At 71.5% G+C, this 115,343-nt stretch carries 99 protein-coding genes, 1 tRNA gene and 1 pseudogene (2 of these 101 cut by a window edge); 46 read left to right on the plus strand and 55 right to left on the minus strand.

Annotated features, from left to right (window positions below; all coding sequences use genetic code 11):
* Together lysA and argS are read right to left on the minus strand one after the other, a co-directional pair.
* On the minus strand, positions 1-746 hold the 5' portion of the coding sequence (gene lysA, locus ACLJN9_RS13835) for a diaminopimelate decarboxylase (protein WP_410811660.1). The gene continues 640 nt to the left of window position 1, outside the view; only the first 746 of its 1,386 coding nucleotides appear in the window; its start codon is at positions 744-746; its stop codon lies off the left edge, out of view.
* Positions 747-752: 6 nt separating this feature from the next.
* The gene (gene argS / locus ACLJN9_RS13840; protein ID WP_410811661.1) at positions 753-2,420 is read right to left on the minus strand and encodes an arginine--tRNA ligase; all 1,668 of its coding nucleotides are present in this window, start codon (positions 2,418-2,420) and stop codon (positions 753-755) included.
* A gap of 98 nt (positions 2,421-2,518) precedes the next feature.
* Between argS and ACLJN9_RS13845 the strand changes: the two genes are divergently transcribed.
* The 4 genes from ACLJN9_RS13845 to ACLJN9_RS13860 all read left to right on the plus strand — a co-directional run bounded on the left by ACLJN9_RS13845 (position 2,519) and on the right by ACLJN9_RS13860 (position 5,107).
* Entirely contained in the window at positions 2,519-3,316 is a 798-nt protein-coding gene (locus ACLJN9_RS13845) for a DUF3105 domain-containing protein (protein ID WP_410811662.1), read from the plus strand.
* A gap of 8 nt (positions 3,317-3,324) precedes the next feature.
* On the plus strand, positions 3,325-3,996 hold the full coding sequence (locus ACLJN9_RS13850) for a DUF305 domain-containing protein (protein WP_410811663.1): 672 nt from the start codon (positions 3,325-3,327) through the stop codon (positions 3,994-3,996).
* 233 nt (positions 3,997-4,229) lie between these two features.
* Complete coding sequence (locus tag ACLJN9_RS13855) at positions 4,230-4,925, plus strand: winged helix-turn-helix domain-containing protein (protein WP_410811988.1); 696 nt, start codon at positions 4,230-4,232, stop codon at positions 4,923-4,925.
* Positions 4,926-5,032: 107 nt separating this feature from the next.
* Positions 5,033-5,107, plus strand: a tRNA-Arg gene (locus ACLJN9_RS13860).
* Between the two features lie 510 nt (positions 5,108-5,617).
* Here ACLJN9_RS13860 and ACLJN9_RS13865 read toward each other — a convergent pair.
* Positions 5,618-6,919 (minus strand): ABC transporter substrate-binding protein, encoded by a 1,302-nt coding sequence (locus ACLJN9_RS13865; protein ID WP_410811664.1) that lies wholly within the window; start codon positions 6,917-6,919, stop codon positions 5,618-5,620.
* 238 nt (positions 6,920-7,157) lie between these two features.
* Positions 7,158-8,522, minus strand: a complete 1,365-nt coding sequence (locus ACLJN9_RS13870; protein ID WP_410811665.1) for an alpha-L-fucosidase — start codon at positions 8,520-8,522, stop codon at positions 7,158-7,160.
* 531 nt (positions 8,523-9,053) lie between these two features.
* On the opposite strand from ACLJN9_RS13870, the gene ACLJN9_RS13875 reads away from it, so the two are divergent.
* The 4 genes from ACLJN9_RS13875 to ACLJN9_RS13890 all read left to right on the plus strand — a co-directional run bounded on the left by ACLJN9_RS13875 (position 9,054) and on the right by ACLJN9_RS13890 (position 15,653).
* Positions 9,054-11,054 carry a polysaccharide lyase family protein gene (locus ACLJN9_RS13875; protein ID WP_410811667.1) on the plus strand — a complete coding sequence of 667 codons (2,001 nt, stop codon included), beginning with the start codon at positions 9,054-9,056 and terminating at the stop codon, positions 11,052-11,054.
* Between the two features lie 42 nt (positions 11,055-11,096).
* Positions 11,097-12,821 carry a polysaccharide lyase family protein gene (locus ACLJN9_RS13880; RefSeq protein ID WP_410811669.1) on the plus strand — a complete coding sequence of 575 codons (1,725 nt, stop codon included), beginning with the start codon at positions 11,097-11,099 and terminating at the stop codon, positions 12,819-12,821.
* A 172-nt stretch (positions 12,822-12,993) separates the two neighbouring features.
* On the plus strand, positions 12,994-14,202 hold the full coding sequence (locus ACLJN9_RS13885) for a Gfo/Idh/MocA family protein (protein WP_410811670.1): 1,209 nt from the start codon (positions 12,994-12,996) through the stop codon (positions 14,200-14,202).
* Positions 14,203-14,297: 95 nt separating this feature from the next.
* Positions 14,298-15,653: a carbohydrate-binding protein gene (locus ACLJN9_RS13890; RefSeq protein WP_410811672.1), complete on the plus strand. Its 1,356-nt coding sequence runs from the start codon at positions 14,298-14,300 to the stop codon at positions 15,651-15,653.
* A gap of 61 nt (positions 15,654-15,714) precedes the next feature.
* On the opposite strand, the gene ACLJN9_RS13895 is transcribed toward ACLJN9_RS13890, so the two are convergent.
* Entirely contained in the window at positions 15,715-16,329 is a 615-nt protein-coding gene (locus tag ACLJN9_RS13895) for a TetR/AcrR family transcriptional regulator (RefSeq protein ID WP_410811673.1), read from the minus strand.
* A gap of 172 nt (positions 16,330-16,501) precedes the next feature.
* On the opposite strand from ACLJN9_RS13895, the gene ACLJN9_RS13900 reads away from it, so the two are divergent.
* Complete coding sequence (locus ACLJN9_RS13900) at positions 16,502-16,864, plus strand: DUF1330 domain-containing protein (protein ID WP_410811674.1); 363 nt, start codon at positions 16,502-16,504, stop codon at positions 16,862-16,864.
* A gap of 81 nt (positions 16,865-16,945) precedes the next feature.
* Here ACLJN9_RS13900 and ACLJN9_RS13905 read toward each other — a convergent pair whose 3' ends face one another.
* A complete protein-coding gene (locus ACLJN9_RS13905; RefSeq protein WP_410811675.1) occupies positions 16,946-17,905 on the minus strand; it encodes a DNA polymerase domain-containing protein in 960 nt (319 codons plus the stop codon).
* On the minus strand, positions 17,902-19,362 hold the full coding sequence (locus ACLJN9_RS13910; protein WP_410811677.1) for an MFS transporter: 1,461 nt from the start codon (positions 19,360-19,362) through the stop codon (positions 17,902-17,904). Before ACLJN9_RS13910 ends, ACLJN9_RS13905 begins: the two co-directional genes overlap by 4 nt.
* A gap of 74 nt (positions 19,363-19,436) precedes the next feature.
* Between ACLJN9_RS13910 and ACLJN9_RS13915 the strand changes: the two genes are divergently transcribed.
* The 3 genes from ACLJN9_RS13915 to ACLJN9_RS13925 all read left to right on the plus strand — a co-directional run bounded on the left by ACLJN9_RS13915 (position 19,437) and on the right by ACLJN9_RS13925 (position 22,842).
* On the plus strand, positions 19,437-19,871 hold the full coding sequence (locus tag ACLJN9_RS13915) for a winged helix-turn-helix transcriptional regulator (protein ID WP_410811679.1): 435 nt from the start codon (positions 19,437-19,439) through the stop codon (positions 19,869-19,871).
* Between the two features lie 101 nt (positions 19,872-19,972).
* Positions 19,973-20,560: a TetR/AcrR family transcriptional regulator gene (locus tag ACLJN9_RS13920; RefSeq protein ID WP_410811681.1), complete on the plus strand. Its 588-nt coding sequence runs from the start codon at positions 19,973-19,975 to the stop codon at positions 20,558-20,560.
* Positions 20,560-22,842, plus strand: a complete 2,283-nt coding sequence (locus ACLJN9_RS13925; protein WP_410811682.1) for an MMPL family transporter — start codon at positions 20,560-20,562, stop codon at positions 22,840-22,842. The genes ACLJN9_RS13920 and ACLJN9_RS13925 overlap by 1 nt, the downstream gene beginning before the upstream one ends.
* Positions 22,843-22,852: 10 nt before the next feature.
* Here ACLJN9_RS13925 and ACLJN9_RS13930 read toward each other — a convergent pair whose 3' ends face one another.
* Positions 22,853-24,109, minus strand: a complete 1,257-nt coding sequence (locus tag ACLJN9_RS13930) for an erythromycin esterase family protein (RefSeq protein ID WP_410811684.1) — start codon at positions 24,107-24,109, stop codon at positions 22,853-22,855.
* 129 nt (positions 24,110-24,238) lie between these two features.
* On the opposite strand from ACLJN9_RS13930, the gene ACLJN9_RS13935 reads away from it, so the two are divergent.
* Complete coding sequence (locus ACLJN9_RS13935) at positions 24,239-24,430, plus strand: DUF2795 domain-containing protein (protein ID WP_410811685.1); 192 nt, start codon at positions 24,239-24,241, stop codon at positions 24,428-24,430.
* A 47-nt stretch (positions 24,431-24,477) separates the two neighbouring features.
* Here ACLJN9_RS13935 and erm read toward each other — a convergent pair whose 3' ends face one another.
* Entirely contained in the window at positions 24,478-25,275 is a 798-nt protein-coding gene (gene erm, locus ACLJN9_RS13940; protein WP_410811687.1) for an ErmE/ErmH/ErmO/ErmR family 23S rRNA (adenine(2058)-N(6))-methyltransferase, read from the minus strand.
* Between the two features lie 418 nt (positions 25,276-25,693).
* Entirely contained in the window at positions 25,694-26,596 is a 903-nt protein-coding gene (locus ACLJN9_RS13945; protein WP_410811989.1) for a Gfo/Idh/MocA family protein, read from the minus strand.
* 194 nt (positions 26,597-26,790) lie between these two features.
* Here ACLJN9_RS13945 and ACLJN9_RS13950 point away from each other — a divergent pair, with 194 nt between their 5' ends.
* Both ACLJN9_RS13950 and ACLJN9_RS13955 read left to right on the plus strand, forming a co-directional pair.
* On the plus strand, positions 26,791-27,183 hold the full coding sequence (locus ACLJN9_RS13950) for a hypothetical protein (RefSeq protein WP_410811688.1): 393 nt from the start codon (positions 26,791-26,793) through the stop codon (positions 27,181-27,183).
* Positions 27,176-27,592, plus strand: coding sequence for a hypothetical protein (locus ACLJN9_RS13955; protein WP_410811689.1), 417 nt, complete (start codon positions 27,176-27,178; stop codon positions 27,590-27,592). Before ACLJN9_RS13950 ends, ACLJN9_RS13955 begins: the two co-directional genes overlap by 8 nt.
* Before the next feature lie 56 nt (positions 27,593-27,648).
* Here ACLJN9_RS13955 and fabG read toward each other — a convergent pair whose 3' ends face one another.
* The gene (fabG, locus tag ACLJN9_RS13960; protein WP_410811691.1) at positions 27,649-28,407 is read right to left on the minus strand and encodes a 3-oxoacyl-ACP reductase FabG; all 759 of its coding nucleotides are present in this window, start codon (positions 28,405-28,407) and stop codon (positions 27,649-27,651) included.
* Between the two features lie 173 nt (positions 28,408-28,580).
* On the opposite strand from fabG, the gene ACLJN9_RS13965 reads away from it, so the two are divergent.
* Complete coding sequence (locus tag ACLJN9_RS13965; RefSeq protein WP_410811692.1) at positions 28,581-32,315, plus strand: S8 family serine peptidase; 3,735 nt, start codon at positions 28,581-28,583, stop codon at positions 32,313-32,315.
* A gap of 99 nt (positions 32,316-32,414) precedes the next feature.
* On the opposite strand, the gene ACLJN9_RS13970 is transcribed toward ACLJN9_RS13965, so the two are convergent.
* Entirely contained in the window at positions 32,415-34,067 is a 1,653-nt protein-coding gene (locus ACLJN9_RS13970) for an alpha-amylase family protein (protein WP_410811694.1), read from the minus strand.
* A gap of 78 nt (positions 34,068-34,145) precedes the next feature.
* On the opposite strand from ACLJN9_RS13970, the gene ACLJN9_RS13975 reads away from it, so the two are divergent.
* Complete coding sequence (locus tag ACLJN9_RS13975) at positions 34,146-34,760, plus strand: DUF1349 domain-containing protein (RefSeq protein ID WP_410811695.1); 615 nt, start codon at positions 34,146-34,148, stop codon at positions 34,758-34,760.
* 96 nt (positions 34,761-34,856) lie between these two features.
* The gene (locus tag ACLJN9_RS13980) at positions 34,857-35,528 is read left to right on the plus strand and encodes a DedA family protein (protein ID WP_410811697.1); all 672 of its coding nucleotides are present in this window, start codon (positions 34,857-34,859) and stop codon (positions 35,526-35,528) included.
* 17 nt (positions 35,529-35,545) lie between these two features.
* Here the strand turns inward: ACLJN9_RS13980 and ACLJN9_RS13985 are convergent, their stop codons facing one another.
* Complete coding sequence (locus tag ACLJN9_RS13985; RefSeq protein ID WP_410811698.1) at positions 35,546-36,301, minus strand: YidC/Oxa1 family membrane protein insertase; 756 nt, start codon at positions 36,299-36,301, stop codon at positions 35,546-35,548.
* Between the two features lie 98 nt (positions 36,302-36,399).
* A complete protein-coding gene (locus tag ACLJN9_RS13990; protein WP_410811700.1) occupies positions 36,400-36,693 on the minus strand; it encodes a DUF6412 domain-containing protein in 294 nt (97 codons plus the stop codon).
* A 130-nt stretch (positions 36,694-36,823) separates the two neighbouring features.
* On the opposite strand from ACLJN9_RS13990, the gene ACLJN9_RS13995 reads away from it, so the two are divergent.
* The 3 genes from ACLJN9_RS13995 to ACLJN9_RS14005 all read left to right on the plus strand — a co-directional run bounded on the left by ACLJN9_RS13995 (position 36,824) and on the right by ACLJN9_RS14005 (position 40,418).
* Positions 36,824-37,960 carry a glutamate--cysteine ligase gene (locus ACLJN9_RS13995; protein WP_410811702.1) on the plus strand — a complete coding sequence of 379 codons (1,137 nt, stop codon included), beginning with the start codon at positions 36,824-36,826 and terminating at the stop codon, positions 37,958-37,960.
* A 25-nt stretch (positions 37,961-37,985) separates the two neighbouring features.
* Positions 37,986-39,365 carry an FAD-dependent oxidoreductase gene (locus ACLJN9_RS14000; RefSeq protein WP_410811704.1) on the plus strand — a complete coding sequence of 460 codons (1,380 nt, stop codon included), beginning with the start codon at positions 37,986-37,988 and terminating at the stop codon, positions 39,363-39,365.
* Between the two features lie 72 nt (positions 39,366-39,437).
* Entirely contained in the window at positions 39,438-40,418 is a 981-nt protein-coding gene (locus ACLJN9_RS14005) for a LacI family DNA-binding transcriptional regulator (protein WP_410811990.1), read from the plus strand.
* Between the two features lie 101 nt (positions 40,419-40,519).
* Here the strand turns inward: ACLJN9_RS14005 and ACLJN9_RS14010 are convergent, their stop codons facing one another.
* Together ACLJN9_RS14010 and ACLJN9_RS14015 are read right to left on the minus strand one after the other, a co-directional pair.
* Positions 40,520-41,467, minus strand: coding sequence for a carbohydrate kinase family protein (locus tag ACLJN9_RS14010; RefSeq protein ID WP_410811705.1), 948 nt, complete (start codon positions 41,465-41,467; stop codon positions 40,520-40,522).
* Entirely contained in the window at positions 41,464-42,729 is a 1,266-nt protein-coding gene (locus ACLJN9_RS14015; RefSeq protein WP_410811706.1) for an AGE family epimerase/isomerase, read from the minus strand. The genes ACLJN9_RS14010 and ACLJN9_RS14015 overlap by 4 nt, the downstream gene beginning before the upstream one ends.
* Positions 42,730-43,005: 276 nt before the next feature.
* Between ACLJN9_RS14015 and ACLJN9_RS14020 the strand changes: the two genes are divergently transcribed.
* Positions 43,006-43,872 (plus strand): aminoglycoside phosphotransferase family protein, encoded by an 867-nt coding sequence (locus tag ACLJN9_RS14020; RefSeq protein ID WP_410811707.1) that lies wholly within the window; start codon positions 43,006-43,008, stop codon positions 43,870-43,872.
* Positions 43,873-44,021: 149 nt separating this feature from the next.
* Here the strand turns inward: ACLJN9_RS14020 and ACLJN9_RS14025 are convergent, their stop codons facing one another.
* The 4 genes from ACLJN9_RS14025 to ACLJN9_RS14040 all read right to left on the minus strand — a co-directional run bounded on the left by ACLJN9_RS14025 (position 44,022) and on the right by ACLJN9_RS14040 (position 47,004).
* Entirely contained in the window at positions 44,022-44,831 is an 810-nt protein-coding gene (locus ACLJN9_RS14025) for an Fpg/Nei family DNA glycosylase (RefSeq protein ID WP_410811708.1), read from the minus strand.
* Positions 44,832-44,910: 79 nt separating this feature from the next.
* Positions 44,911-45,813 (minus strand): aminoglycoside phosphotransferase family protein, encoded by a 903-nt coding sequence (locus ACLJN9_RS14030; protein WP_410811709.1) that lies wholly within the window; start codon positions 45,811-45,813, stop codon positions 44,911-44,913.
* 56 nt (positions 45,814-45,869) lie between these two features.
* The gene (locus ACLJN9_RS14035) at positions 45,870-46,061 is read right to left on the minus strand and encodes a DUF397 domain-containing protein (protein ID WP_410811710.1); all 192 of its coding nucleotides are present in this window, start codon (positions 46,059-46,061) and stop codon (positions 45,870-45,872) included.
* Positions 46,054-47,004: a helix-turn-helix domain-containing protein gene (locus ACLJN9_RS14040; protein WP_410811712.1), complete on the minus strand. Its 951-nt coding sequence runs from the start codon at positions 47,002-47,004 to the stop codon at positions 46,054-46,056. The genes ACLJN9_RS14035 and ACLJN9_RS14040 overlap by 8 nt, the downstream gene beginning before the upstream one ends.
* A 185-nt stretch (positions 47,005-47,189) precedes the next feature.
* Between ACLJN9_RS14040 and ACLJN9_RS14045 the strand changes: the two genes are divergently transcribed.
* The 5 genes from ACLJN9_RS14045 to rocD all read left to right on the plus strand — a co-directional run bounded on the left by ACLJN9_RS14045 (position 47,190) and on the right by rocD (position 50,971).
* Entirely contained in the window at positions 47,190-47,360 is a 171-nt protein-coding gene (locus ACLJN9_RS14045; RefSeq protein ID WP_410811713.1) for a hypothetical protein, read from the plus strand.
* Positions 47,357-47,659, plus strand: coding sequence for a hypothetical protein (locus tag ACLJN9_RS14050; RefSeq protein ID WP_410811715.1), 303 nt, complete (start codon positions 47,357-47,359; stop codon positions 47,657-47,659). The genes ACLJN9_RS14045 and ACLJN9_RS14050 overlap by 4 nt, the downstream gene beginning before the upstream one ends.
* A gap of 138 nt (positions 47,660-47,797) precedes the next feature.
* A complete protein-coding gene (locus ACLJN9_RS14055; protein ID WP_410811717.1) occupies positions 47,798-48,589 on the plus strand; it encodes a thrombospondin in 792 nt (263 codons plus the stop codon).
* 352 nt (positions 48,590-48,941) lie between these two features.
* Positions 48,942-49,757 (plus strand): dimethylargininase, encoded by an 816-nt coding sequence (gene ddaH, locus ACLJN9_RS14060; RefSeq protein WP_410811991.1) that lies wholly within the window; start codon positions 48,942-48,944, stop codon positions 49,755-49,757.
* Positions 49,757-50,971 (plus strand): ornithine--oxo-acid transaminase, encoded by a 1,215-nt coding sequence (gene rocD / locus ACLJN9_RS14065; RefSeq protein WP_410811992.1) that lies wholly within the window; start codon positions 49,757-49,759, stop codon positions 50,969-50,971. The genes ddaH and rocD overlap by 1 nt, the downstream gene beginning before the upstream one ends.
* A gap of 199 nt (positions 50,972-51,170) precedes the next feature.
* Here rocD and ACLJN9_RS14070 read toward each other — a convergent pair whose 3' ends face one another.
* The 8 genes from ACLJN9_RS14070 to ACLJN9_RS14105 all read right to left on the minus strand — a co-directional run bounded on the left by ACLJN9_RS14070 (position 51,171) and on the right by ACLJN9_RS14105 (position 68,298).
* Complete coding sequence (locus ACLJN9_RS14070; RefSeq protein WP_410811718.1) at positions 51,171-52,325, minus strand: FHA domain-containing protein; 1,155 nt, start codon at positions 52,323-52,325, stop codon at positions 51,171-51,173.
* Positions 52,322-52,615, minus strand: a complete 294-nt coding sequence (locus ACLJN9_RS14075; protein WP_410811720.1) for a 4a-hydroxytetrahydrobiopterin dehydratase — start codon at positions 52,613-52,615, stop codon at positions 52,322-52,324. The genes ACLJN9_RS14070 and ACLJN9_RS14075 overlap by 4 nt, the downstream gene beginning before the upstream one ends.
* Positions 52,616-52,754: 139 nt before the next feature.
* Positions 52,755-53,153 carry an SCO4402 family protein gene (locus tag ACLJN9_RS14080; protein ID WP_410811721.1) on the minus strand — a complete coding sequence of 133 codons (399 nt, stop codon included), beginning with the start codon at positions 53,151-53,153 and terminating at the stop codon, positions 52,755-52,757.
* Positions 53,120-61,321, minus strand: a complete 8,202-nt coding sequence (locus ACLJN9_RS14085) for a DNRLRE domain-containing protein (RefSeq protein ID WP_410811722.1) — start codon at positions 61,319-61,321, stop codon at positions 53,120-53,122. Before ACLJN9_RS14085 ends, ACLJN9_RS14080 begins: the two co-directional genes overlap by 34 nt.
* A gap of 380 nt (positions 61,322-61,701) precedes the next feature.
* The gene (locus tag ACLJN9_RS14090) at positions 61,702-62,751 is read right to left on the minus strand and encodes a fatty acid desaturase family protein (RefSeq protein WP_410811723.1); all 1,050 of its coding nucleotides are present in this window, start codon (positions 62,749-62,751) and stop codon (positions 61,702-61,704) included.
* A 133-nt stretch (positions 62,752-62,884) separates the two neighbouring features.
* Positions 62,885-66,340 (minus strand): SCO7613 C-terminal domain-containing membrane protein, encoded by a 3,456-nt coding sequence (locus ACLJN9_RS14095; protein WP_410811724.1) that lies wholly within the window; start codon positions 66,338-66,340, stop codon positions 62,885-62,887.
* A 108-nt stretch (positions 66,341-66,448) separates the two neighbouring features.
* Positions 66,449-67,465, minus strand: coding sequence for a 1-acyl-sn-glycerol-3-phosphate acyltransferase (locus ACLJN9_RS14100; RefSeq protein ID WP_410811725.1), 1,017 nt, complete (start codon positions 67,463-67,465; stop codon positions 66,449-66,451).
* Positions 67,465-68,298: a patatin-like phospholipase family protein gene (locus ACLJN9_RS14105; protein ID WP_410811726.1), complete on the minus strand. Its 834-nt coding sequence runs from the start codon at positions 68,296-68,298 to the stop codon at positions 67,465-67,467. The genes ACLJN9_RS14100 and ACLJN9_RS14105 overlap by 1 nt, the downstream gene beginning before the upstream one ends.
* A gap of 154 nt (positions 68,299-68,452) precedes the next feature.
* Between ACLJN9_RS14105 and ACLJN9_RS14110 the strand changes: the two genes are divergently transcribed.
* Positions 68,453-69,973, plus strand: coding sequence for a protein kinase domain-containing protein (locus ACLJN9_RS14110; RefSeq protein WP_410811727.1), 1,521 nt, complete (start codon positions 68,453-68,455; stop codon positions 69,971-69,973).
* A gap of 28 nt (positions 69,974-70,001) precedes the next feature.
* On the opposite strand, the gene ACLJN9_RS14115 is transcribed toward ACLJN9_RS14110, so the two are convergent.
* The 8 genes from ACLJN9_RS14115 to ACLJN9_RS14150 form a co-directional block, all read right to left on the minus strand.
* On the minus strand, positions 70,002-71,057 hold the full coding sequence (locus ACLJN9_RS14115) for a glycosyltransferase family 4 protein (protein WP_410811993.1): 1,056 nt from the start codon (positions 71,055-71,057) through the stop codon (positions 70,002-70,004).
* Between the two features lie 148 nt (positions 71,058-71,205).
* On the minus strand, positions 71,206-71,877 hold the full coding sequence (locus tag ACLJN9_RS14120; RefSeq protein ID WP_410811728.1) for a BON domain-containing protein: 672 nt from the start codon (positions 71,875-71,877) through the stop codon (positions 71,206-71,208).
* Positions 71,878-72,057: 180 nt separating this feature from the next.
* A complete protein-coding gene (locus tag ACLJN9_RS14125) occupies positions 72,058-73,608 on the minus strand; it encodes a trypsin-like peptidase domain-containing protein (protein ID WP_410811729.1) in 1,551 nt (516 codons plus the stop codon).
* A 62-nt stretch (positions 73,609-73,670) separates the two neighbouring features.
* Positions 73,671-75,227: a sensor histidine kinase gene (locus ACLJN9_RS14130; RefSeq protein ID WP_410811731.1), complete on the minus strand. Its 1,557-nt coding sequence runs from the start codon at positions 75,225-75,227 to the stop codon at positions 73,671-73,673.
* Positions 75,228-75,282: 55 nt separating this feature from the next.
* Entirely contained in the window at positions 75,283-75,984 is a 702-nt protein-coding gene (locus ACLJN9_RS14135; protein WP_110561683.1) for a response regulator transcription factor, read from the minus strand.
* Between the two features lie 95 nt (positions 75,985-76,079).
* Complete coding sequence (locus ACLJN9_RS14140) at positions 76,080-76,682, minus strand: helix-turn-helix transcriptional regulator (RefSeq protein ID WP_410811733.1); 603 nt, start codon at positions 76,680-76,682, stop codon at positions 76,080-76,082.
* Positions 76,683-76,768: 86 nt separating this feature from the next.
* On the minus strand, positions 76,769-77,719 hold the full coding sequence (locus tag ACLJN9_RS14145; RefSeq protein ID WP_410811735.1) for a 1-acyl-sn-glycerol-3-phosphate acyltransferase: 951 nt from the start codon (positions 77,717-77,719) through the stop codon (positions 76,769-76,771).
* The gene (locus ACLJN9_RS14150; protein ID WP_410811736.1) at positions 77,716-78,495 is read right to left on the minus strand and encodes a GNAT family N-acetyltransferase; all 780 of its coding nucleotides are present in this window, start codon (positions 78,493-78,495) and stop codon (positions 77,716-77,718) included. The genes ACLJN9_RS14145 and ACLJN9_RS14150 overlap by 4 nt, the downstream gene beginning before the upstream one ends.
* 277 nt (positions 78,496-78,772) lie before the next feature.
* Here ACLJN9_RS14150 and ACLJN9_RS14155 point away from each other — a divergent pair, with 277 nt between their 5' ends.
* The 6 genes from ACLJN9_RS14155 (at position 78,773) to ACLJN9_RS14180 (ending at position 88,259) form a co-directional block, all read left to right on the plus strand.
* On the plus strand, positions 78,773-79,708 hold the full coding sequence (locus tag ACLJN9_RS14155; protein ID WP_410811737.1) for an ABC transporter ATP-binding protein: 936 nt from the start codon (positions 78,773-78,775) through the stop codon (positions 79,706-79,708).
* Positions 79,705-80,529, plus strand: a complete 825-nt coding sequence (locus ACLJN9_RS14160) for an ABC transporter permease (RefSeq protein ID WP_410811738.1) — start codon at positions 79,705-79,707, stop codon at positions 80,527-80,529. Before ACLJN9_RS14155 ends, ACLJN9_RS14160 begins: the two co-directional genes overlap by 4 nt.
* Before the next feature lie 238 nt (positions 80,530-80,767).
* On the plus strand, positions 80,768-84,532 hold the full coding sequence (locus ACLJN9_RS14165) for a multifunctional oxoglutarate decarboxylase/oxoglutarate dehydrogenase thiamine pyrophosphate-binding subunit/dihydrolipoyllysine-residue succinyltransferase subunit (RefSeq protein WP_410811739.1): 3,765 nt from the start codon (positions 80,768-80,770) through the stop codon (positions 84,530-84,532).
* Between the two features lie 100 nt (positions 84,533-84,632).
* Positions 84,633-84,818 carry a DUF6104 family protein gene (locus ACLJN9_RS14170; protein ID WP_007464679.1) on the plus strand — a complete coding sequence of 62 codons (186 nt, stop codon included), beginning with the start codon at positions 84,633-84,635 and terminating at the stop codon, positions 84,816-84,818.
* Between the two features lie 262 nt (positions 84,819-85,080).
* Positions 85,081-87,147: a phosphate acetyltransferase gene (gene pta, locus ACLJN9_RS14175; RefSeq protein ID WP_410811740.1), complete on the plus strand. Its 2,067-nt coding sequence runs from the start codon at positions 85,081-85,083 to the stop codon at positions 87,145-87,147.
* Positions 87,144-88,259, plus strand: coding sequence for an acetate/propionate family kinase (locus tag ACLJN9_RS14180; RefSeq protein WP_410811742.1), 1,116 nt, complete (start codon positions 87,144-87,146; stop codon positions 88,257-88,259). The genes pta and ACLJN9_RS14180 overlap by 4 nt, the downstream gene beginning before the upstream one ends.
* Positions 88,260-88,279: 20 nt before the next feature.
* Here the strand turns inward: ACLJN9_RS14180 and ACLJN9_RS14185 are convergent, their stop codons facing one another.
* A complete protein-coding gene (locus ACLJN9_RS14185) occupies positions 88,280-88,447 on the minus strand; it encodes a hypothetical protein (protein WP_410811743.1) in 168 nt (55 codons plus the stop codon).
* 359 nt (positions 88,448-88,806) lie between these two features.
* Between ACLJN9_RS14185 and ACLJN9_RS14190 the strand changes: the two genes are divergently transcribed.
* On the plus strand, positions 88,807-89,340 hold the full coding sequence (locus ACLJN9_RS14190) for a nucleotidyltransferase domain-containing protein (protein WP_410811744.1): 534 nt from the start codon (positions 88,807-88,809) through the stop codon (positions 89,338-89,340).
* 73 nt (positions 89,341-89,413) lie between these two features.
* Entirely contained in the window at positions 89,414-90,379 is a 966-nt protein-coding gene (locus tag ACLJN9_RS14195) for an alpha/beta hydrolase family protein (RefSeq protein ID WP_410811745.1), read from the plus strand.
* Between the two features lie 224 nt (positions 90,380-90,603).
* On the opposite strand, the gene ACLJN9_RS14200 is transcribed toward ACLJN9_RS14195, so the two are convergent.
* The 3 genes from ACLJN9_RS14200 to ACLJN9_RS14210 all read right to left on the minus strand — a co-directional run bounded on the left by ACLJN9_RS14200 (position 90,604) and on the right by ACLJN9_RS14210 (position 93,290).
* Positions 90,604-91,566 (minus strand): zinc-binding dehydrogenase, encoded by a 963-nt coding sequence (locus tag ACLJN9_RS14200; protein WP_410811747.1) that lies wholly within the window; start codon positions 91,564-91,566, stop codon positions 90,604-90,606.
* Positions 91,567-91,603: 37 nt separating this feature from the next.
* Positions 91,604-92,782, minus strand: coding sequence for an NADP-dependent malic enzyme (locus tag ACLJN9_RS14205; RefSeq protein ID WP_410811748.1), 1,179 nt, complete (start codon positions 92,780-92,782; stop codon positions 91,604-91,606).
* Positions 92,783-92,924: 142 nt separating this feature from the next.
* The gene (locus ACLJN9_RS14210) at positions 92,925-93,290 is read right to left on the minus strand and encodes a S24/S26 family peptidase (protein ID WP_410811750.1); all 366 of its coding nucleotides are present in this window, start codon (positions 93,288-93,290) and stop codon (positions 92,925-92,927) included.
* 69 nt (positions 93,291-93,359) lie between these two features.
* Here ACLJN9_RS14210 and sodN point away from each other — a divergent pair, with 69 nt between their 5' ends.
* The 3 genes from sodN to ACLJN9_RS14225 are packed head-to-tail and all read left to right on the plus strand — an operon-like array spanning position 93,360 to position 94,722.
* Positions 93,360-93,764, plus strand: coding sequence for a superoxide dismutase, Ni (gene sodN / locus ACLJN9_RS14215; RefSeq protein WP_410811751.1), 405 nt, complete (start codon positions 93,360-93,362; stop codon positions 93,762-93,764).
* Entirely contained in the window at positions 93,761-94,282 is a 522-nt protein-coding gene (locus ACLJN9_RS14220) for a GNAT family N-acetyltransferase (protein WP_410811753.1), read from the plus strand. The genes sodN and ACLJN9_RS14220 overlap by 4 nt, the downstream gene beginning before the upstream one ends.
* 32 nt (positions 94,283-94,314) lie before the next feature.
* The gene (locus ACLJN9_RS14225; protein ID WP_410811754.1) at positions 94,315-94,722 is read left to right on the plus strand and encodes an ATP-binding protein; all 408 of its coding nucleotides are present in this window, start codon (positions 94,315-94,317) and stop codon (positions 94,720-94,722) included.
* A gap of 24 nt (positions 94,723-94,746) precedes the next feature.
* Here ACLJN9_RS14225 and ACLJN9_RS14230 read toward each other — a convergent pair whose 3' ends face one another.
* The gene (locus ACLJN9_RS14230; protein WP_410811756.1) at positions 94,747-95,136 is read right to left on the minus strand and encodes a hypothetical protein; all 390 of its coding nucleotides are present in this window, start codon (positions 95,134-95,136) and stop codon (positions 94,747-94,749) included.
* A 43-nt stretch (positions 95,137-95,179) separates the two neighbouring features.
* On the opposite strand from ACLJN9_RS14230, the gene ACLJN9_RS14235 reads away from it, so the two are divergent.
* Together ACLJN9_RS14235 and ACLJN9_RS14240 are read left to right on the plus strand one after the other, a co-directional pair.
* On the plus strand, positions 95,180-96,130 hold the full coding sequence (locus ACLJN9_RS14235; protein ID WP_410811758.1) for a diacylglycerol/lipid kinase family protein: 951 nt from the start codon (positions 95,180-95,182) through the stop codon (positions 96,128-96,130).
* A gap of 448 nt (positions 96,131-96,578) precedes the next feature.
* The gene (locus ACLJN9_RS14240; protein ID WP_007072794.1) at positions 96,579-96,836 is read left to right on the plus strand and encodes a WhiB family transcriptional regulator; all 258 of its coding nucleotides are present in this window, start codon (positions 96,579-96,581) and stop codon (positions 96,834-96,836) included.
* A gap of 66 nt (positions 96,837-96,902) precedes the next feature.
* Here the strand turns inward: ACLJN9_RS14240 and ACLJN9_RS14245 are convergent, their stop codons facing one another.
* Genes ACLJN9_RS14245 through ACLJN9_RS14260 form a run of 4 tightly spaced genes read right to left on the minus strand, consistent with a single transcriptional unit; the run spans position 96,903 to position 100,382 of the window.
* Positions 96,903-97,715 carry a sirohydrochlorin chelatase gene (locus ACLJN9_RS14245; protein WP_410811760.1) on the minus strand — a complete coding sequence of 271 codons (813 nt, stop codon included), beginning with the start codon at positions 97,713-97,715 and terminating at the stop codon, positions 96,903-96,905.
* Complete coding sequence (locus tag ACLJN9_RS14250) at positions 97,697-98,458, minus strand: phosphoadenylyl-sulfate reductase (RefSeq protein ID WP_410811761.1); 762 nt, start codon at positions 98,456-98,458, stop codon at positions 97,697-97,699. The genes ACLJN9_RS14245 and ACLJN9_RS14250 overlap by 19 nt, the downstream gene beginning before the upstream one ends.
* Before the next feature lie 53 nt (positions 98,459-98,511).
* The gene (locus tag ACLJN9_RS14255; RefSeq protein ID WP_410811763.1) at positions 98,512-98,673 is read right to left on the minus strand and encodes a hypothetical protein; all 162 of its coding nucleotides are present in this window, start codon (positions 98,671-98,673) and stop codon (positions 98,512-98,514) included.
* Entirely contained in the window at positions 98,670-100,382 is a 1,713-nt protein-coding gene (locus ACLJN9_RS14260) for a nitrite/sulfite reductase (protein ID WP_410811765.1), read from the minus strand. The genes ACLJN9_RS14255 and ACLJN9_RS14260 overlap by 4 nt, the downstream gene beginning before the upstream one ends.
* A 341-nt stretch (positions 100,383-100,723) precedes the next feature.
* On the opposite strand from ACLJN9_RS14260, the gene ACLJN9_RS14265 reads away from it, so the two are divergent.
* Entirely contained in the window at positions 100,724-102,268 is a 1,545-nt protein-coding gene (locus tag ACLJN9_RS14265) for a glycosyltransferase family 39 protein (RefSeq protein ID WP_410811767.1), read from the plus strand.
* A gap of 329 nt (positions 102,269-102,597) precedes the next feature.
* Here the strand turns inward: ACLJN9_RS14265 and ACLJN9_RS14270 are convergent, their stop codons facing one another.
* On the minus strand, positions 102,598-104,190 hold the full coding sequence (locus ACLJN9_RS14270; RefSeq protein WP_410811769.1) for a histidine kinase N-terminal domain-containing protein: 1,593 nt from the start codon (positions 104,188-104,190) through the stop codon (positions 102,598-102,600).
* Between the two features lie 25 nt (positions 104,191-104,215).
* Positions 104,216-105,247 carry an SIS domain-containing protein gene (locus ACLJN9_RS14275; protein WP_410811994.1) on the minus strand — a complete coding sequence of 344 codons (1,032 nt, stop codon included), beginning with the start codon at positions 105,245-105,247 and terminating at the stop codon, positions 104,216-104,218.
* 189 nt (positions 105,248-105,436) lie between these two features.
* On the opposite strand from ACLJN9_RS14275, the gene ACLJN9_RS14280 reads away from it, so the two are divergent.
* On the plus strand, positions 105,437-107,275 hold the full coding sequence (locus tag ACLJN9_RS14280; RefSeq protein WP_410811771.1) for a tetratricopeptide repeat protein: 1,839 nt from the start codon (positions 105,437-105,439) through the stop codon (positions 107,273-107,275).
* A 63-nt stretch (positions 107,276-107,338) separates the two neighbouring features.
* Here ACLJN9_RS14280 and ACLJN9_RS14285 read toward each other — a convergent pair whose 3' ends face one another.
* The gene (locus tag ACLJN9_RS14285; RefSeq protein ID WP_410811772.1) at positions 107,339-108,913 is read right to left on the minus strand and encodes an MDR family MFS transporter; all 1,575 of its coding nucleotides are present in this window, start codon (positions 108,911-108,913) and stop codon (positions 107,339-107,341) included.
* 112 nt (positions 108,914-109,025) lie between these two features.
* Between ACLJN9_RS14285 and ACLJN9_RS14290 the strand changes: the two are divergent.
* Positions 109,026-109,687, plus strand: a pseudogene (locus tag ACLJN9_RS14290) (TetR/AcrR family transcriptional regulator).
* Positions 109,688-109,703: 16 nt separating this feature from the next.
* Here the strand turns inward: ACLJN9_RS14290 and ACLJN9_RS14295 are convergent.
* Positions 109,704-110,204 carry a GNAT family N-acetyltransferase gene (locus ACLJN9_RS14295; RefSeq protein WP_410811773.1) on the minus strand — a complete coding sequence of 167 codons (501 nt, stop codon included), beginning with the start codon at positions 110,202-110,204 and terminating at the stop codon, positions 109,704-109,706.
* A 5-nt stretch (positions 110,205-110,209) separates the two neighbouring features.
* The gene (locus tag ACLJN9_RS14300) at positions 110,210-110,431 is read right to left on the minus strand and encodes a biotin/lipoyl-binding carrier protein (protein WP_410811775.1); all 222 of its coding nucleotides are present in this window, start codon (positions 110,429-110,431) and stop codon (positions 110,210-110,212) included.
* A gap of 181 nt (positions 110,432-110,612) precedes the next feature.
* Here ACLJN9_RS14300 and ACLJN9_RS14305 point away from each other — a divergent pair, with 181 nt between their 5' ends.
* Positions 110,613-110,726 carry a 50S ribosomal protein bL37 gene (locus ACLJN9_RS14305; protein ID WP_410811777.1) on the plus strand — a complete coding sequence of 38 codons (114 nt, stop codon included), beginning with the start codon at positions 110,613-110,615 and terminating at the stop codon, positions 110,724-110,726.
* Positions 110,727-110,836: 110 nt separating this feature from the next.
* Here ACLJN9_RS14305 and rsrA read toward each other — a convergent pair whose 3' ends face one another.
* The 5 genes from rsrA to ACLJN9_RS14330 form a co-directional block, all read right to left on the minus strand.
* The gene (gene rsrA / locus ACLJN9_RS14310) at positions 110,837-111,124 is read right to left on the minus strand and encodes a mycothiol system anti-sigma-R factor (protein WP_030336658.1); all 288 of its coding nucleotides are present in this window, start codon (positions 111,122-111,124) and stop codon (positions 110,837-110,839) included.
* 1 nt (position 111,125) lies between these two features.
* The gene (locus ACLJN9_RS14315; protein ID WP_410811779.1) at positions 111,126-111,953 is read right to left on the minus strand and encodes a sigma-70 family RNA polymerase sigma factor; all 828 of its coding nucleotides are present in this window, start codon (positions 111,951-111,953) and stop codon (positions 111,126-111,128) included.
* A 288-nt stretch (positions 111,954-112,241) separates the two neighbouring features.
* Entirely contained in the window at positions 112,242-112,859 is a 618-nt protein-coding gene (locus ACLJN9_RS14320; RefSeq protein ID WP_410811781.1) for an alpha/beta family hydrolase, read from the minus strand.
* Between the two features lie 52 nt (positions 112,860-112,911).
* Complete coding sequence (locus tag ACLJN9_RS14325) at positions 112,912-113,304, minus strand: WhiB family transcriptional regulator (RefSeq protein ID WP_410811782.1); 393 nt, start codon at positions 113,302-113,304, stop codon at positions 112,912-112,914.
* A gap of 195 nt (positions 113,305-113,499) precedes the next feature.
* Positions 113,500-114,201, minus strand: a complete 702-nt coding sequence (locus ACLJN9_RS14330) for an SOS response-associated peptidase (RefSeq protein WP_410811783.1) — start codon at positions 114,199-114,201, stop codon at positions 113,500-113,502.
* A gap of 103 nt (positions 114,202-114,304) precedes the next feature.
* On the opposite strand from ACLJN9_RS14330, the gene aroA reads away from it, so the two are divergent.
* Positions 114,305-115,343: the 5' portion of a 3-phosphoshikimate 1-carboxyvinyltransferase gene (aroA, locus tag ACLJN9_RS14335; RefSeq protein ID WP_410811784.1), read on the plus strand. It continues 263 nt past the right edge of the window; 1,039 of the gene's 1,302 nt are visible here — the first part of the coding sequence; it begins with the start codon at positions 114,305-114,307; the stop codon falls past the right edge of the window.

The raw sequence follows: 115,343 nt of genomic DNA on the forward strand, positions 1-115,343 counted from the left end.
GAGACCTCGAAGCCGCTGGCGTCGAAGATCTGGGAGCCGATGTGCGAGTGCAGCCCACGCAGCTCCAGCACACCCTCGTCGAGGATCCTGAAGGCGGCCGCCGCGGCGGTGCCGCCGGCCAGCGAGAAGCCGAACTTCTGGTCCTCGTGGGCGGTGGCGATGAACTCGTGGGTGTGCGCCTCCACCCCGACGGTGACGCGTACCAGCACCCGGGGGCGGACCCCCCGCTCGCGGGCCAGGGCGGTCAGCCGGTCGATCTCGGAAAACGAGTCGACGATGATCCGCCCCACCCCGGCGTCCAGTGCCCGGCTCAGCTCGGACACCGACTTGTTGTTGCCGTGGAAACCGATCCGCTCCGGCGGCATCCCCGCCGCCAGCGCCGTGGCCAGCTCGCCGCCGCTGCAGACGTCGAGGTGCAGCCCCTCCTCGGCGATCATCCGGACCACGGCGCGGCAGAGGAACGCCTTGCCGGCGTAGAAGATGTCCGCGGTCGGGAAGGCGGCCCGGAAGTCCCGGCACCGTGACCGCAGGTCGTCCTCGTCCAGCACGTACACCGGGGTCCCGAATTCGGCCGCCAGGTCGCGGACGCCCAGGCCCGCGACGGCGACGGCGCCGTCGGCGCCGCGCGTCACGTTGCGCGGCCACAGCGCCGGCACCAGGGCGTTGACATCCTCCGGGGTACGCAGCCAGGCCGGCCCCCGGTTGCTGATGTCCGCGTGCAGCGCACCGGCCTCATGAGCACGCATCAGGGACTACATCCTCTCGGGAGCGGAGACACCCAGCAGGTAGAGCCCGTTGGCGATCACCGTGCGGGTGGCGTTGTTGAGCCAGAGCCGGGCCCGGTGCAGGTCGGTGACCTCTTCGTCGCCCAACGGCAGGACCCGGCAGTTGTCGTAGAACCGGTGGAAGGACGCCGCCACGCTCTCCTCCAGGTAGCGGGCCACCCGGTGTGGCTCCCGCAACTCGGCGGCCGTGGCCACCACCGCGGGGAACTCGGCCAGCGCCTTGAGCAGCTCGTTCTCCTTCTCGTGCCCGAGCAGCTCGGGGCGGAAGTCGCCCGCGCCGCCCTGGACCAGCCCCACCTCGGCTGCGTTGCGGGCCACGCCGGCCGTCCGGGCGGCGACGTACTGCACGTAGTAGACCGGATTGTCGCGGGTGGCCCGGGTCCACAGCTCGATGTCGATGTCGATCGGGGAGTCGCTGGAGTAGCGGGCCAGCGCGTACCGGGAGGCGTCCACGCCGATCGCCTCGACCAGGTCCTCGAGGGTGATCACGTTTCCGGCACGCTTGCTCATACGCAGCGGGGCGCCGTCCCGCAGGAGGCTGACCAGCTGCCCGATGAGGATCTCCAGGTTGCGGTCCGGGTCGTCGCCGAAGCAGGCGGCCATGGCCCTCATCCGGCCGATGTAGCCGTGGTGGTCGGCGCCCAGCATGATCACGACCCGCTCGAAGCCGCGCTCGCGCTTGTCGAGGTAGTAGGCGCAGTCCGCGGCGAAGTAGGTCCACTCGCCGTTGGACTTGCGCAGCACCCGGTCCTTGTCGTCGCCGAAGTCGGTGGTGCGCAGCCAGGTGGCGCCCTCGGCCTCGTAGAGGTGACCCTGCTCGCGCAGCCGGGCCAGGGCGAGGTCCAGTTCACCCCGGTCGTGCAGGTCCTTCTCGTTGAAGTAGGTGTCGAACTCCACCCCGAAGTCGCGCAGCGAGGAGCGGATCTCGTCGAACATCAGCGCGACGCCCTCGACCCGGAAGACCTCCTGGGCGGCATCGTCGGCCATGGTCGACACGTCCGGGCGGCGGGCCTGCACCTCGGCGGCGATCTCACCGATGTACGCCCCGCCGTAGCCGTCCTCCGGCGCGGACTCGCCCTTAGCGGCGGCGAGCAGCGAGCGGGCGAACCGGTCGATCTGCGATCCGGCGTCGTTGAAGTAGTACTCCGTGCCCACCTGGGCGCCGGTGGCCCGCAGCAGCCGGCTGAGCGCGTCACCGACGGCCGCCCAGCGGACGCCACCGATGTGCACCGGGCCGGTCGGGTTGGCCGAGACGAACTCCAGGTTGATCTTCTCGCCGGCGAGCCGGTCGCTGCGCCCGTACTCCGCCCCGGCCTCGACGATCACCCGGGCGAGCTGGCCGGCGGCGGCCGCGTCCAGCCGGATGTTGAGGAAGCCCGGCCCGGCGATCTCCACGGACTTGACACCGGGCGCCCGGCCCAGCTCGTCGGCCAGGGCGGTGGCCAGTTCGCGCGGCGCGACGCCCACCTTCTTGCTCAACTGCAGGGCGAGCGTGGAGGCGTAGTCGCCGTGCTCGGGGTTACGCGGTCGCTCCACCGCCGTACGCTCCGGCAGCGCGGCGCGGTCCAGGCCGCGCTCGACGAAGACGGCGTGGGCAGCGGTGAGGACGACCGAGGCTAGTTCTGCAGGAGTCACCGAACCATGTTATCGGGGGTAGACTCGGGCATTCGGCGGCGACCCTGCGCATCACCTGGCCCGCCACCTCCCCTGACCGACCGACCTGACGAGGCACGATGAGCATCAGCACCCCGGGCGGCCCTGAGCGCCGCCCGACCGTGGTCAGCACCGGCAAGAAGCCGGCCGCGGGCCGGCCGGCGACCGACGTCAAGGCCGGTTCCGGAAAGCCGGCGGGCACTCCGCGGGCCGGTGGCAAGGGCCCCCGCAAGCCGATCACCCCGGTCAAGGTGAGCCAGGGCCGGGCCTGGGGCCCGATCGCGCTCTTCGTGGCCGTGGGCGTCCTCGCGGTCGGCATCATCGGGTACGGCGCATGGGCCTCGTTCCAGGGCGCGAAGCCGTGGGACAAGAAGGCCAACGCCATCGACGGCATCGCCAACATCCGCAAGTCGGATCCGGACAGCTTGAAGTACGAGAAGCACGAATCCGGCCCCCTGAAGTACAAGTACTCGCCGCCGGTGGGCGGGGTGCACAACGCCGCCTGGCAGAACTGCATGGGCGACGTGTACGACGCCCCGATCGCCAGCGAGAACGCGGTGCACAGCCTGGAGCACGGCGCCGTCTGGATCACCTACCGCCCGGGCCTGCCACAGGACCAGATCGACAAGCTCGCCGGCAAGGTGCGCGGCGTCGAGAAGACGCTGATGAGTCCGTACGAGGGGCTGGACAAGCCGATCTCGCTCCAGGCGTGGGGCTACCAGCTCAAGGTCGACAACGCCGACGACAAGCGGATCGACGAGTTCATCAAGGACCTGCGGGTGAACGCCTCCACCGAGGGTCCGACCGCACTCTGCAACACGGGCATCACCGCCACCGGCACCACGCCGCGTGACCTCCAGCAGCAGCCCACCCAGTAAGGACCGCGATGACTGCTCCCGCCGCCACCACCGACAGCGAGCACGACGAGGAGACGGCCGCCCCGGACAGGGGCGGCCGTGCCCCGGCGGGGCGCTACGGCCTGCTGGCGTTGGCCGCCATGCTGGTGGTGGGCCTGCTGCTCGGGTACGCCGGCGGTCTGCTCACCCCGGGGCTCACCCGACCCGGTGACGACTCGGTCGAGGCGGGCTTCGCGCGGGACATGACGACGCACCACGCACAGGCGGTGGAGATGAGTCTGCTCGCCTACCGGTCGGCGACGCTGCCCGAGGTGCGGCAGATAGCCGTGGACATCGCCACCGGTCAGCAGGGCGAGATCGGGGCCATGCAGACCTGGCTGCGGGAGTGGAAGCTGAGCCCGACCGGGTCGACGCCGCCGATGTCGTGGATGTCCGACGGCGCCACAGTCAAGGACGGGCTGATGCCGGGCATGGCCACCCCGCAGCAGATGGCCGCGCTGCGCGACGCCAAGGGCATCGAGGTCGACCGCCAGTTCCTCGACCTGATGATCAACCACCACCTGGGTGGCATCCACATGATCGACGCGGCCCTCGACGAGACGGACAACGCCGAGGTGCTTCGGGTGGCGCAGACCATGAAGTCCACCCAGCAGAGCGAGCTGAACAATCTCCGGCAACTCCAGGAGCAGGCCAAGGGCTGATCCACCGGACGGGCGCACCCGGGCCCGCGTCACCGCCGTGAGCAGGCGGGACGCGGGCCCGCGTCCTGTCACGGTGGCGGTCACGCCGCTGGCGGCGTCAGCGGCGCCGGCGCCTTCGGACACGCACCGACGCCCCTTGTGGGCGTTTTGCGCGGGACAACCGATTACGTTGTTTGGAGAGTTTTCTCCGCACATATCGTGACCAGTTGCGATTCGGGCTCGTTGCGCAGGACGTGGGGGTTGCACTCAGAGACGCACGGCGTTCGGTCACCAGCTGGTGCCGGCGCCACACCATCGGCGGTGACGGGGCGGTGGCAGCCGTCCGTCGCGGACAGCGGCAGGGCGAGCCGGGATTGCTCAGCCGCGAACAGGAACTCGAACTGATCGACACGCTGCGGGGGGTCCACCCGGACGAGTTCGGCCTGGACGAGGAGTTGTGGACGCGGCAGAGCCTCACCACGCTCATCCAGCGCCGGTTCGATCTGCCGCTGGACGCCGGAGCGGTCGGGGCGTACCTGCGGGCCTGGGGGTTGGGTCCGCGGGAGCCGCGCGAGCGGGCCTGCGGGCTCTGCGTCAGCGCTGTCGAACGCTGGGTCCGCAGTGAGTACCCGGCGATCACCCGGGCTGCTCAGGAACACCTCGCCGAGGTCTACTGGATCGGGCGGGTGCGGTTGCGCGGCACCATGCCGGCGGCGGACGTCATCTCCGCCGTCTCGTCCCGTGGCCGGGTGCGCTTCATGATCACAACACCGACGGTCGACCCGCCGCTCCCCCGCGACTTCGTGCTGCGACTCAGCGGCGAGGAGCAGCGCACCGTACACCTGATCATCGACGGCTCCTGGCCACGCAACGAGTGGCCCCGCCGGCTCCCCCGACGGATCGTGCTGCACCCCCTGCCCAGCTGCGGCCGGGCGATGGCCGCGGCCTGACCGCCGCGGACGGGTCAGGACGGCAGGATGGCCGGCAACCCGGTCGGGCCTCCAGATACTGGTTCGGCGACGGGGAAGGGGGTTTGCTACTCTTCTCCCGTCGCTGAGCCCCCGTAGCTCAGGGGATAGAGCACCGCCCTCCGGAGGCGGTGGCGCAGGTTCGAATCCTGCCGGGGGCACCATTTGTACACGGACATGAGTAACGTCCAACTCCGGAATCATCATCGCCGCTCGACTCACCTGCGGAAACCGCAGCGTGATCGTGCTCGATCCAGGATGTAGTGGCCTCCTTCCGACTGCGATACCACTGCATCCTTGATCGAGCGTGATCACCGCGCGGGGCCGGACGCCGGCGTTGTGGACGGGCGTGGTGCGTTGGCGGGCTGCCGCACGGGTAAGCACCCACGGGGCCACCGAAAACCGGTCATCCTGCTGCCCGGTGATGTCCGCCGAATCGGCTCACGGATACCGTCTCCTGGCCTCCGACGAAGCCCAGGACCAGCAGAGATGCCGTCCTGGGCTTCCTCGTTGAGGACGACCGCGACCTACCCTCATCGACCTCGTGTCCCGTGGTCGCCGAGCGGCAACGGCCAACGTCCCGACCCCGCATCGCGTCAGATGCGAGATCGTCAGACGCTGGCCGTCCCACCACGCCCACAGGAGCAGCCGGGGATCCCATTTGCTGCCTAGGCTTAACTGAGCTGGTTGTTGGCCTCGTCGATCAGTCGCTTGGCACCGCTGGACACGTCGGCCCGACCGAAGATGATGTCGTCGTACACGCGCTGGAACTCGGTCTTGATCGCGCCGCCACCCTTCGGCTGGGGTGCCGGTGTGGGCAGCAACTTGTCGGTCACGGAACTCTCGAACTCGTAGACCAGCTTGTCCGTCGGTGACAGGGACGCGGCGAGCGTGTCGCGGACCTTGCTGTTGGCTGGCATACCGCGGGAGACCGCCAGCACCTTGCCCGCCTCCTGGTCGTTGATGAGGAAGTCCACGAGCATCGCCGCCTGCTTGGGATGTTCGCTGCGCTTCGCGACGCTGTAGGCCATGGCCATCGCGGCGATCATGCCGCGCTTGTCCGTGTCGCTGGGCATGGGTGCGATAGCCAGCGGGCTGCCGTAGGCGGCCACCATCGGCGTGAAACCGGAGTCGTAGTTGACCTCGGCAGTGACACCCTTCTTGATGAGCGAAGAGTTCGCGACGGATCCGTCCAGCTGGGTGGTCAGCGAGGGCGGCGCCAACACGCCGGGCGTCTTGCGGAGCCCGTCGGTGAAGGTCCAGAACTGGACCAGGTCCTCCTGGGTGAAGCCGAGCTTGCCCTCGTCGGTGTAGATCTGCTTACCGCGTTGGCGCAGCCAGATGTCGAACCAGTCGATGGCGAAGCCGAAGTCGCCGAACCCGGCGACCTTGCCGCCGGCCTGGCCGAGCTTCTGTCCCGCGGCGCGCAGGTCCTCCCAGGTCCAGTCCGGCTTCGGCGCCTCGACACCAGCCTTGCTCCACGCCGCCGCGTCGTAGAAGATGCCCTGGGTGTTCTGCGCGATCGGGATCGCGTACGTCGCGTCGCCGACCTTGCCGGCCGGCAGCAGCGTCGGGGTGATGTCGCCGACCTTGAGCGTGCCGTCGCTGATGTACTTCGTCAGGTCTAGAAGGGCCTGGCGGTCGGCGTACTCGCGCAGGAAGGCGCGGTCCATCTGCACCACGTCAGGGGCGTCGCCGCCAGCGATCTGCGTGGACAGCTTCTGGAAGTAGGCGTCGAAGCCCCCGAACGAGGTGTTGACCTTGATGTTCGGGTACTTCTTCTCGAACAGGTCGATCGCCTGCTCGGTGACCTTGGCTCGCCCGTCGTTGCCCCACCAGGCGAACTGCAGGGTGACCGGACCCGTGTCCTTCGAATCGTCGCCGCCGCTGCACGCGGCAAGCGGCAGCGCCAACAGTGCCGACGCCGCGACTGCGACGACTCGCGCCGTTCGTGCGGCGCGCAGAGCCTTGAGCATGCTTGACTTCTCCTTCGCGGTGCGCATGGAGTTCAGCGAGATCGTGCGAATCTTGTGGCTACCAATCAGCTGAAACGATTTAATTAGCCCGGACGCTAGGGCCACCCCGTTGCCTTGTCAAGGCCGCGTTACGTGCATGTGTCCGCATCGTTGCGGAGTCCATCCACAATGGACTGGCGACGGCAGAAGGTCCTGCAAGGACGTGTCAGAAAGCCCGAGGAAGGGCAGCCCAGCCCGGTCAGGCCGCCCGCGTGAGGCTGACCTGATCCGCGGGTTCGATGGCCAGGACCTGGGCGGGTGAGTCGGGCAACGCGCCGAGCGTGAAGTCGACACCGTCGGTACCGGAACGGACCGCAACGTCCGTGTCCGCGTCCGCGCCGAGGATGCGCGCACGGGCGCCCGGGCCGAGCTCCAGCCCGGGAATGGTCAGGTGCCGGCCGGGGGTGCCCAACACGATGGCGTACAGCGTGTCGTCCCGCTGAGTGAAGCGCACCGGAACTCCGTCGCCGGTGACCGCCTCGGCGGTGTGCCAGGGCCGGGTGTCGTAGATGGCCTCGCCGTACGTGGAGAGCCATCGACCGAGCGTGCGGAGGGTTTCCGCCTGCTCGCCAGGGATCACGCCCCGATCGTCCGGGGTGATACCGAGTAGGAGGTTGCCGTTCTTGCTCACCACGTCCGCGAGAAGGTGGACCAGCTCCGTGCTGGAGAGCAGTTGTTCTGCCGTCTCCTGCCGGTTCCAACCGAACGAGAGCCCGAGCCCACGAACGGTTTCCCAGACCACGGGGTCGATGTCCACGCGGAGCCGGTACTCCGGTGTCTGTACGTCACAGGTCTTGGCTTCGAAGCGATCGTTGACCACCCCGTCGGGAACCTGGGTGTAGTAGTCGTCGATCAGCTCGTGCGGGTCACCCGCACGTGGGTAGCCGATGTCGTTCCAGAGCATGCTGGGGCGGTAACGCTCGATCAGCTCGCGCCAGTGCGCGTCGACGTAGCGGGCGTACTCCGGCGAGGTTGGCACGCCGTCCGGAATGTCGGCCATCCGCCGGATCGGCAGGTTGCCGAACGTCCAGTCCAGGCCCCCGGAGTAGTAGACCCCGTAGCGCAGCCCCACCGTGCGTACCGCGGTGGCGAGTTCGCCGATGACATCGCGTGCCGTCGACCAGTCGGGCACGGTCGGGTTGGGTGTCGACGAGGGCCACAGCAGGAAGCCGTCGTGATGTTTGCTGACCGGAACGACGTACCGGGCACCCGACGCGGCGCACAGGTCCGCCCACGGAGCCGGGTCCCAACTCCTGACGGAGTCCTCGAACTCGGAGCGGAAGTCGGCGTAGGACCGGTCCCCGTAGGTCTCGCGATGGTGTGCACGGGTCGGGCCATCGAGGAGGTAGGTGTTCTGGTACCACTCCGCGTAGGAGTGCCGGGCCAACGGGTCGACCTCGCTGTCGACGACCGGGGCGGTGCGGCCGTCGCCGAGCAGGCTCACCACCTCGTCGTCGAGCGGCGCCCATGCCGGCACCGAGTAGAGCCCCCAGTGGATCATGATGCCGAACTTCGCATCGCGGTACCAGGCTGGCACTTCTCGCGGAAACCTGTCGTCTGTCATACCGGGCTAGCCTTCCTGTGATCGACCGACCGCGGCGGATCACCTCGATGTGATCATCCTGCCGCTGCGACGAGATGTCCTGCACTCACCATTCGGACCGCTGGCCGACGACCCGCCTGGCCACGATCCGCTCCGTCCAGCCGGAGCGGACACCGGCGGTCGCCGCGTCCGGGATCATCAGCACAACGCCGTGGAACCAGCCCTACGGCTTTTATGAACCGTTTCAGAAACGGTCAAGCCATGCTAGGGGCAGTTTATGAATATGTCAAGGTTTCCGATTGCTCGACGGTAGTGATACTGCCTTAATCCGGTCAAACAATGCAGTCGTCGAATCCATACATCGGACAACATTGACTTCCAGTGTGACGGCCGCAACACTGTCGAAACCTGAACCGTTTCAACAAAACGCTCCGTTGGCCGGGGCTCAGGTCGAGCGCAGGGCTGAATCGAAGCCGCCTTCCCCTGTCCCACGCTCCGGCGCACACACCGCACACCACCCCCGTCGAACAGCGCTCTACCCGAGGAGGATCCATGGCGACAGATCCAGGGCAACTCTCACGCCGCTCGGCGCTCGGCGTTCTGGCCGCCGCAGCCGGGGCGGCATGCCTTCCGGGGTCGGCACTGGCCGCCGACCCCGCGGTCTCACTCGTCGACAGCGGCTCCACGGTCACATTGAGCAACGGACTGCTCAGCGTCGTCGTCACCAAGGCCACCGCCCGGATCACCAGTGTCCGCCTGATCGGTAGCACCCGCGGCAACGCCGGGTTCAACCTGGTCGGTGGTTCCAGCGGAGGGGGCTACACCACCTTCGACTACCACCTGGGCACGACGCGGTCCTCCAAAGGGCTGTCGGGCGCCTCGTACCGAATCGTCCAGCAGACGCCCGACCGGGTCGAGATCGCGATGACGACCAACAACCCGGCAACGCTCCCCTTCGCGGTCGACGTGCACATGGCCATGGAGCGGGGAATGACCGGGCTCTACTGCTACATGGTCTTCGGATATCCGAGCAACATGCCGAACGGGCTGGCGATCCAACAACTTCGGTACGCGTTCGCCGCCGGCGATCCGTCCTTCACGTACTTCATCGTCGACGACGCGCGGGGCGTCCAGCAGCGGCCATCCGTCCAGGACTCCACGCGGTGGGTCACGCTGCAGGACTCCACGTACGAACTGCCGAACGGCGAGATCTGGTCGAAGTACCAGAACAGCAGCGACCTCGAGGGCGACAGTGCTGTCTTCATGATCTCCAATGGCAAGCTCGGTCTGTCGATGGTGCAGGCCAGCAAGGAGTACTTCGCCGGTGGACCAACGAAGCAGGAACTGACCTGCCACGACTACAACAACGGCGAGATCCTGCTGTGGCACCCGTTCACGTCGCACTACGGCACGCCCGACCTGGAACCGGCGAAGGGCTGGCAGAAGGCGTACGGCCCGTTCTACCTGCACGTGAACGAGGCCTCGGGCACCGACCCGAGGGCGAATGTCGCCGCGATGTGGGCCGATGCCAAGGTGGCTGCGTCCCGGGAGCAGGCGAAGTGGCCGTACCGATGGGTTTCCGATCCGCTGTACGCGGCGAACGCGCGTTCGACGGTGACCGGCAAGCTGGCGATAGCGGGCGGCGCCTCCCCGAATGGCGCCTGGGTGGTCCTGTCGACGACCGGCGCGGACCGGCAGTATCAGGGCGTCACCCTCTCCGGCGACGACTGGCAGTACCGGACGCTGGACTACGTCTACAGCGCACGGGCCGACAGTTCGGGGACGTTCAGGGTGCCTGGCGTCCGCCCCGGCACCTACACGGTGACGGCTTTCGTGGACGGCGTGCTCGGTGAGTACAAGAAGAGAAACGTCACCATTCCGAGCGGCCCGCAGGTCACCATCGGCAACCTGACGTGGACGCCGGTGAGCAGTGGTCAGACGCTGTGGCAGATCGGGTCACCGAACCGGTCGGCCGAGGAGTTCCACATCCCCGGCGGCCCGGACGGTTTCCGCAGCCAACTGGCCTGGCTCGAGTATCCGTACGAGTTTCCCAACGGCGTCGACTTCCGAGTCGGGGTCGACGACCCGGCCGTGAAGTGGAACTACTTCCAGCCCTGCTACCGCACCCCCGGAACGCCGTTGCAACTTCAGCGGCGCGGGACGACACCGGACTACTCCCTGACGACGTGGCGGATCCGGTTCGACTCGAACGGCTACACGGCGGGCACCGCCACGCTCGACATCGCACTCGCCGGCTCGGTCTTCGGCACGCTGAGAATCGCGCTGAACGGCACGACACTCGCCAGCTTCGACCCGCTGCCGGGCAACCTGGGCGACGCGTCGTCCTACCGACTGGCGTGCCGGGGGATCTACCGGCAGCTCGCACCCGTCGTCTTTCCGGCGACGTCGATCCGGCCTGGCGAGAACATCATCACCCTGACCCCGGTACGCGCGCCGCTGGCGCCGCGGACCCGCGCCAACACCGTGGACAACTGGATGGAGCCGATCGGCGGGGTCATGTACGACGTCATCCGCCTTCAGGTCCGTCCGTAACAGGCACACGTCCACACATCGGAGACCACCATGCCCTTTGGAATGCGCCGTTTCCTCCGCCTCTCGTTCTCCACAGGCTGCGCACTGGTCGCCTTTGCCGCGGGTGCGGCCGTCGCGCCGTCGTCCTCCGCCGCGAGCAGCGACGTCAAACTGACCGTGTCCGGCATGACCGCGACGATGACGACCGGGGCCTACACGGTCACGTTCAACGCGAAGGGTGCCGCGAACTCCCTGGTCGCCAACGGCCGGGAGTTGATCGGCAAGGCGGCCGGTTTCTACACCGACTTCGATGGTGGAGCCGCCGGCCTCGCACCCACGAAGCTGACCGTTGTCACCAACACCATCCAGCTGGCAGACATCGCCTACGTGGGACCGCGGGGTGAACAGCACTACGTGATGCGCAGCGGGGTCAACGGGATCTACTCGTACTTCGTCACGTCCGCCGGGATCGGGGCGCCCGGCGAGTTCCGCAGCGTCTACCGCCTCGACGGCTCGATCTTCCGCGTCGGCGCCAACTCGCTGCGTTCCGGCACGTTGCCGACGCTCGGCGACATCCAGAACGCCACGGTGCTGCAGGACAGCACCTACCGACTTCCGAACGGAACGGTGTACACGAAGTACGACTGGGCGACGCTGCAGTCGGAGGACCTCTTCCACGGGCTGTCCGGGAACGGATACGGCGTCTGGGTCATTCCGGCCAGTCACGAGTACAACAACGGTGGACCGATGAAGCAGGAGCTGATGGTCCACCTGGAGAGCAACACGGGTGACGCCACCGCACTCGGCATGCTGTCCGCAAGCCATTTCGGTAATCCGGCAGTGGCGATCCCCGCCGGCAAGATCTACGGCCCGTGGCTGATCTACTTCAACAACGGTGACAGCGCCGATGCCCGGGCGAGGGCAACGCAGGAACGCGCAGCCTGGCCGTACACCTGGCTGGCCAACCCGCGCTACCCGCTGAGCCGTACCGCCGTGACCGGGACGCTGAACCTCCGAAACGGCCAGCCGGCCGCCGGCGCGACAGTGACACTCGGGCAACCGGGCGGCGACCTCTACGCCATGGGCCGCGACTACATCTACTCGACGACGGCCGGCGCGAACGGCCAGTTCCGGATTCCCAACGTCCGGCCCGGCAGCTACAGCCTCTACGCGTACGCGAATGGCGGCTCCACGGCGAGTGGTGCCATCGGCACCGTCACCGACCAGTACCAGCGCGACAACGTAGCCGTTTCCGGTAGCACCACGAATCTCGGCACGCTGACCTGGTCACCGACCACCTACGGCCACCCGCTCTGGCAGATCGGTACGGCTGATCGCACCGCCAGGGAGTTCAGACTCGGCGACCAGCCCCGCCAGTACGGGCTGTTCGACCAGGTGCCGGCGAACCTCACCTACACGGTGGGATCGAGCACCGCGCGCAACGACTGGTACTACGCACAGACGAAACCCGGCACGTGGACGGTGAAATTCACCCTCGGCCAGAGCTACGCCGGAAACGGCCACCTCACCGTGGCCCTCGCGGCGACCACCAGATCGCCCAACATCACGGCGGCCGTCAACGGCACCTCGATCGGCGATTTCCCGACCTACGCCAACGACGGCGCCATCTATCGCAGCGCCAACACCAGCGGCTACTACCACCGCTTCACACTGAACTTCCCGGCGTCCGCGCTCACGGTTGGCGCCAACACCCTCACGCTGCGGGCCAACGGCATCTCGGCCGGTGGCGGCGACATGTACGACACCGTGGCCCTGGCCGCCGACTGAGACCACGGCGGGCGGCACGATCCGTCAGGTCCTGGTCGGGGTCGGCAACGAAGCTCCTGTGGACGCTGGCGCCAGGACCAGTTGTCCGCAGGAGCTTCGTTGTCCTCCGGGCCGGGTCCGTGGCCAACGATCCACGGGTTGAATCGTTCAAAACATTCGATAGCGTGGTCACATGGCTGCGACCCTTCCCCGCGTCGCCCTGGTCGGTGCAACCGGCTTCGGCGCCAACCACCTGCGCAACATCGCCCGCCTGGCTACCAGCGGGCGCATCGAGTTGGTCGCGGTCTGCGATCCTCGACCAACCCCCGACGTCCCGGTGGGCGTCCAGAAATTTCCCGACCACCGCACGATGCTCGACCAGGCCCGGCCCGACATCGCGGTGGTGAGCACACCGCCACACACCCATCTTCCGATCGCCCTGGACCTCATCGCCGCCGGGGTGGACCTGCTGCTCGAAAAGCCGCCCGTTGCGGGCGTCACCGAGCACGACATGCTGGCCGCCGCTCTCGCCGACGCCGGCAAGGTCGCCCAGGTCGGGTTCCAGGCACAGGGCTCGCGGGCCCTGGCCGCCCTGAGCCGCGCCATCACCGAGGGTCGGCTCGGTACGGTCACCGGGATCGTCGCCGGCGGCACGTGGATCAGGGACGACAGCTACTACCAGCGGTCGCCCTGGGCCGGCCGGCGTTCGCACGACGGCCGGCTGGTGCTGGACGGCGCACTGGTCAACCCGTTCGCCCACATGCTGATGCTGGGCCTCACGATCGCGGAGGCGGTCACGCCCGGGGTCGCGCCGGTAGCGCTCGAACTCGAGCGTTACCGCTGCCGGGACATCGAGGTGGATGACACCGCCTGTGTTCGGGTGCGGCTCTCTGCCGGCCCACCGGTCCTGGTGGCGGTCACGCTGTGCGCATCGACCTTCCGCGAGGGTGACGTGGTCGTGCACGGTACGGCGGGAACGGCCGTGCTGGAGTACGCGACTGATCGGCTCGCCCTGCATCCACCCGGTACGGCTCGGCTCGGCGGCGCCGCGGTCGCGCCGGCGTTGGGCCGTGTCGACCTGCTGGAGAACCTGCTCGCGCATCGCACCGACCCGCTGGGCACACCCCTGATCGCTCCGCTCGACGCGACGCGACAGTTCACCGTCCTCGCCGAGGCGATCGCCCTGGCGTCCCCACCCACGCCCGTCGCGACCGACGCGGTGCGCATCCACGGAGCCGGAGCCACCCGCACTGTCGAACTGACAGGTGTCGATGCCGCGATCGGTGCTGCGGTCGCCCGACTGTCGATGTTCAGCGAGTCCGGGACGCCGTGGGCGCGGCCGCCGTCGCTGATCGATCTTCAGCTCGATCCAGGTCTGGCAACGTCCACACCGTCAGAGTGACCCACACCCCCGGATCTGTTAACAACCCTTGCTAATAACCGTTACGAACGTCAATATGTGGAGGTTAAGGGTCGTCGATGCCTGGAGAGTGAGCCATGAGAAGCCGTCGGATTTTCGCAGTGGTGGCCGGGGCGGCGATGACCGTCGCGACGGCCGTCGCGTTCGTCCCCAGCAGCATGGCCGGCGCGGCCTCGGCGGACGCGGCCCTGATGGTCGCCTGCACCGCGCCGGGTTGGGCCGAGGGCAACACCTATCCGGTGGGCACCCAGGTCACCTACGGTGGCCGGCTCTACCAGGCTCTGGTCACCCACACCGCGCACCCCGGCGCCGGCTGGAACCCGGCCGCGACCCCGTCGCTCTGGCGTGACCTCGGCGCGTGCTCGGGAGGCACCCCGCCGCCCACCACGCCACCGCCCACCACACCACCGCCGACCACGCCACCGCCCACCACGCCACCGCCGACCACGCCACCGCCGACCACGCCACCGCCCAGCGGTGGAACCTGCGGGGTGAAGTCCCGGCCGGCCGGCAAGGTGCTGCAGGGCTACTGGGAGAACTGGGACGGCGCCTCCAACGGCGTACACCCCGGCCTCGGTTGGATCCCGATCACCGACAGCCGGCTCGGCCAGCACGGCTACAACGTCATCAACGCGGCTTTCCCGGTGATCCGCGCGGACGGCACGGTGCTCTGGGAGAACGGCATGGACGCCGGCGTGAAGGTGGCCACCCCGGCCGAGATGTGCCAGGCCAAAGCCGCCGGCGCAACAATCCTGATGTCGATCGGCGGGGCCGCGGCGGGCATCGACCTGAGTTCCAGCGCGGTCGCCGACCGGTTCGTCGCGACGATCGTGCCGATCCTGACGACCTACCACTTCGACGGGATCGACATCGACATCGAGACCGGTCTGACCGGTAGCGGCACCATCAACACCCTGTCCACGTCGCAGGCCAACCTGATCCGGATCATCGACGGAGTGCTGGCCCGGATGCCCTCGAACTTCGGCCTGACCATGGCGCCGGAGACGGCCTACGTCACCGGCGGCAGCGTGACGTACGGGTCGATCTGGGGTTCCTACCTGCCGATCATCAAGAAGTACGTGGACAACGGCCGGCTCTGGTGGTTGAACATGCAGTACTACAACGGCAGCATGTACGGCTGCGCCGGCGACTCGTATCCCGCCGGCACGGTGCAGGGCTTCACCGTGCAGACGCAGTGCCTGAACAACGGTCTGACCATCCAGGGCACCACGATCCGCGTCCCGTACGACAAGCAGGTTCCCGGCCTGCCCGCGCAGAACGGCGCGGGCGGCGGCTACCTGTCGACGTCCCTGGTCACGCAGGCGTGGAACAGCGTTCCCGGCATCAAGGGCCTGATGACCTGGTCGGCGAACTGGGACGGGTCGAAGGGCTGGACCTTCGGCGACAACGTGAAGCGCCTGCAGGGACGCTGAGAGCTCGCCACTCCCCCGGCTCGGCCTGGTGACGGGGCCGGGCCGGGAGAGCGGCGGCTGGTCAGCCCGAGGGCGAGTTGGTGGCGCTCCCGGCAGCGGAGTCGGCGCCACCCCTGCCCGACTCGGCAGGATGCGGCGCGGCGAGGGCTTCGTGGACGACCTGGAGGATCTCGTCCGACAGCGGTGTCTCGCGTGTCCCCCGTGCCAGCGTGAGCGCCCCGACCATGGTGGCGAGGTCGACGATCGCGCGGCGGCGTGACTCGGCCCGGTCGTCGTCCGGCGCCCCTTCGTACTCCGCGAGCGCGTCGATGGTCTTCTCGACGCCGCCGGCGTACGCCGCGTGCATGGGGCTGCCTGCCACGGCGCGGGCGGCATCGCTGGCGAGGGCCGTGTTGGCGCACCCCGTCGCCGCCGCGTCTCGATGCTCGGGCGAGAGGTAGTGCCGCAGCAGCTCGGCACGTGCCCGCGCCCGGTCGGGGAAGCCCTCGATCGTGCTCTTCAGGAAGTCGAGGATCTCCGCGAAGGCCCTCGCGGTTGAAAGGTCCACCAACTGCTCTTTTGATTTGAAATGCTTATAAAAGCCGCCCTGGGTGAGGCCGACAGCCGCCATCAGCGTCTGCACGCTCATGGCGGCGGCGCCGCGTTCGCGGAGCAACCGCGAGGTGGAGTCGATCACGTCCTCGCGACGCTTCAGCGCGTCGGCGCGTGTAGCCCTGCCCATGCCGCTCCTCGCTCGCCGAGGCCGGCCGTCGGCCCGAGATTTAGATTACATCGGAAATCTAAGCAGGCGTCCGACGGTTGGGATGGATTAGATTACGAACGTAATCCAAAACAACCTGGAGGCCCCGATGAGCACCTACCTGATCAACCACCTGCGCATCCCCGGTGACGTACCCAACGAGCAGGGCCTGTCCTACCTCGAGCAGGTCGAGGCCACCGTCAAGCCGTACGGCGGCACGTGGCTGGCCCAGGGCGGCGTGGACACCGTCGAGGGCGCCTGGCCGGGCTCGGTGGTCCTGATCGAGTTCCCGAGCCGCGCCGACGCCGACAACTGGTACAACTCCGCCGAGTACCAGGCGATCCTGCCGCTGCGGGTCAACAACTCGATCTCCGACCTCATCCTGGTCGACAGCGTCGCCCCCGGCTTCACGGTCGCCGGCTTCGCCCAGCAGGTACGCGCCGCGATCGCCGCAGCCGGCGCCCAGAGCTGAGGCGCCACAGCCGGTGGTCTCCGCGGTAGCCCCCTCGCCCGCGGAGACCACGGCTGGTCGGCGCACCCCTGAGGCGTACCGTCAGCCGGTTTGGCGGCGGGCGCGGGCCCGGCGCTTGCCCTCGTGCATGGCCTGCACCCGGGCCACCGGGATGGTCCGTCCCTGCGCCACCAGGTCGGCCGGGAGCGGCTGGGCTGCGGGCATCGCGGCGGCCCACGGGTCGGCACCGGCCAGCAGCGACGGCACGGTCCGGATGGTGAAGTCAGCCGAGGTCACCTCGGTCAGCTCGGCCCAGTCGACCGGGAACGAGACCGGCATTCCGGGGCGCAGCCGCGGGCTGTAGGTGGCGACCACGGTTGCCCCACCGGAGCGGGTGGCGTCGACGAAGACCTTGCCACCCCGGTCCTCCTTGATGTACGCCGTGGTGGCCAGCGCCGGGTCCAGCCGCTCGACGCGGACGGCGAGCGCCCGGGTGGCAGCGGCCAACTCCTCCGCTGTCGGGTCGCCGGCCACCGGAACGAAGACGTGCACGCCCTTCGCGCCGCTGGTCTTGACGGCACCGCTCAGGCCGGCGTCGGCGAGCGCCTGGCGGACCAGCAGCGCGACGGAGACCGCCGCGCCGAACCCGGCACCCTCCGGCGGGTCGAGGTCGAGCACCAGATGGGTCGGGCGGTGCAGGTCCGCGACGGTGGCCAGGGTCGGGTGGTACTCCACCGCCCGCTGGTTGGCCAACCACAGCAGGGTGCGCCGGTCGTCGCAGAGGGCGTAGGAGATCTCCCGGTGTGACGCCTCCGCCCAGACCGGCACCCGGCCGACCCAGTCGGGGGTGTACCGGGGAAGGTTCTTCTGCATGAACGGTGGTTGACCGGGGCGGACCCGGATCACTGACAGCGGCCGGTCCCGCAACTGCGGCAGGAGCTGGGCCGCGACCGCGTCCAGGTAGTCGACCAGGTCGCGTTTGGTGGCGTCGACGGCATCGGACAGCGGTTGGTCAAGGTTGGTCAGGGCCACGCCGTCGCGGGTCTCGTCAGCCTCGCTCATCCGATCACCCTTCCGGCCTCGGCGTCGTCGGTCAACCTGACACGGCGGTCGGTTTCGGCGGGTCGGCCCGGCAGCGTGGTCAGCGCGACCAGCAGGGCGGCGACCACCAGGGCGGCGGCCACGGCGAACGCCATCCGGTAGCCGCCGGCCAACGCGGCCGTCTCGGCCCAGCCGGTGGCCCGCAGGGCGTCGGCACGTGCGGCGGCCAGGGTGGCCAGAGCCGCGAGTCCGACCGCACCGCCGACCTGCTGGGTCGTGTTGGCCAGTCCGGAGGCGAGACCGGCGTCCGCGTCGGTCGCACCGGCCATCGCCAGCGTGGTGACGGCCGGCAGGGTCAAACCGCCGGCCACCCCGAACACCAGCATGGCGGGGAGCACATCGGCGAGGTAGCCGCCGTCGGCGGGCAGCCGAGCGAGCAGCAGGAAGCCGACGGTTGCCAGGCCGAGCCCGGCCAGCAACACGGTCCGGGCACCCCACCGGGCGATCAGTCGACCGGCCAGGCCGAGCGACACCACCGCGATCACCACGGGGGTGGGCAGGAAGGCCCAGCCGGTGGCGGCCGCGTCCAGCCCGAGCACCAGTTGCAGCTCCACGGCGAGCAGGAACTGGAAGCCGAAGTACGCGGCCACCATGAGGAACTGCACGGCGTTCGCCGCCACCAGGCCCGGTACGCGCAGCACCCGGGCCGGCAGCAGCGGGGTGGACACCACCCGTTGGCGTACGGCGAACCCACCGAGCAGCAGCGCCGCCATCGCCGCCGCGCCGAGGGTGCGGGGGCTGGTCCAGCCGTGCTCGCCGGTCCCGACGATGCCCAGCACGAGGGCCATCAGGCCGGCGGTGGCGAGCAGCGCGCCGGGCAGGTCCAGGCCCGCCCGCAGACCGATGCCCCGCTCGGCGGGGAGCCGGCGGACGGCGGCGACCAGGATGGCCGCCCCGATCGGCAGGTTGACCAGGAAGATCGACCGCCAGCCGGCCAGGTCCGTGAGCACGCCACCGGCCACCGTACCGATCGAGGCACCGGCCGCCCCGGTGAAGCTGAAAACGGCGATCGCGCGGGCCCGCTCGGCCGACTCGGGATAGAGCCGGACGATCATGCCGAGGCTGACCGCCATGACCAGTGCGCCGCCAGCGCCCTGGCCGAAGCGGGCGCCCACCAGCAGGGCCGGCCCGGTGGCGACCGCGCAGCCCAGCGAGGCCAGCGTGAACAGCGCGACGCCGGCCAGGAAGACCCGCCGGCGGCCGAGCAGGTCGCCGAGGCGGCCGGCGAGCAGCAGGAGCCCGCCGAAGGCGACCAGGTAGGCGTTGACCACCCACGCCAGGCCGGCGGCGGTGAAGTGCAGGTCGCGTTGGACGGCGGGCAGCGCCACCGCGACGACGGTGCCGTCCAGGATGATCATCAGGCTGCCGGCGCAGAGCACCAGCAGCGTCGGCAAGCGGGACGCGACGACGCGATCCATGGAACCCTCCTTGGTGCATGGTTTGTTACCGACGTCATCGTCTGTGACCATGAACCGCAGCGGAAGGAGGCACTGTGATGTCCCAGAGGAACAGCGATGTGCCCACGCCGGTCGACGCCGAGCTGACCTGCACGGCCGAGAACGTGCCGTTCACCCCCGGGCAGGCCCGGGCGTGCACCGTCCGCCAGGTGCTCGACCGGGTCGGTGGCAAGTGGAGCATCGGCATCCTGGTGGCCGCCTCGAACGGCCCGGTGCGCTTCACCGAGCTGGAGCGGCACATCGAGGGCATCAGCCGTCGCATGCTCACGCTGACGCTGCGCAACCTGGAACGCGACGGCCTGCTGCATCGTCGGGTCTACCCGACTGTCCCGCCGAAGGTCGAATACACGGCCACCCCGATGGCACTGGAGCTCTACGAGTCGCTGGTGGCGCTGACCAGCTGGGCCGAGCGGCACCGCCGCGCCATCGCCGAGGCGCGGACCAGGTACGACGCCGAGCACCTCCACTGAACCGACCCGGGGTGTGGGCAACGCCACCGCGATTCTCTGACCGATCGGTCAGCATCTGACCGATCGGTCAGGCATGCTGGTCTGCGGGAGGTGGACCGGCCATGGTCAGAGCGGTGTCCGAGACGCACGGCGAGATCCTCGCCGCGGCGGCACGACGGTTCGCGGTGACCGGCTACCGGGGCACCTCGTTGCAGGACATCGCCGGCGAGGTCGGCTGCTCCAAGGCCACCGTGCTCTACCACTTCGCCAACAAGGAAGCTCTGCTGGCCGAGCTGATGGCCCCGGCGATCGGGGTGCTGAAGGCCCTCGACGACCAGCTCACCGGCCTGACCGGAGCGGCCGCCCAGCAGGTCGCCGCAACCGGCTTCGTCGACCTCGCGGTCCGGTTCCGGCGGGAGATCGCGGTGCTGCGCGGCGAGTTCCCGGAGCTGCTGTGCCAGCCGGCCTTCGCGCCCATCCAGCAGATCTCCGACCGGCTGCGGGACGCGTTGGCCGGGCACTCCGACCGGCCGGGCGCCCGGATCGCCGCGCTGGTGCTGCTCGCCGGCATCTCCGAGGCGTGTGCCGAGTTCGTCGACATCGGAGACGACGAGCTGCGCCCTGCCCTGCTCACCCTCGTCCGGCGGGCCCTCGAACCCGTCGACGCACCCCTGCCCCTCCCACCCACGACCGAGGACAAGGAAACCTGATGGCCACCCTGCTCTACCGGCTCGGCCGGGGCGCGCTACGCCGGCGCCGGCTCGTCGTCGCGCTCTGGCTCGTCGTACTCGTCCTCGCCGGCCTGGCCGCGGCGACCCTGCGCGGCCCGACGGCGAGCAACTTCACGATGCCCGGCACCGAGAGCCAGCGTGCGCTCGACCTGCTCGCCGAGCAGTTCCCCGCGGCCAGCGGCGCCACCGGCACCATCACGGTCAAGGCGCCGGCGGACGGCCAACTGGCCAGCCCGCAGGGCCAGGCCGTGGTGCGGGAGTTGGTCCAGCAGGCCGCCACGCTGCCCGGCGTGGTCGGTTCGGTCGACCCGTTCCAGGTCGGGGCGGTCTCGCCCAACGGTCGGTACGCGCTGGTCCAGGTCCAGTTCGCCACCGGCGCCGACGACGTGACCGACGCGCAGCGCAGCGCGTACGAGCAGGTCGGCAAGGCGGCCGAGGAGCAGGGTTGGCAGGTCGCCCCGGGTGGTGAGGTGCTGGGTGGTGAGCCGGAGATCGGCTCGACCGAGGCCCTCGGCGTACTGGTCGCCGCGATCGTCCTGATCATCACCTTCGGCTCGCTCGTGGCCGCCGGGATGACCATGCTCAACGCCCTGATCGGCGTGGGCGCCGGCATGGCCGGCCTGTTCGCGCTGAGCAGTGTCGTCCAGTTGACCAGCACCGCGCCGATCCTGGCGCTGATGCTCGGCCTCGCGGTCGGGATCGACTACTCGTTGTTCATCACCTCCCGACACCGGCAGAACCTGCTCGACGGCCTGTCCCCGGAGGAGGCGGTCGGTCGGGCCGTGGGCACCGCCGGGTCCGCCGTGGTCTTCGCGGGCGCCACCGTCGTCATCGCCCTGGCCGGGCTGGCCGTGGTCGACATTCCGTTCCTCACCGTGATGGGTCTCGCCGCCGCGGGCACGGTCACCGTCGCGGTGCTCGTCGCGATCACCCTCCAGCCCGCGCTGCTCGGCTTCGCCGGCCGCCGGGTGCTTCCCCGCCGCCTGCGATCCGCCGTCGTCGACGGCACGAGCGGCACGGACGCCAACGCCACGAGCGGCACGGACGCCAACGGCCCGATCGGCACGGACGCCGGGGACGACGCGCCGGGCGCCACCGACCGGACGCTCGCCGGCAACGCGCCACACGAGGACACACCCGGGTTCGGGTTCCGTTGGGCGCGGCTGGTCACCCGGTTCCGCGTACCGGTCATCCTGGTCGGGCTGCTCGGCCTGGGGCTGCTCGCGCTGCCCACGCCGGACATGCGGCTGGCCCTGCCGGACGCCTCGACGGCGGCCGTCGGCTCACCCGCCCGGGTGGCCAGCGACCTGACCACCGAGGGCTTCGGGCCCGGCTTCACCGGGCGGCTCGCCGTGGTGGTCGCCGGCGACACGCCGGAGGCCGCCTCGGCCGCCGTGCCGCAGGTCACCGCACTGCTCCAGCGCACCGAGAATGTGCTCGCGGTGGCACCGGCGCAGCTCAGCCCGGACGGCCGGACGGCGCTGCTCGGCGTCATACCGAAGACGGGCCCGACCGACGAGGCCACCGAGACCCTGGTGCACGACATCCGTCGCTCGGTCGGCGGGATCCAGAACGCGGACGTGCTGCTCACCGGCGCCACCGCGATCGGCATCGACGTCTCCGAGAAGCTCTCCGACGCGCTGCCGATCTACCTGCTGCTGGTGGTCGGGCTCTCGGTGCTGCTGCTCATGCTGGTCTTCCGCTCGCTGCTGGTGCCGGTCAAGGCCGCGCTGGGCTTCCTGCTCACCGTCGCCGCCACGTTCGGCGTCACGGTGGCGGTCTTCCAGCAGGGGCACCTCGCCAGCCTGGTCGGCCTGGACACACCCAGCCCGCTGATCAGTTTCCTGCCGATCCTGCTCATCGGCATCCTGTTCGGGCTCGCGATGGACTACGAGGTGTTCCTGGTGTCCCGGATGCGGGAGGACTTCGTGCACGGCGCGTCCGCCCGGCAGGCCACCATCAGCGGGATGGGGCACGGCGCGCGGGTGGTCACCGCCGCCGCGCTGATCATGATGTCGGTCTTCGGGGGCTTCGTCTTCCTGGAGGATCCGGTGATCAAGTCGATGGGCTTCGCGCTCGCCGTCGGTGTGGCCATCGACGCCTTCGTGGTGCGGATGACCATCGTGCCGGCCGTGATGTCACTGCTCGGTGACCGCGCCTGGTGGCTGCCCCGCTGGCTGTCCCGCATCCTGCCGAACGTGGACATCGAGGGCGAGGGCCTGCGCACCCACCTGACCGACCGCACCCCGACTCGGGTCTGACGGCGACCGGTCACACCCCGGCGGGATAGGTCTGCATCTCGCCGGGGGTGGCCGGGACGGGCAGCGCGTGCAGGGCGGTGGTCTCGTCGCACCAGATGAAGGCGTCATAGCGCTCGCCGAGCCGGGTCGGCACGTAGTTGCCCCAGGACTCGAAGGACGGGTCGTAGACGACCCCGATCGCCCGGTGGTCCGCGGTGTCGGTGACCCAGCCCGGCTGGTCCTCGCCGCCGAAGACCAGGACCGCCCGGTCCGGCATCAGCTCGTGCATCCGCCTCTCGACCGACCCCTCCCGGGCCGGCGGCACCACCATCGCCTCGGGCGGTGAACCCCATCGGGGTGCGGCGATCGCCGTGCCCCGGTAGCTGCCGAAACCGACAAGCGTCACCGCGTCGTCGCCGTACCGCTGCCGGGCCAGCTGGCCGATGTTGACCATCCCGTCCGCGGCCATGTCGGTGGCCCGGGCATCCCCGACGTGCGTGTTGTGCGCCCAGACGATCCCCCGGGCGTCCGGGCCGTACCGGTCCAACAGCCGGTCCAGGGTGTCCTGCATGTGGGTGTCACGGATGTTCCACGAATCCGGCCCACCGGCCACCATCGCCCGGTAGTAGCGCTCCGCGCCCGCCACCACCTCAGCGTTCTGCCAGGCCGAGAAGCGGTCCGGGCCGTCGGAGAGGGCCTGTTCCCGGGTCCGGGCCAGCAGCCTGATCACCTCCTCCTCGCACCGGGCGGAGACGAAACGGCTCGCCGCGCCGTACTCCTCGACCCGCTTGCCGTACGGCTCGAAGCACCGGTATGCGTCCTGCGCCGCCTCCAGCGAGGTCGGATCCTCCTCGCCCAGGTAGTCGAAGATCGCCTGCATGGAATCCCACAGGCTGTACACGTCGAGCCCGTGGAACCCGGCCCGCTCGTCCTGCGGGCGCTCCACGTTCCACGCCCGCAGCCAGCGACAGAACCGGGCCACCTCGGCGTTCGCCCACATCCAGGTCGGCCACCGCTCGAAGCGCTCCAGCGCGGCCTGCGGATCGAGCGCCCCGCCCGGCGCGGCGGTGACCGATCGGTGCACCCGGTCACAGTCCGGCCAGTCGCCCTCGACGGCCACGAACGAGAAGCCGCACTCGGCGATCAGCCGGCGGGTGAGCTGCTCGCGCAGCCGGTAGTAGTCGTAGCTGCCGTGGGTGGATTCGCCGATCATCACCACCCGGGCGTCCCGGACGCGCTCCAGCAACGGGTCGAAGTCGCTCGGCGCGCCGAGCCGCTGAACCAGCATGCCAGCGGCTACCCGGCGGCCGATGCGACAAACCGTCGGCGCGCCGCCGACGACACGCCGGCCGCCGGGTGATCGCGGCCCCGCCGACCAGCCCCGTGTACGCGGACAGCCAGCGGGTAGCCCGCCGGCATGACCGTCACCGGCGTGCAGCTGCAGGAGTACCTGGCGGGGCTCGACTATCCGGTCTCCCGGGAGGACCTGGTCCGCTGGGGGCAGGAGAACGGCGCCAGCACGTCGATGTTGCAGATGTTGCGGGCGTTGCCAGCGGAGCAGATCGAGTCTCCCACCGAGCTCGGCGAGGCGCTGAAGACCCTCCCGTGAACGATCGGCGCCTCGCGGCGGTGCTCCTCGAAGCCCGTCTCCGGTGGTCAGCGGGCGTGCAGCAGCCGGAACAGCACCAGCCACTGCTCCGGCCAGACGTACCCGACCGGGGTGTCCGGGGCGATCCGGACGGCCCGCAGCGCCGCGGCCACCCGGGCCGGCGGGTGGTGCCGGCGCAGCGTGGCCGCGAGCGAGCCGCCGACACCGCCGAAGCCGGCCTCCACCAACCGGCGGTACGCGGGCAGCGCGCCCGAAGCGAGTAACGGCTCGACCCGCCGTTCCAGCCGCAGGATGCCGGCGTCCACCCCGGGCACCGGACGGAACGCGCCACGCGGCACCCGCCCGGCCAGCCGCCAGTCGAACTCCGGCCAGGTCGACACGGTGAGCCGCGTCCACCGGCCGTAGTCGCCGCTGCGCCGACGCGCGTACTCCAGCTGTGTGAGCAGGGTCGCCGAGCGCAACGCCGGCGCGGTCAGGCACCACCGGACCACCGCGGCCGTCAGCGACCAGGGGATGTTGCCGATCACCGCGAACGGCTCCGGCGGCGGCTCGACGGCCAGGAAGTCGGCCTGCCGGTGCTCGACGTTGGACAGGGCCGCGCACACCGCGGCGAGTTGCCGGCCCGCTGTCGGGTCGACCTCGTACGCCGTCAGCCGTCCGCACCGAGCGGCGAGCGGCCTGGTCAGCTGCCCACGACCGGCGCCGACCTCCAGCACCAGTCCGTTCGGGTCGGGGTCGGCGGCGCGGACCAGCCGGGTGATCGCGGTCGGGTCGGCGAGGAAGTTCTGCGAGAGTACGCGACGGGACCGGTCGCGTTCGGCTGCTCTGGTCCTGCGGGGCGCCACGGGTCGTCGTCCTGTCTGTCGCCGTTCGGCGACGAGGCGGGACAGGCAGCGGGGATTCCGGGCCTGTCCGAGTGGATCGGGACTCGGACGGCCCTGGACGATGGCGCGGAAACGCGGTGCGGCAGCGACGCACCGGGCGACAACCCGGTACGACGGCAGGCGTGAACCATTCAGCGGCGGCGGGGTTCGGCCCCGGCGCAGCCGCGTCGATGGATCGATCAGCGGCGGGTCGCGTTCCGGCCGGCCAGGGCCGGACGCCGGACTCGCGGACGGGACACCAGCAGGGGTCCCCAGGCGGCCGGCGTGCCGACCCCCTCGATCAGGGCATGCGTGGACATGCACGCGAACCTAGACGACCCCACACCACCGCACCACCCATTTCCCTTCCCATGACCCCTCGGGCGGGGTGGTGTGCGGGTTACGGGAGGGGGACCGTGCGGGACTCGGTTCGGGCGGTTTCGGCCGCCGCCAGGATGGTCACCACGTCGCGGCCGAAGCGGACGTCGCACTGGTGGTCGCGGGTGCCCGACTGGACCTGCTCGATCAGCTGGTCGATCGCCACGCCGAACGCCGTCGCGGGGTCGTTCTCGCCGGCCGGAACGGTCTCGATGCCGTTCTCGCCGTAGAACACGAACTCGCGGGCCATCGCCTCGGGCGGCGCGTCCAGGGAGAGTGAGGCGCTGCTGGTCGCGCCACCGTCGTGGGTGAGCAGGACGTGGACCATCCCGCTCGGCCCGTTCATGGCGGCCACCTGGGTCACCCGGCCCAGCACCGGCAGGATGATCGAGAGCGCGTGCGGGGCGATGTCCCAGAGCGCGCCGTGCTCCCGGCGCCACAGCGAGCCGCCGTACGGGCTGCTCTCCTGGAAGATCGAGGCGAACGCGGTCGTCCGGGCGTGCTGCCACCCCCCTGCCGCTGCCGTGGCGGCGAGGAACGCGGTCACGTTCGGCTGGAACCGCTGGGTGAAGAAGATGACCGATGCGACCCCGGACGCCTCGGTGGCGGCGACCACCCGGTCGGCGTCGGCGACGGTGAGCGCCAGCGGCTTGTCCAGCAGCAGGTGCCGGCCCGCGGTGGCCGCCCGGACCGCGATGTCGGCCTGGATGTCCGGCGGCAGGGCGACGGCGACCGCCTCGCACGCCTCGATCAGCGCGTCCACGTCGGCGTACGCGGGCACCCCGTACCGCTCGGCCAGCGCGGCGGCCCGTTCCGGGTTGCGCCCCCACACGCCGACGAGCTCCGCGTCCGGGTGAGCGTGCAGCGCCTTCCCGTGGGTCTCGATCGCCCAGTGACCGGTGCCGAACAAGCCGAACCGCAGCACGTGTACCTCCGCCGTCGTCCGCACCGCGGCGACGCCACGGGCGAGATCCACGCTAGTCGCCCCACCAGGCGTGCCGGCGGCGGGTCGACCAACCGGAGCCCGCAGGATCCCGGTGCGAGCGAGGCGGCATGACCTGGTTACTACGACGGTTAGTAGGCTGTGCCGGTGACCGAGGCAACGACCGGACGGATCCGGTGACGAGCGCAGGCGTCGACTCACCGGTGGACGGGTTCCTCGCGACGGCGCCCATCGTGCTGTCGCTGCTCGTCGCGGTGTGGGCACTGGTGGCGGCGGTACGCCACCGGCCGCCGGACCGGGTCCAGTTCCTCGGCCTGGCCGTACTCGAACTGGCGTTGCTCGTGTTGGGCGTGGTGGCGCTGGTCGCGATCGCCGGTGGGGACCGGCCCGGCGAGCCCGGCGCCTTCTACGGCTACCTGGTCACGCTGGTCTGCCTGCCGCCGCTGGCCTGGGTGCTGGCCCGGATGGAGCCGACCCGCTGGGGTTCGGCGATCGTCTGCGCGGTCTGCCTGGTGGCCCCGGTGGTGGTGGTCCGGTTGCAGCAGACCTGGGAGGCACTCGGTGGTTGAGTCACGACCGACGCGGCGGGCCACGAACAGTGGCCCGGGCCGCCTGCTGATCGCGGTCTACCTGCTCTTCGCCATCGCGGCGACCAGCCGGGCCGGGTTGCAGATCGCCACGAAGTTCGACGAGGCGCCCGTGGCGTACCTGCTCTCCGCGCTGGCCGCGCTCATCTACATCGCGGCCGCGGTGGGGCTGGCCCGCGCCGGGCACACCGGCCGGCGGGTCGCGCTGGTGTGCTGCTCGGTGGAGCTGGTCGGGGTGGTCGCGGTCGGCATCCTGAGCCTGGCCGACAAGGAACTCTTCCCGGACGAGACGGTCTGGTCGCAGTTCGGCAGCGGGTACGGCTACATCCCGCTGGTCCTGCCGGTGCTCGGCCTGCTCTGGCTCTGGCGCACCCGCCGCGACCCCGCCTGAGGAAGGGGACGAGGGCGTCCCTTGGCAACAGGAACGCCCTCGTCGGGAGTGCGGTGTCAGTCCCGCGGGCCGCCGGCGACGTAGATGACCTGACCGGAGACGAAGCCGGCACCCTCGCTGGTCAGGAACGAGATGGTGTGCGCGACGTCCTCCGGCCGGCCCGGACGGCGTACCGGAATCTCGGCGGCGGCGTGCTTCTGGAAGTCGGCGAAGTCGACCTTCATTCGGGCGGCGGTGGCCGCGGTCATGTCGGTGACGATGAAGCCGGGCGCGACCGCGTTGACGGTCACCCCGAACGGCCCCAGCTCGATGGCGAGCGTCTTGGTGAAGCCCTGCAGACCGGCCTTGGCGGCGGCGTAGTTCGCCTGGCCCCGGTTGCCCAGGGCCGAGGTGCTGGAGAGGTTGACGATCCGCCCCCATCCACGGTCCACCATGTGCTTCTGGGCGGCCTGGCTGAACAGGAACGCACCGCGCAGGTGTACGCCCATGACCGTGTCCCAGTCGGCGTTGGTCATCTTGAACAGCAGGTTGTCGCGGAGCACGCCGGCGTTGTTGACCAGCACGGTGGGCGCGCCCAGTTCGGCGACGACGCGGCCCACCGCGGCCTCGACCTGATCCCGGTCGGAGACGTCGGCGCCGACGCCGAGCGCCCGGCCACCGGCGCCCGCGATGGCGTCCACCGTCTCCTTCGTTGCCGCCTCCTCGATGTCGACCACGGCGACGGCCAACCCGTCGGCGGCCAGCCGGCGGGCGGTGGCGGCGCCGATACCGCGCGCGGCTCCGGTGACGATGGCGACGCGGGGCTCCTCCGACATGATTACCTCCCGGTAACTTGACTCGATCGAAGGAGCCTAACGCCTTCCCGGCAGTCACCGGCGATGACCATCGCTTCACACTATTGATCTATACGAGATGATCTTCCGCGCGTAGCGTCGCGTTCGCTGTCACCCCCGCCAGCACAATGACGACGAGGCAAGGACGACATCAGTTGAAGTTCTCGCGTACCCGTGGAGCCTGGCTCGCCGCCGTGGTCTCCGCGGCCCTCGCGGCGACCGGTGGTTCACCCGCCCTGGCCGCCCCCGGCACACCGGCCGATCCCGGCGCGCCTGCCGCACCCGCGACCGACCTGCCCACGCCACCCGGCACCCACTCGGTCACCCTGATCACCGGAGACACCGTCACCACCCGCCGCAGCGCCAACGGCGGCACCCTCGACGTGCGGGGCCCGGACGGTGCCGCCGCACCGGTACGGGTGGTGGAGGCGGGCGACGACCTCTACGTCTACCCGCAGTCCGTGCTCCCCTACGTGGCCGCGAAGACCCTGGACAAGCGGCTGTTCAACGTCACCCGGCTGATCGCCGACGGGTACGACGACGCGCAGGTGGACCACCTGCCGCTGATCGTGACGTACACCGATGCCGCGGCCGGACTGCGCGTCGGCGCCGCACCCGCCGGGGCGACCCGCACCCGCACACTGAGCAGCATCTCGGGCGCCGCGCTCAGCGAGGACCGCGACCAGGCCGACGAGTTCTGGGCGGCGATCACCGCGACCACCGCGAAGTCGGCCACCGCCGGCGGCGGCACCGGACGCTTCGGCGGCGGGATCGCCAGGATCTGGCTGGACGGGCGGGTACGCGCCGACCTCGCCGACACCACCGCGCAGATCGGCGCACCCGAGGTGTGGGCCGGCGGCGACACCGGCGCAGGCGTACGGGTGGCCGTGTTGGACACCGGCATCGACGCGGGTCACCCGGACCTGACCGACCGGATCACCGCGTCCGCGGTGTTCGTGCCGGGCGAGGAGATCACCGACCGGGTCGGGCACGGCACCCACGTCGCCTCCACCATCGCCGGCACCGGTGCCGCCTCCGGCGGCCGGGAGAGGGGTGTCGCACCGGACGCCCGACTCGCCATCGGCAAGGTGCTCAGCGACCAGGGGTACGGCCAGGACTCCTGGATCCTCGCCGGCATGGAGTGGGCGGCCCGGGAGGCCGACGCCAGCGTCATCAACATGAGCCTGGGCTCCAACCAGCCCAGCGACGGGACCGACCCGTTGAGCCAGGCGGTCAACACGCTCAGCGCCGAGACCGGCGCCCTGTTCGTCGTCTCCGCCGGCAACGCCGGCCTGCCCGGCAGTGTGGCCGCCCCGGGCGCGGCGGACGCGGCGCTGACCGTCGGCGCGGTCGACGGCGACGACCAGCTCGCCGACTTCTCCAGCCAGGGCCCGAGGATCAGCGACGAGGCCATCAAGCCCGAGCTGACCGCGCCGGGCGTCGGGGTGCTCGCGGCCCGCTCGCAGTACGCGCCCGGCACGGGCTCGTACCAGAGCATGAACGGCACCTCGATGGCCGCGCCGCACGTGGCCGGCGCCGCCGCCCTGCTCGCCGCGCAGCACCCGGACTGGACCGGGCAGCAGCTCAAGGACGCCCTGGTCAGCACGACCAGGGCCACCCCGCAGTACGACGCCTACCAGGCCGGCACCGGCCGGGTCGATGTCGCCGCCGCGGTCCGCGCCCCGGTCCTCGCCACCGGCACCGTCTCCACCAGCGTGGGTGCCGACACCGCGAGGGCGGGCGGCAGCACGCAGCCGGTGACGTACACCAACACCACCGGCCAGCCCATCACGCTGGGCCTGTCGGTGGACGCCCCGAACGCGCCGGCCGGGCTGTTCAGCCTGTCCGCGGCGCAGCTGACCGTGCCCGCGCACGGCACCGCCACGGTCACCCTGACCACGGACACCTCCCGGGCCAACGCCGGCAGCCGGTACACCGGTCAGGTCGTCGCCGCAGGACCGGACCGGGCGGTGCTGACCCGCACGGCGATCGCCGTCGGCACGTTCACCCCCTACCACCAGCTTCGGCTGGAAATGACCGACCGGGCCGGCAAGCCGGCAAGCGGCATCATCGAGCTGGGCCAGCCGGGCAGCTACGACGTCGCCTTCGTGCAGACCGACCCGGACGGAACGACGCAGCTCTACCTGCCCGAGGGCGTCTACTCGGCGATGAGCTTCCTCAACGTCACCGGCAGCCACGGGCCCCACTCGCTCGGCCTGGCGCTGCTCGGCAACCCCGACATCGACCTGCGCAAGGACACCACGATCCGGCTGGACGGGAAGGCGGCCCGCCGGGTCGAGTCGTCGGTGCCGCAGCAGACCGCCGACACCTTCACCCGACTGGACTACTACCGGTCGCAGGGTGCGGGCCGGTGGCGCTCGTTCATCACCGGCGGCGTCTTCTACGACAGCTTCTATGCGCAGCCCACCAGCAGGGACGTGCGGCACGGGGACTTCTACCTCGGCGCCCGGTGGCGCAAGGAGCAGCCGGTGCTGAGCGTCGGCACCACGAAGGTCAGCTTCGACGACGTGGTGCGCCAGCAGGGCACCACCCAGCTGCCGAAGGGTCGCTCGACGCTGCCGGTGGTCTTCGCCGGCAACGGAGCGGCGAGCGACTACGCCGGGCTGGACGCCCGGGGCCGGGCCGTCGTGGTGCGGCGCAACTGGGATGTCAGCGACCGCGACCAGGCCGCCGCGGCGACCGCCGCCGGGGCGAAACTGATGCTGGTGGTCAGCGACTTCCCCTGGCGGGAGGTCCGCAACTACTCGGTCGACTTCTTCACCCCCACCCCGATCGAGGTGGCATGGCTCAGCACCGACGAGGGCGAGGCGCTGATCCGGCAGATCCAGCGCGGCTCGACGGCGGTCGAGGTCGTCTCGCAGCCGGTCGCCGACTACGTGTACGACCTGGTCCAGGCGTACCACAACCGGATCCCGCGCGACCTGAGCCGGACCGAGACTCCGAAGACGCTCGCTCGGATCGACGTCGGCTTCACCATCCCGACCACCCCGCAGGCCCGGGGTGGCGAGTTCCGGTACGACTGGCCGTCGTACAACGACTGGGGCATCGGCCAGAGCAGCAACCGACCGCTCGCACCGGTCCGCACCGACTGGGTGTCCAGCGGCAAGCTGTACACCTGGGGCCAGGAGGCGTACCTCGACTCCGCCACGTACCAGATCGACCCCCGGACCAGCTTCCGCCCGGGCAGCCGGAGCGCGGAACAGTTCTTCGAGCCGATCGAACGGCCGCACCTGAACAACAACTTCAAGCTGCCCAAGCGCTCGGGGAACAACCTCGACCTGGACGTGCCCGGTTGGGGCGGGGACGACCACGTCGGTATGGCGATGAGCGCCGCCACCCAGACCAACCAGCTCTACCAGGGCGCCACGCTGCTCGGTCAGAGCAGCAGCACGTGGGTGAGCGGCACCGCGCCGAGCGCGTCCGAGCTGCCGTACCGACTGGTGGTGGGCACCACCCAGGACCCGACAGTCGGCCGGTACTCCACCAGCACCACGACCGAGTGGACGTTCCGGTCGAAGGCGCCCGCCGTCGGCGTGGAGTCCAGTGTGCTGCCGCTGCTGCAGCTCGACTACGCGGTCGACACCGACGCCGCCGGCACCGCGAGAAATCGGACCGACCTGACCGTCTCCGCCACGCACCTGCCCGGCGTCTCCGGTTGCGGCAGCATCCGGCCGGTCAGCCTGGAGATCTCCTACGACGACGGCGCGCACTGGCAGAAGCAGTCGCTGGACCGTTCGAGGGACGGCTCCTGGACGGCGAAGCTGCGGGCGCCGAGGGGCGCGACGTACGTCTCGCTGCGGGCCGGCGCCTCGGACGGCTCGGGCAACTCGATCAGGCAGACCGTGCTCCGTGCCTTCGGTGTGCGCTGACCGGCACGCCGCGCTGATCGCGTGACGTTCGGCCGACACCTACCGGCCGGACGTCACGCGCGAGCGGGGGCCGCGCCGATCGGCGCGGCCCCCGTCCAGTCAGAACCCCTGGCCCCGGCAGAGACGGATCCAGCGGTACCCGTGGCCGGAGAGCTTGATCGCGCCAAGCTTGCCCAGCTCGCCGTAGCCACGGTCGCTGAGCACGTCGATCGGCAGGTCAGCCTCGGCCTCAAGGGTGCTCAGGTCCACCTCGACGTCGTCGGTGCCGAGGTTGTGCAGGAAGACCATGGTCCCGGTCGGCCCGTCCGCCCGGTGCGCCAGCACTCCGGCCGGCGCCGGCACGTCGATGTGACTGGTCGAGCCCGAGCCGATCTCCGGCGCCTCGCGCAGCGTCCGGATCATCCGCTCGAACCAGGCGAGCAGCGACCTCGGGTCGGACCGCTGGGCGGTGACGTTGACCTTCTGGTAACCGAACTCGCCCTTGTCGATGACGGGACGCACCAGCTTCTCCTCCTCCGCCGTGGAGAAGCCGGCGTTCGGCTTGAACGACCACTGCATCGGGGTACGGATCGCCTCCCGGCCGGGCAGCGACAGGTCCTCGCCCATCCCGATCTCCTCGCCGTAGCGCAGCACCGGTGTGCCACGCAGCGAGAACTGCAGGGCGTACGCCAGTTCGAGGCGACGCCGGTCGTTGCCGAGCATCGGGGCGAGCCGGCGACGGATACCCCGGCCGTAGAGTTGCATCTCCTCGGTGGGGCCGAACGCCGCCAGCACGTCGTTGCGCTGGTCGGCGGTGAGCCGGGAGAGGTCGATCTCGTCGTGGTTGCGCAGGAAGGTCGCCCACTGGGCGCCCATCGGCAGCTTCGGGGTGTCGCGCAGCGCGTCGATGATCGTCTCCGGGTCCTCCCGCGCGAGGGCGAGCATGAGCCGGCCGTTGAGCATGAAGTCGAAGAGCATGTGGATCCGGTTGCTCGACCCGCCACCGTCACCGAAGTAGACCGACAGCTGGTCCGGCTCGACGTTCGCCTCGGCCAGCAGGACCGCGTCGCCGCGGCGCCACTGCACGTGCTGGCGCAGCTCGGTGAGGAACTCGAAGTCCTTCGGGGAGTTCGGGTTGCCCGGCTCGGTCTGCTCGATGATGAACGGCACCGCGTCCATCCGGAACCCGGCGACGCCGAGCTGGAGCCAGAACGAGGTGATCTTCTTGATCTCCTCGCGGACCTTCGGGTTGTCGATGTTCAGGTCCGGTTGGAACCGGTAGAAGCGGTGGTAGTACCAGGCCTTGGCGGTGCGGTCGTAGCTCCACGTCTCGTGCTGCTCACCCGGGAAGACCATGCCCTGGTGCCGGTCGTCCGGCTCGGTGTCGGACCAGACGTACCAGTCGCGGTACGGCGAGTCGGGCGAGGAGCGGGCCGACTGGAACCAGGGGTGCTGGTCGGAGGTGTGGTTCACCACCAGGTCGATGATCACCCGGATGCCGCGGTTCTGCGCCTGGTGCAGCAGCTCGGCGAAGTCACCGAGGGTGCCCAGGCGCGGATCGACGGCGTAGAAGTCGGTCGCGTCGTACCCGTCGTCCTTGTTGGGTGACGGGTGGATCGGGTTCAGCCAGATGCAGGTGACCCCCAGCCGCGCCAGGTAGTCCAGACGCCCGATCAGACCACGGAGGTCACCGATGCCGTCGCCGTCGGAGTCCACGTACGTGTCGACGTCGAGGCAGTACACGACAGCCTCGGAATACCACCTGTCACCCATGTCGGAGAAACATCTCCGGTCGGTCGGGGTGGCAAACCTGGGCGGCGTACGGCTGGCCCGACGGGTACGGTGCCGGCCATGGAGATCGACCTCGTACCGCCGAGCGAGCCGTTGGACTGGACCGGGGGCGACTGGCTGCACCAGCCCGTACGCGCCGAGGAGGGCCCCGCGGGCGAGCTGGTCGTGCAACCGGCGGCGGAGAGCGACCTCTGGCGGCGGACCAGCTACGGGTTCGTGCACGACAACGCCCCTGCCCTGCTGGCCCCCCTGCCGGTCGGCAGCGCCATGGAGGTGAGCTTCCACCTGGACCTCAGCGGGCCGTTCGACCAGGCCGGCGCGCTGGTCCGGGTGGACGAGCGGACCTGGACAAAGGCCGGCGTCGAGCTGAGCGACGGCGAGCTCCAGCTCGGTGCGGTGGTGACCCGGGAGTTCTCCGACTGGTCGGTGGCGCCGGTGCCGGAGTGGGCGGGCCGGGAGGTGACCGTCCGGGTCAGCCGGGCCGGCGACGCACTGACCGTCCGGGCGCGGGCCGACGGCGAGCCGTGGCGACTGGTCCGGCTGGCCCCGCTGGACCCGACGGTCGAGGTCACGGCCGGCCCGTTCTGCTGTGCTCCGGTCCGCGCCGGCCTGACCGTGGTGTTCACCGGCTGGCGGCAGGGGCCGGCCGACACCGCGCTGCACCCGGAGCAGTGACCGTCGCGACGGTGTGGTCCAGCCCACCGGCAGGTGTGCCGGGCAGCTGAGGGGGTATGACCGTCCGATCCCCCAGCCCGCGACGGAAGGACGACCATGGCGCTCGCCCAGCATGTCGATCCGGGCAGTTTCACCGGTGTGACCGGTTGGGTGGCCACCGTGATCGAGGCGATGGGGCCGACCGGGGTGGCGCTGCTGGTGGCGCTGGAGAGCATCGTCCCGCCGATCCCCAGCGAGATCGTGCTGGCCCTCGCCGGTTACCTGTCCAGCGAGGGCCGGTTCAACGTGGTGCTCGTGGTGCTGGCCGCGACGGTCGGCTCGCTCGTCGGCGCCCTGGTGCTCTACTGGCTCGGTGCGGCGCTGGGTGAGGAGCGGCTCAAACGCTGGCTGGACCGCATCCCGCTGGTGGACGGCGACGACCTGGAGAAGGCCGACCGCTGGTTCGACCGGCACGGCCGCAAGGCGGTGCTGATCGGGCGGGTCGTGCCGGTGGTCCGCAGCCTGGTGTCCGTCCCGGCCGGGGCCAACCGGATGCCGATGGGCCAGTTCCTCCTGCTCACCACCATCGGCAGCGGGGTGTGGAACACCCTTCTCGTCGGCGCCGGCTACGCGTTGGGCAGTCGCTGGCAGGACGTGGAGCGCTACAGCGACTGGTTCAACTACGCGATCGTGGCGTTCTTCGTCCTCATGGTGGTCGGCTGGGTGGTCCGCAAGGTCCGCCGACGCCGGGCACGCGACGACCGGCGGTCGGTGACCGCCGGTCGCTGATCAGCGCGTTCCGATCGTCAGCGGCGAGCGGTGTCGGCATCCGTCGGAGCAGCCTGCGGCCGTCGGAGCACCGCCTGTTCCAGCGCCGACCAGGCGGTCGTGGTGACCAGGTAGATCACCGCCGCGAGCGGCAGCACCAGCGCCACGAGGACCGTCGTGAACGGCAGCAGGGGCAGCAACCGACCGAGCGTGGCGGCGCCAGGCCCCTCGGTGGGCGTACCGGCCACCGTGCCGACCGCCGCCGACGCCCGGCGGGCCCGCCGCGACGACCACCAGGCAAGAGCCAGCAGGACGACCAGCAGGACGGCGAAGAGCGGACCGGCCGCCCCGGCCAGCCCGTCACTGACGTGGTGACCCAGCGAGACCCCGGCCAACCGCTCCCCCAGCAGCCCGGTGCCGCCCTCGGCAGTGGTGAACAGTCGGTACATCACCAGCAGGAACGGCGCCTGGAGCAGCAGCGGCAGGCAGCCGGCGATCGGGTTGGCGCCGGCCGAGCGATAGAGGGCGAACACCTCGCCTTGAAGCTTCGCCGGGTCGTCGGCGTACCGCCGCTGCAGGTCGCGCACCTGCGGGGCGAGCGCCGCGCGGCGGCGCTCCCCGCGGACCTGCGCGACGGTGAGCGGCGAGATGAGCAACCGGACGGCGACGGTGAGCAGCACGATGGCGGCGGCGGTCGCCGTGCCGCCGGCCAGCGGTTCGAGCAGTTCGGTGAGCCAGGACAGCGCGGTGCCGGCGGCGACGACCGCGTGGTGCAGTGGTGCGAAGGCGAGCATGGGAAACCCCTCGGTCCGATTCCGGTGGGGTCCTCCCCCGGCGGCGTCCGCCCGGTGGAAGGACCGGTGACGGCGGGATCGGCCGCGGCAGCGGAGCGCTACGCGGCCGAGGGGTGGCCGGGTGCCCGTGGGCGGGGTCGGCCGGCGGCGTCCGGGTCGACCTGCCGGGGCACCCGGCGGCCACGGGAGCGCGCCCGCAGACCGATCCAGCGCCGCCCGGAGCCCGGCGGCCCCGAGAGGCCGACCACCCGCGCCGCGAGCAGCGCGGAGAGCAGCACCAGGGCGGTCAGCGCGGCGCCGGCGAGCAGGTCGGCCGGGCGGTTCGCAAGAAGGGTGACCTGGGCGAACGCGGACATCCACGCGACCCCGAAGAACCCCAGCGACACCAGCACGTGCCCAGCCTAGGGCCCGGCGTCCACGTCGACGCGCCGTCACCACGTTTCCCGACATCACCACGGTGGGTAACCACCTGACCGACCGACGCGGACGGACCGCAACCGGTAGGAACGGACGGTGGTGTCGATGACCGGCCAGGTGACGGCGGTTCCCAGCGGGACGACCGAGGGGACCGATGTGCGCACCGTGGGTGTCGAGGAGGAGTTCCTGCTCGTCGACCCGCACACCGGGGCTGCGGTGCCCGCCGTCGACCTCGTCCTGGAGCAGGTGCCCGCGGAACTGCGCGGGCAGGTCGAGCGCGAGTTCCAGACCAGCCAGATCGAGATCGGCACACCGCCCGGTCTGGAGCTCTCGTCGATCCGGCACTCCCTCGGCGTGCTGCGTTCCGCGCTCGCCGACGCCGCCGAGCGGGCCGGCGTACGGCTGCTGGCCATCGGCACCGGCCCGGTGGATGGTCCGGTGCCGCCGGTGGTGGACAAGCCCCGCTTCGACCGGATGATCGAACGGTTCCGGCTGCTCGTGCCCGGTCCCGGCAACAACGGCATGCACGTGCACGTGGGCATCCCCGACCCGGAGACCGGTGTGCGGGTGCTCAACCACGTCCGGCCCTGGCTGCCGTTGCTGCACGCGATGACCACCAACTCCCCGTACGCCCAGGGCGAGGACACCGGCTACGCCAGCTGGCGCTCGGTGGAGTGGGAGCGCTGGCCCTCGGTGGCGCCGACGCCGTGGCTCGAGTCGCACGAGCACTACCAGCGGCTGATCCGCCAATTGATCTCCAGCGGGGTGATGCTCGACGAGGGGATGCTCTACTGGTACGCCCGGCTGTCGGCGAAGTACCCGACCGTGGAGCTGCGGATCGGCGACGTCTGCCCGTCGGTGGACGACGCGGTGCTGGTCGCCGCACTGGTCCGCGCACTGGTCGCCACCGCCATAACGGACGTCGAGGCCGACCGCCCCGCACTGCGTACCGACCACCACCTGCTCGTCGGCGCGCACTGGCGGGCCGCCCACGACGGCCTGGAGGGTGCGGCCGTCGACGTCACCAACGGCGAGCTGCGCCCGGCCTGGGAGCTGCTGGACGAGTTCGTGCAGCGGCTGCGTCCGGCGCTGGAGCAGCACGACGACTGGGCCGAGGTGACCGACCTGCTGGGCGGGCTGCGCCGGCACGGCAGCGGTGCCGCCCGGCAACGCGCCGTGTTCGCCCGTACCGGTCGACTGACGGACGTGGTGCTGGACGTGGCGCGACAGACCCGCGGCTGATCACCGTCGTGACAGGATGGGTCCCGTGGTGCACAGGCTGATCGTGATCGGCGGAGACGCCGCCGGAATGTCGGCGGCGTCCCAGGCCCGCCGCCGCCGTGGCCCCGACGACCTGGAGATCGTGGTCTTCGAGCGAGGCCACTTCACCTCCTACTCGGCGTGCGGCATTCCGTACTGGATCAGTGGCCTGGTGTCCGCCCCCGAGCAGTTGATCGCCCGGGCGCCGGAGACCTTCCGCAGCGAGTACGCCATGGACGTGCGGATGCGCCACGAGGTGACCGCCATCGACCTGGAGCGCCGCGAGGTGGTCGCCCGGGACCTGGAGCGGGGCGACGAGGTCCGCGAGCACTTCGACGAGCTGATGTACGCCGCCGGCGCGGTGCCGGTGAAACCGTCGTGGGCGAAGACGGACACGGCCGGCGTGTTCGGCATGCAGACCCTCGACGACGGGGCGGCGCTGCGCACCTGGCTGGACAACGAGCCGCAGCCGCGCCGGGCGGTGGTGGTCGGCGGCGGTTACATCGGCGTCGAGCTGGCCGAGGCACTGATCGTGCGTGGCCTTGCCGTCACCCTGGTCGAACAGGCCGACCAACCCATGGCGACGGTCGACAGCGACATGGCCGAGCTGGTCTCCGACGCGATGCGCGGCCTGGGCATCAAGATTCGCACCGGCATGGCCGTCACCGGCCTGGAGCAGCGGAACGGCCGGGTGTCGGCGGTGGTCACCGCCGAGGGGCCGATCCCGACCGACCTCGTGGTGCTGGGTCTGGGCGTACGCCCCAACGCCGCGCTGGCCGAGGCCGCCGGGCTGCCGCTCGGGCCGACCGGGGGGATCCGGGTGGACCGCCGGATGCGGGTGCCCGGGGTGCCCGGTGTCTGGGCGGCCGGCGACTGTGTGGAGACGCTGGACCGGGTGAGTGGAATGCCGGTGCACGTGCCGCTGGGCACCCACGCCAACAAGCAGGGCCGGGTCGCCGGGATCAACATCGGCGGCGGGTACGCCACCTTCCTGGGCGTGATCGGCACGGCCGTCACCAAGGTCTGCGATCTGGAGGTGGGCCGGACCGGCCTGCGCGAGCGGGACGCCACCGCGGCCGGCTTCGAATTCATCTCGGTGATCGCCCAGTCGACCAACCGGGCCGGCTACTACCCCGGTGCGCAGCCGATGACCGTCAAGCTGATCGCCGAGCGGCCCAGCGGGCGACTGCTGGGCGCGCAGATCGTCGGTCGGTCCGAGGCTGCCAAGCGGATCGACACGCTGGCCGTGGCGCTGTGGAACGGCATGACGGTGGACGAGATGACCGGCCTCGACCTGGGTTACGCTCCGCCGTACGCACCGGTGTGGGATCCGGTGCTGATCGCCGCCCGAAAGGCGGTCGACGCGCTGGCCGCTGTCGGCCGCTGACCCGCGCCCGTCGTGGAGGACCACCCCGTGACACAAACCCCGACCCGACCGCTCGCACGTCGGCGCCCGACGATGGTCGACGTGGCCCGGCTCGCCGGGGTCAGCCTGAAGACGGTCTCCCGGGTGGTCAACGACGAGCCGGTCGGTCAGGAGCTGCTCGGCCGGGTGCTCGCCGCCATCACCGAGCTGGGTTTCCGGCGCAACGACATCGCCCGTAACCTGCGTTCCCGGCAACTCAACGCCACGGTGGGTCTGCTCATCGAGGAGATCGCCAACCCGTTCTACGCCACCATCGCCAGCGTCGCCGCCGACATCGCCGCCGAACACGGCACCATGCTGATCACCGCCTCCTCCGAGGAGGACCCGGAGCGGGAACGCGCCCTGCTCCAGGACTTCACCCAGCGCCGGGTCGACGGGTTGCTGGTGGTGCCGGCCGGCCCGGACCACTCGTTCCTGCACCGCGAGGTCGAGTTGGGCATGCCGGTGGTCTTCCTGGACCGACCGCCGCAGGGTCTGCTGGCGGACGCCGTGCTGCTGGACAACCAGGGCGGCAGTCGGGCCGGGGTCGGCGCGCTGCTGGACGAGGGGCACCGCCGGGTGGGTGTTCTGCTCGGTGCGCCGAGCGTGCCCACGATTCGCGAGCGGCTGGCCGGCGCGCGGGCGGCCTTGGCCGCCGCCGGGATCGAGCCCGACGGGTCCCTGGTCCGCGACCGGCTCGTCGCGCCGGAGGAGGCCGGGAGGGCGGTCGCGGAGCTGCTCGACCTGCCGGACCCGCCCACCGCCTTCTTCTGCGGAAACAACCGGCTCACCGTCGGTGCTCTTCAGGAGCTGCACCGGCGGGGCAGCGACGCCGCGCTGGTCGGCTTCGACGACTTCGAGCTGGCCCACCTGATGCCCCGGCCGCTGACCGTCGTCGGGTACGACACCCGCGAGCTGGCCCGGGTCGCCACCGAGCGGCTGTTCGAGCGGATCGCCGGCGACGACTCGCCACCGTCGACCACGGTGCTGCCCACCCGGCTGCTGGCCCGCGGCCTGCGCCCGCCGACCGCCTGACCCCGCGCTGCACCCTCCGCACGGCGTCGATCACACAGTTGTGGTGCCGCGCGTACGCCGCGACGCGGTCCCCCACAACTCCGTGACCGACTCCCGTGGCATCACGTGCCGAGCAGCGCCTCGACCTCGGCGCGGCGGGGTGGGTCCGCACCCCGACGGCCGCAGGTCAGCGCGGCGACCGTCGCGGCCTGCCGGAGCACCGTGGCCCACTGCTGCGCGCTCACCGCGGCCAGTCGGGCAGCCGGGCCGTCACCGAGCGCGTCGAGGTCGGCCAGCGCGGCCAGCAGGCCACCGGTGAACGCGTCCCCGGCACCGACGGTGTCGACGACAGTCGTGGGCAGCCCCGGCTGCTGGAGCATCGAGCCGTCCGGGGCTACCAGCCAGGCACCGTCCCCGCCCCGGGTCACCACCGCGCAGGACACCCCGGCGGCACGCCAGGAGGCCATCACGTCGGCCACGCTCCGGTCCGGGTAGAGCCAGGCCAGGTCCTCGTCGCTGGCCTTGACCAGGTGCGCGAGGCCGATCTGCCGTTCCACCCTCGCCTGCTCCGCGGCCCGGTCGGCGACGATGCCCGGACGCAGGTTGAGGTCGATCGAGACGGTGAGCCCGTCCCGGCGGCGCTCCCGGGCGAGCAGATCCTCCAGCACCCGGGCCCCGGGTTGCAGCGCGAGCGCGAGCGACCCCGTGTGCAGGGCGGTCGCCGACGAGCCGGCCAGCTCGGGCAGCTCCTGCGGCGTCCACTGCCAGTCGGCCGTGCCGGCCAGCCGGAACTCGTAGCTGGCCTGCCCGGTGGCGTCCAGGGTGGCCACCGCCACCGAGGTGGGCTGCTCGGCACGGACCGCCCAACCCAGGTCCACCCCGTTGGCGCTCAGGTGCTCGGCGACCTGCCGGCCGTACTCGTCGGTCCCGAGCCGGGCCAGCAGTCGTACCGGCTGGTCGAGCCGGGCCAGGGTGACCGCGACGTTCGCCGGCGAGCCACCCGGCACCGCGCGCTGCCCCTCGGCGGAGACCACCAGGTCGATCAGCGCCTCGCCCGCGACGACGATCACGCGGTCACCTCGCCCGGGGCGAGCGGGCCGGGGCCGCCGAGCCCGTCGGCCGAGCGGGACAGCAGCACGGCCTGGTACGCGTGGTAGACGTCCGGCCGACCGTGCCAGACCGTGCCGGCGGGCCGGTTCTGCGGGTCCAGCTCGTGTCGCCACCCGACGTCGTCGATCAGGTAGCGGCGGGCGTAGGACCAGAACACCCGGTACCAGTCGGCGTAGACCGCGTCCCCGGTGCGCCGGTGCAGGGTGACCGACGCCCCGATCGCCTCGGCCAGCACCCAGTGCATCCGGGAACGGACCACGGGCTTGTCGTCCCAGTCGATCGTGTAGATGAAACCGTCGGCGCCGTCGACCGCCCAGCCGCGCCGTACGGAGGCCGCGAACAGGGCACGGGCGTCGGCGAGCAGCCAGCGCGGCGGCTGCGGCAGAACCGCCTCCAGCTCCAGTAGCAGCCGGGCCCACTCCAGCCAGTGGCCGATGGTGGAGCCGTACGGCCGGAACGGGTCGGCGGGCCGGTCGGAGTTGTAGTCGGGCAGCGGTGTCCAGTCGGCGGTGAAGTGCTCGGGTAACCGCCAGTCGTGCCGGGCGGCCTCGGAGTGCACCAGGTGGGTGCCGATCTGCAGGGCCCGTTCGGTCCAGCTCGAATCGCCGGTGGCGGCGGCAGCGGCGAGGGACGCCTCGACCATGTGCATGCTGCTGTTCGCGCCCCGGTAGTCCTCGGTGACCGTCCAGTCCCGGTTCCAGGATTCGCGGACCGCTCCGGCGTCGGCGTCCCAGAACCGGTCCCGCACCACGGCCATCGCGTCGGCGAGCAGCCGGTCCGCGCCGGGCCGCCCCGCGCGCGCCGCGCCGGACGCGGCGAGCAGCACGAACGCGTGGTCGTAGCCGGCCTTGCGCTCGTCGGTCGGCGTGCCCTGCTGGTCGACGGCGGTGAACCAGCCGCCGTGGACGTCGTCGCGCAGCAGCGTGCTGAGCGCGGCGACCCCGTGGTCGACGAGGGCGGCGGCGTCCGGGTCGCCCCGCCGGTGCGCGAGCGCGGCCACGTGGGTCATCCGGCAGGTGATCCACGTGTACACCGGTTCGTTGCGGTCCGGGGTGCGCTCGTCGGTCAACCACCAGAAGCCGCCCTCGGGCCGGACCGCGCGGCGGACCGTGTCGAGCAGGGTGCTGGTCTGGTCGGCGAGGAACGTCTCGATGTCGGGCAACTCGGGCGACTGCGCCGGAGCGGGGGTTGATTCGGCTTCAGAACGGGGCACGTCGGTCATCTCAGCTGTTCACCGTCGGATAGGGAAGGGACATACGGCCAGAATCAGCGGACGGACCGGGTCCGCGCCGGAGAACCGCCAACGGGACGGTGCGAGCTGACGACCTCGCCGGGTGGATCATGCGAACATTTCCTCCCATTTGCCCGTTGACATCGTTGTCTCAGGTCCACCCTGGCGCGGTCGCCCTCGACCTGTCAATTCGATCGCATCACATCGGCGCCGTTGCGGTGCACGGCCGGGACGACGGCGAGCCCGTGGGTGATCGAGGATGGCCGGATGGAGTTGCCCGAGGGGTTGCGGTGGGCACGACGGACACCCGCCGGCCGAGCCTGGCTGGCCATCCTCCCCCATTCGCTCACGGAGTGCGCCGAGCAATGGTCGCTGCGGCTCGGCTCGCCCTTCGTCCACGCCTACGCCTCGCTGGTGATCCCCGCCGAGCTGCCCGACGGCACGGCGGCGGTGCTGAAGATCCAGTACCCGGACCGGGAGAGCCACCACGAGGCCGACGCGCTGGCCCGGTGGGAGGGTGACGGGGCGATCCGGCTGCTCGCACACGACCCGCAGCGGCGGGCACTGCTGCTGGAGCGCTGCCGGCCCGGCTCGCCACTGAACGATCTGCCCCCCGATCGAGCGCTGGACGTGGTGATCGGGCTACTGCCCCGGCTGTGGCGTCCGGCCGGCACGCCGTTCACCCCGTTGGCGCAGGAGGCGGCCGGCTGGATCGACCGGATGCCCGGCACCTGGGAGCGGGCCGGCCGGCCGTACGAGCGGCGGCTGCTCGACGCGGCGCTGGCCCTGCTCGCCGGGCTGGCCACCAGCCAGGGCGAGCAGGTGCTGGTCAATCAGGACCTGCACGCCGGCAACGTGCTCGCCGCCGACCGGGAACCGTGGCTGGTGATCGACCCCAAGCCGCTGACCGGTGAACGGGAGTTCTCCGTGGTGCCGCTGGTGCGCGGTGAGGAGCTGGGTCACTCGCCGACCGCGGTCCGACACCGGCTGGACCGGCTCAGTGCCGAGCTGGGGCTGGACCGGGAGCGGGTCCGCGGTTGGACGATCGGCCAGACCCTGGCCTGGAGTTTCGCCGACGGCACCGCCCTTCCGCACCACGTCGAGGTGGCCCGCTGGCTGCTCGACGAAGGGTGACGTCGCCCGGAACCCCGCTCGATCGTGCTCGATCGTGCTCGATCGTGCTCGATCGTGCTCGATCCAGGATGTAGTGGTCTGCCGCAGCCCAGGAGGCCACTGTTTCCATGGTGCAGCACGATCAAGCAGGCGTGATCGTGCTGGACACCTCAGCCGTGCTGACAGGTGCCGCACCAGTAGAGGTTGCGGCCGGCCAGCGCCCCGCGACTCACCTCGGTGCCGCAGACGTGGCAGGGCGCGCCCGGGCGGCGGTAGACGTACACCTCGCCGCCGTGCCGGTCCACCCGGGCCGGACGGCCCATCGCCTCCGGCAGGTGCGCGTCACGCACCGTGTCGATCCGGCCGTGCTCGACGGCGAGCCGCATCAGCCCGACCAGGTCGGCCCAGAGCGCGTCCCAGCCGGCCCGGGTCAGCCGCCGCCCGGGCAGCGTCGGCGGCAGTCCGGCTCGGAACAGCGCCTCGGTCACGAAGATCAACCCGGTACCGGCCACCACCGACTGGTCGAGCAGCAGCGCGGCCAACGGCGTCAGGCTCCGCGAGATCCGGGCGTACGCCCGCTCGGGGTCGGCGTCGGTGCGCAGCGGATCCGGCCCGAGGCGACCTCGCAGGGCGGCCACCTCGGGCGGGGTGAGCAGCTCGCAGGCGGTCGGCCCGCGCAGGTCCAGCCAGTGCCGGTCGCTGGCCAGCCGCAGCCTGATCTGACCGACCGGCTCCGGTGGCTCCCCCGCACCGTCGGTGAACTTGCCGTACAGCCCGAGGTGCACGTGCAGGGTCAGCTCGCCGGCGTAGTGGTGCAGCAGATGCTTGCCGTACGCCTCGGTGCCCTCCAGCACCGTGCCGGAGAGCAGCGCGGCGCCCTCGGCGAAACGGCCCTGCGGGCTTGCGGCGTGCAGCTTGTCCCCGGCGAACAGCTCGGCGTGCCGGGCCGCCAGGCGATGAATCGTGTGTCCCTCTGGCACGGGTGCCAAGCGTAGTCCGTACGGCCGCCGAGCCCACCGCACCGTTCGCGGGCCGCTGCGCGCGCGTGGCCAGGAGCACTCACGCCAGCTCGGCGATCACCGCCCGCACCATCCGGCGACCGTGCTCGGCCATCCGCGCAAAGGTGTGCCGGTAGTAGTCGATGCCGGTCAGCGACGGTACGAGGGCCCAGCCGCAGGCTCGCAGCCAGGTGGCGTCGTCGTACCCGATCGCCTGCCGGTAGGCGTCCCGGGCCGCGCCGGTGAAGGTCCAGAACGCCGGAGCCACGTCCGGCGCGGGGTCGCCGACACCGAGTGCGCCGAAGTCGATGACCGCGGCCAGTCGACCGTTGTCGGTGATCAGGTTGCCCGGTTGCAGATCACCGTGGATCCACACCGGGGCGCGGTCCCAGACAGGGGCAGCCAGGCAGGCGTCCCACGCCGCCTCGGCCGCGCGCACGTCGAAGCCGTCGTCATGCTCGGCGAGCCGGGGAAGCACGCGGCGGACGCCGTCGTCGGCGTGGCGCAGGGCGGACCCGCGGGTGCCCGGTGGCTTGACCGGACCTCCGGCCGGATCGACCGCGTGCAGGGCGCGAGCGAAGGACGCCACATCACGCGCGAGGGGCGCGTCGTCGCAACCGAGCCTTTCAGGCGTGCTCCCCGGGACCCACGGCACGACGGTCCAGCGCCACGGGTAGTCCGCGGCCGGCTCGCCGAGGTGCAGCGGAACGGGAACCCGCGCAGGCAGGTGGGCCGCCAGCAGGGGCAGCCACCGCGCATCGTTCTCGGCCTGGTCGACAGCCGAGGCGGTCTTGGGCATCCGGGCGACGAGGTGGTCGCCGATGCGAAAGAGTACGTGGTCGGTGCCCTCCACCTCGTCGGACAGGGCTGTCACGGGGAGGTCGGCCCACTGTGGGCACTGGGCCGCCACGAGGCGGCGCACCAGATCGACGGTGGCTCGGATCTCGTCATCGTGGAGGGGCACGGCTGGCAGGTTAGTGCGGTGCGACCGCGCGGCGCCAACAGATTGCAGGTGTGCCGTCAGCTGCCCTTCACCTGAGCCAGGAACGCGCTCCAGGCGGCGGGAGCGAAGGCCAGCGCGGGGCCCGCCGCGTCCTTGCTGTCCCGCACACCCACCACGCCGGGTACGTTGTCGGCCACCTCGACGCAGTCACCGCCGCTTCCGCCGCTGCGGGTGCTCTTGCGCCAGACGGCACCGGCAAGGTCAGTCATGATGCTCCTCGATGATCGACGTGATCGTCTTCTCTGATTCTGCCTCACCGGACGCGAGCCCCTCCAGGTCCGACCAGACATGTTCGTAGGCGGCCACCTCGGCGGGCTTGTCCAGGTAGAGCGCTCCGGTGATGTTCTCCAGGTAGACGGTGGTCGGCTCGGTCGACGCCCTCCCGAACGCCTGCGGGAAATCCAGCAGGACGAAGGTGCCCGTCTCGCTGGCCAGGGGTGGGCCGGCGGCGAGCGGAAGCACCCGCAGACTCACGTTCGGCAGGCTCGCCACGTCGAGCAGATGCCGCAACTGCCCCGCCATGGCCCGATGGTCAGGAATCGTGCGCCGCAGCACGGCTTCACTGAGGACGACCCGCAGGGCGGGCGCAGTGGGCAGCCGACGGACGAGGATGCCCTGCCGTTGCAGCCGGACCTCCACCAGCTTCTCCCTGTCCTCCACACTCATGGTCGGATTCTTCCGGCGAAACAGTTCGCTGGCGTACTCGCGGGTCTGGAGAAGTCCGGGAATCAGCTCTGAGTCGTATCGGCGAATAAGCGTGGCGGACGATTCCAGGCCGACGTACAGCGAGAACCACGACGGGACGACATCGCCGTACGAGTGCCACCAACCCTTTGCGCGAGTCTCCTTCGCGAGCCCGGAGACGATCTCTGTGACGTCCTCCGGTAACCGGTAGAGCGTGCACATCGCACGGGCGTCCACGACGCGCACCGGGACCAGCCCCTTCTCGATGCGCCACACCTTCTGACGTGAACAGTCCAGTGCCTCGGCCGCAGCGTCCAGCGTCACCGAGGCGTCCTCGCGGAGCTGCGTGAGCAGCCGCCCGAGCTGTCGCCGAGGAACCGTGGACCCGCTTGTTTCATCCGTCATGCAACACCACCGCGCCCCTCCTGCAACACCGGATGTTTCGCCGCGCACGCATTTGTCGTCCATTCCTCGTGCGTCAATTCGGCATGAGCGTAGGGCGGTTCGGAGCCTTGCACAAGGTGGCCAGCGCGTAACAAGCTGTTACGCGTCGCAGCCCGCGAAAGTGGCGTCGGGAATGGTGTGGGCGACGTGCCGTCTCCCTCGTGCGAATTGACACCTCAGCCGGTGCTGGCAATCGGAAAGGATCAGCGGTGCGCGTGTCGTACAACGAATATCTGTTGGTCACCGCGCTGACGTTCGCCCGCCGGCATCGGCCGGTCTGGAGCTGGACGCGGTGGCGCAGGGTGTGCCGGTGCGGCGCGGAGCTGCCGTGCCGGGCCCGCCACCGCGTTCCGATCAACCGGGGGCACTGGCCGACGTGACCGAGCTGAAGCCCGGTGACCTGCTTCTGATCGGCGCGGCCTGCTCGGTGCAGTTCGAAGGTGACCGCGCGCTGCGCCTACGACTGGTGAGCGTGGACCCTCGCCCGACCTACCACGGGTGGGTCTGGCTGGCCGGCTACGTCGTGAACGACAAGGGCGACGCCGTCGACAAGCGGGAGGTGTACGTGCAGAAGGCCGGGATCGAGATGCTGCGTGCCGCGCCAGCGCTGCGGACGGGCAGACCAGCGCGGCCGACCCTTGATCGACTCGGCCTCACGGAAACCGGGCGGTGCGGGTGAGCGGGACGCGCCGACGTGCAGGAAAACCGAGTCGGTGGCGGCCTGTGTCAAGAAACGCCCAACTGGGTATTTCCCGACGGTACCGCGTGGGCGCTCCCCGGATCCTTCGGCCGCCACGCATTCTTCAGGAGGTGTGTTGTGGTCAAGATTCCTTCGCTGTCCCGCCGGTCAGAGCCGACACCGGAACGGGACGACAACTCCGACGGCCGCATCGACGGCCGCGACACCCCGGTCACTGACCGGGAGCACTCGGCGGTGACCGAGGGCCGGTCAGACGACGCTGTCGGGCGCCCCGTCGTCACCGACCGGGATTCCGACCAGACGACGTACCGCAGCACCGCCGCGCCCACCGCGCAGGCCGGCGAGGCCGAGCGGCGGGCGGCCGAGCGGGCGGCCGTGGCCCGTGCCGCCACCGCACGACCGGTGGACAGCGACCCTCGACCCGGCACCGACCCGACTCCAACCCCTGAGCGCACCGCCGACCGCGACGCCGATCTTGACCGCGACGCGACCACCCGGCGACCCGACCCGACGGACCGGGTCGGTGCCGAACGGCCGGTCTCCCCTGCCCCGAGCGAGCCTGAGCTGCCGGTGGCGCGCGGCCCGAAGCCGCGGGCCAGCCTGCTCGCCACGCTCGGCCTGATCGTCTCCGTCGTCGGTGCGCTCTTCGTGCTGACCGGCACCCTGGCCGGGTACGGCATCGCGCTCGGCGCCCTCGGCGCGGTGCTCTCGGTGCTCGGCCTGTCCGCCACCCGCCGCCGGCACGTCGCCGGCAAGACCGACGCGCTGTTCGGCATCCTGATCGGGCTGGCCGCGGTGGTGCTCGGAGTGCTGGCCATGACCGGCCAGTTCGACTGGCCGACCACCGACGGCGACTGGGTGCAGCGCCTCCGCGAGTGGCTCGACTCACAGTTTGTCGATCGCTTCTAGCGGGCACTGTTCCGCTCGCCGGTGATGCACCGGTAAAGACCCGGCGGTTCGCCGGCAGCCCGATCAACCCGGTGGTTCACCGGTCGGGTGACACTCCCTCAGGGGCGGCGATTCGCCGCCCCTGACGTGTTTCCGGGGCCCGGTCCGCCGGGCCCCGAGGCGTTTCCGAAGCTTCGGCGGCCCTTCACACAACGAATCGCAGGCCGCGACCTCTCAGACGCAACGGATGTTCGGTCCGCGCAACTCTCAATGGTGGATCCTGCCGCTCAGGCCGCATAACGTTGAGCAACGGCGCCAGCCCGTGGGCCATGGTGGCCGGGCGCGCCCGACCCCTGGGAGCAGGACAATGACGATGGACGCCACCAGCCAGCGCCTGTTGATGTGCCGGCCGACGTACTTCGCCGTCGATTACGCGATCAACCCGTGGATGGACCCGAGCGCGCCGGTCGACGCCGCGCTGGCCATCCGGCAGTGGGAGAAGCTGCGCCAGACGTACCTCGACCTGGGCCACACCGTCGAGGAGATCAGCCCCGTGCAGGGCCTGCCCGACATGGTCTTCGCCGCGAACGGCGGCACCGTGATCGACGGCAGGGCGATGGCCGTGCAGTTCCGCGATCCGCAGCGCGCCGACGAGGCACCCGCCTACCGGGCCTGGTTCGAGGCCGCCGGCTTCGAGATGTACGACCCGAAGCACATCAACGAAGGTGAGGGCGACGTCCTGCTGGCCGGCGACCACCTGCTGGCCGGCACCGGCTTCCGCACCGCGCACGCCTCCCACGCCCAGCTGCAGGAGGTCTTCGGTTACCCGGTGGTCACCATGCAGCTCGTCGACCCGCGCTTCTACCACCTGGACACCGCGCTGACCGTGCTCGACGAGCGGACCGTGGCGTACCTGCCCGAGGCGTTCTCCGCCGGCAGCCAGGCCGTGCTGCGTCGGCTCTTCCCCGACGCCGTGCACGCCACCATGGCCGACGCCGAGGTGCTGGGGCTGAACGCGGTCAGCGACGGGCGGCACGTGGTGCTGCCCGCGCAGGCGACCGACCTGGCCGCCAAGCTGCGCGACCGGGGCTACCAGACCATCGGGGTCGACCTGTCCGAGCTGCGTAAGGCCGGCGGCGGACCGAAGTGCTGCACGCTGCGACTCCGTCAGGGAAAGGCAAGCAAGTGATCGTTGACGACATTCTGCGTACGCCGGGAGCGGTCCGCGACGCCGAGCGCTGGACGGCGCACAACTACCACCCCCTGCCGGTGGTCATCTCGTCCGCGGAGGGCGCCTGGCTCACCGACGTGGACGGCAGGCGCTACCTGGACTGCCTGGCCGGCTACTCCGCGCTCAACTTCGGCCACCGGCACCCGCAGCTCATCGCCGCGGCGCACGCCCAACTGGACCGGCTCACGCTGACCAGCCGGGCGTTCATCCACGACCAGTTCGCCGACTTCTGCCGGGAGCTGGCCGAGCTGTGCGGCAAGGACCTGGTGCTGCCGATGAACACCGGCGCCGAGGCCGTGGAGACCGGGATCAAGGTGGCCCGCAAGTGGGGCTACCAGGTCAAGGGCGTCACCCCCGGACAGGCGAACATCGTGGTGGCCGAGGGCAACTTCCACGGCCGGACCACCACCATCGTGAGCTTCTCCACCGACGAGGACGCCCGCGCCGACTTCGGGCCGTACACCCCGGGGTTCACCGTGGTCCCCTACGGCGACCTGGCCGCGCTGACCGCCGCGATCGACGAGAACACGGTGGCCGTGCTGCTGGAGCCGATCCAGGGCGAGCAGGGCGTGGTGGTGCCGCCGGAGGGTTACCTGCCGGGCGTACGCCAGGTCTGCACCGAGCGCAACGTGCTCTTCATCGCCGACGAGATCCAGTCCGGCCTGGGGCGGACCGGCGCGACCTTCGCCTGTGACCACGAGGGCGTCGTACCGGACATGTACCTGCTGGGCAAGGCGCTCGGCGGCGGCATCGTCCCGGTGTCCGCGGTGGCCGCGAACGCCGACGTGCTCGGTGTGCTCAAGCCCGGCCAGCACGGCTCCACCTTCGGCGGCAACCCGCTGGCCTGCGCGGTGGCGATCGAGGTCGTCCGGCTGCTGGCCACCGGCGAGTTCCAGCGCCGCTCCGCCGAGCTGGGCGAACGGCTGCGCGCCGGCCTGGAGGGGCTGGTCGGCAAGGGCCTGGTCGGGGTGCGCGTACGTGGCCTGTGGGCCGGGCTCGACATCGACCCCGCGCTGATGAGCGGACGGGAGGCGTGCGAGCGACTTGCCGAGCGCGGCGTGCTCGCCAAGGACACCCACGGCTCCACCATCCGGCTCGCCCCGCCACTGGTCATCACCGAGGAGGAGATCGACCTGGCAGTGGCCCAGCTCGCCGAGGTGCTGGCCGGCTGACCCGCTGACGTGCGGCGCGCTGCGCCCTTGTCAAGATCTGCGCAACTACAGGGAAAGTGCTGTCTCCGACGATGACGAGACAGCACTTTCCCTGATCTTGTGCGGATCTTGACGAGGGTGCGGCGCAGACACGGTGCGGCGCAGACCTTGACCGGGTTGTTCGGGCGGGCGTCGGGGTTTCAACGCCCGCCCTGCGTGTTCAGGGGCGGGGTAGGCGGATGGCCATGGTTGGGGCCTCGGCCATCACCGAGGTGGGGGTGAACGGGGCGCCGGCGGGCAACTCCTCGGCGCGGCCGATCTGCACTCCGGGGTAGAGCTCGATCATGTCGTTCTCACCCAGCACCCGGGACTGCTGCGGCGCCAGGGGGATCCGGTCCGACTCGGCCATCGAGCCGGCCGGCCGGATACCGGAGCCGTTGGTGCTCACGTCGGTCACGATGACCTCGCCGACCCGCAGCTCGAAGCTGACGTGACCGCGACTGATCCACCGCCGGGCCTCGTCGTTGAGCCACTGCCCGAGCATGATCCCGCCGTCCTGCTCGGGAGCACGGCCGGCCACCACCGGCTGCTCCTCGGTCAGCACGAACCGCCGCCGGACCAGGCCTCCGACGCGTACCGCGAGCACCTCCGAACGAGGCCGAGGGCCGCCGTCACCGAGCCGCGCGCCGTGCCGGGGGCAGGTCGGTACGCCGTTACGCAGCGCCGGCGGCGGCTGCCCGGCCGGGCTGCGGTGCGTGACGGGGGCCAGGTCGGCGAACGCGCCACCTCCACCACCACCGCCGAAGAGCGCGCAGCCCGACTCGGGGCACCGCCACTGGCGGGCCAGGAGCTTCGCCCCGGTCGGCGAGCGCTTGCCGGCGACCGGCGCGTGCCCGCCACCAACGTGCGCGATGAACACCGGCCCTCCGGCACCGGGCACCGGCGCGACCACCCGACCGGGCTGCTCCACCAGCCACGGGAACCGCCCGCGCAGCCCGTCGAAGCGGACCCGGCTCAGCACCGGCAAACCGAGCAGGTCGGCGACCTCCAACATCCGGTCGCCCGGGTTGTCGAGCACCTCGACGAGCCCGTCGTCGGCCCAGCGGCGGACCACCATCCGCTCGTTGGACGTGAGGTCGGCGTCGGAGAGCAGCGCCCGGTGCACCACCGCGTAGACCTGGACGCTGTCCTCCTCCAGCTCGCGGGAGAGCGCGTCGATGACCATGCCGAGCCGTAGCAGGCTGGCCGGCCGGCCACCGTCGATGTCCTGGTAGCGGATGACCTCGGCCAGGTCGAGCACCGCCCGCGCCAGCGAAGGGTCGGTGCAGACCCTCCCCTCGATGGCGTCCAGCACCTTGCTGATCTCGAATCTCATGCCGCGCTCCGGACGATGTCGTCGATCCGCCCGGCCAACTCGATGTCCCGGTGGGTGACCCCACCGGACGAGTACGTGACGCAGCGGAAGGTCAGGGTCCGCCATCGGATGTCGATGTCGGGATGGTGGTCGAGCTCCTCGGCCACCGTCGCCACCCGGTCCACCACCGCGATGGCGGCCGGGAAACTGCCGAGCTGGACGGTACGACCGATGCCGGTCGGGTCGCCCGACCAGTCGGGCAACCCGCCCAGCTCTTTCCGCACCGCGTCCGCGGTGAGCAGGTCTGCCATGCCCAGACCCTACCGGTGGCACGTCCAGCAAGACGGACACGCCACCTTGCGGTTGGCTCAACCCGCAGTCGGTCGACCGCTGCAATCAGATTGGTCGGGGGCGCTGACGCGAGGCTCGACCGGGATTGCTCTGACCGCGCTAGCTCTCGAGACTGGACAACGCCGCATTCGCGGCCTGCACAACCGCAGGCCAACCTGAAGCCCGCAGGTAGGCCTCGTCGGAAAGGTGCGTGCCACACTCGTCGAACAGCGAGTCGATCGCCTGGGCCAATGTCCGCATCGAATCAGCCTCCTCCTGAGACCTCAGGTAGATGCCAATCGCGGCATCCGGATCCTCCAGCACCTCCGTGTCGTCGTAGAGGATATGGATGCGATGCGTGAACTCGTCGTATTCACCTGGGGGCAGCTCCCTCCGGATCCACGCAGACCACTGATAAGCAGGGTCTGCCAGGGCTTTCACAGCCCGTACGATCTCATTTCTCATGTCCGGAAATCGAATCTCAGTCATGGCCTTTCCCAGGATGACCAGTTCCTCCACTCGCTGAGCGGGATGTGCGCGTTAGTAGGGTCCTGATCAATGGCACCATTGATTTGCTTGCCGTCTCGTCCGATCACCCTGCCGCCGGATCTGACAATGACATGGTCGACCTGCTGGCTCGGGAAGGGTGAGTTCGGGTTGCCTTGATCGATTCTAACCCCGTTGCCCTGGTTCTTGGGGTCCTGCCAGCGGAAACCCACACCCTTCTTGTTCGCCTTACCAGCACCCCAAGACGCCGGAAGCTTTGTCCCAGTGTCCGGGCGCCAGCCTCCGCCCGCTCCGACCTTCCCGGCCTCTCCAACTCCGGCGGGCGCCCCGCCTTTGGCCCCCGCCCCCGCGGCGCCATCTGCCGCGCCGCCCTTGGCAGCCGCGCCTCCCTTCGCCGCGCCAGCCCCACGGCCGCCAGCGGCGATGCTGAACGCGTCGAACAACAGGTGCCCGGCGGCCTTACCGGGATGCCCGGACTTGACGTCGTTGGTCAGCCCATCGGACCAGTCCTTGACGACCTGACCCGGATTGCTCAGCGTCTTCTTTACCACGTCGCCGCGCGCCTTGGCCCGGCCCTTGGCCGCCTCGCTGGTGTCCTTGTCGACCAGGGGGTTACCGCCGACCGCGGTGTCGTAGGCGACCTGCGCGAAGCCCTCCGCAGCCCCCTTGACGTCGGAGCCGATCGCCGAGGCCGCGTCCTTGACGAAGTCGCCGACCTCGCCGGCGGCGTCCGAGAGCCAGTTGTGGCCGTCCAGCTCGACGTTGGTGACCGGGTTGCCGCCGGCGAAGGCGTACCGGTTGCCGGTGTACGGGTCTACCGCGAGCCCCAGGTCGTCCAGCGCCCCGTTGTAGGAGTCGCGGGAGAGGAACTGGTTGATCCCCGGGTCGTAGTCCCGGAAGCCCATGTCGTAGTCGCCGGTCGCCTGGTCGAACCGCTTGGACTGGAAGCGGTACGAGTTGTAGGGCGCCTTGTCCGGGTTCTCGGGGTTGCCGGCGTCGGGCTTGTCCACACCGGTGAACTGGCCGGCGTCGTTCTTGCCGTAGGCGGTGTAGCCGTAGGTGGCCCGCCCGTCGCCCTTGTCGTCGGTGATCTGCCCGACGTCGGAGGACCCGTCGTAACCGACGTACGAGTCCTCCTGGCTGTTGTCCGTGTTGACCTTCACCTGCGACAGCAGGTCACCGGCCGGACCACGCTGGTAGGACTTGACGACCTTGGTGCCCTCCAACTCGGCGGAGATGTCACCGGTCAGCCCGAGGTACGCGTTCGTGGTGGTCTTGCCGCCGTAGGTCCGGGTCGCCTGCCGGTCCAGCGGGTCGTACGTGTAGGTGGTGGTCTTGTTGCCCGGGTTCTTGACGTTGGTGACGACGTGGTCGAAGCCGTCGTAGGTGTAGCTCTCCACAGTGGTCCCGGCCGAGGTCACCGTCTTGAGCCGGCCGTACGGGTCGTACGCGTAGTTCGCAGAACTCGGCGACGTGCCGGCGGCGGTGGCGGTGGCCGTCGTCAGGCGGTTCTTGTCGTAGGTGAAGTCGGTGGTGACAGCGCTGACGGTCTGCTTGACGACGTTGCTGTTGGCGTCGTGCACGTAGCTCTCGGTGCCCGCGCCGCTGCCGGTCTTGGTGACCGTACGGACACGGTCCTGCGGGTCGTAGGCGAAGGTGCTGGTCGTGTCGACGTAGGCGGTGCGGTTGTCCGCGTTCTGCTTGTGCGAGACGTCCTTCGACTTCTGCCCGTTGGCCGTGTACTCGTAGGTGTGCTGGTTGACCACCGCGCCGCCGGACTTCTTCTCGACCTGGCTCTGCACCGAGCCGTTGAGGAAGTAGTCGGTGGTGACGACGTTGCCGTTGCCCTTGGTCTCGGTCGCCGACTGCCCGCGCTTGGTGTACGTGTAGCGCGTGTACTTCGGCTTCGGGTCCGTCGGTGAGGTCGAGTTCTTGATCTCGGTGGCCAGGTCACGCTCGGCCTCGTACGTGTACTCCGAGATCTGGGTGTCGTGGGTGCGCTTCTTGAGCAGGTCGTTGGGTTCGTACGTGAACGTGGTGGTGTTCTTGACCGCCGCGCTCTTCTTCTCCTCCACGCTGGCGACGCGGTTGAGCACGTCGTACGACACGGCGTAGGTGTCGATGGCCGCCCCGGTGCTCGTGTCGAGCATCTTGGTGAGATTGCTGTTCACGTCGTACTCGTAGGCGAAGTTCTTGCTGGGCGTGGACGAGCCGGCGCCGTTGTCGGACTGGGTCTTCTTCTTGCCGTCGGGGAAGTAGGTCCAGTTCATCTGGCGCGGCGTGCCGCTGGCGCCGGCGACCGACCGGGAGGTCTGCGCACCGTTGTTGTCGTAGTCGTACGTGGTGGTGATGTTCCAGCCGACGTCCTTCGAGTTGCGGATCCAGCCGTTGTCGAAGAACGTCTGCACGGTGTCGTTGCGGGTCGACTGCCCGTTGGAGGGAGGTGCGGAGATCCGCTCCAGGTTGCCGATCGCGTCGTAGTGGTAGGTCGTGATCGGCGGCGTGGTGAACTGCGCGTCGTCCCGGTCGAACGGCTGCTGGACCTCACTGACCCGGTTGAGCTCGTCGTAGACGGTCACGGTCGCGAAGTCGTCCGCGTCGTCCGTGGTGTCCACGCCGCGCGGGCTGATCTGCCGGGTGAGGTTACCGACCTCGTCGTACTCGTACTTCGTGGTGCGGTAGGTGATCGTCCCACCGACCGACTGGTACGGCACCCTCTCCTCGATCAGGGCCGAGCGCGGGTCGTAGGTCATCAACGCCCGGTTGCCGTCCTGGTCGATCGAGACGGTCGGGTTACCGTCCCGGTCGTACTCGACCGCGGTGGTGTTGCCCTTCGGGTCGACCGTCGTCTTGATCCGGTGGTTGAAGTCGTAGGTGAACTGCGCGCTCCAGTCGTTGGTGTTCGGGCTCGCGTTCTTCCGCTGGTCGGTCTGTTGCCGGACGTTGCCGGCGAGGTCGTAGTCGATGGTGACCCGGCCGGTGAGCGCGTCGGTGGCCTCGGTGGGACGGTTCAGCTCGTCGTAGGCGTAGACCGTGGTGAAGTCCAGGGGGTCGGCCGGGGTCAGCATGCCCCTCGGCTCGGTGACCTTGATGACGTTGCCGACCTGGTCGTAGTCGTACTTGGTGGTGGACACCTCGGAGGTGGCGGTGTCCTTCGGCGTGGTGACCGTGCTCGGGCGGTCCAGTGCGTCGTAAACCGCGGTGGTCACCGCCCCGGTCGGCGTCGTCTGCTGGGTGACGTTGTCGTTCTTGTCGTAGACGGGCGCCGGGGTGGTGATGTAGACGCCGTTAGCGGCGTCCTTGGGAACCTTCTGCGTCAAGGGCCGCCCGAAACCGTCGTACGTGTAGGTCGCCGTGCGCTGGTTGGGGTCGGTGACGGTGAGCACGCCACCGATCGACGAGTACGTGTACTTCGTGGCCTTGTTCAGCGCGTCGGTGATCGTCTTCGGGTAGCCGACCGGGTCGTAGTCGGCGTAGCGGGTGATGTTGTCCTCGGCGTCCGTCGCCGTGGTCATCCGCCCGACCGGGTCGTACGCGTAGGTCGAGGTGTAGTCGCCAACGGTTCCGGTCGCCGTGCCCTTCGGGTCGGTCACCGAGGTGAGGTTGCCGACCGCGTCGTAGCCGAAGTTCCAGTGCCGGTCCTCCGGCGAGTACTTGTCGGTCAGCTCCGCGGTGTGCCCGGAAAGCCCGTACCGGTAGTCCAATCGCAGGCCCGGCGTGCCGTTCCGGTTGGCCTCGGGGTCCTTGATCTCCAGCGGGTAGCCGGTCACCTGGTCGTACCGCCAGGTGGAGACCGCCCCGTTGGCCTCCTCCAGCCGGCTGACGTTGTTGTCGGCGTCCCAGCCCAGGATGGTGGCCTGGTTCTTGGCGTTGGTGATGCGGGTGGCCCGACCGAACCCGTCGATCATGCTCTCGGTGGCCCGGCCCTTGGGGTCGGTCACCGTGGTGAGCACCCCGTCGCTGTCCCCGCCGTCCGGGTCCTGGTAGTCCACGTAGGTGTTTTTGAGCAGCCGGTCGGTGACCGAGCTGACCTTGCCCTGTAGGAACTGGTCACCGGCCTCGTTGTAGGTGACCTTCGTCGGGACCAGTCGCGGGTCGGTCACCTTCGTCAGTCGCGCGTTCTGCGGCCCCTGCGACTCGTCGTAGGCGAAGCCGAACACCTTGGCGTCGGCGGTTCCGGAGCCGTCGGTCACCTCCCGCAGCAGGCCACCGTCGCTGTACACGAGGGACAGCACCCGCCCGCTGACGTCGGTGATCGACTTGACCTGGTTGATGATGCGCCGGTTCTGCAGGTTCGTCAGTGACTGCCTCGTACCGCTGACGAACGCGGTGTAACTGTCCCCAGCGGCGTAGTAGTCCAGGGTCAGCGTCTGCCGGTTGTCCGGGTCGGTCAGGTAGCGAAGGACCGCGGTGTCGCGGTTGTCGACCTGCATCCGCTCGTAGGTGAACAGGAGCTGGTTGCCGTTGCGGTCGCGCACGGCGCTCTGGTAGCCCTGCTCGTCGAAGACGAACTGGCTGCGGTCCGGCCGGGTCATCGTCCACGCCTGGCTGGTGTCGCCGGTGCCGGTGCGTTGCAGGTACAGGTGCACGCCAGCGGGCTGCACGTACCGCCAGTCGGCGGAGTTCGCGCTGTTGTATTTGTTGAGGTTGAACAGGTGGGTGGTGCCGTCACCGTCGGTCATCGCGACCTGCTGCGGCCACGTGCTGTCCCCGCCACGGAACTGCAGGGGCGAACCGAGCCGGACCGCACTGGAGGTGGACAACGACCAGCCCAACCCCATCGACGAGGTGGACGTGTCCTGGCTGTTGTAGGTGAGCCGGACGAACGTCGAGACACCCCGGCTCGGGTTGGTGAGCGGGTTGACGCCGACCACGGCGTTGCCGGAGAACTGGTTGACCATGAGCGAGGCACCGGAGCCGGCGCTGCCGCCGGTGTACTGGTAGAACTTCTCCAGCCCGAGCTGGTCGGAGGTCGGGTCCTCGACGGCGATCGCCTGGTCCAGGGGCTGGATCTGGGTGCTCTGCGACAGCCACTGCCCGCTGGTCTTGTTGCGCAGGTCCCACTTCAACACGTAGTCCTCGCGGCGGTCGCCGTCACCGCCACCGGTGGGGGCCTTCACGGTGGCGTTGATGGTGACGACGCCCCCGGGAGCCTGCGCGGACGGCAGGGGTGCCTCGTTCTGGTTGCCCGCGTTGGTGACGTCGGTGCCGTCCTGCCGCGTCCAGTGGTACGACAGCACCCAGTCCGACGGCGACCAGATCGACGACGTGGTGTTGGTGACGGTGACCGGCACGAGGTACTGGTCACCCGGGATCATCCGGCTCGGCGTGTTCGGCGCGTGATAGGTGCTGGCGCTGTTCGGCGCGGTGTAGATGACCCGCAACCGGGGCCGCAGCGACGGCTCGGCCGCCTCGGCGGAGAGGAAGAGCACCCGCTGTTCCGGGCCGGCCTCGTTGGGCAGCCGGATCTGCACGCCCTTGTTGCTGCTGGGTGTGTCCACCCAGCGCTGCACCAGCGGCCCGGCCTCCCAGTTGACCCAGCCCGGGTCGCCGTTGAGCGAGCCGACCGTGGACTGCACCGTCGACTCGGCGTCACCGCCGGGCGTCGTCCAGGCGACCCCGGACTGGGCGCTGTTCCACGTCGAGGTCGTCTCGCTGAAGTCACGGGTCAGCCCGCGCAGCTGGAACTGCTGCTGGCCGATGTCGGCACCCTCGGTGTACCAGCCCCACAGCCCGACCTGCGCGTTGATGACCTTGGCCTGGGCGGGCAGACCGGTGACGTTGGGGAACTTCATCACCACGCGGCTGGTGCCGTAGATCGAGCCCTTGTTGCCGACCTGGAGCTCGCCGCCGGCATCCAGCGTGTCCCAGTTGCTTGTTGGTTTGGCGCTGGTCAACGTGTTGTCGTCCGCGCCGGTGAAGAACCTGATCACCTGACCGGCCTTGGGCAGCCGCACCATCTGGGTCTGCGCCGGGATGACCGTGCCGTCCCGCAGCCGCGCGGCGACCATGTAGAAGTAGGCGTCGCCGAACTGGCTCGCCGAGTTCGCCGGAGTGGGCGTGGCGTGGGTGTCCGAGTATGTCGTGCGGCCCGGCCGGACCGGGGCGACCAGGGTGGACGCGTTCGGCAGGAAGTTCTGGGTCTTGCTGGAGTGCACCTGGTACTCGACCAGGTCGTCATCCGGCGACGACGACGGGTCGGCGTAGGACGACCAGGACAGGTCGGCGCCGGTGGCCCGCACGGTGGTCACCGGGTTCAGCGCCACACCGGGCTTGCCCCAGGTCAACACCAGCTTCGGGCCGTGGTCGTCCTCGCCGCCGTAGGAGAAGTCGCCGGACTCGTACCGTGGGCCGCCGTTCTTGTTCGCCTCGTCCTTGCCCTTGACCATGAAGCCGAAGTTGGTGGTGGGGTTGTCCAGCCAGCCCTGCACCGTCGACCGGACGCTGTAGCTGTGCCAGGCGTTGGTCTGGTGCAGCGGCTTGGTCACCTCGGCCCGCTTGACCAGCCGCACTGCGTCCGCGACGACCTTCTTGTTGGCCACGTCGCCGAGCACCACCTTGTGGGTGGTGCCCGCCTTGAACCCGTACGAGCCGATCGACACCCAGTTGCCGCTGCCGGAACCGGTGGTCTGGTTGACCGTCTTCACCACCGAGCCGCCGTCGTAGAAGACGGTGTAGGGGGCGTTGGTGGCCCGGTCGGCACCTGGCACATAGTGTACGTACACCTCGTACTGACCGCTCTCGGTCAGCCGCGGCACCCAGGTGAACGTCTGACCGGTGGACGCGTCGGCGTTGTACCGGTAGGCGCCGTTGTTCGCCTGACCAACGTCCGAGCCGGTGCCGCCGACCCACTCCCCGCTGGCGGACACCTTGGCGCCGTCCGCCTCGTCCACCTGCTCCCGGTTCTCGCCGACCTCGGCGAACCTGGTGTTCATGCTGCTCCACGTCGCGGTGGTCTCGTTCCACGCCGCGGTCACCCGACGCGCCTCGAACGCCATCGAGGCGTCGTCGGCGCCACCGTGGGTCTGGTCGAAGTACATCTGAAGCTGTGCCGAGTCCAGAACGGTGTTGGCCGGCACGTTGGACAGGTCGAACTTGGTCAGGGCACGGAACGTGCCCCCGGTGGAGGCGCCGGCGGACAGCTTCCAGGTGCTGTCGAAGTTCTCCGTCGGGCCGCCGGAGGCGATCATCACGTCCTGCGCCTGGCTCAACGTCGGCTGGACCTTGATCGTCGGGTCGATCACCACCGGATACTTCCGGGCCGGGTCGCGCAGCCAGTCACCGTCCGCGGAAACCGTCACGACGGTTCGACCGTCCTGCTGGCTGACCTGCTGGCTGACCCGGTAGCTGACGGCCTTGCCGACCACCGAGGCGGGGTCGTCGGCGCTGTCGTACATGTACGGCCGCGGCATCGTGAACAGCGCCGGCCCCTCGCGGTCCGTGGCGAAGAACGACACCGACCCGTCGGCCTGCGGCACCGCGCGAACCGAGTCCGTGTCCAGGGTGAACGTGTAGGCGGCCGGCCCGCTCGGCGGTGCGGCCAGCACGATCTGCTCCTTGACCGCTGACGGGGTCACCTCGTACACCAGGTCGGCGCCACCGACGGCACCCGGATAGGTGACCCGGGTGCCGCTCGCCGTCGGGCGCAGGGCGCGCGGGCCGCCGACGAGCCCGAGGGTCAGCCCGTGACCACCCATCGAGTACGACAGCACGCGGTCGCTGCGGTCGCCGAACCTGCTGACGAACGTGTTGCGGGTGGCGGCGTACGGATATCCCGTGGTGTCACCGGCCGACACGGTCGGCTGAATGTCCTGCCAGCGGCCCTTGCCGTCCCGGTAGTGGACCGGCTCGCGACTCACCTCGGCCTGCATCCGGCCGTCGGCCAGCTGATAGACCTTGGTGGTCGCGGTGCGGCGTTCGGGTACCTCCCGCACCCGGCGCACCGGCGGCATGGCCTCGGCGGGCGTGGGCCGGGACACCGAGGGCAGCACCCTCGCCGGACCGGGCGGGGTCGAGGGCACCTCTCGACCCTGCGGCGCCGGCGGGCGCAGGACCGTGCCCGGCCGCGGCGCCGGCTCGGTGTCGCCCGGCGGACGCGCGTACGCCGGGGAGCCCGACACCACCAGCACGACGCCGACCAGTGCCGCAATCAGGCGGCGTGCATTACCCACCTTGCTCATGTGTTGCCCTTCACGGATGCGTACGACGAAGACACGAAGGCCCCGGCACCGTGTGTGTGCCGGTCGAACAGCCGCGAAGAAGGAATCGGCGCGCCGAAAAACAGCGCCGGACACCGCGACGAAGGCTCAGGGAATGAGTCGGATCAGCGCCCCCCGTGGGTGCCGGAGTGAACCTAGCAATCCCTATTGACCGCGGCAACTATCGACCACAGGCAATTTTCGTCGACGTGAAGGAGCAATCATTTCCAATGTGGACACGCTGAGAACAAATGGATCTGCCGGATATGCGGCGGTGCGTCGCTAAACGCGAGCGGGAACGCAGCGGCGGGGCGGCATCAAATGCCGCCCCGCCGATGAAATCCTGTCGAACCGCCCCCGCGTCAGCCGCGCAGCGGTTGACCCACGTCGTGCAGATGTCCGAGCGCCTGCCGGTACGACTCGACCAACCCGGTCTCCGCGTACGGGATGCCCTGCTCGACGCAGTAGGCGCGGACGATCGGCTGGGCCCGGCGCAGGTTGGCCCGGGGCATGTTCGGGAACAGGTGGTGCTCGATCTGGTAGTTGAGCCCGCCCAGCACGGTGTCCACCAGCGGGCCGCCGCGTACGTTGCGCGAGGTCAGCACCTGCTTACGCAGGAAGTCCAGCTCGTCCTCGGCGGTCGGCATCGGCATGCCCTTGTGGTTCGGTGCGAACGACAGGCCCATGTAGAGGCCCCACAGCGCCTGGTGCACGACGGCGAAGAGCAGGGCCTTCACCGGTGACATGACCGCCAACAGCAGCGCCACGTAGCCCACGGTGTGCGCGACCAGCAACCCCGCCTCGACCGCGCGGTGCCGCATCGGGGTGGAGTAACGGCCGTCTTCCCGACCGACGATCGCCCGGACGCTCGCCGCGTGCAGGCTCAGACCCTCCAGCAGGAGCATCGGGAAGAAGAAGTACGCCTGGCGCTTGGCCAGCCAGCGAGCGAACCCCCGGGTCTCCAGCGCCTGCTCGGGCGTCCACACGAGGGCTCCGGCACCGACGTCCGGGTCCTCGTCCTCGTGGTTCGGGTTGGCGTGGTGCCGGTTGTGCTTGTCGACCCACCACCCGTAGCTGATCCCCACCGCCGCGTTGCCGGCGAAGAGCCCCACCATCTCGCTGGCGCCGCGTCGGCGGAACATCTGACGGTGACCGGCGTCGTGACCAAGGAACGCGACCTGGGTGGTGGCCACCGCCATCGCGGCCGCCAGGACGAGCTGCCACCACGAGTCACCGACCAGGACGACGGCGACCCAGCCGGCCACGAAGGCACCGAGGGTGAGCACGATGCGGGCGGCGTACCAGCCGGGGCGACGCTCCAGCAGTCCTGCCTGAGTGATCCGCCGTGACAACTGTGCGTAGTCACTGCCTCGCCGTCGTACCGGCGGTTCTGCCACCGCTCCGAGCGTCATCGCTGCTCCCGTCCCGCTCAGCGCCCATGCCTGGTGGCCGGGCTCATCCCCAAGTCTCCCGATATCGGTTGCGATGAGTAACCCTGACAACCCCCGAACGGGGGGTGGGGCGAGCCCTACCCCCGGCCGCGGCTCAGCCCAGTCTGGCCACTGCGGCCCGCAGTCTGGCCAGGTCACGCCGCCGCCGCTCGTAGCTGGCGGCGAGCCCGATCAGTGCCAGCCCACCCGCGCCCAGGTAGATCCACCGGGGCAGCAGGTCCCAGCCGCGGGCCAGCTCGTGCAGGGCCAGCACCGCCAGCACTCCGCCGCCGAGCAGCACCGGGGCCTGCCAGCGCCGGGTGGCGCCGGCCAGCACCACGCCCAGCGCCGCCCCGCCGAGCAGTAGCCTCCGCCACGGCTGCGGGTCCGGCCCGGCCAGGACCGACGCAAGGCTCGGCAGCAGCGCCGCGACCAGCCCCGGACCGAGCGCCAGCCAGCTGGTCAATCCGGGCCGGGCACGCAGCGCCAGCAGGCCCGCGCCGAGGGCGAGGGCCGCAGCCGGGAGGGTGTACGCCTCCAGCACGGTCACCCCACCGGCGGCCAGCAGCACCCACGCCCCGAGCAGCTCACTACCAGCGGCGATGCCGGCGAACGCCCACCGCCGGCCGGTGGGTTCGCCCCGGCGCAGCAGCCGCAGCGCGACGGCGACGCCCCAGAGCACCAGGACCGTGGCGACGTGCCGCGCCACCTCGACGGCGAGCAGCGCCGCCACCGACGCCACCGCCTGCGCGGCACCGTCCAGGACCCGCCCGACCCGGCCTCGCGCCACCGCCGTCGCACCCGCCGGAGCGCCCACCGCCCCCGTTGCGGACCCGTCGGTGGGCGCTCCTGCCGCCGGCCTGATCGCGACGGCGCCGGCCAGGACCAGCGCCGCCACCACCAGCAGCGGGTACGCAGCCGCCCGCAGCGGCAGCCCGTCGGCGAGCGGTACGGTCACCGCCAGCGCGGACGCCGCCCCCACCGCGGCGAGGCAACCCGCGACGCGTACCTCGACGACCCGCGCCCCGACGGCGACGGCCACCGCCGCCACCAGCAGCACCCCCTCGGTACCGAGCGTGCCGGCCCGGGTGGCCAGCAGCCCCACCGCGCCGGCGGTCGCCAGCACCGCCCCCACCGGCACCACGAGCGACGCGAGCGCCCGGCGGGGCGCGGCCAGGGCGGCGAGCACCAGGACGGCCACCCCGGCGACCAGGACGGCCGCCGGCAGCACCGGCCACGGAGCGCCGACCGCGACGAGGAGCACCGGCAGCGCGCCCCCGGCGAACGGCAGCGCGGCCAGCAGTGGCGGACGGACCCCCAGGCCACCCAGCGTGGCGGCTACCGCCACCGCGACAAGCGCCAGCGCGGCGGGAAGCGCCGCCGGATCGGCCACGACCACGGGCACCCCGGACCAGACCGGCACCGGACTCCCGTACGGCGCGGCGAGCGCGCCCAGCACCGCCGGCAGCGCGGCCAGCACCGCCACCGCCGCCAGCATGCCGCCGGCCACCACCAGCGCCCGCGACCGGCTGCTCGTCGGTTCCGGCCGGACAACGAGCGCGACGGCCAGGGCCGCCAGCGCGGCGTACAGCGCAAGCGGCTCGTGTCCCGCCACGACCAGCGGCGCGAGCCCGGAAACGGTGATCGCGACGGCGGCACCGGTCACGGCGTACCCGGTCAGCTCCACCCGGTGGCGACGCGCCGCGCGCAGCGCGACCAGCGGCAGCACGGCGGCGACCAGTGCCGCTCGGGCCTGCCACCAGGGCGGCGCCCCTGCGGCGAACAGCGCCACCGCGGCGATCGCGGGTAGCGCGAGCTGCGCGACCAGCAGACCCGTGCCGGCCACCCACCGGTACGGTCCGCCGGCCCGCCGCACGGCCAGCGCCAGCCCGACCACGCAGAGCGTCCCGAGCGCCACCAGGGCACCGGCCGGAGCCGCCAGGGCCACCAGCAGCCCGTGCCCGAGCAGGACGGCGCCGCCGAGCGCCCCGGCGATCAGCGTGACGGTGCGGGCCGCCGGGCGGGCCAGCACGCCGAGCAGCAGCGCCACCCCGCCCACCAGGTCCACGGCCAGCACCGCCGGCCAGGTCGCCGCCCAGCCGGCGGGCAGGGCGAGCAGCACCGCCACCACCCCGGCCGTGGCGAGCGGCATCCGCGCCTCCCGGGGCAGCAGCAGCGCACTCGCGCCGACCGCCAACGCCAGAGCTGGCGCGAGCTGCCAGCCCCAGTCCAGGTCCGGCCCCGCTTCGGCACCGCCCCAGGGCGGCAGCGACCGGGCTCCGACGGCGACCGCCAACCCGCCGGTGACCAGCACCGCCGACTGCAGCGTGCCCGCCACCACCAGCAGCGCCCCGGCGCGCGGGCCGGGCCGCCAACCGGCCGGCAGCAGTCGAACGCCGCCGGCCAACCCGAGGGCCACCGTGGCCGCCGCGATCAGCAGCAGCGACGGCCGCACCTCGTCCACCGGACGCAGCAGCGCGGCGGCGAGCACCGGCACCACCAGCCCGGCCGCCACCGTCTGCAACGCCGGTCCGCCGACCAGCCGGGCCGCACCGAGCCCGGTCAGCGCGACCAGCAGCAGCGGCGCCCCGGCCAGCAGCGGGGAGCCCTCCGCCCGGCCGAGCAGCAACGGCACCAGGGCGCAGCCGGCGGCACCGACCAGCGCGACGACGTGCCCGATCCCGGCGAGCACCCGCCCGGCGAGCTGGGCCGGCGCCTGGCCTCCGCGCAGCGCGGCCAGCACGGCCAGGTCCAGCAACGCCACCCCGAGCAGGACCACCGTCCAACCAACCGATCCCGGCCGGGCCTCGACGGCGACCAGCGGCACCACCGGTTGGGCGGCCAGCAGCGCGGCGAACCAGGGCCCGGTCAACCGGCTCCACCGGGCGTACCCCGCGGCGACCGCCGCGCTGGCCCCCCCGACCAGCGCGGCGTACCTGCTGCCGGACCAGCCGGCCACACCCGCCAGGTCCACCGACCAGGCCGCGTAGCCGTCCAGCACCACCAGCAGCAGCCCCACCGCGGCGAACGTCTCCGCGGTGCCACGCAACCCCCGACGGACGGCCAGCGGTGGGACACTCAGGACGAGCGCGGTGACCCCCGCCAGGATCAGGGCACGTCCACCGACACCCACCGCCGCCCACGCCACCGCCGTGAAGACCACCGCCGCGGTGCCCAGGAGAAGTCCACCGAGGACGAAGAGCAGGCCCTGGATCGTCCGCGTCGAGGTCTCCGCCGCGCCCGGTGCCGAGGAACCCGTACCGGCCGCCGGCCGCCCCGACCCGCTCAGCGCCGCCGGCGGTGCGGGGGGCACCGCGACGGACGTGGCCGCCCCGGCGCGGACGAGTGCCGCCAACTCGGCTCGCCGCTGCGAACTGGCCGTCAGCCGCCCGGCCAGCTCGACGTACGTCCGGCGGGCGCGCTCCACCTCCGGGGCGAGCCGGGCGACCTCCCGACCCAGCCGGACCACCTCGGCGGCGACCTCGTCGGGCGGACGGCCGCAGCCGGCACACCCGGTGCTCAGGTCGGCCGGGGCGCCGCAGGCGGGGCAGGGATAGCCGGTGTCATCCACCCGGTCATTCTCGAAACCCGGCGGGGTGCCGACCCAGAGTGCGCGTACTCAGGACGGGTGTGCTCGTGTACCCAGGTGGCTGGCCCGGATCTGGTCCCCGACCGCAACCTACGCGCCGGCCTCCCGGTTGGCGGCGATCCAGGCGTCGATACGCGCCCACCAGTCGTAGAGCCAGTCGATGCGTTCCTGCCGCCCGGTCGGCACGTCCTCCGGTGACACCGACCAGAACCGCATCACGATCCGCTTGTCCATCGGCAGTTCACGCCACACGTCGGCGACGGTGAGCATCCGGTCCAGCCCGGTGTGGGCGACGAAGACGACCCCGGCGTCCGGGGCGGCGTCCAGCGCGGCGAGCATCCCGCCGGGCTGCGGGGCGAGCACGTGCCGCATCCGTTCGGCGCGCAGCGCCATTCGCTCCAGGCCGAGGGAGCGCAGCCGGGCGATGGCGCGCAGTCGACGTTTCGGAGTGAAGTTGCCACCCTCCGGGAAGATCACGAAGGCGTCGTTGTCGTCCAGGCCGTCGGCGAGGTGCCCGACCTGGCGTACCGTCTCCTCGCCCCGCTCCGGCGTCGGCGCGATGAAACGGTTGGGCAGCCGGTTGAGCAGCACGTCGATCGCCGGGTCCCACTGGAGGCTGTCCTTGAGCACGATCCTCGGCTCCCGGTGAAACCAGTTGACCAGCCCGTGGATCAGGATGAACGAGTCACCCGGCCCGGCATGCCGGCAGAGCACCAGCTCGGGCCGGCCCGGCAGCGCGGTGTCCGGGTCGGTGCCCACCACGTCGATGCGCAGGCGCAGCGTCCAGCGGGCCTGCCAGAACAGCACCCGCAGGAACCAGCCGGCCAGCACGTAGTGCGCGCGTTGGAAGGCCGGCGACCGGCTCCGCCAGCCGAAGCCGGAGGCGACCCAGAGCCCGAAGAGCGCGAGCAGCGCGGCGGCGTCCCAGACCAGGTACACACAGCCGATCCAGAGCAGCCGCAGCGGGCGCAACCGGCCCGGGACCAACGGGGAGGCGGCCGCGGCGACCAGCGACCAGACCGGCAGCGTGGTCACCACGGCGACCGCGAGCAGCACCACGCCGGGAGCGAACAGCAACCGGCGCAGCCACCTCGGGGGCAGCGGCATCACCGCTCCACATGGGTGGCCAGATAACGCCGGGAGGCGGTGTACGCCCGGCTGATCCGTCGCCCCACCGCCGCCACGTCCCGGTACGCCCACGGGGTGTCGTCGCGCGGGTTCAGCCCTCCGGTCGGCAGGACGTGCACCTCCACCCCCTCGGGTAGCGCGGCCATCTCACGAAAGAACCGGTGCCGGCGGGAGATCTCGAACGCGACCTGGGCGATCTCCCACGGCCGTCGGGGCGGTGTCAGCTCCCGTTCGATCCGTCCCACCTGGAGGACGAAGATCTGACCGGCGCCGGCGGCCACCGCCTCGCCGATCGGGATGGAGTTGACGATGCCACCGTCCACGTAGTGCGCGCCGTCGATCTCGGTGGGCGGGAGCAGGCCCGGCACCGAGGCCGACGCCAGCACGGCCGGAACGACCGGTCCGCTGTCGAACCAGTGCTCGGCGGCCCGCTCGATGTGCGCGGCGCAGCAACGGAACGGCACCCGCAGGTCGGCGAACGTGGTGTCCACCCCCAGCTCGGATTCGAGCAGGCGGCGAAGCGGGCGGGGTGAGTGCAGGTGGGTCCGGGCGGCGAAGCGGCGCAACTGCCGGGCGACCGAGTCGCCGTACACCTCGCTGGCCTCCGGCGAGGCCCAGAGCCGGACCAGCCGGTCGGTCACCGCCTCCGACGGGTCGGCGGCGACCAGCGCGCCGTTGACCGCGCCGATCGAGGTGCCGAGCACCAGGTCGGGTCGGATGCCGGCACGGAACAGTGCCCGCAACATGCCCACCTCGACCGCGCCGAGCACACCTCCACCGCCGAGCACGAATGCCACCGGTCCCCCCGCCATGCCACTCATCCTGGCACGGCCCCGCCGCCGAGCGGTGGGCCACGTCGCGGGGACGCTCGGCGCACGGCGGGGGCCGTCCACCGACGACGGCGTTGACAGGCAGGACACATTCGCGCAACCTGATACCGCTCCCATCCCGAGGCAGGTGCGATCCGTGAAGGCAGCACTGCATCCGGGCCGGTTGCTGGCCCGCAGGTACCGACTTCTCGACCAGATCGGCGCCGGCGGCATGTCGGTCATCTGGCGCGCGCACGACGAGGTGCTGGACCGGGTCGTCGCGCTCAAGGTGCTCGCCCCGGCCCTGGCTGCCGACGCCCGGTTCCGGGGCATGGTGCGCGAGGAGGCCCGCGCCGCCGCCCAGCTGGTGCACCCGCACGTGACGTCGGTGCACGACTATGGCGAGACGGTCGACCCGGACGGTTCCATCACCTCGTTCGTCGTGATGGAGCTGCTCAACGGCGAGGAGTTGAAGCTGCGGCTCACCGAGGGGCCACTGCCGTGGGCCGAGGCGGTCCAGGTGGGCGCCCAGATCGCCGACGCGCTGGCCGCCGCGCATCGGCTCGGCATCGTGCACCGTGACATCACCCCGGCCAACGTGATGATGACCGGCGTGGGCGCCAAGGTGCTCGACTTCGGCATCGCCACCCGGATCGGCGCGCCGGACGAGGACGAGGACGGCGGCACCTTCGGCACTCCCGCGTACGTGGCACCGGAACGGCTCGACGGCGCGCCCGCCCAGCCGGCCACCGACGTGTACTCGCTCGGGGTGCTGCTGCACGAGGCGCTCACCGGTCAGGTCCCCTACCCGGCGGACACGTGGGAGCAGCTCGGCGTGGCTCTGGCCGGCGGCCCGCCGCCGACGCTGGCCGACCTGCCGGAGCTGCCGCCGGTCGTGGCCCGGATCTGTCTGCGCAGCCTGGCCCGCGACCCGGCCGACCGGCCGACCGCCCGGCAGCTCGCCACCGTCCTGCGTGACCACCCACTGCCGGCCGACCCGCCGGCCGTTCCCACCCGGGCACCCACGCTGGCCCTGCCGCCGGCGCCTCCGCCCGGAACCACCGCCTCGGTGACGGCAGAACCCGGCGTACCCGGGCCGGACGTAGCCGGGCCGGACGTAGCCGGGCCGGACATAGCCGGGCCGGACGCACCCGGGCCGGACATAGCCGGGCCGGCCCGGCCACGCCGACGGCGGCGGGCGCTGCTGCTGGTCCCGGCGGCCCTGGCAGTCGCCGTGGCACTGACCGTCGCGACCCTGCTGCCCGAGCAGCGGCCGACGACGCCCCGGACACAACCCACCGCCAGCCCGGTGGCGCCCGCGTCGAGCGGCCCGCCGGCCGTCGAGCCGTCCCGCCCGGCCGCGTCCCCGTCGGCCGGGCCGAGCGCCGGCTCGCCCTCCTCGGCGCCGGGCACGCTGGTGGAGGTCGCCAACCGGGTGAACGAGCTGATCGGCGCCGGGTTAGACGCCGGCGAGATCCGGTCCGACGTCGGGCTCGACCTGCGCAACGAGCTGCGCAACCTGACCGCGGCCGTCGGCTCCGGGCGCAGCGACCTGGCCCCGCCGGTGGCCCGCCTGCGCGAGAAGGTCGCGGTCCGGCTCGGTGAGGGTGGCATCAGTCCGGCGTACGCGGAGCGGCTGGACGCCGCCATCGCCGAACTGGGTGCGGCCCGGGTCTGAGCCGATCAGGGGCAGTGCGACGGTTGGGTCAGCGGATCGCGACCCGGGCCGGCTCGCGGACACCGTGCCGACCGGCGACGACGCGGCGGTAGACCTTCTCGTAACCGGACGCCATCCGCTCGACCGAGAAGTTCTCCGCCACGTGGGCGACACAGTCGTCCGGATCCAGGTGCTCCGCCGCCCGGAGGGCCTCGGGAAGTTCCTCCGGCCGCTCGCAGACCAGCCCGGTCAGCCCGGAACGCACCAGCTCCGGCACCGCACCCCTGGCCAGCGCGACGACCGGCGTACCCGTCGCCATCGCCTCCACCATCACCATGCCGAACGGCTCGTCCCACTGGATCGGCATGATCAGGCATCGGGCGTCGACCAGCATCCGCAGGGTCTCGGCACGGCCGGCGTTCTGTACGACGGTGACGTCCTCGTCGACCAGTGGCGCGACAACCTGCTCGTAGTAGCGGCGCTCGGCCGCCTCGTTGCACTTGCCGGCCAGCAGCAGCGGCAGTCCGGCCGCCCGGCACGCCCGGATGGCGACGTCGGGGCCCTTGTCGGGGCTGAACCGGGCCAGCCACAGCACCGGCCCAGGGCCGGGCGTGGTCTTGCGGGGAAAACCGCTGATGTCCAGCGCGTTGTGCACGGTGCCAGCCCACGGCAGGAACGGGTTGAGCTGGCGCTGCGCGTGGGAGATGGCCACCAGCGCCACGCCCTGGTCGACGTCGCTGAGCACGGCGCCGTACTCCCCCACCGGGTTGCCGTGCACGGTCGCCACCGTCGGCACGGCACGGCGGCCAGCCACCAGCGGACCGATCGTGGTGTGGTCGTGGATCACGTCGAAGTCGTCAGCCGTGATCATCTGGTTCACCCGCGCGAGGTGGGCCAGTTCCGGGAGCGACTCCCCGAGCCGCTCGTACTGGACCTCCGCGATGGTGGAGACGAAGCGGTCGGCCGCGGTGCCGTGCTCGTCGCCGGCGCCGAACAGGGTCACCGTGTGCCCGCGCCCGGTCAGCGCGTCCACCAGGCCGGCAGCGACCTGTTCCAGGCCGCCGTAGCCGGGCGGCGGCACGGACAACCAGGGCGGAACCACCATCGCGATGCGCAACGGCCGCTCCGGAGGGCGGTCGGCGGGCAGGTGGTTCACGGCCACGAGTCCTCCCCGATCATCCCCGGTCGACCGTCGTCGCCGGTCGGCGGCGATTTCCCGGTGGCGCCGGCAGTAAACCGGACAAGACGGACGCTCACCCGCCGACCAGGAGCTGGTCGTGGACCACCCGTACCCCCGGGGCGGACCAGGCCACCCGCTCGACCTGGTCACGTTCCCACCAGGAGCGAACCACCCCGGCGAGGACCAGGGTGTCGCCGTCCACCTCGACGGTCACCCGATCCGCGCCGATCGTGCGCAGCAGAGCCCGCTGGACGTCCCGCCGCAGCGGCTCGGCGGCCAGCGGCGCGGGCGGTCGCACCTCCACCAGGTTGGTGATCCCCCGCACGCCGTCCAGCCGGCGCAGTTCCCCCTCGGCGCTGCGCCGCTGCCAGCCGAACTCGACCTCGCCGCGAAGCATGAGCCACCCGTTGGCGACGGTCACGTCCAGCCGCTCGGCGGGCACGAAGCTGTCCCACTCCAGGGCCCGACTGGCGGCGATGGCGATCTCGGCGTCGGTACGCCCCGGTGTGCCCGGCAGGCGCACCTCGACGGCGTCCGCCACCGCCCGCACCCCACGGACCCGCTGGGCGCAGCGGGTTGCCGCCCAACTCCGGGCGGCGCCGTCCACGAAACCGGTCAGGGTCACCACCCCCTGGTCGACGGTCACGCCGATCTCGTACGACTGCACCTGCGCGTCCCACGCCAACTCGGCCAGGACGTCACGCTGGATCCTCTGGTCGTTCCGGACATCCGTCTCGACGCTCATGGCATCCACCCCCCGTACGGTTGCGGGCTCGCCCTTTCGAACCTGCCGGACACACGGGTGACGGCGGTCCACCCGATCCGGGTGAACCGCCGTCGAGGCGGAAGAAGCGGCGGGTGACGGAGCCAACCCCCTTGGCCCCGCCACCCGCCGCCGGAGGGAGGAGGCAGGTTCAGTTGTCGGTTACGACGTTTCGGAAAGCGTGACGGTTGCCGACTTCTCCGTACCGTTTCGCTTGAACTGCACCTCGACCCGGTCGCCGACCTTGCCGGCCTGCACCGCGCCGACCAGGTCGTCGGAGTCGTTGATCGCCTTGTCGCCGAACCGGGTGACGACGTCACCCCGCTGGAGGCCGGCCTTCTCGGCGGCGCTGCCCGGGGTGACCGACGCGACGACCGCGCCGCCGCCCTCGGCCTGGTTGACACCGACCCCGAGGGACGGGTGGCTGACCTTCTCGCCGCGCTGGAGCTTGCCCGCGACGTCCTTGGCCTTGTTGCTGGGGATGGCGAACCCGACACCGATGTTGCCGGTGCTCTGCCCCGAGGTGGCGATGGCGGTGTTGATGCCGATCACCTCGCCCCGGGTGTTGACCAGGGCGCCGCCGGAGTTGCCGGGGTTGATCGGGGCGTCGGTCTGGAGCAGGCCGGAGATCGAGCTGACCGCCTGGCTCTGCTGGTTCGGGTCCTGCTGCTGACCCTCGCCGGCCCGGATGGTGCGGTCCCGGGCGCTGAGGATGCCCGAGGTAACCGAGCCCTGCAGGCCGAGCGGGCTGCCGAGCGCGAGCACCTGGTCGCCGACCTGCATGGCGTCGCTGTCACCCAGGGTGGCCGGCTTGAGGTCGCTCACCCCGGTGGCCTTGACCACGGCCAGGTCGGTCTTCGGGTCGGTGCCGATGATCTTCGCCTGGGCGTTCTTGCCGTCGGCGAACACTACCTGCACGGTGTCGCCGGTGGCGGAGGCGACCACGTGGTTGTTGGTGAGCACGTAGCCGTCGGCACTGAGCACCACCCCGGAGCCCTCGCCGCTGTCGGTGGCGATGGAGACGACGCTGTCCTGCACGGAGGCGGCGATCTTCGGCAGGTCGGCGCTGTTGAGCACCGGGGCCGCCGAGTAGGTGCGGGTGACCCCGCCGCCGTCGCCGTTGAGGGCGAGTGCGAGCGCTCCACCGGCCACGCCGGAGCCGAGCATCAGGGCGAACACGGCCACGCCGGCGCCGGCGAACTTGGCGATCCGGCCGGGCCGGGGCCCGCTGCCGGGCGGCGCCGTCTGCGGACCCCACGGCGGCACCGGCTGCCCGGGGTGCGGCGGGTATGCCGCGCCCGGCTGGCCCCCGCCGGCCCAGCCGGACTGCTGCTGGCCCGGGTACCAGGGGGCGCCGGGGTACCGGCCCGCGGTCGGTTGCGGGTAGCCGGGCTGGCCGGGGTGGCCGAGCTGGCCAGGGTGGCCGGGGTGGCCGAGCTGGCCAGGCTGGCCGAGCTGGCTGGGCTGGCCGGGTGCCGGGTGGCCCGGGACCGGGTACGGCGGGGCCGATCCGGTGGCGGCCGGAGGCTCGTACCCGGTCGGCTGTGCGGCGGTCGTGGTCGCCGCGTCCCCGGTGGTCGAAACGACCGGAACGGGGGTGGTCGGGGAGTCGGACTGCACGCGCTCGTCGCGCGGCAGCTCGGCGGTGGGGTGCGACGGCTCGGCGTCGGTGGCGGCCGGCTGGCGCTGCGGGTCGGACTCGAACTCGGTCATGCCACTACCTTCTCCCCGTGCACTGCGACCAACCTGGAACGGCCCTGGAAGTTGGCTGAAAGTCACTCGCCCACCCCGTCGACCTGGGGCACCTGGGGCAGACGGACGCGGAAGGTGGCCCCGCCGCCGGGAGTTTCGGTGACCTCGACCGAGCCGTGGTGGGCGGCGACCAGCGCCGCCACGATCGCCAGGCCGAGGCCGGTGCCGGTGTTGCCGTCGGCCCGCCGCGTCCGTGCGGCGTCGGCCCGATAGAACCGCTCGAACACCCGTTCCGTCTGCTCCGGGGAGAGGCCCTGCCCGGTGTCGGCCACCTCCACCACGGCGAGGTTCCCCGGCTCGGCCCGCAACCGGAGTTGAATCTCGGCGTCCGGTGGGGTGTGCGTCAGCGCGTTCGTGACCAGGTTGCCGATCACCTGACGCAGCCGCGCGTCGTCGGCGTAGACGACGAGCGGGCCCGAGCCGGGCTCGATCTCCAGCTCGATCCGCCGGTCGGGCGCGATCGCCCTGGCGGCCTGCACGGCGTCGCTGGCGAGCACCGGCAGCTCGACCGGTGCCAGCGAGAGCGGCCGTTCCCGGTCCAGTCGGGCGAGCAGCAGCAGATCCTCGACGAGCAGTCCCATCCGGGCCGCCTCGTCCTCGATCCGGCGCAGCAGGCCGGCGGTCTGCTCCGGCGCCCGGGCCGCGCCCTGCCGATACAGCTCGGCGAAGCCGCGGATGGTGGTCAGTGGGGTACGCAGCTCGTGTGAGGCGTCCGCCACGAACTGCCGCATCCGCTCCTCGGAGCGTCGGGCCCGCGCCTCGGACGTCTGGGCGGCGGCGGCCGCGTCCCGGGCGGTGCTCTCCGCCGAGCGCGCGGCGGTCTCCGAGGCCGCCCGTGCGGTGAAGGCCGCCTCGATCTGGGCGAGCATCGTGTTCAGCGCGCGCGAGAGCCGGCCCAGCTCGGAGGTGGGCTGCCCCTGCCCCTCCTCCGGGTCGGGCACCCGGCGGGTCAGGTCACCGCCGGCGATGGCGGCGGCGGTCCGTTCGATCTCCACCAGCGGCTTGAGGCTGGTCCGCACGATGGCCGCGCCCACCGAGGCCAGCATGATCAGCACCGCGCCGCCGACCAGCAGGTCGATCCAGACCAGGCGCTGCACCGCCCGGTCCACGTCGGTGAGCGGCTGCCCCACCGCCAGCACCTCGTTGTTGGGCTGCGCCGCGTAGTACAGCCGCCAGCGGGTCCTGCCGTCCTGCGAGACGGCGTCGAACGGCTTGCCCTCCAGCTTGGCGAAGCCGGCGACGTCGGTCGGAAAGCGGGGCAGTTGCGCCGGGTCGAGGGTGTACTGGTCGTAGCTGGGTGGGCTGACCGCGCTCGGAGTGGCCAGCACCACCACGTAGTCGCTGGGCAGCATCGCGTCGACCTTGCGGGTACGCAGGGCCGGCAGCAGTGGCCCGATGGCCTGGGTGGTGCCCTGGAGCTGCGCGTCCACCTGATCGACCAGATAACCGCGCAGGAAGAACGTGGTGAGCGAACTGATCACCAGCAGCGCGGCGGCGACCAGCGTCAGCACCGAGGTCACCAGTTTCACCCGCAGCGGCACGCCTCGCAGCCGTCCCTTCGCCTGCTGGACCGGGTTCACCGAGGCCACCTGTCGTACGCGACCGCGGGGCTCCGCTGCGCTGTACTCCTCGCGCTCACGCAGCCGGCTTGCGCAGCACGTACCCGACGCCACGGAGGGTGTGGATCAGTCGAGGCTGGGTGGTGTCGACCTTGCGCCGCAGGTAGGAGATGTAGGACTCCACGATGTTGTCGTCGCCGCGGAAGTCGTAGTTCCAGACGTGGTCGAGGATCTGCGCCTTGGACAGCACCCGGTTGGCGTTGAGCATCAGGTAGCGCAGCAGCTTGAACTCGGTCGGCGAGAGCTGCACCCGCTGCCCGGCCCGGTGCACCTCGTGGGTCTCCTCGTCCAACTCCAGATCGGCGAAGGTGAGCCGGGAGGGCGCCTGTTCGCCGGTGGTGGTGCGGCGCAGCACGGCCCGGATCCGGGCGGTCAACTCCTCCAGGCTGAACGGCTTGGTGACGTAGTCGTCGCCACCCAGGGTCAGCCCACGGATCTTGTCGTCGGTGGCGTCCCGGGCGGTCAGGAAAACCACCGGGGTACGCGTGCCGCCCTCGCGGAGCATCCGGATGACCTCGAAGCCGTCCAGGTCCGGCAACATCACGTCGAGGACCACCAGGTCGGGCCGGTGGTCCTTGGCGGCGTGCAGGGCCGCGCTCCCGCTGGTCGCGGTGGCCACGTCGAACCCCGCGAAGCGCAGGCTCGCGGAGAGCAGTTCGAGGATGTTGGGGTCGTCCTCGACGACGAGCAGTCGCGCCTCAGTCTGGGTAGCGGGCATGTGCCCATTCTCGGCGTACTCGCTGCGCCGGCGCTGGACGCTTCCTGCAAAAACCCTGTGAGTCCGTGGTCGGGCCGACCGATCGGCGAGGTCGGTCAGCGCAACAGCCGGCGCAGCCCGTCCAGGGCGCCGTCGAGCAGCCGGATCGCGGTGCGCAGCTGAGTGTCGCTGAACTGCCGGGTCTTCGCCAACCGACCCACCTCGGCAGGAAACGCCGCCAGTCGCTGATCCAGCTCGTCGAGCAGCCCGTCACGTGCCTCGCCGGCGGGGCCCGTCGCCGGACGCGGCGGTGACGGCGGCTCCCAGCTACCACGCGGGGTCCGCCGGGCGGCCGTGCTCAGCTCCCGCTTGGGGCCACGTACCGAACCGCCCACCTCGCCGGCGACCGTGGAGAGGTCGGCGACCGAGGCGGCGATGTCCGCCTCCAGGATGGTGAGCTCGCCGTGTCGCTGGCCCAGCTCGTCGCGGCCGGCGTCGGTGATGTCGTACGTCTTGCGGCCGCCCGCGGCGGTGTGGCTGACCAGCCCTTCGGCCTCCAGACGCTGAAGCCGGGGATAGATGGTGCCAGCGCTGGGGGCGTAGAGCCCGAGGAACCGGTCCTCCAGGAGCCGGATCAGCTCGTAGCCGTGCTTAGGGCCGTCGTCGAGCAGCTTGAGCAGGTAGAGCCGGAGCCGGCCGTGGCTGAACACAGCGGTCACGGCGGCCTCCTCGACGACGCACCCTCGCGCGTCCACCGGGCAGACCCTAACGCGATACATCGCGATACCACAATACCCGCTGTTGTTCAGGCCGCCAGGTCCAGCTCCCGGCCATCGTGGGGCGTCAGCGCGGCCACCGTCGGGCCGACCGCCGAGGTCAGGGTGGGCACCGGGCGCAGCCGGGCCCGCGCCGGCGCAGCCGTTCGGGGCACCAGGTGTACGGCCGACTCGGCGGCCCGGGCCAGCAACCGCCGGTCGGCGTCGCGGGCCGGGTGCAGCGCGGCGGTGATCGTCACCGTGACCACCAGGTCCCGCGCCGCCACCACGCGGGCCACCGAGCGCAGCAGGGTGTCGGCACCGAGGAACGCGGCAGCGGTGGTGGGCTCCCCGGTGGCCGAACAGCGGTACTGCAGCCGCAGCGGCACCACCGGGCTGCCCGAGTCGATGGCCGCCTGGAACGTCGCGGGTCGGAAGCCGCCTCCCGGACGACAGTCGGCCGCGTCGTTTCCGGCGCACCAGGTCGTACCCTCCGGAAAGACCGTGACCGACCGACCAGCGCGCAGCGCGTCGGCGACCCGACGCACGGTGCTCGGCAGCGCCCGTGGCCGGGACCGGTCCACGAAGACCGTGCCCGCCGCCGCGGCCAGCAGGCCGACCACCGGCCAGGAGCGGATCTCCCGCTTCGCGACCATCCGGGTCGGTGCGACCGCCAGCACCGCGAGGATGTCCAGCCAGGAGACGTGGTTGGCGACCAGCAGCGCGCGTCGCCGGGGCAGCCGGCCCCGGATCACCAGCCGAACGCCGAAGGCGCGGGCGGCACCCCGGGCCCAGGCACGCATCGCCGCCTGCCGCTCCGCTGCCGGCAGTACCGGCAGCAGCACCACCAGGCCCACCCCGGCCAGCAGCATGCCGGCCGCGGCGACCAACCGGAGCACCCGCCGGGCCACCGGCACCGTGGGCACCGCGCCGGCGGCCGGCAGGCAACCCTCGTCACAGCCCGAGGTGGGCCGCCAGAGGTCACGCGGTACGGCGCTCACTGTTCCGCCCCGCCCAGGAAGTGCCGCAGGTAGCGCGGGTTCATCCGGTCCAGCGAGAAGAGCACGTAGAAGTCCGCACACCGGAAGTCGGGGTCGTACGACGGCTCGCTGGCGATCCACGCGCCCAGCCGGAGATAGCCGCGCAGCAGCGGCGGCACGGCGGCCCGGCCGACCAAGTCGGCGCCGCCGGCCGTCCGGTCGACGGCCGACGGCTCGGCGAACCAGGGCCGCAGCGGACGGACCCGCAGCGGCGGCGGCGCGAGGTGCCGGGCCTGAGCCTGCGCCCACACCTCGGCCACCGCCCGGCCACCGTCGGCAACCGGCACCGAGGCGCAGCCGCCGAGCCAGCGCGAGCCGCGCAGGTGCAGGTACCGGGTGATGCCGGCCCACATCAGGTTGATCACCGCGCCCGAGCGGTGGTCCGGGTGCACGCAGGACCGGCCCGCCTCGACCAGGACGTCGCGGAGCGGGTCGAGCGCGGTGAGGTCGAACTCGTCCTCGGCGTACCGCCGGTTGGTGCGGCCGGGCGGCAGCAGCCGGTACGTGCCCACCACCGCGCCGGTGCTCTCCTGGCGGACGATGAGGTGGTCGCAGTGGGCGTCGAAGGGGTCCACGTCCAGTCCGCCCGCGCCCGGACGGAGGGTGGCGCCGAGCTCGGTGGCGAACACCTCGTGGCGCAGGCGTTGCGCGGCCGCGACCTGGATCGGGTCGTCGGCGATCAGCAGGGTGTATCCGCTGGTCGTCAGTGGTGCGCCAGCGGCATGCAGAACGGCCATGGGATCTGTGTAGGTGCCCGAGTTGCCATCTCCGGTGACCACCGGTGTCGATCGGGTGAACGCCGGCCGGCGGATGTGTCCGACCACGGCCGTACGAGGCGTTGACCGGCCTCGGCGGCCGCAGGGGCACTCGTGCACACCGGCCTGTCCAGTCCGCACGGTGCGCTGCTCGGCGTGGCCCGGGCCACCTGGATCGCCCGCGCCTGATTGACCTTGTTGCTCGGGGCCGTCACGCTGTGCCACGGCGTACTTCGACGCCTCACACGGGAGGAGAACGATGACTGACGGGCAGCGAAGCCCCACCAGCGACGGTCAGATCGTGGTGTCCGGCCTCACGAAGCAGTACAAGAACGTGAGGGCGGTGAACAACCTGTCCTTCACCGTCGCGGCGGGTCGGGTGACCGGCTTCCTCGGCCCGAACGGTGCCGGCAAGACCACCACGCTGCGCATGCTGCTGAACCTGGTCACCCCGACCGCAGGTACGGCCACCATCAGTGGCCACCGCTACGCCGACCTCTCCGAGCCGGTGCGGCACGTCGGCGCGATCCTGGAGGCGTCCAGCGCGCACAAGGGCCGCACCGGCATCAACCACCTGCGGGTCATCTGCGCGGCGGCCGGGCTGCCCAGGCAGCGGGCCGACGAGGCGCTGGCCCTGGTCGGGTTGACTCCGGCGGCGAAGCGCAAGTTCAAGGGCTATTCGCTGGGCATGAAGCAGCGGCTCGGAATCGCCGCCGCGATGCTGGGTGACCCCCGGGTGCTGATCCTCGACGAGCCGGCCAACGGGTTGGACCCGGAGGGCATCCGGTGGATGCGGGGGTTCCTCAAGAACCTCGCGCACGAGGGCCGCACCGTGCTGGTCTCCAGCCACCTGCTGTCCGAGATGCAGCTGCTGGCCGACGACGTGGTGATCATCGCAGCCGGGCAGCTGGTCCGGCAGGGACCGGTCGACCAGGTCCTCGGCTCGATGGCGCAGGGCGCCCGGGTCCGGGTCCGCACGCCGCAGGCCGAGGCGCTGACCGCCGCGCTTAAGGCACAGTCGGCCACGGTGGACGCCGACGAGAACGGCGTCCTCCTGGTCGCCGGGGTGGACGCCCCGACCATCGGCCGGGCCGCCCTGGCCGCCGGGGTGGAGCTGCACGAACTGACCACCGAACGGCCCGACCTGGAACGGGTCTTCCTGGAGCTGACGGCCGGAAAGGCGGACATCCGATGAACCTGGTCCGATCCGAGCTGCTCAAGATCCGTACCACCAGCACCTGGTGGATCTTCGCGCTGATCAGCCTGCCGCTCTGGGCGCTCACGCTGCTCGTCAACTGGTTGCAGGCCGACGCCCTGACCAGCAACAACATCGGCGAGGTGTCGGGCGAGCAGGCGGCACAGCTCGAGGCCGCAGCCAGCCCGGACGCGCTCTCGTCGAACCTCTTCACCACCGGGCAGTTCTTCGGCCTGCTGATCGTGATGCTGCTCGGCATCATCGTGGTGACCAGCGAGTTCTTCCACCAGACGGTGACCACCACGTTCCTCACCACGCCACACCGCACCGCGGTGATGAGCGCCAAGTTGGTCGCCGCCGGCGTCCTGGCGCTGCTGTTCTGGCTGGTCACCACCGCGTTCAACCTGGTCGCCGGATCGGCGGTGTTGAACGCCGTCGGGCTGGGGTCGCAACTGGGCAACGACGCGGCCTGGCGGGCGATCGGGTTGAACCTGCTCGCGTACCTGCTCTGGGCCGTGTTCGGGGTCGGCATCGGGGTCCTGCTCCGCAGCCAGATCGGTGCCACCGTGACCGGCATCCTGCTCTACCTGGGTGGCTCGATCGGTGCGATCTTCGTGATCGCCCTCCTGGCCGACCGGTGGGGTGACTGGATCAACAACCTGCAACTGCTGGTGCCGTCGCTGGCCTCGTCGCTGATGGTCACCGGGGCGGACATTCCCGGCAACCCGCCGCGCTGGGCAGGCGCCGCCGTGCTGATCGGGTACGCGGTGGTCACCGGCGTGGCCGGCACCCTGCTGATGCGTCGACGCGACATCTCCTGAACGGACAGCCCGGGGTGGCGGCACGGCCGCCGCCCCGGCTTCCCTAGCAGTCGTCGACGGACGACGCAGCGGTTGCTGAACTTCTGGCATCTTCTGTGAATCGGACCACGCGACCGAGGCGGAAATGCCTGCGGGATCCGTACGGCGTAGCCTGGGAGCCGTCCTGTCCACGCACCGAACGGGGCGCGACGGACACCGCGTGACACACAAACCCGCGTGAAAGAGGCGATTACCGGCCGTGTCGACCCAGCAGACTTCGCAGGATAACCCACTGGCGGGTTTCGGCCCGAACGAGTGGATCGTCGAGGACATGTACCAGCGCTACCTCGCCGACCCAACGAGTGTCGATTCAGCCTGGCACGACTTCTTCGCCGACTACCGACCGGCGCCGGGCGCCGCCACCCCGCGTGGCAACGAGCCGGCCGGCACGCCGGCCGCCGCGCCGGAGCCGGACGGCCAGCCCGAAGCGGCCGCGACGGTCAGCCAGCCGAGCGCCCCGGCGAAGCCGGCGGCCGCCAGCAAGCCGGCCGCCGCGCAGCCGGCGCCCGCCAAGCCCGCCGCCGCGCCCGCCAAGCCGGCCGCCGCGCCCGCCCCCGCGAAGGCCGCCCCGGCCAAGCCGGCCGCGAAGGCCGCCGCGCCGAGCGCCGACGGCCCGCAGACCACACCGCTGCGCGGCGTCGCCGCGAAGATCGTCCAGAACATGGACGCCTCGCTGAGCGTGCCCACCGCGACCAGCGTCCGCGCGGTCCCGGCCAAGCTGCTGGTCGACAACCGCATCGTGATCAACAACCACCTCGCCCGCGGCCGCGGTGGCAAGGTCAGCTTCACCCACCTGGTCGGCTACGCGATGGTCCGGGCGCTGGTCGAGCACCCGGAGATGAACAACTCCTTCGCCGAGGCCAACGGCAAGCCGGCGGTGGTCCGCCCCGCGCACGTCAACCTCGGCATCGCGATCGACCTGGCCAAGCCCGACGGCAGCCGCAACCTGGTGGTGCCGTCCATCAAGGGCTGCGAGCAGATGGACTTCCGGCAGTTCTGGCAGGCGTACGAGGACGTGGTCCGACGCGCGCGGCGCAACGAGCTGACCATGGAGGACTACTCCGGCACCACGATCTCGCTGACCAACCCGGGCGGCATCGGCACCGTGCACTCGATGCCGCGGCTCATGCAGGGGCAGAGCGCAATCATCGGCGTCGGCGCGATGGAATACCCGGCCCCCTACCAGGGCATGTCCGAGGCCACCCTCGCCGAGCTGGCCGTCAGCAAGATCATCACGCTGACCAGCACGTACGACCACCGGATCATCCAGGGCGCGCAGTCCGGCGAGTTCCTCAAGGTGATGCACGAGCTGATCCTCGGTGAGCACGCCTTCTACGACCAGATCTTCACCTCGCTGCGGATCCCGTACGAGCCGGTGCGCTGGGTGCGCGACGTCGCGGTCAACTCCGAAGGTCAGATCAACAAGACCGCCCGGGTGCACGAGCTGATCCACGCCTACCGGGTGCGCGGTCACCTGATGGCCGACACCGACCCGCTGGAATTCACCATCCGCAAGCACCCCGACCTGGACGTCCTCCAGCACGGGTTGACCCTGTGGGACCTGGACCGCGAGTTCCCGGTGAACGGCTTCGCCGGCCGGCAGCGGATGAAGCTGCGCTCGATCCTCGGTGTGCTGCGCGACTCGTACTGCCGCCGCGTCGGCATCGAGTACATGCACATCCAGGACCCGGAGGAGCGACGCTGGATCCAGGAGCGGATCGAGCGCAAGTACGAGAAGCCGTCTCCGGACGAGCAGAAGCACGTGCTCAACCGGCTCAACGCCGCCGAGGCGTTCGAGACCTTCCTGCAGACCAAGTACGTCGGCCAGAAGCGCTTCTCGCTGGAGGGTGGCGAGTCGCTGATCCCGCTGCTCGGCGAGATCCTGGAGGCCTCCGCCGAGGGCGGGCAGGACGAGGTCGTCATCGGCATGGCCCACCGCGGTCGGCTCAACGTGCTGGCCAACATCGTCGGCAAGCCGTACGAGAAGATCTTCTCCGAGTTCGAGGGTCACCTCGACCCGCGCTCGACGCAGGGCTCCGGCGACGTGAAATACCACCTGGGCCAGAACGGCAAGTTCACCACCCCCGACGGCGAACACGCCGTCAAGGTGTCGCTGGTGGCCAACCCGTCGCACCTGGAGGCCGTCGACCCGGTGCTCGAGGGCATCGTCCGGGCCAAGCAGGACCGGATCGACCTCAAGCTGGAGGGCTACACCGTGCTGCCGCTGGCGGTGCACGGTGACGCGGCGTTCGCCGGTCAGGGCGTGGTCGCCGAGACGCTCAACCTGTCGCAGCTGCGCGGCTACCGCACCGGCGGCACCGTGCACGTGGTGGTCAACAACCAGGTCGGCTTCACCACCGCCCCGGAATACAGCCGGTCCAGCCTCTACAGCACCGACGTGGCCCGGATGATCCAGGCACCGATCTTCCACGTGAACGGCGACGACCCGGAGGCCGTGGTCCGGGTGGCCCGGCTGGCCTTCGAGTACCGCCAGGCGTTCAACAAGGACGTCGTGATCGACATGGTCTGCTACCGCCGGCGCGGACACAACGAGGGCGACGACCCGTCGATGTCCAACCCCCAGATGTACAAGATCATTGACTCGAAGCGCTCGGTGCGCAAGCTCTACACCGAGGAGTTGATCGGCCGCGGCGACATCACCGTGGAGGACGCGGAGGAGCTGCTGCGCGACTACCAGGCGCAGCTGGAGAAGGTCTTCAAGGCCACCCGGGACGCCGCCGCGACACCGCGCCAGCTCAACCGGCCGCGCCGCCAGGAGGAGCCGGAGCCGCAGGTCGACACCGCCACCGACGCGGCCGTCGTGAAGGCGGTCGGCGAGGCGCACGTCAACCTGCCGGAGGGCTTCACCCCGCACAAGCGGATCCAGCAGCTGTTGGACCGGCGCGCCAAGATGTCCGTCGAGGGCAACATCGACTGGGGTTTCGGCGAGATCATCGCGCTCGGAGCGCTGCTGCACGACGGGGTCACCGTCCGGCTGGCCGGCCAGGACTCGCGCCGCGGCACCTTCGTCCAGCGGCACGCCTCCGTGGTGGACTCCCGCACCGGCGACGACTACCTGCCGCTGAAGTCACTGACCGGCGACGGCGAACGTTCCCGGTTCTTCGTGCACGACTCGCTGCTCAGCGAGTACGCGGCGATGGGCTTCGAGTACGGCTACTCGGTGGAGAACATCAACGCGCTGGTGGCCTGGGAGGCCCAGTTCGGCGACTTCGTCAACGGCGCCCAGTCGGTGATCGACGAGTTCATCTCCTCCGGCGAGGTGAAGTGGGGCCAGCGCTCCGCCGTCACCCTGCTGCTGCCGCACGGCCACGAGGGTCAGGGCCCGGACCACACCTCCGGCCGCCCGGAACGGTTCCTGCAGATGTGCGCCGAGGACAACATGCGGGTGTCCATCCCGACCACCCCGGCGAACTACTTCCACCTGCTGCGGCGCCAGGCCCTGTCACCCAAGCGCAAGCCGCTCGTGGTGTTCACGCCGAAGTCGCTGCTGCGCCACAAGCTCTGCGTCTCCTCGGTGGAGGACTTCACCACCGGCACCTTCCAGCCGGTGCTGCGCGACACGGCCGCCCCGGCGCCGGAGGCCGTGAAGCGGGTGCTGCTCTGCACTGGCAAGATCTACTACGACCTGTTCCAGGCCCGGCAGGAGCGTGGCGTCACCGACACCGCGATCCTGCGGATCGAGCAGCTGTACCCGCTGCCGGTGGAGGAGATCCGAGCCGCCCTGGCGCAGTACCCGAACGCGGAGGACTTCGCCTGGGTGCAGGAGGAGCCGGCCAACCAGGGCGCCTGGTCGTTCGTCGCGCTCAACCTGCTGGAGCACCTCACGGACGTCCGGCTGCGGCGGATCTCCCGCCCGGCCGCGGCCGCCCCGGCGGTCGGTTCGGCCAAGACGCACGAGGTCGAGCAGAACGCTTTGATCGAGGCGGCCCTCCCCCGCCCCTGACCCATCCGACACCCCGGTCCCGCCCCGCTGCCCGCGGGCGGGACCGGTGGCCTTTCTGCCCCGGACCGGGGCAGCAGACACGACGAGCGAGGACGTTCCGATGTACTTCACCGACCGTGGCATCGAGGAGCTGGTCGAGCGCCGGGGCGACGAGCAGGTGACCCTGGAGTGGCTGGGCGAACGCCTGCGCGACTTCGTCGACCTCAACCCCGACTTCGAAACCCCCATCGAACGCCTGGCCACCTACCTGGCCCGCCTCGACGACCCCGATGACGAAGACGCCTAACCCGACCCTGCCCTGATGAGCGGACGGCCAGGAAGGGCTGAACGCGTCGGACCAGGAGTCGACACCACGCATCGCCCCCTTTGCTCTGCTTCAACGGACGCAACACTGAGCGTCCGGCATCCGGACACCGGATGTCGCGTGGGTTGAAGCAGAGCAAAGGCGGACGTGAACACCTCGCCAACCGCCGGCCGAAACGCACAACCCCCAGGGCCCTTCTCAGCCCACCATCCCGGTCACACCGACCATCTCCTAGGGTTGGGTGGTGGCTCGCAGTGTGTATCTGACCAGCGTCGGTTCGGGCGGGGGCAAGTCGACAATTGCACTCGGGCTGGCGGAGTTGCTGTCCCGTCAGGTGGAGCGGATCGGCGTGTTCCGGCCGCTCGTCGCCGACACCGGTCAGGACCCGATCCTCGCCCTGCTCACCGAGCGGTACCGGGTGCAGCTGCCGTTGGCCGAGCTGGCCGGGGCGACCTACGCCGAAGCCGCCGCGCTGGTCGCAGACGGCCGGCGGGAGGAGCTGATCTCGACCATTGTCGAGCGGTACCGGGCGGTGGAGCGGCAGTGCCCTGCGGTGGTCGTGGTGGGCAGTGACTTCGACGACCCGGGTGACCCGGCCCGTCCGCGGGAGTTGGCCTTCAACGCCCGGCTGGCCACCGAGTTCGGCAGCGTCGTGGTGCCGGTGGTGGACGGCTTCGGGCAGGAGCCGGCGGCCGTGGCGGCGGCGGTGCGGGGGGCGTACCACGATCTGGCCGACCTGGGCGCGACGGTGCTCGCGGTGATCGCCAACCGGGTGCCGGGGCCGATGGTCCTGCCCGAACTGCCGGTCGGGGCGTACGCCATCCCGGAGGTGCCGATCGTGTCGGCGCCGACGGTGGCCGAGGTGGCGGCGGCGCTCGGCGCCACCCTGCTCGCCGGGGACGACGCCGCGCTCGGCCGGGACGTGCTGGACTTCGTGGTCGGCGCCGCGCACGTGCCGACCCTGTTGGGCCACCTCACCGAGGGCGCCCTGGTGATCACCCCGGGGGACCGCGCCGACCTGCTCATCGCCGCCAGCGCCGCTCACGTGGCCGGGCAGGTGTCGGTGGCCGGGCTGGTGCTGACCCTCGGCGAGCAGCCCGATCCACGGGTGATGCGGCTGGTGGAGGGGTTGAACACCGGGCTGGCGGTGCTCTCCGTGCGGAGCGACAGCTACGACACGGTGGCCGCGTCGAGCCGGATCGAGGGCCGGCCCAGCGCAGCCAACCCTCGTAAGGTGGAGGCGGCGCTCGGCGCGTTCGAGCGCTACGTGGACACCGACGACCTGGCCCGCCGGCTGCGGGTCAGCCGGTCGACCCGGGTCACCCCGCTGATGTTCGAGAACGAGCTGATCGACCGGGCCCGCTCGCAGCGGCGGCACCTGGTGCTCCCGGAGGGCGCCGAGGAGCGGATCCTGCGTGCGGCGGAGATCCTGCTCCGCCGTGGGGTGGCCGAGTTGACACTGCTCGGCCGGCCGGACGACATCGCCCGGCGCACCCGGGAGTTGGGCATCGACGTCGCTGACGCGCACGTGGTGGACCCGGTCACCAGCGGGTGGCGGGACGACTTCGCGGCCGAGTACGCCCGGCTGCGCGCCCATCGGGGCGTCACCGCCGAGGTGGCGTACGACGTCGTGGCGCAGCCCAACTACTTCGGCACGCTCATGGTGGCCGCCGGGCACGCCGACGGGATGGTCTCCGGGTCGACGCACACCACCGCCGCCACCATTCGGCCCGCGTTCGAGATCATCCGTACGGTGCCGGACGTCTCGGTGGCCTCCAGCGTCTTCTTCATGCTGCTCGCCGACCGGGTGCTGGTGTACGGAGACTGCGCGGTCAACCGCGACCCGGACGCCGCCCAACTCGCCGACATCGCGATCTCGTCGGCCGACACCGCCGCCCGGTTCGGCATCGAGCCCCGGGTGGCCATGCTGTCGTACTCCACCGGCAGCTCAGGCGCCGGCGCGGACGTGGAGAAGGTCGCCACGGCCACCGCGCTCGTCCGGGAGCGCCGGCCCGACCTGCTGGTCGAGGGGCCGATCCAGTACGACGCGGCGATCGACCCGGCGGTGGCGGCGACCAAGTTGCCGGGCAGCCCGGTCGCCGGTCAGGCCACGGTCTTCATCTTTCCGGACCTGAACACCGGCAACAACACGTACAAGGCGGTGCAGCGCTCCGCCGGGGCGGTCGCGGTCGGCCCGGTGATGCAGGGCCTGCGCCGGCCGGTGAACGACCTGTCCCGGGGCGCGGGAGTGCCGGACATCGTCAACACGGTGGCGATCACCGCCATCCAGGCGGCCGAGGAGGCGTCGTGAGCCGGGTACTGGTGCTCAACTGCGGGTCCTCGTCGGTGAAGTGGCGCCGCTACGACGGTGACCGGGTACTCGACCAGGGTACCGTCGAGCGGGTCGGTGAGCCCGGCGGCGGCCCGATGGACCACGCCAGCGCCGTCCGGCAGATCCTGGACGGGCTGGACCTGACCGGGCTGGCGGCGGTGGGACACCGGGTGGTGCACGGCGGCCGGACGTTCAGCGCGCCGGTGCTCGTCGACGACGCGGTGTTGGCCGCGATCAGGGACCTGGTGCCGCTCGCCCCGCTGCACAACCCGGCCAACCTGGCCGGCATCGAGGTGGCCCGGCAGGCACTGCCGGGCGTACCGCAGGTCGCCGTCTTCGACACCGCGTTCCACCACACCCTGCCGGAGGCCGCCGCGACGTACGCGATCGACCGGGACACCGCCGAGCGGTACGACATCCGCCGGTACGGCTTCCACGGCACCTCGCACGGGTACGTGTCCCGCCGCACCGCCGAGCTGCTGGGCCGCCCGTACCAGCAGCTCAACATCATCACCCTGCACCTGGGCAACGGGGCCAGCGCCTGCGCGGTGGCGGGCGGCCGTAGTGTCGCCACCTCGATGGGCATGTCCCCGCTGGAGGGGTTGGTGATGGGCACCCGCAGCGGCGACCTCGACCCCACGGTCATCTTCCATCTGCGCCGGGAGGGTGGGCTGTCGGTGGACGACATCGACGACCTGCTCAACCACCGCAGCGGCCTGCTCGGGCTGACCGGGGCCAACGACATGCGTGAGGTGCTCCAGCGCCGGGCGGCCGGGGACCGGGCGGCGGAGTTGGCCTTCGACGTGTACTGCCGGCGGATCACCGAGTACGTCGGCGCGTACTACGCGCTGCTCGGCCGGGTCGACGCGATCGCCTTCACCGCCGGTGTGGGCGAGCACGCCGCGCCCGTCCGAGCCGCGGCACTGGCCGGGCTGGACCGGCTCGGGATCGCCGTGGACCCGTCCCGCAACGGTGCCGACGGTGACCGGGTGATCTCCCCGGACGGCGCCGAGGTGGTCGTCTGCGTCATCCGCACCGACGAGGAGCGCGAGATCGCCCGGCAGACCCGGGACGTGGTCGGGGTCGGCTGACGACCTGGCCGCGCTGGGCTCTACGCGAGCCAGACGACCAGGGCCACCAGCAGCACGACGACCACCGCCACCGCGATGATCAGCGGCAGGCGGGACGGCGGCTCCGTCGGCGCGGTCGCCTCCGGGATCTCGGTGAACGCGCGGAACGCCTCGGTGTTGCCGCTGGGGTCGGTGTAGTTCTCAGGCATGCCGGTGACCCTAGCGAAGCCGGTCACGCCACACCGCCCCCGGTCCGCGTCGGCGTGTCTGGTGGAACCGGGCGGCGGAACGAACCCGACCGGGTGGCGGGCGCAGGCGGGCCGGACGGCGGGGACGCTCCGCACACTCGGGCACCTACCGCTCTACGATGGGGGCGGGGCGGCTGATCGCCGTACCGGTGACAGCCCTGCTGGCCGTGGTAGGCAGGGTCACCGCCGCCCCGGGCAGGCGCGGTCGGCGCGCCGGGCGCCCGAGGGGTCGTACGTCGTCGGCGTGCGTACGCTCACCCTCGATCCGCGCTCGGCGCGTCCCCGCTGGCGGTCACCGCCCCCAGCCGTACGGTGGCCCGGTGGACGACCTCGCACACCGCCAGCTGGCGAGCATCGCCGAGGTGGTCATGGTCGCCGGCGCGGCCGGCGTGCCGGTGTGGCTGCGCGGCGGCTGGGCGATGGACTTCCACCTCGGCGAGGTGACCCGGCCGCATCTCGACGTCGACTGGTACTGCTGGCGGGCGGACGGCGATCGGCTGGCCGCCCTGCTGCTGGCCCGGGGCTGGCGCCTGGACCCCCGCATGCCGGTGGAGCAGCAGCTCGACCTGTTCGCGGGCGAGGTGGAGGTCAGCGTCGCGTACCTGGGTCGGGACCGGCAGGGTCGGGTGACGGTGGGCGCCGGGCCGTGGGTCGGCACGGTGCTGCCGGACGGGATGCTCGACGCGCCACCGGGCCGGATCGGCTCGCTCAGCGCGCCGACGATCTCGGTGGCTGCCCAGATCGAGTTCAAACAGATGTACCCGGTCTGGATGCCCGAGCGGCCCCGCCGGCCGAAGGACGCCGACGACCTGGCCCGGTTGCACCGCAGGCACGTCGACGCGGCGGACGGCTGAACGCCCGGTGCCGGGTGGCACGCAACGCCGAACCTGGCCGAGCGGTCGTGGCGGACAAGGCACAATCGGATTCATGTCGCGTCGCGTCACTCCTGCGCTCCTGGTCAGTGCCCTGTTCACGGCCAGCCTGGTCGGCTGCTCCGCAGATGCCCGCCCAGGCGAAACCTGGCAGGCGCCGGCCGAGCCGCAGCCCACCGCCACACCGGCACCGCGGGCACCCGCCGGGGCCGCGCCACAGCGCGCCTTCGCCGTCGGCGTACGCCAGCTGAAGCTGAACCGGGACGGCCGGGCGCTGCCGGTGACGCTCTGGTATCCGGCGGCCGGGAATGCCGGCGGCGGCGCGAAGCGGTCGGTGGCCGCCGCCAGCGGCCGGTTTCCGGTGGTGATGTTCAGCCACGGCCTCGGCGGTCGGCCGGACGACTACGCCACGCTGCTGACCCGGTGGGCGGCCGCGGGTTTCGTGGTGGCCGCGCCGACGTTCCCACACACGTCCAAGGGCGGCGACGGCAACGTCCTCGACGTGCTCAACCAACCGGCCGACGTGTCGTATGCGTTGGACCAGGTGCTCGCGCTGAACGACAGGACCGACGACCAGCTGCACGGCCGGTTGGACGCCGACCGGGTCGCCGCGGCCGGGCACTCGGCCGGCGGGGTGACCACCATCGGCCTCTTCACCGCCGCCCGCGACGAACGGCTGGATGCCGGCGTGGTGTTCGCCGGCACGGCACTCGGGGTGGGCACCGCCTTCGCCGGCGCGGCCGCCCCGCAGCTCTTCGTGCACGGCGAGCTGGACGAGGTGGTCGAGTACGCGGCGGGCAAGGCGGTGTACGACAAGGTGCCCTGGCCGAAGGCGATGCTGAGCCTGCCCAAGGGCGACCACGGGCGTGCCCTGCTCAGCGACAGCGCGTCATTGCGGGTGGTGTCGGACACGTCCGTCGAGTTCCTCCGCTGGACGCTCTACGGCGACACGGAGGCCAAGAAGCGCATCCCCACCGATGCGACGCGCGGCGACATCGCCACCTTCGACGATCACCTCTGAGCTCGCACACGCGGACCGCTCCCGCCCGCTTCCCCGCTTCCGGCTGCTCAAGACCACGCAATAACCAGGAAATAGTGGCCTCCCGCAAAGCCGAGGCCACTATTTCCATGATGTTGCGCGATCTTGCGGGGCGGCGGCGGGGCGGCGGCGCGACGGGGCGGGGCGGGGCGGGGCGGGGCGGCGACGGGGCGGGGCGGGGCGGGGCGGCGTAACGCGGGGCGGCGTCAGGCCGTGTGGTCGATGACGATCTTGCCGAAGGCGTCCCCGGAGTGGAGACGGGCGAAGGCGTCCTCGACGCGGCTGAACGGGATCACGCTGTCCACCACTGGGCGCACGGCACGGTCGGCGCAGAACGCCAGCAGCTCGTACAGCTCACCCGGTGTACCCATCGACGTGCCCAGGATCTCCAGCTGCATGGCGAAGACCCGACGGAGGTTCACCGGCGGCTCGTGCCCGGCGGTGGCGCCGGAGACCACGATCCGGGCCATCGGCGCGGCCGACTTCAGCGAGTGGTCGAAGGTGGCCGCACCGACCGTCTCGATCACCACGTCGACCCGTTCCGGCAGCCGGGCACCGGTCTCGAGGGCGGTGGCGCCGAGCCCCGTGATGCGCTCCCGCTTGGCGGCGTCGCGGCTGGTCGCGTACACCCGCTTGCCCATCGCGACGGCCAGCGCGACGGCCGCGGTGGCCACGCCACCCCCCGCGCCCTGCACCAGCACGCTGTCGGCGTCCTCGACGCGGCCCTTGGTGGTCAGCATCCGCCACGCGGTCAACCAGGCCGTCGGCAGGCAGGCCGCGTCGGTCACCGCCAGCCCCTCGGGCAGCGGGACCAGATTCGACCGGGGTACGGCGACCCGCTCGGCGAGGGTGCCGGCGAAGTGCTCGGAGAGGATGGAGACCCCGCGGGGGTCACCCGGGGTGACGATCACCGGGTAGACGACCACCGTGTTCCCCTCCGGGTCGACGCCGACCGCGTCGCAGCCGAGGATCATCGGCAGTTGCGCCTCGGTGAGCCCCACCCCGCGCAGTGACCAGAGGTCGTGGTGGTTGAGCGAGGTGGCCCGCAGCTGCACGGTCACCCAGTCGTCGGCCGGGTGGGTCGGCTCGGGTTGCTCACCGACGGTGAGCGCGGCGAGCGGATCGGCGTCGTCGAGGCGGGTGGCGAAGGCAGCACGCATGATCGGCACGGTAACAAGCTGAGCGCCCGTTAAGAAGAGCCCCGCCTCACCGGCGGGCGACGCCGTCGCGACGGGCCGCCTCGGCGACGGCCTCGGCGACCGCCGGAGCGACCCGCGGGTCCAGCGGAGACGGGACGATCGCCTCGACGGTCAGCGACTCGGCCACCACGCCGGCGATGGCGTCCGCGGCGGCGACCTTCATGCCGTCGGTGATCCGGGTGGCCCGGGCGTCCAGCGCACCCCGGAACACCCCGGGGAACGCCAGCACGTTGTTGATCTGGTTGGGGTAGTCGCTGCGCCCGGTGGCGACGACCGCGACGTGCCGGGCAGCCACCTCGGGGTGCACCTCCGGGGTCGGGTTGGCCAGCGCGAACACGATCCCGCCGGGCGCCATACCGGCGACCGCGGCCTCCGGGATCTGCCCGCCGGAGACGCCGATCAGGACGTCCGCGCCCCGCAGCGCCTCGGTGATGTCGCCCTCGCGACCGTCGGCGTTGGTGCTCTCGGCCAGCTCGGCCTTGGTGCCGGTCAACCCGGTGCGGTGCCGGCCGATGATCCCCTTGGAGTCGCACACCACCACCTGGTCGGGGTTGACGCCCCCGGCGACCAGCATCTTCGTCACGGCCACGCCGGCCGCGCCGGCGCCGCTGACGGCGACCCGCAGGTCACCGAGCTTGCGGTTGAGCAGGGTGGCGGCGTTGCGCAGCGCGGCGAGCACCACGATGGCGGTGCCGTGCTGATCGTCGTGGAAGACCGGGATGTCGAGCGCCTCGTCGAGCCGGCGCTCGACCTCGAAGCAGCGCGGTGCGCTGATGTCCTCCAGGTTGATCCCGCCGAACGAGGGGGCCAGCGCGCGCACCACCGCGACGATCTCGTCGACGTCCTGGGTGTCCAGACAGACCGGCACCGCGTCCACGCCGCCGAACTGCTTGAACAGCACCGCCTTACCCTCCATCACCGGCAGTGCGGCACGCGGGCCGATGTTGCCCAGACCCAGCACCGCCGAACCGTCGGTCACCACCGCGACGACGTGCGACACCCAGGTGTACTCGTCGGCGAGGTCGGGGTCGGCGGCGATCGCCTCACACACCCGGGCAACCCCGGGGGTGTACGCGAGAGAGAGGTCCTCCCGGCTGGTCAGCGGCACCGTCGAGGTGACGGCCATCTTGCCGCCGCGGTGCAGCTGGAAGACGGGATCAGCGGGGTCCACGGTGGACGACGACATGGTGGTGACTCCAGGATCTGTCGAGCAGACGGGGCGGCTCGCTCGGCCGCGAGGTTGGCGGCGAGCGGTGGCACGCGGTGCGGGGGTCACCCGGGCACTTTCCGAGCATAGTGTCGACGGTGCCCCTCGGATGTGAGCAGGGTCATAACGGTCGACGGGGGACCCGTCCGGGGCGCGGCCAGTAGCGGGCCACCACCCGTGCCCGCACGTCGGCTACCCCGTACGCCCGGGAGTCGTCGGTGACCAGGTCGTTGTCCCCGCGCAGCCACCAGCCGCCGTCCTGTGGACGGACCGCCCGCTTCACCACCAGCAGCTCCGGGCGCGTCCGGAAGACCGCCACCACCACGTCTCCGGGGCGGATCGGTCGTCCGCCCGGGCGGACCAGCACCGCGTCGCCATGCCGGAGGGTCGGCGCCATGGACGGACCGGTGATCAGGACAGCGGTCAGCGGCCCCCGCAGTCTGGGCGCCTCCGCCGAGTGATCGGCCCGCACTGGTTTCACCTCCATCCGGTTCGGGGAGCATTCCCAGGAGTAATGTCGCCTTTGATCATCGCAAACTTCCCATGGAGGATCCTGATGCGACTTCCACGCATCCTTGCGCCCCGCGTCACCGCGAGCGCTCACTGCGACCTGCCGTGCGGCGTCTACGACCCGGCCCAGGCCCGGATCGAGGCCGAATCGGTCAAAATGATCTGCGAGAAGTACCAGGCGAACACCGACCCGGAGTTCCGTACCCGCTCGATCATCATCAAGGAGCAGCGCGCCGAGCTGGTCAAGCACCACCTCTGGGTGCTCTGGACCGACTACTTCAAGCCGGCGCACTTCGAGAAGTACCCGAACCTGCACACGCTGTTCAACGAGACCACCAAGCTCGCCGGCGCCGGTGGCGTCAAGGGCAGCCTCGACCCGGCCACCGCCGACAAGCTGCTCGCGAAGATCGACGAGATCTCGAAGATCTTCTGGGAGACCAAGAAGGCGTGACGTCGCCGCTCATCCCGACGATCCGGCCGGCACGTCCCGAGGACGTGCCGGCCGTCGTCGCCATGGTGCACGAGCTGGCCGAGTACGAACGCGCCCCCGAGCAGTGTCACCTCACCACCGAGCAGCTGACCGCAGCCCTGTTCTGTCCCGCGCCGGCGCTCCACGGTCACGTCGCGGTCGACGCGCAGGACCAGCCGGTCGGCTTCGCGCTGTGGTTCCTCAACTTCTCCACCTGGGCCGGCGTGCACGGCATCTACCTGGAGGACCTCTACGTCCGCCCGACCGCCCGTGGCACCGGTGCCGGCCGGCTCCTGCTCGCCACCCTGGCAGACATCTGCGTGCGGCGCGGTTACCGGCGGCTGGAGTGGTGGATGATCGACTGGAATCCGGCCGCCGGGTTCTACGCCTCGATCGGCGCCGAGCCGATGAGCGAGTGGGTGCCCTACCGGCTCAGCGGCGACGCGCTGAGCGCCCTTGCCGCCCAAGCGGCAGCCGCCGGCACGCGTGCGGGCGACTGACCGGGTAGAGTCCCCGACCGGGGGGATGAGGCGTGACTCAACTGACCGGCCAGCCAGCGACCGACGACGACGTGGTGCACCTCACGGTGCCCGCCGACGGCGGTTACCTCGGCGTGCTCCGTACCGCCACCGCAGGTCTCGCGGCCCGGTTGCAGTTCGCGCTCGACGAGATCGAGGATCTGCGGATCGCAGTCGACGAGGCGTGCGCCATGCTGCTCGCCATCGCCACCCGGGACGCCGAGTTGGAGTGCCGGTTCTCGGTCAGCGACGACGCACTGACCGTCGAGGTCACCGTGCCGACCGTGCGCGGCGCCACGCTGCCCGCCGAGTCGTCCTTCGCCTGGAAGGTGCTCACCGCGCTGACCACGTCGGCGTTCGCCACGGCCGCCGAGGGCCGGGCCACGATCTCGTTGCTCACCCGCCGCTCCGGCGGGTACTGACGCGCCGGCACCTGCCGGGCCGGGTCACTCGAAGCCGAGAGCGCGGGTCGTCGGAGGGCTGACCAGCAACCAGCCGACGCCCAGGCCGAGCGCCATCAGTGGCACGCCCAGCCAACCCAGCCCCGCCTGGATCATGAACCACCCGATCGGCAGCAGCATCAGCTGGAGCACGATCGCGGGGGCACGCGCGCCGGCTCGGCGGCGCAGCAGCGCGCGGCCCAGCGCCCACAGCGCGACCGCCACCCCGGCGGCGAATGCCGTCACCAGCAACGCCGACGGAAGATCAGTGGTCGTGGCGGTGACATCGGCCCAGACCAACCAGGCGGAGATCAGCCCGACTGCCACCGCCTCGGCCCACAGAAGCCGGACCGCCCAGCGGAGCGTGACGGGAATCGGGTCCGAGTCGATGGTCACGCGCGACACGATACCCGGCCTACCGGGAGGTACAGTGCCGCCCATGCGGGCCGTCCTGGTGGTCAATCCAAAGGCCACCACCACCAGCGAACGCAGCCGAGACGTGCTTGTCAGGGCGCTGCGCAGCGAAGTCGACCTCAGCGTGCGCTACACCCGTCGGCGTGGGCACGCCATGGCGCTGGCCCGGGAGGCCGCCGCGGAGGGAATCGACCTCCTCGTCACCCTGGGTGGTGACGGCACCGTGAACGAGGTGGTGAACGGCCTGATGACGGCCGAGCCGCCGGCGGGGGTCGACGGTGCCACGTTCGCCGAGCGGCTGCCCGCGCTGGCCACCGTTCCGGGCGGCTCCACCAACGTGTTCGCCCGCGCGCTGGGCCTGCCCCGGGAGTGGCCGGAGGCGACCAGCATGATCCTCGAAGGGCTGCGTCTGGGTCGGAGCCGGACGGTGGGGCTGGGCCGCGCGGACGACCGCTACTTCACCTTCTGCGCAGGGTTCGGCCTGGACGCCGCGGTGATCCACCGGGTGGAACAGGCCCGGCGCAAGGGTCGGGTCTCCACCCCGGCGCTCTACCTTCGCTCGATCATGAACCAGTACTTCCTCGCCTCGGACCGGCGGCACCCCGCGATCGTCCTGGAGCGCCCGGGCGAGACGGCGGAGGCCGAGCTGGCCACCGTCATCATCCAGAACACCGCGCCCTGGACGTACCTGGGCGATCGGGAGGTCAACCCGAACCCGACGGCGTCGTTCGACCTCGGGCTCGACGTGCTGGCGCTGCGTCAGCTCCGGGTGGCGAGCACGACACGAACGGTGACGCAGTTCTTCTCCCAGCGGCCGGATCCTCGGGGGCGGCAGGTGTTACGACTCCATGACACTGCGGAGTTCACCCTGCTCTCCAGCCGTCCGCAGGCGTTCCAGCTCGACGGCGACTACCTCGGCGAGCGGGAGAAAATCAGATTCACCTCCGTTCCCGCCGCACTGAGAGTAATCTGCTAGGTCTCGGGTACTGCCCTAGGTCGACGCGGCGCCACATCGCAATGGCGCGGCCGCCGCCACACCGAGGGGCAGGTGCCGGAAATGTCAGCAATGTCACGCGCACTGTACTATATTGATCCTCGACTGTGGCACGGCGGGTAACCAGGAAGGCACTGGAACCCGGACAAATGGGTTGTGGGCTTGCTCACCGACCGGAGTTTTTCCGAGCGTCACCCTTGACATCGCGACTGTTCGTGAAAGTATTCACAAGCGAACTTGAGTTACCGGGACATTGCCTGGATATGCTCGTCAGGTTGAGCTGTTCCAGCAGGTCCACGGGCTGACTGCCTGCTCACGCAATGCCGAATGGCCGGACGCGAACTGTCACCATCGGCACTGCTGATGCATATAGGAAAAGCACGACCTAGCGATTAATTGCCACCCATCCAGAATGAGGAGTGTTGCCGCCATGGACTGGCGTCACCATGCTGTCTGCCGCGACGAGGACCCGGAGCTGTTCTTCCCGATCGGGACGTCCGGACCGGCTCTCCTGCAGGTCGAGCAGGCCAAGGCCGTCTGCAGGCGCTGCTCCGTGACCGACCAGTGCCTGCAGTGGGCACTCGAGTCAGGTCAGGACGCCGGCGTCTGGGGCGGAATGAGCGAGGAGGAGCGGCGCGCTGTCAAGCGGCGCGGCGGCCTCCGGGTGCTGCGCGCTCACTCCGCCTGATCCCCCGACACAGCTGCAACACCCCGGCAGGTTCGCCCGCCGGGGTGTTCTGCTGTCCAGCCCCGGTCACCCCGCCGATCTCAGGAAGCGGCGATCGGACCGGTCATCGACCCGGCGCAGCACCAGCTCGACCAGCTCGGACGCGTCGTTGAGCGGAGCGGACACCGCCACCGCGCCAGCGGCCCGAGCCTCCTCGGTGACCGCGTCGTGAAACAGGCCCGGCGCCAGGAAGTACCCGGACACCGCCACCCTGCGCGCGCCCGCCCTGCGCAGGGCGGACACCGCGACACCTGTCGCCGGCGGAGCCGCCGAGGCGTACGACACCCGGCAGGTCACTGCGAACTCCGCGCCCAGCGCCTTCGCCACCCGGCCCACCGAGCCACGTGCCCGCGCATCCCGGGTGCCCGCCGCAGCCAACACCAGCGCGTCGAACCGGCCCGGATGCGACTCGCCGAGCCGACGGCACAGCCCGGCCAGCAACGCCGGGTCCACCCTTCCGTCGGCCGGGCCGAGCACGTCCGTCACCCGTACCGCCAGTGGGGGCCCGGCCTGCGCCGCGGCGGCGACGGCCGCCGGGATGTCCACCCGATGGTGGTACGCGGCGGTCAGCAACAGCGGCACCAGCACCGCCCGACGATGGCCGGCCACGGCCAACTCGCGCAGCACCTCGGTCGGACCCGGCTCGGTGTGGTCCAGCCAGCTCGCCCGGACCGGGAGCCCGGGCCGGGCCGCCGACACGGCCCGGGCCAGCGCCCGGGTGGCCTCGGCCGCCCTCGGATCGCGGCTGCCGTGGGCGACGAGCACCACCGGATCCGCCCCGCCCGGCGCACCGGGCCAGGTCGGGGTCGGAGTCGGGGAGGTCAGACGTGCAGTCCGCACTCGGTCTTCTCGAACATGGCCCACCGGCCGGCCCGCGCGTCCTCGCCGGCCTTGGTCCGGCGGGTGCACGGCCAGCAGCCGATCGAGCCGTACCCCTGCTTGAACAACTCGTTGACCGGCACGTTCCAACGGGCGATGTAGGCGTCGACGTCCCCCTGCGACCAGGCCGCGATCGGGTTGACCTTGACCTTGCCGCGCCGTGGGTCGAAGGTCACCACCGGCGTGTTGGCCCGGGTCGGCGACTCGTCCCGACGCAGGCCCGCGGCCCAGGCGTCGTACCCGGTCAGCGCCCGTTCCAACGGCTCCACCTTGCGCAGCTGGCAGCAGTCGTCCGGCGACTTGTTGAACAACCGCGGACCGTACTGGCCGTCCTGCTGCCCGACGGTGAGTCGGGGCCGGATCGAGCGGACGTTCACCGGAAGCGTCCGGGCCACCTCGTCACGGACTCGCAACGTCTCCGGAAAGTGCAGGCCGGTGTCGAGGAAGACCACGTCCACCCCCGGGGCTACCCGGGACACCACATGCGCCAGCACCGCGTCGGCCATCGAGCTGGTGACGCAGAACCGCTCGCCGAAGGCCTGCGCCGCCCAGCGGGCGATCTCCAGCGCAGGGGCGCCCTCCAGGTCCCGGCCCGCCTGCTCGGCCAGGGCCCGCAGCTCGTCCGGGCTGCGTCGGGCCGGGTCGACCGGCGTCGGACCGCCCGGGCCGACCAGGCCCAGGCCGGCAGCGGAGACGAGGCCCACCCGAGCTGGCCTTTCGTTCACGACTGCGGGGCCCGCAAGCTCACCCCCGACGCTCACCGGGTCACCGCCCGGGACAGCAGCCCGGTGAACTTCACCGAGAAGACCCGGGTGCAGGCGTGGCACTCCCAGGCGCCGTGGCTCGCCTCGTGCGGGCGCAGATCCTCCTCGCCGCAGTACGGGCAGTACAGAGGTGCCGCTCGGTTCTCGCTGCTCATCGCAGGGCCTCCTCGTCGACTCTGATCACCCAGTTGGCGAACGTCTCGCCCTCGCTCCGACCGGCCAGGTAGCGGCGGGCGAGTCGTTCCACGTACTCGGGAAGCTCCTCGGCGGTGGTCTTCAGGCCGCGTAGCTTGCGCCCGAAGCCGGCGGTCTGCCCCTGCGCCATACCCAGGCCGCCGCCCAGGTGCACCTGGAAACCCTCCACCTGGCGCCCGTCCGGACCGACCACGAGCTGGCCCTTGAGGCCGATGTCGGCGACCTGCGTGCGGGCGCAGGCGTTCGGGCAGCCGTTGATGTGGATCGAGATGTCCGCGTCGAAGTCGCGCAGCCGCTCCTCCAGCCGCGCCACCAGCTCCTCGCCGCGGGCCTTCGTCTCGACGATGGCCAGCTTGCAGTACTCGATGCCGGTGCACGCCATGGTGCCGCGCCGCCAGGCCGACGGCCGGGCCTCCAGGCCGATCCCGCGCAGCGCGTCGACGAGGGGCTCCGTCCGCTCCGACGGCACGTCGAGCACCAGCAGCTTCTGGTACGGAGTGAGCCGCACCCGGTCGCTGCCGTGCGCCTCGACCACGTCGGCGAGCTGGGCGAGCTGCCCGCCGGACACCCGGCCGACCACCGGCGCGGCACCCACGTAGTGCCGCCCGTCGGCCTGCTCGTGCACGCCCACGTGGTCGACCGGCTTGCTGGGCAGGTCCGGCGCTGGCCCGTCGAGCAGCGTCCGACCGAGGTAGTCCTTCTCCAGCACCTCGCGGAAGCGCTCCACACCCCAGTCGGCCACCAGGAACTTCAGCCGGGCCCGGTGGCGCAGCCGGCGGTAGCCGTAGTCGCGGAAGATCCCGACAACGCCGGCCCACACGTCGGGCACCTCGGCCATCGGCACCCAGACACCGAGTCGCTGGGCCAGCATCGGGTTGGTGGACAGACCGCCGCCGACCCAGACGTCGAAACCGGGGCCGTGCTCGGGGTGGTCGACGCCGAGGAAGGAGATGTCGTTCGACTGGTACGGAGTGTCCACGAGCCAGGAGATCGACGTCTTGAACTTACGGGGCAGGTTGGAGAACTGCTTGTCCCCCACGTACCGGGCGACGATCTCGTCGACCGCCGGGGTCGGGTCGAGCACCTCGTCGCGGGCCACCCCGGCGACCGGGCTGCCCAGCACGATCCGGGGGCAGTCACCACACGCCTCGGTGGTCTGTAGGCCGACCGACTCGAGCCGGCGCCAGATCTCCGGCATGTCCTCGACCCGGATCCAGTGGTACTGGATGTTCTGCCGGTCGGTGATGTCGGCGGTGTCCCGGGCGAACTCCCGGGAGATGTCCGCGATCACCCGCAGCTGGGCCAGGCTGAGCTGACCGCCGTCGATGCGGACCCGGAGCATGAAGAACTCGTCCTCCAGCTCGTGCGGCTCCAGCACCGCCGTACGCCCGCCGTCGATGCCCGCCTTGCGCTGGGTGTAGAGGCCCCACCAGCGGAACCGGCCGCGCAGGTCCTGCGGGTCGATGGAGGCGAAGCCGCGGTGCGCGTAGATGGTCTCGATCCGGGCCCGGACGTTGAGCGGGTCGTCGTCCTTCTTGGTCCGCTCGTTGGGGTTGAGCGGCTCGCGGTGGCCGAGCGCCCACTGACCCTCACCCCGCGGCCGGCGCGTTGCCCTGCTCGGGCTGGCCGTCGGGTCCTCGGAACGGGCCGGGGTGCTGCTGACCGCCATCGCGGCGTCCTCCGTTGTCTGCGGTGCCTCGGGGCGGGCGCGGGGCGCGGCGGCCGGCCCTGCGGGAGCGGGCGGGACAACGATGTCGAAGACAGCCGGCGCGGAGCGCGCCCGAGACAGAGTGATCGGGCGTCGTCAGTGGGCCGGACAGATCGCGCTGCGCACGCGGCCGTAATCAACGTGGCGACGTGCCACGAAGCGGCGGACGACAGCGGCGGTCATGGGCCCATGCTGCCACACCCCATGGGGGCCGGCCAATGTACGCGTGCGCGATCCCACATCACGGGCCGAGGGCCGCCGGCTCGCACCCGCGATCAGGGCGGCCGTGGCAGGCTCGGATCGTGGGCACATTGTCCGGAACGTCGACCAGGACGGCGCGGGTCCGCCTCGGGCGCGTTCCGGTCTGGCTTCCTCCGGCGCTGCTGACCCTGGTGGTGACCGCGACCGGGCTGGGTTCCGCCCAGCTGTGGCGCGACGAGCTGGCCACCTGGAGCGCGGCCACCCGGTCACCCGGCGACCTTGCCCGGCTGGCCGGCACCATCGACGCCGCCACCGGCCCGTACTACCTGCTGATGCACGTCTGGGTGGCAATCGTCGGCGACTCCACGGTGGCACTGCGCGCGCCGGCCGCGTTGGCGATGACCGTCGCCGCCGGCCTCGTCGCCGTGCTCGGCGCGCGGCTGGTCGACGACCGGACGGGCCTGTTCGCCGGGCTGCTCTTCGCGCTGCTCCCCGGCACCTCCCGCTACGGCCAGGAGGCCCGCCCGTACGCGCTGGCCACCATGTTCGCGGTACTCGCCACCCTGCTGCTGGTGGCGGCGCTGCACCGACCGAGCTGGCCCCGATGGGCCGGGTACGCGGCAGCCGTGGCGGCGCTCGGGCTCATCCACCTGATCGCACTCACCCTGCTCGCCGCGCACGCGCTGGTCGTCCTCATCGCCTGGTGGCGGGGTTCGGCGGCGGCCGGCATCACCCCGTCGAAGGGCGGCGCCGCATGGCTGGGCGACGCCAGGTTGGCAGGCGGGGCCGGCCGGCCGGACCGACGGGTGTGGCGGTGGGCGGTCGCGCTGCTGCCGACCGCACTACTGGTCGGTCCGCTGCTGCTCAAGGCCGGCACGCAGCGATCCCGGCAGCTGGACTGGGTGCATCCGGCGCGGCTGGACGACCTGGCCGCGCTGCCCGGTGGGGTGGCCCAGAGCAGCGTGGTGGGCGGGCTACTCGTCGGCCTCGCGACGCTGGGCGCGGCCCGGCTCGGGCGACGCGCCGTGCTGCCGCTCAGCGCGGTGCTGCTGCCGGTCCTGCTGCTCTTCGCCGCCGGCACGGTGGTGCCGCTGTGGGTACCCCGGTATCTGGTCTTCGTGGTGCCCTTCGCCTGTCTGCTCGCCGGCGCGGCGCTGGCCGGCGTGGGCGCGCCGGCCGCGCTGGCCGTGGTGGTCCTGGCCGGACTGCTCGGCCTGCCCGACCAGGCGGCGCTGCGGCGTACGCACGAGTGGCCGCGCAGCGCTCCGGTGGACTACACGGGTGCCGCGCGGGTGATCGCCGACGGGCAGCGACCGGGGGACGCCGTCGTCTACTCGCCCCGGCGGAGCTGGCTCTTTCTCGACCTCGGCATCGAGTACCACCTCGGCGATCCGCCCCGCGACGTGCTGGAGACGGAGGACGAGGCCCGCCGGGGCGACCTGTGGGCCGCGGAGTGCCCCCGACCGGCACAGTGTCTGGCCGGTACGCCCAGGGTGTGGCTGGTCGTCGCCGGGCGGCACGCCGATCCGCTGGCCGGGGTGCCGGGTGCCAAGGGGGACGCGCTGCGCGCAGACTTCACCGTCGCCCGTGTCTGGCAGCGCCCCGGGCTGACCGTCGCCCTGCTGAACGGTCGCCCCAGCCGCTGACCTCGGCGCGACGCAGGTCAGACCACCGACCTCGGGCTCGGGGCGGAAGCGCGGGGTAGGCCTCACCACAATGAGCGTGATGCCTCTGAGGCATCAAAATGCCTCAGAGGCATCACGCTTTCCGGCGCACCGGTCCCGGACGACCCGTCGAGCGCGGGCGGGGCGGGGCGGACGGGGCGGTCGGAGCGTGCGGGCGCGTACGGGCGCGTGCGGAGCGTGCGGGCGCGGGCTGAGCGGGCGGGCGCGGGCTGAGCGGGCGGGCGCGTGCGGGCGCGGGCTGAGCGGGCGGGCGCGTGCGGAGCGGGCGCGTGCGGAGCGGGCCGAGCGCGTCAGGCTTGTGTGCGGCCGTCGGGCGCGGTGCGGGCCAGCGGGACGACCAGCATTGCCTCGGTGCCGCCGTTGGCACCGGCGCGCAGCTCGATGGTGCCGCGCAGCTCGCCGGTGACCAGCGCACGGACGATCTGCAAGCCGAGTTTGCTTCCGCGCTCGGCGTCGAAGCCGGTGGGCAGCCCTCGGCCGTTGTCCGTCACCGAGACGTGCAGCATCTTGCGGAACCGGTGCGCCGAGACCACGACCTCCGGCCGCTGCGCCGGATCGGTCGGCGCAACGACGGCGGGCACGGCGTCCGGGGCGGCGGGCACGGCCGGAGGGTCCGCCTCGTCCGCTGGTGGAAAGCCGTGTTCCACGGCGTTGAGGAGCAACTCGTTGAGGACCATCACCAGCGAGGTGGCGATCTCCGCGGGCAGCACCCCGAAGCTGCCCCGTCGGCGCATGCCGACGCTCACCTCCGTCGCCGCGACCTCGGTCGCGGCGCTCGCCACCCGATCGACGATGCCGTCGAACTCGACCGCCTCGTCGCTGGACATGGAGAGCGTCTCGTGCACCAGCGCGATCGAGGCGACCCGGCGGACCGACTCCTCCAGGGCGACCCGGGCCTCCGGCATGGAGACGCGGCGAGCCTGCAGGCGCAGCAGCGCGGCCACCGTCTGAAGATTGTTCTTCACCCGGTGGTGGATCTCCCGGATGGTCGCGTCCTTCGTGATCAACGCCCGGTCCCGGCGGCGTACCTCGGTGATGTCCCGAACCAGCACCAGCGCGCCGATCGGCACTCCGGCGGGCATCAGCGGCAGTGCCCGGGTGAGCATCGTGGCGCCACGTGCGTCGATCTCTCGTCGCGGCGGCGCCTCGCCCCGCAGCGCGGCCAGGATGCCGTTCGCCGCCTCCGTGCCGTCCAGTGGGTCACCGGCCAACCGGCGGTGCAGCGCGGCCAGGTCCTCCCCCACCAGGTGGGAGGCGTAGCCCAACCGGCGGTACGCGGACTGCGCGTTCGGGCTGGCGTAGGTGACCTTGCCGCCGGCATCCAGCCGGACCAGGCCGTCGCCGACCCGGGGCGCGGAGGTGGTCTCGCCGGGGTGCCGCGGCGGCGGAAAGGTGCCGTCGGCGATCATCTGCGCCAGGTCGTCGGCCGTGGTCAGGTAGTTGAGTTCCAACTGGCTGGGGGTTCGCGCGGTGGACAGGTTGGTGTCCCGGCCGACCACGGCGATCACCTCACCGGCCTCCCCATCGTCGGTTCGCAGCCGGACCGGGATCGCTTCGTGCCGGGCGGGCACGTCGCCGTACCAGACCGGGTCGCCCTCCCGCCAGATCCGGCCCTGGGAGTACGCCACCTGGAGGTGGGCCACCTCCGGCCCGCCGACGATTCGCCCCACCTGGTCGTCCTGGTACGCGGTGGGTGCGGTCGTCGGGCGGACCTGGGCGACGCAGAGGAACGTGCCGTCGGCGTCGACCGGCACCCACAGCAGCAGGTCGGCGAAGGAGAGGTCGGAGAGCAGTTGCCAGTCGCCGGCGATCCGGTGCAGGTGGTCGATGTCGGCCGGACGGAGATGGGTGTGCTCCTCGGCGAGGTCGCGCAGCGTGGACACGGTGACCAGGGTGCCACGCCGGGCTTCACATCGTCGCGGTGACCTTCTTCAGCCCGCGCGGCGCGTCCGGGTCCTCGCCCCGGGTCAGCGCCAACGCCAGGGCCAACCTCTGCAACGGCAGGATGTCCAGCAGTGGTGCGTACCGCTCGTCGACCTCGGGAACGGCGAGCCGGGCAGTGCCGGGCACGTCGGCGGAGCCGACCACCACCACGTCGGCGCGGCGTTCGCCGAGGCGGGGCAGCACCTCCCCCATCGAGCGGCCACCCGGGCCGGAGCCGACCACGGCGAGCACCGGGACCTCCGGATCGGTCATCGCGAGCGGGCCGTGCAGCAGGTCGGCGCCGGAGAAGGCGAGCGCCGGCAGGTAGGAGGTCTCCATCAGTTTCAGGGCCGCCTCCCGGGCGGTCGGGTAGGCGTACCCGCGACCGGTGGTGACCAGTTGGCGGGCGAACCGGTAGCGCGGCGCGAGCCTGGCCGGGGTGTCGTCGGCCAGGGTGCGGGCGGCCAGGTCGGGCAGCTCGGCGAGCGCCTCCCGCTCGGCCGCCGGAAGCACCCCGTCGCCGGCGCGGATCCCCTCCACGAGCATCAGCAGGGCGAGCAGCTCGGCGGTGTACGTCTTGGTGGCGGCCACCGCCCGCTCGTGTCCGGCGGCGATGTCGACGCTCAGTTCGGCCACCTCGGCCAGCGGCGACCCCGGGTCGTTGGTCACCGCGAGGGTCAGCGCGCCGGATGCCCGCGCGGCGCGGAGCACCTCGGCCAGGTCGGGCGAACCGCCGCTCTGGCTGACGCCGACGACCAGCGCGTCGGACAGGTCGGGACGGGCACCGAACAGCGTGACCGCGCTGGGCGAGGCCAGCCCGGCGGGCAGTCCGAGCCGGATCTCGGTCAGGTACGCCCCGTAGAGGGCCGCGTGGTCGGAGGTGCCTCGTGCGGTGAAGACCACGTGCCGCGGCCGGCGCTCGGCGACCACCGCCGCCACCCTGGCGATCTCCCCGGCGTTGACGGTGGAGAGCAGGCGGGCGTAGCCGGCGGGCTGCTCGTCGATGTCGGCGGCCATCCCGGCCCCTGCACGTGTCACGAGCACTCCTCCTTTTGCGCGGTTGCCGCGCGTTTCCTGCTCAGTGTTGCACCTTTGAACGGCTCCGAGCAATCGAACGAGCAGCAGTGCGCAGATGATCACCGTGTGATGTCAATATCAACTAGACTTGCCCCGCTTCACCCGGCATCGCTGCGACGGAAGGACGACGTGCCCGAGGGAAGGGACGACCCCGCGCTCTCCGTGACGGAGGAGCTGGCCCTGGCCCGGCTGGCACTCGAAGAGGGCGACCTCCACCACGCCGCCGGCCACCTCGCCGGCGCGCTGGCCCGGGCGCCGACCCTGCCGGAGGTACACGAGACCCTGGCCCGCCTGGCCGCGGTCGGTGGCGACGGGCTCGACCTCTTTCCGATCACCCACCATTCCTTCGTCGGCGCCGTCGTCGCACGAGCTCACCTGCTGGCCGCCGCCGGCCGTCCGGCCGAAGGGCTGGAGCTGCTGGCCGCGGCGACCGGGCACGCCCCCGGCACCGAGTGGGCCGGCGTGCCGTGGGTGACGGCACCCGAACTGGCCGAGCGGCTGGACCCGGAGCAGATCGCCCGCGTCCTCATGCAGGTGTGCGCCGCGCTGCCCGACCCGGTGCCACGGGCCGGCCGGGGCGCGCTGACGCCGTACCTCACGCTGGCTCGCAACGCGGTCACCGTCCGCCCCGAGCACGGCCTGCTGCTGGGCGCGGCGTCCGCGCTGGCCCGGCGACTCGGCGAGGTCGCGCTGGCGATCCGGTGGGCCACTCGGGGGATACGATCCCAGCCGTCGAAGATGGGCGAGGTCTGGCTGGGGTACGCGTACCGCAGCGCCGGCCGGACCCGCGAGGCCCTCGCGGCGCTCGGTCGGGCCGTCGCGCTGGACCCCGACGACCTGGCCATCTACGCCGACATCGCCGGCACCCTGGCCGAGACCGGCCGCCTGGACGAGGCGTTGGAGTGGACCGAGCGTGCGTTGGCCCGTGACCCGTCGTTCGACTGTGCGGTGCACACCGCCCATCGCCTGCGACACCTGCGCGACGGCGATCTGGCCCACCTGGTGGCGCTCGCCGACTTCGTGCGTGACCACCCGGACGACAGCCACGAGCACGGCGACCTCGCCCAGTGTTGCCGCGGCCGGCCGTGGCTCGGCCAGCTGACGCCGGCCGGAGGCCCGCTGGTCGACGCGCTGCGCCAGGCGGTGTTCGACGACGACAACGGTTCCGGCAGTGCGGTACGCCTGCCGACGGCGGCCCCACCGAGTGCCGTACGGACGGCCACGTCGGTGGCGCCCGGGCTTCGGATCGAGGTCGCCGGCACGCAGGCGCCGGACCCGCGCGAGCCCCGGCGGGCGTCCGGCCAGCGGCTGTGGCACTACGCGGACACTGTTCCGACGCCCGCGTTGCCGGCACCCTCGGCGGCGGCGGTCGAGCGGATCGGTCAGGTCGCCCACCCGGCGTGGCCTCATCCGCCGGCCGCCTACGACGCCGCCGTGGGCCTGGCCGGTCTCGACGTGGCGGACCTGCTCGGGCTGCTGGTGCACCCGCCGGCGGCGCCGGCCAACGCGGTCGGTCGGCTGCTGGCCGCCCACGACCCGTCGGTCTGGGTTCGCGGCGTCCAGGTGTGGGCCTGCCTGGGACTGCTGCACCACCGGACCGACGAGCCGTGGGACGGCTCGGCCCGCCGCCGGGTGCTGCTGGACCTCGTCTGGGGCGTGGAGGACTGGATCACCGAGGCGGCGCTGTTCGCCCTGGTCACCGCCGCCTGGGTGGACCCGGCGGTGCGACCGGACGTGGCCCGCGTGGTGGCCGAGCGACTGGCCGACGCGGCGGCGGTCGCCCGGGCACGGCCGGTGCCGATCGCCGTCTCACTGGCCCACCTGGCGCTCGCCGCCCCGGCACTGGACCCGGCCACCGCGGCGCTCGCCGCCGAACTGCTGCGCGGCGAGCCGTCCCACCTTCCCCGCCCCCGCAACGCGCTCCGCCGCCTCTGGCAGCGCCTCACCACCCTGCGCCGCCGCCCCTGAAGCCCCACGGACGCGCCGCGCCGTTCCCGGGAGAACGACGCGGCGCGGTGGGGAGGGCTGGGATCAGGCGACCGGGGCCCTGCCGAGGGCGATCTCGGCCTCTTCCTCCGGCGTGGCCTGCGCTGGCGCCTCGTTCGCGGTGCGCAGCGGGATCTCCTTGATGAACCAGGCGAGCACCGGGATCGCGATGGTGAACAGCACCGCCCACAGGAAGACGTGCGAGATCGAGTCGGCGAGACCGCCGAGCACCAGCTCGCGGGCCTGGGCGGGCAGTTCCTTGAGCTTCTCCAGGTTGAACCCGCCGCCGCCGCCGAAGGCCGCTCCGGCGGCGGAGTCGGCAAGGCGGTTGGCGAAGATCGCGCCGAACAGCGAGATGCCGAACGAGCCGCCGATGGACCGGAAGAACGTCGCCGCGCCGCTGGCCGCGCCGAGGTCCTTCTGCTCCACGCTGTTCTGCGCGATCAGCATCGAGGTCTGCATGAGGAAGCCCATGCCGGCGCCGAGGACCACCATGTAGAGCGAGGACTGCAGCTTGCTGGTGTCGGTGTCGAGCATGGTCAGCAGCGCCATGCCCGCGGTCATCACCACGCCACCGATGATCGGGTACGCCCGGTACCTGCCGGTCTTGGTGATCGCCCGCCCGATGACCAGCGAGACGACCAACATGCCGAACATCAGCGGCAGCAGCAGCAGACCACTGTTTGTCGCCGAGGCCCCCTGAACGGTCTGCTGGTAGAGCGGCAGGAAGTTCATGGCCCCGAACATCGCGAAGCCGAGCAGGAAGCCGATCAGCGAGATCAGCGCGAAGTTGCGGTTGGCGAAGAGCGCCAGCGGAAGGATCGGTTCCGGTACCTGGCGCTCGACCAGACCGAACGCCACCAGTGCGACCACGGACAGCACGGCCAGGCCGAGGATCTGCGGAGAGGTCCAGTCGTACTGGTTACCGCCCCAGGTGGTGATCAGCACGATCGCGGTGATGCCGACGGAGAGCAGGCCGGCGCCGAGCCAGTCGATCCGGTGCTCGGTGCGGTACTTCGGCAGGTGCATCGTGGTGATCAGCACGAGCAGCGCGACGCCGCCCAGCGGCAGGTTCACGTAGAACGCCCAGCGCCAGGAGAGGTGGTCGGTGATGAAGCCGCCGACCAGCGGCCCGGCCACCATGGCGATGGCCATGATGCCGGCGATCATGCCCTGGTAGCGCCCGCGCTCGCGGGGCGGAACCAGGTCACCGATGATCGCCATCACACCGACCATGAGGCCGCCGGCACCGAGGCCCTGCACGGCCCGGAAGGCGATGAGCTGGACCATGCCGTCCTCGGGACCGCCGAACATCCCGGAACCCGCCATGCCGCAGAGCGCGGAGCCGAAGAGGAAGATGCCGACCGAGGTCAGGAAGACCGACTTGCGGCCGTACAGGTCACCGAGCTTGCCCCAGATCGGGGTGGAGACGGTGGTGCCCAGGACGTACGCGGTGACCACCCAGGTGAAGTGGTCGAGCCCGCCGAACTCGCCGACGATCCGCGGCAACGCGGTGCTGACGATCATGTTGTCGAGCATCGCGAGCATCATCGCGATCATCAGCCCGAACAGCACGACCCTCACGTTGGGTCGTGCGCCGGCCTGGGTTGCCTCAGTCATGGGTAAGCTCCCCCAAAGTATTGTCGTGCTTACTTGCCGCCCGGCTAGTCACCTTACTAGCCGCACGGTAAGTTGGGTAGCAACTGGCGGTCAAGTCGATGAGGGGGCGTGGGTGAGGGAGAGCACAGGCGGCACCCGGGAGCGGATCAAGGCCGTCGCGCTGGAGCTCTTCACCGAGCAGGGGTACGAGAAGACCTCGCTACGGGAGATCGCCGAGCGCCTCAACGTCACCAAGGCAGCGCTCTACTACCACTTCAAGAGCAAGGACGACATCGTCGCCAGTTTCGTCGAGGACCGGCTGGACCGGATGGACGCGCTGACGACCTGGGCCGAGTCGCAGCCGGCGACCCTGGCCACCCGGCGCGCACTGATCTCCCGGTACGCCGACACGATGTTCGCCGGCGAGCAGCCGTCGGTCATGCGCTTCTTCGAGCAGAACCAGACCGCGCTCAAGAGCCTCGCCGCCGGCCAGCAGATGCGCGGCCGGATGATGGAGCTCGCCAACGCGCTCTGCCGGGGCGACGAATCCCCCGCCGCCCAACTGCGCGCCGCGCTGTCCCTGTTCGCGGTGCACAGCAGCTGGTTCGCCGTCCGGGCACCGGACATCACCGACGACGAGCGCCGGCGGATCGCCCTGGAGGTGGCCGACGAGTTGCTGGCCGCCATCGGCACGGATCCCGACGAGGACACGGCCCCGGCCACCGCGGCCGGCCCGCCAGCCTGAATCGACCGGAGGCTCAGCCCCCGGGCCGGCTCCGGCGTCCCAGCCCATAGCCGGCAGGAGGCACACTCAGCCTCGGGTGAGCACCCGCCGCAGGCCGAGCAGGTCCACGCCCGGCACCGGCGACCAGTCCTGCTCGGGCGAGCGAACGAACCCGAGCCGCCCGTACAGCCGGTGCGCCGAAGCGGCCATCCCCGCGCGGACGCAGATCACCACCGCGGTGCAGCCCAGCTCGGCCGCACGGTCGACACACGCCTGGGCCAGGGCCGCACCCACACCCCGGCCCTGCGTGGCCGGGTCGACCGCGAGCATCCGGAACTCCGCCTCGCCCGGGCCCGACAACTCGGCGAAAGGGGTGCCCGGCAGCACGAAGGTGACCGAGCCGAGCACCGCGCCGGTCTCGTCGTCCAGCGCGACCAGCACCTCGCCGCTGGCGGCCCGGGCCGACACGTCGGCCAGCACCGCGCCGTATCCGTTCTCGCCCTTGAGTTGACCGTCCGCCTCGTACGCGGCCACGGTCAGCCGGGCCACCGCGGCAAAGTCGGCCGGGTCGGCGCGCCGGACCTGCATGCCGGTCAACCGATCACCGCGATGAGGTCGCCGTCCTGCACGACGTCGCCCTCGGAAACGGCGAGCTGGCTGACCACACCGTCGGACTCGGCGATGACCGGGATCTCCATCTTCATCGACTCGAGGATCACCAGGGTGTCGCCCTCGGTCACCGTGTCACCGGTCGAGGCCACGACCTTCCACACGTTCGCCACCATCTCGGCGCGGATCTCCTCGGCCATGTCCACGGCCCTCCCTCATCCCGATGTGCCTGCCGACGTATCCAATCATGCGACGGCGGACCGTGGGTGTGGAGCGGTACGGCCGCGTGCTCGACCGCCCCGGGGGAAGGCGTCGGGTGCCGGCCGCACTACCATCAGCGGGTCGGACCCGACGCCGGGCCGCCGGTAGGAGCAGCGGCGCGAGGTCGTGCGCAGGGCGGATCCGACCCATCACGAGGAGGTCACCATGGCGAAGAAGTCCCGTAAGAAGAAGGCCCGGAAGAAGAACGCCGCGAACCACGGCAAGCGTCCCAACTCCTGAACGCGCCGACGGGCCAACGGCCCGTCACCGGTCAGGCAAGCCCGGCGGACGCCGGTGGCCCAGGTCGAGATCGACCCGGGCCACCGGTTTGTCCGTTCGGTACGCCGAGGTCAGTCGGCCAGTTCGCGGGAATCGCTGGTCTCGAAGACCACCAGCTCGGTGAGCTTGACCCGCAGCCGCTCGCGCAGCTCATCCGGCGCGGTCTCGTTGCCGCAGCACCGAGCCACCAGCGCCCGCACCTCCTGCTCGAGGCCGTACTCGCGCAGGCAGGGCCCGCACTCGTCGAGGTGGTGCCGGATCAGCGAGCGCCGCTCGTCCGCGCATTCCAGATCCAGGTAGAGGTACACCTCCGCGAGCACCTCGCGGCAGTCCGTCTCGTGCGGCTCCCCACAGCTCACGTCACACCTCCCGGCCGGCAGCGGCAGTGGTGGAACCCTTCGAGGCGCGGGCCGCACTGAAGCCCCGCTCCCCCGCGTAGCGCTCGAGCAGCTTGCGCAGATTACGACGGCCCCGGTGCAGGCGCGACATCACGGTGCCGATCGGCGTGCCCATGATGTCGGCGACCTCCTTGTACGAGAAGCCCTCGACGTCGGTGAGGTAGACGGCCAGGCGGAACTCCTCCGGCAGCTGCTGGAGGGCCTCCTTGACGTCGCTGTCGGGCAGCCGGTCCAGTGCCTCGGTCTCGGCGGAGCGCAGCCCACTGGAGGTGTGCGACTCGGCCTCGGCGAGCTGCCAGTCGGTGATCTCCTCGGTGGGCGCCTGGATCGGCTGGCGCTGCCGCTTGCGGTAGGAGTTGATGTAGGTGTTGGTCAGGATCCGGTACAGCCAGGCCTTCAGGTTCGTGCCCTGCTCGAACTGGTGGAAGGCGGCGTACGCCTTCAGGTAGGTCTCCTGGACCAGGTCCTCGGCGTCCGCCGGGTTGCGCGTCATCCGCAGCCCGGCAGCGTAGAGCTGATCGACGAATGGCATCGCGTCCCGCTCGAAACGGGCCCTGCGCTCGTCCGTCTTTTCGGTGGTCAACCGCACATCCCCTCGCGTCGGATGCTTTCCCGCCGAGGATACGCGCACGGACCTGCCCACAGATTCACTTCCGGCTGGTGTGCTGGTGCTCACCGCGCCCACCCCGCCCGGTCCCGCTGTCGCGGGCCAGTCCGGGCCACCCAACAGCCGCTTCAGCTGCCGAGTGTCCCGTTCGTCCCGTTCCAGGCTCCGTGTATCGGTTGGCACCCGTCACCCCCTCGCAGAAAAGTCGTCCGGGGGTAGTAACGCGGGAAGGCGGGTGGGGCATTCCGGCCGGCTCTCCCGTTCCTGGTCCCGGCCCCGGCCACGGCCGGCGCTGGGACCAGGAAGGGCCTGGGAGGATTGGCGCCGCCCGTCCGGATCGGGCCGGCGGCACCATCGGATGCAACGAGTCGCGCCCGGCGCCGGACACGGTCCGCCCGCCCGTGCGACGCCCCGGTCGGGGTTCGCCGTGGTCAGGCGGCCGGGCCGTTGCCTCGTTCCGGCGGCGCCGGATCAGCCGGGGGCCCAGCGCTGCGCGCGCAGCCAGTCGCCGACCACGGCCGCCGTGCCGGCCGGGTCCCGCCGCAGGTCGTGCGTCTCGCCGGGTCGGGTCACCACCTGCACGGAGGGCCCCGGCTCCGGCACTCCGAACGGGTCCCGGTCACCGTTGACCACCAGCGTCGGCAGCCCGGTTCCCAGTTCGGCGGCCCGGGAACGCTCCGGCCGGCCGGGCGGGTGCAGCGGAAAGGCCAACGCGAGGATGCCGACCGCGCCCACCGTGTGGGCCGTCCGGCAGGCCACCCGCGCGCCGCTGGAGCGCCCGCCGACGAGCAACGCCGCACTGTCGGGATACCTGTCGCGCAGCGCGGCGAGCACCGCGATCCAGGCCTCGTCGAGGTGCCCCGCCGGGGCCGGCGCGCGGCGGCCGGCGACCCGGTAGGGCTGGGTCACCCGGGCCACCGCCAGGCCGGCCGCGACCGCCGCGTCCCGCACCGCGAGCAGGTCGGGCGCGTCCACACTGCCGCCCGCACCGTGACCGAGCACCAGCAGGGCGGCGGGCGGCCGGGCCGGCAGGTCGGTGTCGATCCGCGCTGGACCGCGCGGAGTGTCGACTTCGTCGATGGGCGGCACCGACCCATTCTGCGCCGACACGTCGGCACCCGGGCCGGGACCCGGCGGTTGGTCAGCTCAGCGGCACCAGGGTGAGCAGGCGGTCGCGCACCGGCGGGCCCGCATCGTCGACGGCGTCCGGATCCGGCTGGACCTCGCCGCGCCAGGCGACCAGCATCGCCCGGCGCTCCCGGGGCGTGGTCGCGCCCCACACGCCGTGGCAGTCACCCACCTCCAGCGCCCAGGCCAGACACGACCCCTGGACGTCGCACCCGCGGCAGAGCGCGACGGCGGCGTCAGCAGGCTCGTTCGGAGCCGGAAAAAAGGTCTCTGGATCGACGCTCTGGCACGTTCCTCTGGTGCGCCAGGCGTCATCCTCACGCCGTTCCTGCAAGGCCCGCAGCAGTCGCGGATCTCGCCGCGCCGCAGCCACCTCGTGCGGGCGGGGCATACGCGCCCGTGTCATCCACCCACCTCCCCCGTGGGACCGGCAAGATCGGTGGATGTCGTCCGCCCCGTGCGAATCGACGCCCACTACCGGCGCTGTGTTCTATCGCACTTGCGGACGCCGGGACAAGGGGCTGCCAAGAACATGACTGAACGGCCAGGAGACGAATCGCTCGCAACCCTGGCAAATCGGTGCCCGACGATGCACGTGGGCTCAGAACAGGGTGAGCCTCTGCGCCGCGACCACCGGCACTCGTTCGATCAACTGCGGCCCGTCGTTGCGGACGTCACCCACCGCCGAGGAGACCGGACGGATCTCCAACCCGGCAAGCTGGGCCGCCGTCGCCGGAGCCAGCAGACGATCCGGCTCGTCGGTCGACGCCAGCCACGACGCCCACCGCGCGGGCGGCAGCAGCACCGGCATCCGGTCGTGCACCTCGGCCAGCTCGCCGAGCGCCTCGGTGGTGAGGACACTGAAGGTGAGCCGGGTGTCGGCACCGGACTCCCAGACCGACCAGATTCCGGCCAGCGCGAGCACCGAGCCGTCGGTCGGGGTCATGAAGTACGCCTGGCGCCCGCCGTCGGGCTGACGGACCCACTCGTACCAGCCGTCGGCCGGCACCAGGCACCGGCGACGGGCGAACGCCCCGGCGTACGCCCGGCTCGTGGCCACCGTCTCCGCCCGTGCGTTGATCATGCGGGCCGCGCCGGCGGCCGACCGGGACCAGTGCGGCAGGAGGCCCCAGCGGCCGACGCGGAGGCTGCGGTGCCCCTCCGGTGTGACCCGGACCAGTGGCACCGGGTCGGTGGGCGCCACGTTGTGGTCCGGCCGGACCTGGCCGTCGGTGTCGTCCGACGACTCGAACAGCGCGCTCAGCTCTCCGGAGCTCCGGGTCGTCGCGTACCTGCCGCACATGGGGCACACGCTAGCCCGTCGGGTGCCCCGTCGGCTGTCCCGCCAACCGGGAGTACGACCGCCGGTCTGCGCCATCGACCCGCCGACACGGCAGAATGTAGCCGTGGGGAATCTGACCGCGACCCGGCCGCCACAGCCGTGGACCGCACCGACCGCCTCCGACCCGGTGGCGGCCACGCTGCGCCTGCCCGGGTCCAAGTCGATGACCGCCCGCGCCCTGGTGCTCAGCGCACTGGCCGCCGGTCCGTCGACGCTGGCCGGGCCGCTGCGCGCCCGGGACACCGAGCTGATGGCGGCCGGCCTGCGGGCGATGGGCGCACACGTGTCGATCAGCGACGACGAGCGCTGGCTGGTCCGGCCACATCCGCTGGTCGGCCCGGCGCACGTCGACGTGGGCCTGGCCGGGACGGTGATGCGGTTCGTGCCGCCGGTGGCCGGGCTGGCCGACGGGCGGATCACCTTCGACGGCGACCCCTACGTCCGCACCCGGCCGCTCGGCCCGCTGATCGGTGCCCTGCGCTCGCTGGGCGTCCGGATCGACGTCGCCGGCGAGGGCAGCCTCCCGTTGACCGTGCTCGGCACCGGCCGGGTCACCGGCGGCGAGGTGGTGATCGACGCCTCCGCCTCCAGCCAGCTCGTCTCCGGGCTGCTGCTGGCCGCGCCGCGCTTCGACCGCGGCGTCGTGGTGCGACACGTCGGCCCTCCGGTGCCGTCGGCGCCGCACCTGCGGATGACCGTGCAGATGCTGCGGGCCGCCGGCGCGGCGGTCGACGACACCACCGAGGACGTGTGGACCGTGGAGCCCGGCCCGCTCACCGGGCGCGGCTGGGAGATCGAACCAGACCTCTCCGGCGCGGTGCCGTTCTTCGCCGCCGCCCTGGTCACCGGCGGCGAGGTGACCCTCCAGGGCTGGCCACACAGCAGTTCGCAGCCGGTCGAGCAGCTCCGCTCGCTGCTGCAACGCATGGGCGGCGAGGTCACCCTCTCCACCACCGGGCTGACCGTCCGGGGCACCGGCGTGGTGCACGGTCTGACCGCCGACCTCTCCGACGTCAGTGAGCTGACGCCGGCGCTGACCGCGCTGGCGATGCTGGCCGACTCGCCGTCGTCCTTCACCGGCGTCGGGCACATCCGCGGCCACG

The sequence above is a fragment of the Micromonospora sp. 067-2 genome, assembly GCF_046549295.1.
In the GTDB taxonomy this organism is placed as follows: domain Bacteria; phylum Actinomycetota; class Actinomycetes; order Mycobacteriales; family Micromonosporaceae; genus Micromonospora.

Bases quoted from the DNA above. Each gene is read 5' to 3' on its own strand.
- ACLJN9_RS14150 (WP_410811736.1), bottom strand. From the start codon at position 78,495: ATGGCCGTTCTGCATGCCGCTGGCGCACCACTGACGACCAGCGGATAC.
- ACLJN9_RS14170 (WP_007464679.1), top strand. From the start codon at position 84,633: ATGTACTTCACCGACCGTGGCATCGAGGAGCTGGTCGAGCGCCGGGGC.
- ACLJN9_RS14295 (WP_410811773.1), bottom strand. From the start codon at position 110,204: ATGCAGGTCCGGCGCGCCGACCCGGCCGACTTTGCCGCGGTGGCCCGG.
- ACLJN9_RS14020 (WP_410811707.1), top strand. From the start codon at position 43,006: ATGGAGTTGCCCGAGGGGTTGCGGTGGGCACGACGGACACCCGCCGGC.
- ACLJN9_RS14015 (WP_410811706.1), bottom strand. From the start codon at position 42,729: ATGACCGACGTGCCCCGTTCTGAAGCCGAATCAACCCCCGCTCCGGCG.
- ACLJN9_RS14205 (WP_410811748.1), bottom strand. From the start codon at position 92,782: ATGTCGTCGTCCACCGTGGACCCCGCTGATCCCGTCTTCCAGCTGCAC.
- ACLJN9_RS14275 (WP_410811994.1), bottom strand. From the start codon at position 105,247: ATGGCCGCCGACATCGACGAGCAGCCCGCCGGCTACGCCCGCCTGCTC.
- ACLJN9_RS14115 (WP_410811993.1), bottom strand. From the start codon at position 71,057: ATGGTGGTTCCGCCCTGGTTGTCCGTGCCGCCGCCCGGCTACGGCGGC.
- ACLJN9_RS14195 (WP_410811745.1), top strand. From the start codon at position 89,414: ATGTCGCGTCGCGTCACTCCTGCGCTCCTGGTCAGTGCCCTGTTCACG.
- ACLJN9_RS14085 (WP_410811722.1), bottom strand. From the start codon at position 61,321: ATGAGCAAGGTGGGTAATGCACGCCGCCTGATTGCGGCACTGGTCGGC.
- ACLJN9_RS13975 (WP_410811695.1), top strand. From the start codon at position 34,146: ATGGAGATCGACCTCGTACCGCCGAGCGAGCCGTTGGACTGGACCGGG.
- ACLJN9_RS13970 (WP_410811694.1), bottom strand. From the start codon at position 34,067: ATGGGTGACAGGTGGTATTCCGAGGCTGTCGTGTACTGCCTCGACGTC.
- ACLJN9_RS14120 (WP_410811728.1), bottom strand. From the start codon at position 71,877: ATGAGCGTCGAGACGGATGTCCGGAACGACCAGAGGATCCAGCGTGAC.
- ACLJN9_RS14235 (WP_410811758.1), top strand. From the start codon at position 95,180: ATGCGGGCCGTCCTGGTGGTCAATCCAAAGGCCACCACCACCAGCGAA.
- ACLJN9_RS13845 (WP_410811662.1), top strand. From the start codon at position 2,519: ATGAGCATCAGCACCCCGGGCGGCCCTGAGCGCCGCCCGACCGTGGTC.
- ACLJN9_RS13930 (WP_410811684.1), bottom strand. From the start codon at position 24,109: ATGCTGGTTCAGCGGCTCGGCGCGCCGAGCGACTTCGACCCGTTGCTG.
- ACLJN9_RS14255 (WP_410811763.1), bottom strand. From the start codon at position 98,673: ATGAGCAGCGAGAACCGAGCGGCACCTCTGTACTGCCCGTACTGCGGC.
- ACLJN9_RS14330 (WP_410811783.1), bottom strand. From the start codon at position 114,201: ATGTGCGGCAGGTACGCGACGACCCGGAGCTCCGGAGAGCTGAGCGCG.
- ACLJN9_RS13870 (WP_410811665.1), bottom strand. From the start codon at position 8,522: ATGACAGACGACAGGTTTCCGCGAGAAGTGCCAGCCTGGTACCGCGAT.
- ACLJN9_RS14125 (WP_410811729.1), bottom strand. From the start codon at position 73,608: ATGACCGAGTTCGAGTCCGACCCGCAGCGCCAGCCGGCCGCCACCGAC.
- ACLJN9_RS14105 (WP_410811726.1), bottom strand. From the start codon at position 68,298: ATGGCGGGGGGACCGGTGGCATTCGTGCTCGGCGGTGGAGGTGTGCTC.
- ACLJN9_RS13875 (WP_410811667.1), top strand. From the start codon at position 9,054: ATGGCGACAGATCCAGGGCAACTCTCACGCCGCTCGGCGCTCGGCGTT.
- ACLJN9_RS13885 (WP_410811670.1), top strand. From the start codon at position 12,994: ATGGCTGCGACCCTTCCCCGCGTCGCCCTGGTCGGTGCAACCGGCTTC.
- ACLJN9_RS14240 (WP_007072794.1), top strand. From the start codon at position 96,579: ATGGACTGGCGTCACCATGCTGTCTGCCGCGACGAGGACCCGGAGCTG.
- ACLJN9_RS13925 (WP_410811682.1), top strand. From the start codon at position 20,560: ATGGCCACCCTGCTCTACCGGCTCGGCCGGGGCGCGCTACGCCGGCGC.
- ACLJN9_RS13850 (WP_410811663.1), top strand. From the start codon at position 3,325: ATGACTGCTCCCGCCGCCACCACCGACAGCGAGCACGACGAGGAGACG.
- ACLJN9_RS13880 (WP_410811669.1), top strand. From the start codon at position 11,097: ATGCGCCGTTTCCTCCGCCTCTCGTTCTCCACAGGCTGCGCACTGGTC.
- ACLJN9_RS14100 (WP_410811725.1), bottom strand. From the start codon at position 67,465: ATGCCGCTGCCCCCGAGGTGGCTGCGCCGGTTGCTGTTCGCTCCCGGC.
- ACLJN9_RS14035 (WP_410811710.1), bottom strand. From the start codon at position 46,061: ATGACTGACCTTGCCGGTGCCGTCTGGCGCAAGAGCACCCGCAGCGGC.
- ACLJN9_RS13985 (WP_410811698.1), bottom strand. From the start codon at position 36,301: ATGCTCGCCTTCGCACCACTGCACCACGCGGTCGTCGCCGCCGGCACC.
- fabG (WP_410811691.1), bottom strand. From the start codon at position 28,407: ATGTCGGAGGAGCCCCGCGTCGCCATCGTCACCGGAGCCGCGCGCGGT.
- ACLJN9_RS13900 (WP_410811674.1), top strand. From the start codon at position 16,502: ATGAGCACCTACCTGATCAACCACCTGCGCATCCCCGGTGACGTACCC.
- ACLJN9_RS13980 (WP_410811697.1), top strand. From the start codon at position 34,857: ATGGCGCTCGCCCAGCATGTCGATCCGGGCAGTTTCACCGGTGTGACC.
- ACLJN9_RS13865 (WP_410811664.1), bottom strand. From the start codon at position 6,919: ATGCTCAAGGCTCTGCGCGCCGCACGAACGGCGCGAGTCGTCGCAGTC.
- ACLJN9_RS14070 (WP_410811718.1), bottom strand. From the start codon at position 52,325: ATGAGATTCGAGATCAGCAAGGTGCTGGACGCCATCGAGGGGAGGGTC.
- ACLJN9_RS14135 (WP_110561683.1), bottom strand. From the start codon at position 75,984: ATGCCCGCTACCCAGACTGAGGCGCGACTGCTCGTCGTCGAGGACGAC.
- ACLJN9_RS14040 (WP_410811712.1), bottom strand. From the start codon at position 47,004: ATGGACGACAAATGCGTGCGCGGCGAAACATCCGGTGTTGCAGGAGGG.
- ACLJN9_RS14075 (WP_410811720.1), bottom strand. From the start codon at position 52,615: ATGGCAGACCTGCTCACCGCGGACGCGGTGCGGAAAGAGCTGGGCGGG.
- ACLJN9_RS13935 (WP_410811685.1), top strand. From the start codon at position 24,239: ATGACCGTCACCGGCGTGCAGCTGCAGGAGTACCTGGCGGGGCTCGAC.
- ACLJN9_RS14210 (WP_410811750.1), bottom strand. From the start codon at position 93,290: ATGGAGGTGAAACCAGTGCGGGCCGATCACTCGGCGGAGGCGCCCAGA.
- ACLJN9_RS14285 (WP_410811772.1), bottom strand. From the start codon at position 108,913: ATGACTGAGGCAACCCAGGCCGGCGCACGACCCAACGTGAGGGTCGTG.
- ACLJN9_RS13905 (WP_410811675.1), bottom strand. From the start codon at position 17,905: ATGAGCGAGGCTGACGAGACCCGCGACGGCGTGGCCCTGACCAACCTT.
- ACLJN9_RS14090 (WP_410811723.1), bottom strand. From the start codon at position 62,751: ATGACGCTCGGAGCGGTGGCAGAACCGCCGGTACGACGGCGAGGCAGT.
- ACLJN9_RS13910 (WP_410811677.1), bottom strand. From the start codon at position 19,362: ATGGATCGCGTCGTCGCGTCCCGCTTGCCGACGCTGCTGGTGCTCTGC.
- ACLJN9_RS14260 (WP_410811765.1), bottom strand. From the start codon at position 100,382: ATGGCGGTCAGCAGCACCCCGGCCCGTTCCGAGGACCCGACGGCCAGC.
- ACLJN9_RS14325 (WP_410811782.1), bottom strand. From the start codon at position 113,304: ATGACACGGGCGCGTATGCCCCGCCCGCACGAGGTGGCTGCGGCGCGG.
- ACLJN9_RS14155 (WP_410811737.1), top strand. From the start codon at position 78,773: ATGACTGACGGGCAGCGAAGCCCCACCAGCGACGGTCAGATCGTGGTG.
- ACLJN9_RS14005 (WP_410811990.1), top strand. From the start codon at position 39,438: ATGGTCGACGTGGCCCGGCTCGCCGGGGTCAGCCTGAAGACGGTCTCC.
- ddaH (WP_410811991.1), top strand. From the start codon at position 48,942: ATGGACGCCACCAGCCAGCGCCTGTTGATGTGCCGGCCGACGTACTTC.
- ACLJN9_RS13920 (WP_410811681.1), top strand. From the start codon at position 19,973: ATGGTCAGAGCGGTGTCCGAGACGCACGGCGAGATCCTCGCCGCGGCG.
- ACLJN9_RS13890 (WP_410811672.1), top strand. From the start codon at position 14,298: ATGAGAAGCCGTCGGATTTTCGCAGTGGTGGCCGGGGCGGCGATGACC.
- ACLJN9_RS13995 (WP_410811702.1), top strand. From the start codon at position 36,824: ATGACCGGCCAGGTGACGGCGGTTCCCAGCGGGACGACCGAGGGGACC.
- ACLJN9_RS14160 (WP_410811738.1), top strand. From the start codon at position 79,705: ATGAACCTGGTCCGATCCGAGCTGCTCAAGATCCGTACCACCAGCACC.
- sodN (WP_410811751.1), top strand. From the start codon at position 93,360: ATGCGACTTCCACGCATCCTTGCGCCCCGCGTCACCGCGAGCGCTCAC.
- ACLJN9_RS14185 (WP_410811743.1), bottom strand. From the start codon at position 88,447: ATGCCTGAGAACTACACCGACCCCAGCGGCAACACCGAGGCGTTCCGC.